Source organism: Streptomyces sp. NBC_00887 (genome assembly GCF_045207585.1).
Map to the genome: position 1 here is coordinate 4,749,987 of NZ_CP108788.1, position 114,864 is coordinate 4,864,850.

Sequence of the window (114,864 nt, forward strand, 5' to 3'; positions counted from 1 at the left end):
GATTCGCGCTCGCGGCCGACTACCGCGTGGTCGCCGACACGGCCGCCTTCAACACGTCCTTCGCGGGCGTTGCCCTGACGGCGGACTCGGGCGTCTCCTGGACGCTGCCCCGGCTGATCGGCGCGAGTCGCGCGGCCGACCTGATGTTCTTCCCGCGTTCGATCTCCGCGCAGGAGGCGTACGAACTGGGCATCGCCAACAAGGTGGTGCCCGCCGCCGACCTGGCCAAGGAGGCCCTGGCGGTGGCGCGTGCCCTCGCGGAGGGGCCGACGGTGGCGTACGCGGCGCTGAAGGCGTCGATGGCGTACGGCGCGGGCCACACGCTCGCCGAGTCACTGGAGAAGGAGGACGAACTCCAGACCCGGGCGGGCGCGTCGCAGGACCACACCATCGCGGTCGAGGCGTTCCTCGCCAAGCAGCGGCCGAAGTACCTCGGCAGGTAGCCGCAGGGGGCCGTCCGGCCTCGGCGGGTGGCGCCGGGGCTGTTCGGCCGCTCGGAGCCGAACGGCGTGGAGCCGGTCAGGACCGGCTGGACGGGCCCTGGAGCGCCTCCCGGGCCACGCAGTCGGCCAGGTGGTCGTTGACGAGGCCGCAGGCCTGCATGAGGGCGTAGGCCGTCGTGGGGCCGACGAAGCGGATGGACCGCTTCTTGAGGTCCTTGGCCAGCACCGTGGATTCCCGGGTGACGGCCGGGATGTCACCGAGGGCACGCGGGGCGGGGCGGCCGGCCGGGTCGGGGGCGTACGACCAGATGAGCGCGTCCAGCTCGCCCTCGTCCCAGCCGGCCAGCACCTTGGCGTTGGCCAGCGTCGCGTCGATCTTCGCGCGGTTGCGGATGATGCCGGCGTCGGCGAGGAGCCGTTCCCTGTCGGCTTCGGTGAACTCCGCCACGGCGGAGATCTTGAACCCGGCGAATGCGCTGCGGAACCCTTCGCGACGGCGCAGGATCGTCAGCCAGGAAAGGCCGGACTGGAACGCCTCCAGGCAGAGCCGCTCGAACAGGGCGTCGTCGCCGTGGACCGGGCGGCCCCACTCCGTGTCGTGGTAGGCGAGGTAGTCCTCCGTGGACAGGCCCCAGGGGCAGCGCAGACCGCCGTCTGCGGCCGGCCGGGCATCGCTCATCGCTGGCCTTCCTCGCCCGGCGGCCTGCCGTTGTCACGGCCGTTCTCACGGCTGTTGTCCCTGCCTTTGTCCCCGCCGAGCGGCTCGCCCGGCCGCTTGAACAGGTCGGGACCGGTCACCGCGGTCGCCTGAGCGCCGGCGAGCGCCGATTCCAGCTCGGCGATGCGGGCGTCCCGCTCGGCGAGCTCGGCACCGAGCCTGCCCAGCGCCTCGTCCACCTCCGCCATGCGGTAGCCGCGCACCGCCAGCGGCAGCCGCAGGACCTCGATGTCGGCGCGGCCGACCGGGCGGTTCGCCGGCAGCGGGTCGGTGAGCCGCTCGGGCTCCACGTCCTGCAGCACCGCACTTCCGCCTCCGCCGACCACCGCCAGGGTGACCGCGGCCACCACCACGGCCATCGTGAGCAGCAAGAACCAGAACACGCGCATCTCCCCGGGAGCGGAAACCTGTCCGGGTCAGATCGTGCCATGCGGCACCGACAGTTAGGGTCGCAGGCGACCTACCGAGGAGGAACCAGGGATGCGAAGCGGTGCGCTCAGGCTTGGGCGGCGGGAATTCGGGCCGCACGAGCCCGTGATCATGGCGATCGTGAACCGGACCCCGGACTCCTTCTACGACCAGGGTGCGACGTTCCGCGACGAGCCCGCGCTCTCCCGGGTCGAGCACGCCGTGTCGGAGGGCGCCGCGATCATCGACATCGGCGGGGTGAAGGCCGGCCCCGGCGAGGAGGTGACGGCCAAGGAGGAGGCCCGCCGCACGGTCGGCTTCGTCGCCGAGGTGCGCCGCCGCCACCCGGATGTCGTGATCAGCGTGGACACCTGGCGCCACGACGTCGGCGAGGCCGTCTGCGAGGCCGGGGCGGACCTCCTGAACGACGCGTGGGGCGGCGTCGACCCGAAGCTCGCCGAGGTCGCGGCACGGTACGGGGCGGGGCTCGTGTGCACGCACGCGGGCGGCGCCGAGCCGCGGACCCGGCCGCACCGGGTCACGTACGACGATGTGATGGCGGACATCCTGCGGGTGACGGTCGGCCTCGCCGAGCGGGCCGTCGGGCTCGGGGTCAGGCCGGACGGAATCATGATCGACCCCGGTCACGACTTCGGGAAGAACACCCGGCATTCGCTGGAGGCCACGCGCAGGCTGGACGAGATGACGGCCACGGGCTGGCCGGTGCTGGTCTCGCTGTCCAACAAGGACTTCGTCGGGGAGACCCTCGACAAGCCGGTCAAGGAACGGGTGATCGGCACGCTCGCGACGACTGCCGTGTCGGCGTGGCTGGGTGCGCAGGTGTACCGGGTGCACGAGGTGGCGGAGACGCGGCAGGTCCTGGACATGGTGGCCTCCATCGCGGGCCACCGCGCACCCGCGGTGGCCCGCCGGGGACTGGCGTAGCCGAGGAGACCGGTTGGGGCGCCGGGACGGGCCCCTACCGACCGACCTCCTTGGTCACCAGCGCGACCGCCTCGTCGACGTCGTCCGTGACGTGGAACAGCAGCAGATCCGTCTCGGACGCCTTGCCCTGGGCCACCACCGTGTCCCGCAGCCAGTCCACCAGCCCGCGCCAGTAGGCCGAGCCGAACAGCACGATCGGGAAGCGCGTCACCTTGCCCGTCTGCACGAGGGTCAGCGCCTCGAACAGTTCGTCCAGCGTGCCGAGGCCTCCGGGCAGGACGACGAAGCCTTGCGCGTACTTGACGAACATCGTCTTGCGGACGAAGAAGTACCGGAAGTTGACGCCGATGTCGACATGCGGATTCAACCCGGACTCGAACGGCAGCTCGATACCGAGTCCGACGGAGACGCCCTTCGCCTCCCGGGCCCCCTTGTTCGCCGCTTCCATCGCCCCGGGGCCGCCACCCGTGATGACCGCGAACCCCGCTTCGACGAGCGCCCTGCCGATCTGGACACCCGCCTCGTAGTCCGGCCCGCCGGCCGGCGTGCGGGCGGATCCGAAGACGCTGATGGCGCTCGGCAGCTCCGCGAGGGCTCCGAAGCCCTCCACGAACTCCGACTGGATGCGCATCACGCGCCAGGGATCCGTGTGCACCCATTCGGAATCGCCCTCGGAATCCAGCAGCCGCTGATCCGTCGTGCCCGGCTGTACCTGGTCCCTGCGGCGCAGTACCGGGCCCATCCGCTGCTCCTCGGGCTTCACCGCGCCCTCAGGAACCTGCGCGCCCTCGGGGATCCGTGCGTCCTCCGGGTTGCCCATGACCTGCTCCCTCCGCCGACCTGCGATGTGCGTGTCGCTTCAGCGTAGATCGGCCGAGGTTACGAGCAGGGGAATGCGGTGAGTCAGCTGGTGAGCCAGGAGCGGAGGCGCTCCTCGCAGTGCGTGATCCGCTCGACCGCCACCTGCTCGTCCCGCTTGTGTGCGAACAGCGCGTCCCCGGGGCCGTAGTTCACCGCGGGAATGCCGAGGGAGCCGAAGCGGGACACGTCCGTCCAGCCGAACTTGGGCTGCGCCGTACCGCCGACCGCTGCCATGAACGCCTTTGCCGCCGGGTGCGAGAGACCGGGCATCGCGGCTCCGGAGTGGTCGTCGACCGTGATGCCGGCGACGCCGCAGTCCTCGAAGACCTCGCGGACGTGCGCCTCGGCCTCCTCGGCGGTGCGGTCGGGGGCGTACCGGTAGTTGACCACCACCGTGCAGGCGTCGGGGATGACATTGGTGGCGACGCCGCCCTCGATGCGTACGGCGTTGAGCCCCTCGTGGTACTCGAGCCCGTCGATGACCGGCCGGCGCGGCTCGTACGCGGCGAGCTTCGCCAGCACCGGAGCGGCGGCGTGGATCGCGTTGGACCCCATCCAGCTGCGCGCGGAGTGGGCCCGCTCCCCCTCCAGCTGCAGATGGACCCGGATCGTGCCCTGGCAGCCGCCCTCGACCTGGGCGTCGGACGGCTCCAGGAGGACGGCGAAGTCCGCGTCGAGCCAGTCGGGGTGCGCCTCGGCCACGTGTCCGAGGCCGTTGAGGTGGGCGGCGACCTCTTCGTTGTCGTAGAAGATGAACGTGAGGTCGCGGTTGGGCTCCGGTACCGTCGCCGCGATCCGCAGCTGCACGGCGACACCCGACTTCATGTCGGAGGTCCCGCACCCCCACAGCACACCGTTCTCGTCGAGCCGGGACGGGACGTTGTCCGCGATCGGCACGGTGTCGATGTGGCCGGCCAGCACGATGCGCTCGGCACGGCCCAGCCGAGTCCTCGCCACGACGTTGTTGCCGTGCCGCTCGACGGTCAGGTGCGGCAGCGGGCGCAGGGCCGCCTCGATCGCGTCGGCCAGGTCCTTCTCCTGCCCGCTGACCGACGGGAAGTCGACGAGCCTGGCTGTGAGCTCGGGTCCGTCGAGCGCGAGGTCAAGCGTGTGTCCGTCCATGGTCACGACCCTAGAGGACTTCCGTCTCGGCCCCGCCCTACCCTCCAGTACGGTGGGCTCCGTGCCCCGGACCGCCACTTCCACCCGCCGCAGCCGCTTCTTCCGTATCGCGGCGGCCTTCGCCGTGCTCGTGGCCCTGGCCGGCTATCTGGCCGTGCAGTACGTCTCCGGCAACAAGGGCGCGCCCCGCTGCACCGTGCGCTCCGCGGACGGGGACGGCACCGAGGGGCGTACGTACGAGATGAACCCCGACCAGGCCGCCAACGCCGCGACGATCTCGGCGGTGGGCACCACCCGCGGCCTGCCGGAGCGCGCGGTGACCATCGCGCTCGCGACCGCGCTGCAGGAGTCCGCGCTGCGCACCATCGACCACGGTGACCGGGACTCGCTCGGGCTCTTCCAGCAGCGTCCCTCGCAGGGCTGGGGAACGCCGGCGCAGATCATGGATCCGGTCTACTCGTCCGGGGAGTTCTACGAGCACCTCGCCGAGGTTCCGGGCTACTCGCGGCTGCCGCTGACCGTCGCCGCGCAGCGGGTGCAGAAGAGCGGGTTTCCCCAGGCGTACGCCAAGCACGAGCCGGATGCCGCGCTGCTGGCCGCCGCGCTGACCGGACGCGCGCCCGCCTCGCTGAGCTGCACGCTGTCGAAGGCGGCCACGCCCGGGGACGCTGCCGAGGTGCGGACCGAACTGGTACGCGCCTTCGGCGAGGACGTCCTGCCGGCTGCCGGGGCTGCCGGGGCCTCGGCCGCGGGCACGATCTCGGTGCCCGTGCGGTCCACCGTGAAGACCGCCGCGGACACGGCACCCCGGCGCGGCTGGGAGCTGGCCCACTGGGCGGTCGCCCGGGCCGACGCGCTGCGGATCGACGAGGTCTCGTATGCCGGCCGGGAGTGGAGCGCCGAGACGGGCTGGCGGACGGAACGTGAGGAATCGGGCACTACAGAGGTCCGAATGCGGCTCGCGCAGTAGTACGGAGAGTCGCCCGTACGGGCCGTCCGACCCTTCCCCCGACCCCCCTTGCGCCACCCTTCCCACGAGCCCGGCCCACCCCCGGAATTCCTTGCGAACACAGGGAAGTGACGGTTCGGCCGACGCCGACGCGATGCATGTTTTGCCCGGGTTCCTCCGTTGCGGATTATCTGACGCATTACTCAGTCTTTGCCTTCGCGGACCGCAACCTTCCCTGCCCTTGGACCGGTTGTCAGTGCGTCCGGATCACCGGACAGGCAGATTCCACATCTGCCGAGAACCCGTTGTAGTCCCGTCGAAGGAGCATCATGTCCCTCCCCCTGACCCGTCGGATCGCCCGTGCCGCGCTGCTGATCGCCGCAGGCGCGGCACCCGTGGTCGGTGCGGCCGGTGCCGCAGGTGCCGCGGGGCTCCCGCAGACCCCTGCCCTGGGCGGCCTGACCACGCTCGACGGTGCCGGCGTGAGCAGCACGCTCGACTCCGCCTCGAAGCAGGGCACCGGAGCGGCGAACGAGACCGGCGGCAAGGTCGTCGGCACGACCCTCCCGGTCGCCGGTCAGACCCTCGAGAAGGCCGGCACCGTGGCAGGCGGCGAACTGGCGAACGACACCCTGGCGACCGATGGTCTCCCCACCGGCGCCCTGCCGATCGGCTGAACCACCCGCACGAACACGGCACTGATGCGCCGATGGGCCTCGGGAGTGCGCACTCCCGAGGCCCATCGGCGCATCGAGTCAGGACAGCCGCTTGACCGCCGCGGCCACCCGTTCGTCCGTGGCCGTCAGCGCCACCCGTACGAAGCGGTCCCCGGCCGGCCCGTAGAAGTCGCCCGGCGCCACCAGGATGCCGAGCCCGGCGAGGTACGCCACGGTCTCCCAGCACGGCTCGTCGCGCGTGGCCCACAGGTAGAGGCTCGCCTCGCTGTGCTCGATCCGGAAACCGTGGGCCTCCAGCGCCTCCCGCAGGACCGTGCGCCGCCGCGCGTACCGGGCCCGCTGCTCGGCCACGTGCGTGTCGTCGGCCAACGCCGCGACGGTCGCCGCCTGGACCGGCGCCGGGGTCATCATCCCGCCGTGCTTGCGGATCAGGAGCAGTTCGCCGAGGACGGCCGCGTCGCCCGCGACGAAGGCCGCCCGGTACCCGGCGAGGTTGGAGCGCTTGGAGAGCGAGTGGACGGCGACGATTCCCTCGAACGAGCCGCCGCAGATGTCCGGGTGGAGCACGGAGACGGGCTCGGCCTCCCAGCCGAGCTCCAGGTAGCACTCGTCGCTGAAGACCAGCACGCCGCGCTCACGCGCCCAGGCGACGATCCGGGCCAGCTCGTCCTTGGGCAGGACGCGGCCGGTCGGGTTGGACGGCGAGTTGAGCCAGAGCAGCCTGAGGCCGGCCGGGTCCAGCTCGGTGGGGTCGTCGTAGACGACGGGCTCGGCGCCGCAGAGCCGCGCGCCGACCTCGTACGTCGGGTAGGCGAGCCTCGGGTAGGCCACCTTGTCCCCCGGGCCGAGACCGAGCTGGGTCGGCAGCCAGGCCACCAGCTCCTTGGAGCCGACGACCGGCAGGACGTTCTCGTGCTCCACACCGACGGCGCCGAGCCGGCGCTCCACCCAGCCGGTCAGGGCGTCGCGCAGGGCTACGGTCCCCCATACCGTCGGGTAGCCGGGGCTGTCGGCGGCGCTGATCAGCGCCTGCTGGATCAGCTCGGGCACCGGGTCGACGGGGGTGCCGACGGACAGGTCGACGATGCCGTCCGGGTGGGCAGCCGCCGTCGACTTGTAGGGCGTGAGCTTGTCCCAGGGGAAGACCGGGAGCCGGGAGGAGACGGGGACTGCTGCAGACACGGATCTCTGCTTTCTCGTACGTGGACGTGCGTGCCGGGAAACGCCTCGGTCCCGCACGGTGACGAGCCGTACGGGACCGGGCGACGCTCGTGCGGCCGCTGCTACTGGTTCTGCGGCGGCAACGCGGCGATGAAGGCGTGGTCGCGCTCGATGAGGCCCAGCTTGGAGGCGCCACCGGGCGAACCGAGGTCGTCGAAGAACTCGACGTTCGCCTTGTAGTAGTCCTTCCACTCCTCCGGGGTGTCATCCTCGTAGAAGATGGCTTCCACCGGGCAGACCGGCTCACAGGCTCCGCAGTCGACGCATTCGTCCGGATGAATGTACAAGGACCGTGAGCCCTCATAGATGCAGTCGACGGGGCACTCTTCGATGCAGGCCTTGTCCTTTACGTCGACACAAGGCTGCGCGATGACGTAGGTCACGCTGTCGTTCCTCCTCGGTAGGGCGTTGGCTCTCGCGCGGGAGCGCGGCGTCGTCGATGCCCGCATCTAGTATCTCCGTTCCGGGGCACGATCCGAACAGGAGGGGCGTACTGAGCTATGGAGTTCACCATCAGCGGACGGCTTGAGGTACGCATGACAGCTGCTGACGTGGGCAAACGCGTGTCCGTCCGCCAACTGATCAGTGCCCCCGGTGAGACCCCGAAGTTCACGGACACGGTCGGGGTTCTCACATCGTGGGACAACGAGGTGCTCTCCATCACGCCCCGGAGCGGCGAGAGTGTCCACATAGCGGAATCGTCGCTGGTGGCGGGCAAGGTGGTGCCCTCCGCGCCGGCCCGCCGTCGTGGCCCCGCCGCCTCGTTCGACGAACTCGCGCGCGTCGCCGCGCGCGCCTGGCAGCCCGTGGAGAGCGAGCCGCTGGGCGACTGGCAGCTGCGCGCCGCCGCCGGGTTCACCCGCCGCGCCAACTCCGTACTCCCGCTCGGCGATCCCGGACTCCCGCTCGACGCGGCGCTGGAGCACATCCTGGGGTGGTACCGGGAGCGCGGCCTGCCCGCGTACATCCAGACCGCCACAGGTGCGCAGGACACGCAGGAGCAGCTCTGTGCGGCGCTGGAGGAGCACGGATGGCGGCGCGAGGTGTCGGCCGAGATGCGGATCGGGGCGCTCGCGCCGGTCGGCGACCTGGATGCGGACGTCTCGGCGGTGCGGCTCGCCCGTGGGACGGACGATGCGTGGCTCTCCCGGTACCAGCGCTTCGGCGCCCCGGGACACACCCCGGGCGGCGAGGTGCTGAAGGTGCTCGGCAGCGGCCCCTCGGTGTGGTTCGCCACCGTGCCGGGCGAGGGTGCCGACGGGGCGCCCGCCGCCGTCGGACGCTGTGTCGTGGACGGCCGCTGGGCGGGGTTCATGGCTGTGGAGGTGGGCGCCGAGTACCGGCGCCGGGGTCTGGCCACGGCCGTGATGACCGCGCTGGCCCGCAAGGCGCTGGACGAGGGGGCGTCGGCTTCGTGGCTCCAGGTCGAGACGGACAACGACGGTGCGCGTGCGCTGTACGACGGCATGGGCTTCGCCACCCACCACCGGTACCACCACTTCCGGTCCGCCTAGCGGGAACAACAGGGGATTAGTCGTATATGAGCGCTCAGGATTCCGGTGCGGCCGAACGCCGGCGGCAGTTCGCCGACGAGGCCCGCGCGGAGAGGCCGGACCTCGCGCTGCTCTGCCTGCTGGTGGGCGCCGAGGCGGGATTCCCGGCGGCGGCCGACTCCCGGCCCTCCGCCGATCCGTACGGCATCGACGCCGCGCAGATCGAGCTGGACCGGCTGGCGGGGCTCCTGCCGTACGGTGTGCGCAGCGCGGCCGCATGGGCGTCCGCGCTCGGAGAACTGCTCGGCGGGCAGTGCGGTTTCGCCGGTTCGTCCGCCGACTACCAGCGGCTGGAGTCCTCACTGCTCCAGCAGGTGCTGCTGCGCCGCCGGGGCCTGCCGATCCTGCTCTCCGTGGTCTGGACCGAAGTGGCGCGGAGGGCGGGGGCACCCGTGTACGGGGTGGCCCTGCCGGGGCACTTCGTGGTCGGGTTCGGCGATCCCTCGGAACGGGTACTGGCCGATCCGTTCGCCGGCGGTGTGCCGTTGAGCGGCGAGGACGCAGAGCTGATGGTGGCGGGGGCGACCGGCGCACCGCTCGAGGCCTCGATGCTGGCGCCCGCGGGGCCGCTGGAGACCGTGCTGCGGATCCTGAACAACATCAGGGCCTGGGCCGCGGCCCGCCCCGAGCGCACGGACGTGGCGCTGTGGGCGCTCGAACTCTCCCTGCTGCTTCCCTCGCACCCGGCCAGGCTCCGCTACGAGCGGGCCCAGCTCCTCGTGCAGCGCGGGGAGTTTCTGCGCGGGGCTGCGGAGATGGAGGAGTACGCCCAGGTCGTCGACGCGATCGAACCCACTGCGGCACAGGCGATCCGCGACCGCGCCCGGGCCGCCCGGGCGCTGCTGAACTAGTGTCCTTCGCCCTGAAGGGGCGAACGCGGACAGCTGAAGGGCTTACGACGTGACCAGTCAGAAGGAAGCCATGCTCGCCGGCGAGCCGTACATCGCCGACGACCCCGAGCTCGCCGCCGACGCGCTGCGCGCGGCCGTGCTGAGCGAGCGGTTCAACTCCGCTCCGGCCGCCGACCCCGAGGCCCGGCGGGCTGCCCTCGCCGAACTGCTGGACGAGCTGGGCGAGGGCGTGGAGGTCCGGGCCCCGCTCCGGGTGGACTACGGCTACGGAATCTCGATCGGCGCCCGCACGTTCGTCAACTTCGGTGCCGTGTTCCTCGACGTCGCCCGCATCACGATCGGCACCGACGTCCAGATCGGCCCGAACGTCCAGCTCCTCACGCCCACCCACCCGGTGGCCCCGGAGGCCCGCCGGGCCAAGTGGGAGGCGGCGCAGCCCATTACGATCGGCGACAACGTCTGGCTCGGTGGCGGGGTGATCGTCTGCCCGGGGGTGACGATCGGCGAGAACACGGTGGTCGGCGCGGGAGCGGTGGTCACCAAGGATCTGCCCGCCGATGTCGTGGCGGTGGGCAATCCGGCCCGCGTGATCCGCGAGATCGGGACCGCCCAGGACACGGACGCCGGGTGACGGCGTGCCCGTCGGAGCGTGAAGCCGCGAAGATCACCCCGGACGGGGCCCGACCTGCGTCGTCATCCTGTGAAGTCACCGACGCCGCGAACTGATCCCATAGCGGGTCAATTGCCTTTCCACATCGGTTAATTGTGGCGTCATCAGCACACAGCTGAGGCTTCTGATGCACACCTCTTGACGTGTCCGGACCAATGGCGGTTACATCGCCGACACGAGAGAGCGCTCTCTCGCCTCTCTCGGACGTTCGTCGTGCACCCGTACCACGACTCAGGAGATGTACTTCATGCAAGCTCCCCCCACGAGCCCCACCGGCCGGACCGCCCCCCACAGGCGCCGCCGCTTCCGGGCCCTCGGCTTCGCGGCGCTCGCCGTGTCGCTCCTCATGGCGGTCCCCGCCACCCAGACGGCCTTCGGCGAGGGCGTCCAGGAGGTGCCCGGCGGCGGTGACCTCGGCCCCAACGTCCTGGTCTTCGACCCGTCGACCCCGAACATCCAGGGCAAGGTCGACGAGATCTTCAAGAAGCAGGAGTCGGCCCAGTTCGGAACCGACCGCTACGCGCTGATGTTCAAGCCGGGCACGTACGACAACATCAACGCCCAGATCGGCTTCTACACCTCCATCGCCGGTCTCGGCCTCGACCCCGACGACACCACCTTCAACGGTGACGTGACCGTGGACGCCGGCTGGTTCAACGGCAACGCCACCCAGAACTTCTGGCGTTCGGCCGAGAACCTCGCCCTCAACCCGGTCAGCGGCACCAACCGCTGGGCCGTCTCCCAGGCCGCCCCCTTCCGCCGCATGCACGTCAAGGGCGGGCTCAACCTCGCGCCCGACGGATACGGCTGGGCCAGCGGCGGCTACATCGCCGACAGCAAGATCGACGGCCAGGTCGGCCCCTACTCGCAGCAGCAGTGGTACACCCGCGACAGCTCCATCGGCAGCTGGGGCAACGGCGTCTGGAACATGACGTTCTCCGGAGTCGAGGGCGCGCCTGCGCAGAGCTTCCCCGAGCCGCCGTACACCACGCTCGAGACCACTCCGGTCTCCCGCGAGAAGCCCTTCCTCTACCTCGACGGCGCCGACTACAAGGTCTTCGTCCCCGCCAAGCGCACCGACGCGCGCGGCACCACCTGGGGCAACGGCACCCCGCAGGGCGAGTCGATTCCGCTGAGCCAGTTCTACGTCGTCAAGCCCGGCGCGACCGCCGAGACCATCAACGCGGCCGTGGAGCAGGGGCTGCACCTGCTGTTCACGCCGGGTGTCTACCACGTCGACCGGACGATCAACATCAACCGGGCGGACACCGTGGCCCTCGGCCTGGGGCTCGCCACGATCATCCCGGACAACGGGGTGACCGCGATCAAGGTCGGTGACGTCGACGGTGTGAAGCTGGCCGGTCTGCTGATCGACGCGGGTCCGGTCAACTCCGAGACGCTCGTCGAGGTCGGCCCCGAGGGCGCCTCCGCCGACCACTCGGCCAACCCGACGTCGCTCCAGGACGTGTTCGTGCGCATCGGTGGCGCCGGCCCCGGCAAGGCGACCACCAGCATCGTCGTCAACAGCGACGACACGATCGTCGACCACACCTGGGTGTGGCGCGCCGACCACGGCGAGGGTGTCGGCTGGGAGACCAACCGGGCGGACTACGGCGTCCATGTGAAGGGCGACGACGTGCTGGCCACCGGGCTGTTCGTCGAGCACTTCAACAAGTACGACGTGCAGTGGTCCGGCGAGAACGGCAGGACGATCTTCTTCCAGAACGAGAAGGCGTACGACGCCCCCGACCAGGCCGCCATCCAGAACGGCGACGTCAAGGGGTACGCCGCCTACAAGGTCGACGACTCGGTCACCACCCACGAGGGCTGGGGCATGGGCAGTTACTGCTACTACAACGTCGACCCGACCATTCAGCAGCACCACGGGTTCCAGGCACCGGTGAAGCCAGGTGTGAAGTTCCACGACCTGCTCGTGGTGTCCCTGGGCGGCAAGGGACAGTACGAACACGTCATCAACGACACCGGATCCCCCACCTCCGGTGACACCACCGTCCCCTCACAGGTGGTCTCCTTCCCGTAGCCGCGAACAGAAGGAACGGGGCCCGGCCGCGGCTGCGGCCGGGCCCCGTTCCTTCTGCCCGGTACCGCGCACCGCGGTACCTTCTGCCTCGGTTACGGGCGAAGCGGCCCGTAACCGAGGCGCGAGGCCGAAGTCAGACCAGGCAGAACTCGTTGCCCTCCGGGTCCGCCAACATCACATGGTCGGGCCTGCCCTGCACGTCGTACTCCGCGACCACCGTCGCACCGGCGGCCGTCAGCCGCTCCCGGGCCTCGACGACCCGCGGCCACCGCACCTCCCAGGGTGTCTCGCGGCCGCCTCCGGCCTGCACGTCCAAGTGCACCCGGTTCTTGGCCGCCTTGGGCTCCGGGACCTTCTGGAACGACAGGGCGGGGCCCACACCGTCCGGGTCGGCCAGATAGGCACCGTCGTCCCATTCGTCCTGCGGGATGTCGTGGTGGGCGAACCATTCCTCCCAGCTCGCGAACCCGGCGGGCGGGGGCTTCTCCACGTAGCCGAGCGCCAGCGCCCAGAACCGCGCCAGTTCCGCGGGACGCGCGCAGTCGATCGTCAGGTTCCACCTGGTGGACATGGTTCCCTTCCTCCGGCCGGCCCCGGTCCTAGAGCCAGCCCTTCTCGCGGGCGATCCGGACGGCCTCCGCTCGGTTGCGGGCCGCCATCTTCTGGATCGCCGTGGACAGATAGTTGCGTACGGTCCCGTGCGAGAGGTGCAGCGCATCCGAGATCTCCGCGTTGGTGGAGCCGTCCGCCGCCACCCGCAGCACATCGCGCTCGCGTTCGGTCAGCGGGCTCGCACCGTCGGCGAGCGCGGCTGCCGCAAGAGCCGGGTCGATGACCCGCTCGCCCGCGAGCACCTTGCGTACGGCTGCGGCGAGCTGGGACGCCGGGGCGTCCTTGACGAGGAACGCGTCCGCGCCCGCCTCCATGGCCCGGCGCAGATAGCCGGGGCGTCCGAAGGTGGTGACGACGACGATCTTGACGCCGGGCAGCTCGCGGTGGAGCTCGGCGGCCGCCTCGATCCCTGTACGACCGGGCATCTCGATGTCGAGGAGGGCGACGTCGACGCGGTGTTCGCGTGCCGCGTCCAGCACCTCGTCGCCGCGGGCCACCTGGGCGACCACCTCGATGTCCGGCTCCAGGCCCAGCAGTGCGGCGAGGGCCTCGCGCACCATGGACTGGTCCTCGGCGAGGAGGAGTCTGATCATGCTCATTCGGTGGATCCTAGGCCTGAACCGACGAGAACGCGCAGGGTCAGTGCGAAGCCCTTGCCCGGGGCGGGTCCGCCGCCGGCCGGTCCCGTGACGAGTGTCCCCTCGACCGCGGCCAGGCGCTCGGCGATGCCGGTGAGCCCGTTGCCCGCCTGCGGGCCCGGGGCGCCGCGCCCGTCGTCGGCGACGACGAGTTCGAGCAGGGGCCCGTCGAGGGTCTGGCGCCGGGTGAGGGTGATCGTGCAGCGCCGGGCACCGCTGTGGCGCACGACGTTCGTCACCGCCTCCCGCATGCCCCAGGCGAGCACCTCCTCCGGCTCCTCGGGCACGCACTCGGGGGCATCGGCCCGTATGTCCGCGGTGATGCCCGCTGCGGCAAGTGCGGTACGGGCCCCTGCCAGTTCGCCGGGCAACGTCGGCCGCCGGTAGCCGGTGACCGCGCTGCGCACGTCCACGAGGGCCTGCCTGCTGACCCGTTCGATGTCGGCGACCTGCTCGGCCGCCCGGTCGGGGTGCTCGGGCAGCAGCCGGCCCGCTCTTGAGCGAGATCAGGGAGAGCGAGTGCCCTACCAGGTCGTGCGGATCGCGGGCGAGCCGCAGGCGTTCCTCGTTGGCGGCGAGCTGGGCGACGGTCGCACGGGCCTCGCGCAGCTGGACGGTCGTACGGATCAGCTGCCGTACGCCGGTCATGGCGAATCCGCCGAGAAGCGCGGGGAAGACGAGCGCGGTGACGGTCTCACGGGCATCGTGCAGGGTGAGCCCGGTCCCCGCCATCACGGCGACGACCAGAGGGATCAGCAGGCGCGAGTACCGGATCGGCAGCGTGGCGCCTGCCGAGACGCAGACGTATACGAACAGGACGAGTCACGGGACCCCGAACGTCAGCGCGAGGAGTACGGCGAGGGCGCCGAGGAAGGCGATCGTGGACAGGACGCGCTGCCGTCCCAGGGCCTTCGACGTCTGCCGGAAGACCAGTACGAGGTAGACCCCGACGAAGACCACGAGGCCCAGGGCACCCAGCGCGCGTGCCCACCCGGTGTGGTCCCCGTCGAGGAGGTCCTTCACCGGTGCGCTCATGAACGCCAGCCAGATACCGATCCACAGCAGCTTGACGGCGAACTGGTGCCTGCCCTGCGGCGGGCCCGCCGTCACCGCGTACGTCTCGTCGTCGTCACTCACGCCCGCACGGTGTCCTTCCGGTACGCATGGGTGGGCAGCGGTGATCGGCCGAATCGCGTCACCGCTCGCAAAGTAGCCGACGGCGACGCCGGGCGCGGCGGGGATCAGCGATCCCGCCAGGGCACCGCCGCCCGGACCGACGTCCCGGCCGGGCGGTGAGCGGGGCAGCGACGGCCACCGGACCGGAACACGGCACCGCCCCTGCCCGGAGTCCGGACAGGGGCGGAGAGGTTGCGTCCGGTCAGCCCTCGCCGCCGAGGTTGATCGCGACGGTGCGCTCGGCGGGGGTCTTGCCGAGCAGCGCGGTCTGCATGGCCTGGGCCACGTCGGTGGCGCTGACCTCGTGCTGCTTCCCGTCGCCCTTGGTGACCATGATGCCGTCGAAGACACCGTCCAGCAGGGTGTCGATCGCTTCCCTGTCGTAGACCGCGACCAGCTTGCCGTCGACCGGCTTCATGGACAGGATCTGCGGCAGGGACCTCGCGGGACCGAAGTCGATCTGCTTGGGACCGGCCTTGATGGTGACCAGCCCGGACATCGCCGGCTCGGCGAACTCCTTCATGGCCCGGTCCAGTTCGGCCTTGGTGATCGTGGGCTGGGTGGTGGCGACGGGCAGTTCGACGACGGCTGCCTCACCGGTCTGGACCTGCGCGCGGTAGGCATCGCGAACGGAGATCATCGACCGGTTGACGTCCAGCGCCTTGCCGGCCTTGCCGGGGACGGCCACGGCCTTGTTCGGCTCGAACCTGATCGTGCCGTCGTTGGCGGAGCCGGAGACACCCGCCAGGTCGGTCAGCGCCACCCCGAGCTTCTCCTCGTCGACCGGGATCACCGGGTCGGCCGGGCGTGCCCCGCCGAACAGGGAGCCGATCACCGAGACCGGGTTGTAGTCGCTGCCCGCGGCGCCGCGGACAGTCTCCTGGCTGTCCAGGGTGAGACCGGCCTTGTCCGGGGCGAGCTTCTGCTCCTTGCCGTCCACGGAGAGCTGGAGGGGCGCCTCGGCGCGCTTCCCGAGGGCGGTCTCGAGCTTGGTGACCGCCTCCTCCTTCGTGCCGCCGCCGATGTCGACGCCGAGGACGGTGGTGCCCTTGGGGACCTCGGAGTGGTTCATCAGCAGTCCGGCGCCGTAGGCGATGCCGAGCAGCGCGAAGACGCCCGCACCCAGGAGGACCAGCTTGGAACGGCCCTTCTTCGCGGGAGGTGCGGCCTTCGGTACGGGCCGGGGTGCCGGAGCGGGCGCCTGGTGGCCAGGACCCGCCGGTCCGCTGCCCATGGGGCCGTCGGACCCCAGATCCGCGCGGGGGCCGCCGGGGGCACCCGGGCCCCCGGGGAACGGCGGACGGGAGTCGGCCGGAACGACGGGGATGCCGCTGGTGAGGGTGTCACCGGAGACATGGCCGGCGGAGCCGGGACCGGGGGCCGCGGCCTGCGGGGTCAGGATCGCCGTGTCGTCGGACATCCGCGGCGGTACGCCGCCGGGTCCACCCGGGCCGGACGGACCGCCGGGACCGAAGGGACCGCCGGGGCCACCCTGGGACGGACCGCCGGGACCGAGAGGACCGCCGGGACCGCCCTGGGACGGACCGCCGGGCCTGGGGCCTGCCGGGCCGCCGGGACCCGCCGTGCCGCCCATGCCGGGCATGCCGTCGAGGTTCGGCGTCAGGGACGAACTGCCCGTGACCGGACCGTTGGTCGGACCGGACGGACCCGGTGTGCGCACCCCGAGATTCGGCGTGGAGCGCGGCCCGCCGGGAATGTCCGCGTCGATGTCGTCGAGGGCACTGCGCCCGGGGCGCGGGGCGCCCGGTTGCGGACCGTCCGAGAAGTACGGCGGTTCGGCGCGGGGCGGTGTCTGCGCCGGGCCCTGCCCGCCGCCCGTGGCGGACGCACCGGCAGGGGGGCCTGCAGGGCCGGGGGCCGCTGCGCCGGGGGCCGGCGCCGGGTTCTTGCGCGGCGCGAACCAGTCGCTGCCGCCCTTCTCCTTGGCCGGCTTCTCGGCGGATGCCTCGGCGGCCTGGCCGTCCCGGGCGTCCGGGCCGGAACCGCCGCGCTCGCCGGCGCCCGCCGCGGCACCGGACGACGGCGCGGGCGCGCCGGGCCTCGGTGTGCTGCCCGTGCGCTCGGGGTCCGGGCGGCCGCCGGAGGCACCGGTGTCACTCATCGGCGTACGCACGACGACAGGCGGGATCGGACGCGAACCCGGGATGTTGATCCGGATGCGCGTCGTCAGCGTCGTCTCGGTTCTGGGCTCCTCCGGCCGAGGCGGATCCACAGGCTCCGGAGTCTCCTCCGGCCCGTCCTGAGACGGGTGCAGCGACGGATACTGGCGTGATCCGTACGGCGGCGTACCCGACGGGTACGCGGCTCCGCCGCGCCCCTGGGGCCCGGAGGACGAACTGTCAGTTTCACGACTCAAAGCAGGTTCTCCCGATTGGCTCCGCCGCCCGTACTTCCCCCATGCCGCAGGCCAGGGGACGGCTCGGCGCGCGCACCACCATACTGGCCGCCGCCGACAGACTCTCCGCCCGCGGGGAAAACAAGGATGCACCCGTCACCGTGGAGGGGGGCAATCCGGGAGCGGATGTGGCACATCACGTGCCCGGTCGGCCGGTGTTGGTGGCCGAATAAGGCAACCGCGACAGGGTGGCACACATCACAGCGACACCCATGCCGCCGAGCATGAAGAGCGTCAGACCGATCTCGTCACCGAAGACGTAGTCGCCCTCGGGACGGCCGCTGAGCAGGACGACGACGGCGATGAACCAGCCCACGGCCGGTGCCAGCGCCCCGAACTGGTTACGGGCCAGCACCCGGCCCCCGTAGAACAGTCCGGCCGACGCGGCGAGCGCGAGCAGCAACCCTCCCGGGAACAGGCCCGCTTGGACGAGTGCGCCCGCGAGACCGACGACGGCGCCCAGCACCGCGAGACCGACGTACAGGGCGATCCGTGCGAGGTCGAGGGGTGCGGCGGGACCGGTCGGCTCGTGGCCTCTGGGCGGCGCGTTGGTGCGCGGCGACTGCGATGCGGCCCGCGGTCTCTGCCTGCTGCTCATGCCTGTGCTCCCGGTGCCGCCGCCACGTCCGGCACGCCTGCGAAGAGGTCGTGCTCCCGGGCATCATCGTCCCTGCCGCGGGTTCCGCGCACCAACTGGTAGTACTCGGTGGTGAAAACGGGCTGCCCCAGGTCGTTCGACAGTGCGAAGAACGGCCCGTCCACGGCGATCTGGGTGGCATGCGCGCTCATCGCCGCGGTCTTCGCGGCGGCGTACGCCGAGCCGTCGATCTCCGCCGTGATCTCGGCGTCGTCCACCACGCCGGGCACGTCGTCGACGGCGGCGATCCCCGGGAAGGCGTCCGGGGCGGCCTCCCGAAGCCGGGCGAAGGCCTCCTCCGCCACGGAGCGCGGCACCCGGTTCCAGTAGATCTTCGCGATCGCGTGCGGGTCACCGGTGCCGTACCCGGGATCCGCCGCCAGCTCGGCCGCGCGCATCGCGACGCGGTGTGCCTGGATGTGGTCGGGGTGGCCGTAGCCGCCGTCGGGGTCGTAGGTGACCAGGACCTGGGGGCGCACGGAGCGGATCACCTCGACGAGGTGCGCGGCCGCGCCGTCCGGGTCCGCGTCCCAGAAGGCGCCGGGCCTGTGGTTCTGCTCGGTGCCCATCATTCCGGAGTCGCGGAAGCGGCCGGGGCCGCCCAGGAAGCGGTGGTCGGTGACCCCGAGCTCCTTCATCGCGGCGGTGAGTTCACCGACGCGATGGGCGCCCAGGGCGTCGTCGCGGTCTGCGGCCAGGTGCGCCAGGTCCGGCGGGATGACCTCGCCCTCCTCGCCGAGCGTGCACGTCACCAGGGTGACGTGGGCGCCCTCGGCCGCGTACCTGGCCATGGTGGCGCCGTTGTTGATCGACTCGTCGTCGGGGTGCGCGTGCACCAGGAGCAGACGGCGGGCGGGAAGGTCCTTCATGGGTCCACCCTACGAGCCCTCCCCCGTGCGGGCCGACCCCCCACCGGCCGGGGTGGCCGGACAGACCGGCCACGCCCCCCACGTCCGCCCCGCCCGCGCCCCCGCGCCGGCCCTCAGAACTTGATGCCCCCGATCATGCCTGCCACGTTCGACGTCACCTCCGAGATGGTCGGCGCGATCGACGAGCTCGCAAGATAGAACCCGAGCAACACGCAGACCACCGCATGTCCGCCCTTCAGTCCGGATTTCCGGACCAGCAGGAAGACGACGATCGCCAGCAGCACCACCGCCGAAATCGAGAGTGCCACGGCGGTTCACCTCCATCAGTACGGTCGGGACGGGCAGCACACATGGAGCCAGCAGGTTCATACCCACCGAGCGCTACGGATCATAACTATCCGTGCCAACGCATTGATCGGGGCACAGCAGCACGAGGGGCGCACGTGCGGCTCCCTCCGGGCTAGGTTCGGAGCCATGACCTCGCAGAAGTTGTCCTTCGCCCGCCAGCACGCCCGGACCCAGCGGTTCACTCTGGGCGCACCCCGGGCCTTCACCGTCTCACCGGATGGGACGCGGGTGGTCTTCCTCCGCTCGGCGTCCGGCACGGACCGGGCGAACCGTCTCTGGGTGCTGGACCCGGCAACCGGCGAGGAGCGGATCGCCGCCGACCCCGAGGCCCTGCTGGGGGGTTCGACCGAGAAGCTGTCGCCGCAGGAGCGGGCCAGGCGGGAACGGGCGCGGGAGGGTTCGGCGGGCATCGTCGGCTACGCGGTGGACGATGCGGCCGAGTTGGCGGCGTTCGCCCTCTCCGGCAAGGTGTACGTGGCCGAGTTGCGGGCCGGCACGGCGCGCGCGCTGCCGGTTCCGGGCCCGGTGATCGACCCGCGCCCCTCCCCGGACGGCAGGCACATCGCCTATGTCAGCCGCGGCGCGCTGCGGGTCGTGGGGGCGGCGGGCGACGGGGACCGTCCTGTCGCCGAGCCGGAGGACGCGCACACCTCGTACGGCCTCGCCGAGTTCGTGGCGGCCGAGGAGATGAGCCGCTACCGGGGCTTCTGGTGGTCGCCCGAGTCGGACCGCCTGCTGGTCGCCCGGGTCGACGACAGCGCCGTACAGCGGTGGTGGATCGCCGACCCCGCGCACCCGGGCAGCAAGCCCGCCGAGGTCGGCTATCCGGCCGCGGGGACGGCCAATGCCGAGGTGCGGCTCTTCGTGATGGGCCTGGACGGGGCACGTACCGAGATCGTCTGGGACCGGACCCGCTTCCCGTACCTGGCCCGGGTGCACTGGTCGTCGAACGGCGCCCCGCTGCTCCTGGTACAGGCCCGTGACCAGCGCAGTCAGCTGCATCTGGCCGTCGACACGGAGAGCGGAACGACCCGTACGGTGCATGTCGACGGGGACGCGGTCTGGCTTGATCTTTTCGGTGGTGTGCCCGCGTGGGCGCCGGACGGACGGCTCGTGCGGATCGCGGACGAGGGCGGTGCGCGGGTGCTGTCGGTCGGTGACCGGCCGCTGACCGGGGCTCAGCTGCACATCCAGTCGGTGCTGGACATCGGGGATTCGGACATCCTGGTGTCGGCGACAGCGGGTGAGAAGGCGGCGGATCCGGAGACCGGGCAGAGCCATGTGTACCGGGTGAACGAGCTGGGCGTCGAGCGCGTCTCCGAGGGCGTGGGGGTGCACTCCGCGGTGCGTTCGGGCGGAGTGACGGTGCTGCTCTCGGCGTCCCTGGAGCACCCCGGAACGGCGGTACGGGTGCTGCGGGACGGCAGGCGGACCGCCACAGTCGCCAGCCACGCCCAGGAGCCTGTCCTGACGGCCCGGGTGCAGCTGACGGAGGGGGGCGCACAGAGGATTCCGTGCGCCGTGCTGCTCCCCTCCGGCTACGAGGAGTCCGACGGTCCCCTCCCGGTCCTGATGGACCCGTACAGCGGTCCGCACGGCCGGCGGGTCGTCGCCGCGCACAACGCGCATCTCACGTCCCAGTGGTTCGCCGACCAGGGGTTCGCCGTGATCGTCGCGGACGGCCGCGGCGCACCGGGGCGTTCGCCCGGCTGGGAGAAGGCGGTCAGGGACGACTTCACCCTCACCCTGGACGACCAGATCGAGGCCCTGCACTCACTGGCCGGACGGTTCCCGCTGGACCTCTCGAAGGTGGCGATGCGCGGCTGGTCCTACGGCGGCTACCTGTCGGCGCTCGCGGTGCTGCGGCGCCCCGACGTCTTCCACGCCGCCGTCGTGGGCGCCCCGGTGACGGACTGGCGGCTGTACGACACCCACTACACGGAGCGCTATCTCGGCGACCCCGCGGCGCAGCCCGAGGTGTACGCGTACAACTCCCTGGTGACGGACGAGGGGCTCTCCCGACCCGCCGACGAGGTACGGCCGATGATGATCGTCCACGGTCTGGCCGACGACAACGTGGTCGTCGCCCACGCGCTGCGCCTGTCGTCGGCGCTGCTGTCCGCGGGGCGGCCGCACGAGGTGCTGCCGCTGAGCGGGGTGACGCACATGACGCCCCAGGAGCAGGTGGCGGAGAATCTGCTCCTGCTCCAGGTGGACTTCCTCAGGCGGTCGCTGGGGCTGTCGTAGGCGTCACCAGGCGGGCGGCGGGGACGAGGGCGGCGGAGGGCCGAATCCGCCGCCCGGCGGCGGCCCGTAGCCGGGTCCCTGGCCGGGCTGCTGCGCCTGCGGGTAGCCGTATCCCGGAGCGGGGCCCCGGCCGGGTCCCTGCGGGTAGCCGTAGCCGTCGCCGGGCGGCGGGCCGAATCCGCCCGCCCCGTAGCCGTCGTAGCCCCTGCTGTCGCCGTCCGCGTCCTCGAAGCCTCTGCGGGACAGCGCGATCAGTCCGGCCGCCCCGGCGAAGGCGAGGAAGAACGAGGTCAGCACGACGAGCTGGTACTCGGTCCCCAGGTCCCCGAAGCGGTCGAGCATCTCGTGGTGGACGGCCCGGGCGATGCCGAGACCTCCGGAGAACAGCAGGAACGCGGCGGCGATGATGCCGAGCGGCCGGGCGTGGACCGCGTGGAAGAGCGCGGTGAACGCGACGACGAGGCAGAGCACCGCGAGAGCCACGCTGCTCCAGCCGGGCGGCGCACTGGTCAGTTCGACCCGGACGGCGTCCCCGCCGATGAACCAGTCGGGATACACGACGGAGGGCAGCGTGACGAACTGGCGGATCTCCCAGGCGATCAGCACGGCACCGGAGGCGCCGAGCACCAGGAAGGCGACGACCGCGGCTCCCTGGCCGGGCCGGGTGGGCCCCGGTTCGTAGAAGTCCGCGGACGGCCTGCGGCCCGCCGCACCGGTGACGATGAGCGCGAGCCCGGCGGCCAGCGCGACGAAGGTGCCGAGGAGGGCGCGGGTGCGCAGCTCGTCGCTGTAGCGCCCGTCCATCCAGGAGGCGCCGGTGGTCCAGACGCCGGGCATGCGCAGGGCGAGCGTGACCACGCCGGTGGCGACGAGCGCCGAAGCGGCCACCGATGAACGCAGGGCGGCGCTCGTGGCGAGGATGTACACGGCGAGGAGCACGATGTCGGACTGCGCCGTCGCGGGCATCGATGCCGGCCGCGCGTCGGTGTAACCGGCCCAGTAGCGAAGCAGGTCCAGCGGGTCGCCGACCGCCCGGACGTCCCGCACGATCCAGCTCGCGACAATGACGCCCAGTACGGCGCACAGCACCGCACCGGTGATTCTGGCTCCCCGGGTGAGTATCACCCCAGCGATACTCCACCGCGGTCCGCCGTTGAACAAGGGGACCTGTGGGGAAAGGCGGGGAACGGGAAACCGGCCGGGGCGACGTGATGAGCACCCCGGCCGGTTCACGGCACCCGCACGGCCGTACGTTCTTCATGGTGGTGCGTTCGTATATCGGTGCGGCGACAGTCAAGTTGCCTGCGTGTTAACGAATGTGATGCCCTTTTATCATTTCTTTTCTCCCGGGTCGTCCTTGTACGGGGACGGCGGCGCGTCCTGCGGTTCGGGGGTCTCCAGGATCCCCTCCGGCGGTACCACCTGCTTCTCCTCGGCGAAGTGACAGGCCGAGTCGTGCCTGGCCGGTGTGTCCGTCTCTCGGAAGACCGCGGGGACCGCCAGCAGCGGCACCTCCAGCTCGCACCGCTCCTGCGCCTTCCAGCAGCGCGTGCGGAAGCGGCAGCCGGACGGGATGTTCGCCGGGGACGGGACGTCGCCGTGCAGGATGATCCGCTCGCGGTATTCGCGGGCCGTCGGGTCCGGCACGGGGACGGCGGACAGCAGCGCCTGCGTGTACGGGTGCGTGGGGTGGTCGTAGATCTCCTCGTCCGTGCCGATCTCCACGATCCGGCCGAGATACATGACGCCGACCCGGTCCGAGATGTGCCGGACGATCGACAGGTCGTGCGCGATGAACAGGAAGCTCAGACTGAACTCGGCCTGCAGCCGGTCGAGCAGGTTGACCACCTGGGCCTGCACCGACACGTCGAGCGCGGACACCGGTTCGTCGGCGACGATGATCTCCGGGTTGAGCGCGAGGCCGCGGGCGATGCCGATGCGCTGGCGCTGGCCGCCGGAGAACTGGTGCGGATACCGGTTGATGTACTCCGGGTTCAGACCGACGACATCGAGCAGGTCCTGCACCTTCTGGCGCCGGCTCCCCTTGGGTGCCACCTCGGGGTGGATCTCGTACGGCTCCCCGATGATGTCGCCGACCGTCATGCGCGGGTTCAGCGAGGTGTACGGGTCCTGGAACACCATCTGGATGTTGCGCCGCACGGCCTTCAGCGCACGGCCGGACAGCTTGGTGACGTCCTCGCCCTTGTACCGGATGGCACCCCCGGTGGGCGGTTCCAGGTGCACCAGCATCTTGGCGACGGTCGACTTGCCGCAGCCGGACTCGCCCACGATGCCGAGCGTCTCGCCCGCCGCCAGATCGAAGTCGACCCCGTCGACGGCCTTGACCGCCCCGATCTGCTTCTTGAAGAGGATGCCCCGGGTGAGCGGGTAGTGCTTGACGAGGCCGCGCACCTCCAGGATCGGGTCGCCCTCCGCGTACGGGCGCGCGGGGCGGCTCTCGCGCGCCTCGGAGACCAGGGTGGAGCCCCCGGCGGTGACGCCCCTACGGCTCGGGTCCTCAGCGTGCATCGAGCGTCTCCTTCCAGAAGTGGCAGGCGCTCCGGCGGCTTTCGTCCACGGTGTACAGCGGCGGCACGTCCGTACGGCACACGGCCTGGGCCATCGGGCAGCGGGGGTGGAAGGCGCAGCCGGGCGGGATGTGCAGCAGGTTGGGCGGCAGCCCCTTGATCGCGTACAGGTCCTGGCCCTTCTGGTCCAGGCGCGGGATCGACCGGAGGAGGCCCTTGGTGTAGGGGTGGGCGGGTGCCTTGTAGATCTCGTGGACGGGCGAGGTCTCGACGATCCGGCCCGCGTACATCACGGCGATCTTGTCGGCGACGTCGGCCACCACACCGAGGTCGTGGGTGATGAGGATCAGCCCCATGTTCAGCTCGCGCTGCAGTTCGGCGAGCAGTTCCATCACCTGGGCCTGGACCGTCACGTCGAGGGCGGTGGTCGGCTCGTCGGCGATGATCAGCGAGGGTTCCAGGGCCATCGCCATGGCGATCATGATGCGCTGGCGCATACCGCCGGAGAACTGGTGCGGGAAGTTCCCGACCCGCTCCTTGGCTGCCGGGATGCGCACCCGGTCCATCAGCTCGATGGACTTGGCCTTCGCGTCCTTGCGGGACATCCCGCGGTGCACGACGAACATCTCGCCCAGCTGCTGCCCCACGCTCAGCACCGGGTTCAGCGAGGACAGCGCGTCCTGGAAGATCATGGCCATCTCCTGGCCGCGGACCCTGCGCCGTTCCTCGCCCTGGAGCTTCAGCAGGTCGCGGTCCTTGAAGAGGATCTCGCCCCCGCTGATCTTCCCGGGCGGCATGTCGAGGATTCCCATGATCGCCTGGGCGGTGACCGACTTGCCCGAACCGGACTCGCCGAGGACGGCGAGCGTCTCACCCTCGGCCACCGAGTAGTTGACCCCGTTGACGGCCTTGGCCACCCCCTCGCGGGTGTGGAACTCCACGTGCAGATCGCGCACTTCGAGCAACATGGCAGCGGGCTCCTCAGCGCAGCTTGGGGTCGAGGGCGTCGCGCACCGCGTCGCCGAGCATGATGAAGGCGAGCACCGTGATCGCCAGCGCACCGGCGGGCCAGAGCAGCATGTGCGGCGCGTTGCGGACGTACTGGGAGGCGGCGGAGATGTCGATGCCCCAGGAGACGGCCGGCGGTTTCAGGCCCACACCCAGGTACGAGAGGGTCGCCTCCAGCGAGATGTAGGTACCCAGTGCGATCGTCGCGACGACGATGACCGGGGCGATGGCGTTGGGGGTGATGTGCCGCAGCATCATCCGCGAGTTGGAGGCGCCCAGGGCCCGCGCCGCCTGGACGTAGTCGTTCTGTTTGACGGTGATGACGGAGCCTCGTGCGATGCGGGCGATCTGGGGCCAGCCCAGCAGCACGATGAAGCCGATCACGGGCCAGACGGTGGAGCTGGTGACCACGGAGAGGAAGACGAGGCCGCCGAGGACGACCGGGATGCCGAAGAAGACGTCCGTGATGCGGGAGAGGACGGCGTCGCCCTTGCCGCCGTAGAAGCCGGCGAGGCCGCCCAGCACACCGCCGAGCAGGGAGACACCGAGCGTGGAACAGACGCCGACGGTGACCGAGGTCCGCGCCCCGTAGACGGTACGGGTGTAGACGTCGCAGCCCTGTCCGTCGAAGCCGAAGGGGTGACCGGGCTGGGAGCCCTCCTGGGCCTTGCTCAGGTCGCAGTCGAGCGGGTCCTGGTCGGTGATCAGCGACGGCCAGATCGAGATGATCACCAGGAAGAGGATGATCAGCCCGGAGATGATGAAGACCGGGTTGCGGCGCAGATCGCGCCAGGCGTCGGACCACAGGCTGCGCGGTTTGCCGGAGGGACCGGTCCCCTGCGGGCCGCCGGGCGTCTTCTCCAGGGTGGTGCCCTCGTCCACCGCCAGGTCCATCGCACCGCCGGCTCCGGCCCCCGAGATCGCTTCGTCGAACGGCTGCTGCGGCTCAGGCATAGCGGATCCTCGGGTCGAGTACGGCGTACAGGAGGTCGACGATCAGGTTCGCCGCGAGGAAGACGAGGACCAGCACGGTGACGAATCCGACGACGGTCTGCGTGTTCTGGCGCAGGATGCCCTGGTAGAGCTGGTAGCCGACCCCGTGGATGTTGAAGATGCGCTCGGTGACGATGGCCCCGCCCATCAGGGCGCCCACGTCCGTACCGATGAAGGTGACGACGGGGATGAGGGAGTTGCGCAGCAGGTGCCTGACGACGACCCGGCGCCGGGGAAGCCCCTTGGCCACGGCGGTACGGACGTAGTCGGCGCGGGCGTTCTCGGCGATCGAGGTCCGGGTGAGGCGGGTGACGTAGGCCAGGGAGACGGAGGCCAGGACGAGGCCGGGGACGATGAGTTCGTCGAGCGGTGCCTCGGGGGAGACGGAGGGTTTGATGATGCCCCACTCCACACCGAGCAGGAGCTGGAGCAGCAGACCGGTGACGAAGGTGGGTACGGCGATGACGACGAGGGTCAGGATCAGCACCCCGGTGTCGACGGGCCGCCCGCGGTGCAGTCCGGTGACGACGCCGAGGCTGATGCCGATGACGATCTCGAAGACGATCGCGACGACGGTGAGGCGGATGGTGATGGGGAAGGCGGTGGCCATCAGCTCCGTGACCTCCTGCCCGTTGAACGCGGTGCCGAAGTCCCCGGTGAAGATGTGGCCCATGTAGGTCAGGTATTGCTGCCAGACCGGTTTGTCGAGGCCGAATTCGGTGCGCAGCTGGGCGGCGGTCGCGGGGTCGCACTGGCGGTCGCCGCAGAGGCCCGCGATGGGGTCGCCCATCACGTTCACCATGAGGAAGATCAACAGCGTGGTGCCGAAGAAGACGGGGATCATCTGCAGCAGCCGCCGGATCACATAACGTCCCATGAAGGGCTCCGGGGGTCGGGGCGAACGGCGGAGGGACCGGGGAGCCGGGCGGCCGGTGCGATGGTCCGCACCGGCCGCCCGGCTCGGGTCACTTGACCTTGATCTGGTCGTACACCGGGACGCTGAAGACGTTCAGGGCGACGTTCTCGACCCGGTCCGAGTAGCCGGCGCTGCCGTTCTGGTACCAGAGCGGGATGACGGGCATCTGTTCGGCGAGGATCTTCTCCGCGTCCTGGAAGGTGCTGACGGCCGTGGCCTTGTCCTCCTCGGCGTTCGCCTTGTTGACCAGGCCGTCGAACTCCTCGTTGCTCCACTTGCCGTCGTTGGACGGGGCGTTGGTGTAGTAGAGCGGCTGGAGGAAGTTCTGGATGAGCGGGTAGTCCATCTGCCAGCCCGCACGCCAGGCACCGGTCAGCTTCTGGGTGGACACCTGGCTGCGGAAGTCGGCGAACGTGCCGACCGGGCTGCCGACGCAGGCCTTGTTGTTGCCCATGACGTTGTTGATGCTGTTGCAGACCGCGTCGACCCATTCCTTGTGGGAGCCCGTGTCCGCGTTGTACGAGATCTTGAGCTGGCCGCCGGGGATGCCGCCGCCGTCCTCGATCAGCTTCTTGGCCTCGGCCTTGTTGTACTCGCACGGGTCGCCGCACAGGCCTTCCTTGAAGCCGCCGTCCTCACCGAGGACCGGGGAGGTCCAGTCGGAGGCGGGGGTGCGGGTCTTCTGGAAGATCTGGTCGGTGATCTGCTCCCGGTTGATGGCCATCGACAGGCCCTGCCGGACCTTGACCGCGTCGGGCGTGTTCCACGCCTTCACGTAGAACGGGAAGGCGAGCGTCTGGATGATGCCGGCCGGGGTGTTGATGTACCGGTCCCCGAGGTCCGCCTGGACGTTCTTGAGCTGCGAGGCGGGCACATCGTCGACCAGGTCGAGGTTGCCGGCCGTCAGGTCGGTGTAGGCGGTGTTGTTGTCGGTGTAGACCTTGAGGTCGATTCCGCCGTTCTGCGCCTTGTCCGTGCCGGGGTAGTCGTCCCACCGGCGCAGGTTCATCGAGGAACCCTTGGCGTACGAGTCGACGGTGTACGGGCCGTTGCCGACCGGCTTGGACAGCCAGGCGTCGTGGTCCGAGTAGAAGGTCTTGGGCAGCGGTACGAAGGCCGCGTAGCCGAGGGTGTCGGGCCAGAGCGAGAACTTCTGGGTGAGCTTGACCGTGAAGGTCGTCGCGTTGACCACCTTGAGGCCGGAGAGGGTGTCGGTGGCGGCCTTGCCGGCCTCGGGGTGGGCCTTGTCGTAGCCGTCGATGTAGGCGAAGAAGTACGCGTTCTTCTGGTTGTTCTTCAGCGCCGCGCCGTAGTTCCAGGCATCCACGAACGACTGCGCCGTGACCTTCTCGCCGTTGCTGAAGGTCCAGTTGTCCTTGATGGTGATCGTGAAGTTCTGCGAGTCGGTGGACTCGATCTTCTCGGCGATCTCGTTCTCGGCCTCGCCGGTCTTGGGGTCGTACCGCACGAGCCCGCGGAAGAGCATGTCGAGGACCTTGCCGCCCTGCACCTCGTTGGTGTTGGCCGGCTCCAGCGGGTTCTGCGGGTCGCCCCAGGAGGAGCTCACGATCCCGTCCGCGCCGCCACCGCCACCGCTGTCGTCCCCGCCGCCGCAGGCGGTCGCCGCCAGGGCGACGGCGACCGCGCATGCGGCCCACCTGGCGTGTGTGGCTCCGCGCATGGAGTGCCTCCTAGGGTTCCCGTGAGTAGCTCAATGCCTCATATCACCTCATATGGCACTGCGTCGCATGTTCATGTCCGCCGTACGGGGACCGGCCCGAACGCACGAAGACGCCCGGCCCCCTGAGGGGCCGGGCGTCTTCCGTTCAGCTGACCGACGAGCTACGCCGCGTGCACGACGTCCTTCTCCTCGGCGAAGTGGCACGCCGACTCGTGCGCGGCCGGAGTGTCCGAGGCCTTGAAGCGCTCGGGGATCGCCAGGAGCGGCACCTCGGTGGCGCACTTGTCCTGGGCCTTCCAGCACCGCGTACGGAAGCGGCAGCCCGACGGCGGGTTGGCCGGCGAGGGGACGTCACCGGTGAGGATGATCCGCTCGCGTCCGTCACGGGCACTCGGGTCCGGGACCGGGACCGCCGACAGCAGCGCCTGGGTGTAGGGGTGCGTCGGGTGGTCGTAGATCTGCGTGTCCGTACCGATCTCGGCCATCTTGCCGAGGTACATGACGCCGACCCGGTCCGAGATGTGCCGGACGATCGACAGGTCGTGCGCGATGAAGAGGTAGGAGAGGTTGAACTCGTCCTGGAGCTTCTCCATCAGGTTGATGACCTGCGCCTGCACCGACACGTCGAGCGCGGAGACCGGCTCGTCGCAGATGATGATCTCCGGGTTGAGCGCGAGGCCGCGGGCGATGCCGATGCGCTGGCGCTGGCCGCCGGAGAACTGGTGCGGATACCGGTTGATGTACTCCGGGTTCAGACCGACGACGTCCAGGAGGTCCTGCACCTTGCGGCGCCGGTCACCCTTCGGGGCCACCTCGGGGTGGATGTCGAAGGGCTCCCCGATGATGTCGCCGACCGTCATACGCGGGTTCAGCGAGGTGTACGGGTCCTGGAACACCATCTGGATGTTGCGGCGCACGGCCTTCAGCGCACGGCCGGACAGCTTGGTGATGTCCTGGCCCTTGTAGAAGACCTCACCGGCGGTGGCCCGCTCCAGCGTCATCAGGAGCTTGGCGACCGTGGACTTGCCACAGCCGGACTCGCCCACGATGCCGAGCGTCTCGCCCTGGTAGAGATCGAAGGAGATCCCGTCCACGGCCTTGACCGCGCCGACCTGCTTCTTGAACAGGATGCCCTGGGTCAGCGGGAAGTGCTTGACCAGGTTCCGCACCTGGAGGATGGGCTCCCCCTGCGAGACCGGCGCGTTGATCGCCGCTACGGCCTCCGACTCGCTGGCCGCGTTGACCGTCGCCACTTCGGTGACGTTCGGGGTGGCGTCCACGGACTCCTTCTCGAGGTCAGCCATGGATCGTCTCCTTCCAGAAGTGGCAGGCGCTGCCGCGGCCGACCAGCTCGGTACCGTCCTGCTCGGTGACCGGGCGCAGTGCCGGGATCTCCGTACGGCAGATGTCCTGCGCCATCGTGCAGCGCGGGTTGAAGGCGCAGCCGGACGGCACGTGCAGCAGGTTGGGCGGCAGGCCCTTGATCGCGTAGAGCTCCTGGCCCTTCTGGTCCAGGCGCGGGATCGACTCCAGCAGACCCTTGGTGTACGGGTGCGCGGGGCGCTTGTAGATCTCGTGGACCGGGGCGGTCTCGACGATCCGGCCCGCGTACATCACGGCGATCTTGTCGGCCACGTCGGCGACGACACCGAGGTCGTGCGTGATCAGGATCAGGCCCATGTTGAAGTCGCGCTGGAGCTCCGCGAGCAGGTCCATGACCTGCGCCTGGACGGTCACGTCGAGCGCCGTGGTGGGCTCGTCCGCGATGATCAGGTCGGGCTCCAGGGCCAGCGCCATCGCGATCATGATGCGCTGGCGCATACCGCCGGAGAACTGGTGCGGGTAGTCGTTGACCCGCTCCTTGGCCGCCGGAATGCGCACCCGGTCCATCAGCGCGATGGCCTTGGCCTTGGCGTCCTTCTTGGAGAGCCCCTGGTGCACACGGAACATCTCGCCGAGCTGGTAGCCCACGGAGAGCACCGGGTTCAGCGAGGACAGCGCGTCCTGGAAGATCATGGCGATCTTCTGGCCACGGATCTGCCGACGCTCCTCGTTGGACATCTTGAGCATGTCCTGGCCGCGGAAGAGGATCTCACCCTTCGGAATGCGGCCGGGGGGCATGTCCAGGATGCCCATGATCGCCTGAGCGGTCACGGACTTGCCGGAGCCGGACTCGCCGAGCACGGCGAGGGTCTCGCCCGCGCTGACGCTGTAGTTGACGCCGTTGACGGCCTTGGCCACGCCGTCACGGGTATGAAATTCCACGTGCAGATCGCGGACTTCGAGCAGCGGGCCGCTCTCGTCGTCGGAACCACGCGGAGCAGGAACATCCGCTGTCTTGTCGATGATGGTCATGTACGCCTCCCTCAGCGCAGCTTGGGGTCGAGGGCGTTGCGTACCGCATCGCCGAGCATGATGAACGCCAGAACGGTGATCGACACCATGACCGACGGGATGATCAGGACGAACGCGGCGTTACGCAGCTGCTCCTGGCCGGAGGAGATGTCCACACCCCACGACACGGTCGGTTCGGCGAGACCGATGCCCAGGAAGGACAGCGTGGCCTCGGCCGAGATGTAGCCACCGAGCGCGATGGTCGCGACGACGATCACCGGGGCGATCGCGTTGGGCAGGATGTGACGGAGCAGGATGCGGGTGGTCGAGGCGCCCAGCGCCTTGGCCGCCATCACGTAGTCGGCCTGCTTGATCGTCAGGACGGAACCGCGTGCGACACGGGCGATCGAGGTCCAGCCGAGGAAGGCCAGGGCCAGGATGACGACCCAGATGTGGCGCTCCGCGAACGAGGTCAGGACGACCATCGCGCCGAGGATGAAGGGCACGCCGAAGAAGATGTCGGTGACCCGGGAGAGCAGGGTGTCGATCCAGCCGCCGAAGTAGCCGGCGAGCATGCCGACCACCGTACCCAGGATGGTGACGAGGGCGGTGACGACGACGGCGACGGTGATCGAGGCACGCGCGCCGTAGACGACACGCGCGTAGATCGAGCGCCCCTGGATGTCGTACCCGAACCAGTCCTCCTGGAAGAAGTTCCCCCACTTGGGCTTCTGCAGGTAGTGGTGGGCCAGGTCCGCGTAGCGCGGGTCGGCGCCGGTGAACAGGCCGGGGAAGACCGCCATGGTCAGCAGGAAGACGATCAGGACGGCCGAGACGACGAACAGCGGGCTGCGTCGCAGGTCGTGCCAGGCGTCCGACCACAGGCTGCGGGGCTTGCCCACCTTGGCGGCGGGAGCCGGTGCGGCCGTCGCCTCGGGCAGCTGGCCCGCGGTGGTTTCCTTGAGCGTCTCAGGCATAACGGATCCTCGGGTCCAGGACCGCGTAAAGCAGGTCGACGACCAGGCTGGCGACGAGATAGACGATGACGATCAGCGTCACGATGCCGACGACCGTGGCACCTTCGCGGTGCCTCAGCGCGTCGAAGACGGCGGAGCCGACACCCTTGACGTTGAAGATGCCTTCGGTCACGACCGCGCCGCCGAGCAGCGCGCCGAGGTCGGTGCCGAGGAAGGTGACCACGGGGATCATCGAGTTGCGCATGAGGTGGACCCCGACGACGCGGCGCCGGGGCAGCCCCTTGGCCACAGCGGTCCGCATGTAGTCGGAGCGCAGGTTCTCCGCGACCGAGGTACGGGTCAGTCGCGCGACATACGCGAGTGACAGGGACCCGAGCACGACCGCGGGCAGGATCAGCTCGTCCCAGGTGGCTTCCATGCTCACGTTGGGCTCGACCCAGCCGAGCTGGAAGGCGAAGAAGTACTGGCCGAGGAAGCCCAGTACGAATGACGGCACGGAGATCAGCAGGAGCGTCAGTACGAGCAGCCCGCGGTCCCGGAAGGTGTCGGCCTTCAGCCCGGCGAAGATGCCCATGGAGATACCGACGAGGACCGTGAAGACGAAGGCAAACAGGGCCAGTCTGACTGTGATCGGGAACGCTTCCGAGATGATGTCCGCCACCGGTCGGCCACTGGCGATCTGCGTGCCGAAGTCACCCTGGAAGAGGCCGACGAGGTAGTTCCAGTACTGGTGCCAGAGCGGTAGGTCGAGACCCAGCTCCTTCTTCATGTTCGCGATCTGCGTCGGGTCGACGGTCTGCTCACCTGCGAGCGCGCGCACGGGATCGCCGGGCAGCGCGTACATCATGGAGAAGACCAGCAACGTTGATCCGAGGAAGACCGGGATCATCTGGAGCAGTCGCCGCGCGACATAACGCCCCATGTTTGCCTCCGATTTAGGGATAATGCAGCCCAGGGGCCGCTCTCCGGATTCGAAGAGCGGCCCCCGGGACCTACTGCCTGTGTGGGCGGCTGACGGCCTGGTGGGGGCCCTCAGGCGTGTTACTTGACGACGGTGACTTCGGTGATGTTGTAGTCACCGTGGAAGTCGACCGTCACGTTGTCGACCGACTTCGAGTAGCCGCCGTTGGTCTTGTACTCCCAGAGCGGGATCGCCGGCATCTTCGTCAGGACGAGCTTCTCGGCCTCCTGGTAAGCCTTGATCGACTCGTCCAGGGTCTTGGCGTTGTCGCCCTTCTTGAAGGCCGCGTCGACCTCCTTGTCGGAGAACCGGCCGTTGTTCGCCTCAGCGGTGGTGCCGTACAGCTCCCGCAGGAAGTTGACGTTCATCGGGTAGTCGGCCACCCAGCCACCGCGGTACATCGACTTGACCTGGTCGTTGTCACGCGCTTCCAGGTCGGTCTGGAAGTCCGGCTTGGCGTCCGGGATGCAGTCCACACCGGTGGAGTTGCGGATGGACTCGCAGACCGCGGTCACCCACTCCTTGTGGCCACCGTCGGCGTTGTACTGGATCCAGATCTTGTTCTCCGGAACGCCGCCGCCCTCGGTGACGAGCTGCTTCGCCTTGGCCGCGTCGAACTTGAACACGTCGGTGCCCAGGTCCTGGTTACCGGCAACGCCCGGGGGCGTGAAGCTGGTGGCGGGCTTGCGGGTGCCGTTGAGCACGGTCTTGGTGATCGTGTCGCGGTCGATCGCCATCGACAGACCCTGCAGGACCTTCGGGTCGATGCCCTTGAAGGTCTTCGAGTAGAAGGTCGGGACCAGCGACTGGATCGCCGCGTACTCCTGGTCGATCGCGCGGTCGCCGAGGTCCTGCTTGTACTTCGGCAGGTCCTTCGGGCCGACCTGGCGGATCATGTCCAGGTTGCCGGAGAGGAGGTCCTGGTACGCGGCCTCGACGGTCGCGTAGTTCTTGAAGAGGACACCCTTGTTCTTGGCCTTGTTCGGGCCCTGGTAGTCAGGGTTGGCCTTGACGCGGATGAGCTTCTTGTGGTCCCACTTCTCGAAGATGTAGGGACCGTTGCCGACCGGCGCCTGGCCGAACGCCTTGGTGTCCTTGTAGAACACCTCCGGCAGGGGGGCGAAGGTGGTGTACCCGAGCTTGTACTCGTAGTACGGCACGGCGGTGTTGAGCTCGATCGTGAAGGTCGTGTCGTCGACCGCCTTCAGACCGGACATCACGTCGGACTTGGGGTCACCCTTCTCGGGGTGGACGTCCGCGTAACCCTTGATGTCCTCGAACCAGAAGGCGTTCTGCTGGTTGTTCTTGATGTTGGCGTACCAGTTCCACGCCTTGATGTACGAGTCGGCGGTGACGGGGGTGCCGTCGTGGAACTTCCAGCCGGCCTTGAGCTTGACCGTCCACGTCTTCGAGTCGGTCGTCTTAACGGACTCGGCGTTCGTGTAGACGATGTTGCCGTCGGCATCGAAGTCCAGCAGCTGCGTGAACAGCGACTGGATGACGTAGCTGCCGAGCGACTCGTTCGTGTCGGCCGGGATCAGCGGCTTCTGCGGCTCGCCGACGTCGATGGACACGTAGCCCGCAGGCTTGCCCTTCTCCGTCGAAGCCGTGTCCTTGCTGTCGTCACTGTCGCCGCCGCCACAGGCGGTCGCGGCCAGGGCGATGATTGCCGCTCCCGCGACCCACTTGGCGCTCTTGGCACCGCGCATGGGTTTCCTCCTCATGAGTCCACTTTTGACTACAAGAGGGGCACTGGAGAGATCCACCGACACCCCTGACGGTGATCGTTTCAGTGCCCCGAGTGTGCTCGTGAGTCCGCACTCCCCACAGTGCGTCGACCCATTGACCCGAGCTCAATGGAGCCAACTATTAAGGAACACCGACCTGTAAACCACACTTAAAGGGTCTCGGTTTGACAACATCAGGAAGTCATGGTTGACCGAAATCCGGACAAAGGGATCCCAGACAGACACCCGCGAAACGGACCGTTAACACATGTTCCGGAGAGCGACCCCCGATATCCGGACACCTCGGTCAGAAAAACCGATTGACGAAAGGCCCGGGCCCCCACAGTCTCTGCGGGGGCCCAGGCCTCATGTCAATGGCTAGTGCAGGCGGTTCACCGACCGGAGCGGACGCTCCGGATCAGTGGGTCAGCCGTTCTTCGCACGCGAGGCCGTACGGCCTCGCTGCTTCTGGTCCAGGACGACCTTGCGGATACGGACCGTCTCCGGGGTCACCTCGATGCACTCGTCGTCGCGGCAGAACTCGAGCGACTGCTCCAGGGAGAGCTTGCGCGCCGGCACCACGTTCTCCGTGGTGTCCGCGGAAGCCGCACGCATGTTGGTGAGCTTCTTCTCCTTGGTGATGTTCACGTCCATGTCGTCGGAGCGCGAGTTCTCACCGATGATCATGCCCTCGTAGACCTCGGTGGTCGCCTCCGTGAAGATGACACCGCGCTCCTGGAGGTTGACCATCGCGAACGGCGTCACGACGCCCGCACGGTCCGCCACGAGCGAGCCGTTGTGACGGGTGCGCAGCTCGCCGAACCACGGCTCGTGGCCCTCGAAGAGGGAGTGCGCGATGCCCGTACCGCGGGTCTGGGTCAGGAACTCCGTACGGAAGCCGATGAGGCCGCGGGAGGGGACGATCCACTCCATGCGGACCCAGCCCGAACCGTGGTTCGTCATCGTCTCCATGCGGCCCTTACGGGTCGCCATGAGCTGCGTGATGGCGCCGAGGTGCTCCTCGGGCGAGTCGATGGTCATGCGCTCGATCGGCTCGTGGGTCTTGCCGTCGACCTGCTTGGTGACCACCTGCGGCTTGCCGACGGTGAGTTCGAAGCCCTCGCGGCGCATCGTCTCGATGAGGATCGCCAGCGCGAGCTCACCGCGGCCCTGGACCTCCCAGGCGTCGGGGCGCTCGGTGTCCAGGACGCGGAGCGAGACGTTACCGACCAGCTCGCGGTCCAGACGGTCCTTGATCTGCCGGGCGGTGACCTTGTGGCCCTTGCCGCCCTTGCCGACGAGCGGCGAGGTGTTCGCGCCGATCGTCATCGAGATCGCCGGCTCGTCGACCGTGATCAGCGGCAGCGCGATCGGGTTCTCGAGGTCGGCCAGGGTCTCGCCGATCATGATGTCCGGGATACCGGCGATGGCGCAGATGTCGCCCGGGCCGGCCACCTCGGCGGGCTTACGGGTGAGCGCCTCGGTCATCATCAGCTCGGTGATGCGCACGTTGGACATCGTGCCGTCGCGCTTGATCCACGTGACCGTCTGGCCCTTGCGGAGCTCGCCCTGCTCGACGCGGCACAGCGCGATACGGCCGAGGAAGTTGTCGGCGTCCAGGTTGGTGACGTGGGCCTGGAGGGGCGCGTCGGCGTCGTACTCCGGGGCCGGGACCGCGGAGAGGATCGTGCTGAAGAACGGCTCCAGGCTGTCGCTGTCCGGCGGAACCGTGCCGTCCTCGGGCTTGGTCAGCGAGGCGACGCCGTCACGGGCGCAGGCGTAGACGATCGGGAACTCGATCTGGTCCTCGTCGGCGTCCAGGTCGAGGAAGAGGTCGTACGTCTCGTCGATGACCTCGGCGATCCGGGAGTCCGGGCGGTCCGTCTTGTTGATGCACAGGATGACCGGCAGCCGGGCCGTCAGCGCCTTGCGGAGCACGAAGCGGGTCTGCGGGAGCGGCCCCTCGGACGCGTCCACGAGCAGGACGACCGCGTCCACCATCGACAGGCCTCGCTCGACCTCACCACCGAAGTCGGCGTGGCCGGGGGTGTCGATGATGTTGATGGTGATGACGTCGCCGCCATCTTTCGGGTGGTACTTCACGGCCGTGTTCTTGGCCAGGATCGTGATGCCCTTCTCACGCTCCAGGTCGTTCGAGTCCATCATGCGTTCGTCGAGGTTCTCCGCGGCGTGGGCCGCGAAGGCGCCCGCCTGCTTGAGCATGGCGTCGACCAGCGTGGTCTTGCCGTGGTCGACGTGGGCGACGATGGCTACGTTACGGATGTCGTGGCGCGTGGGCATGGGTGGCTTGCGCTTCTCTCGGATCGTGGGATCAGGCGTCTCAGTCGGTCTCGAGTCCTCGTACGCCCGCCGGGCGGACACGCCACGGCTAGTCCAATGGTACGGGCCCGACGCGTCCTGGGCTTCCCGGCCCGATCCGCAGGACCGGACTCCACGCAGTATTCAGCCGATATACAGCCGATATTCAGCCGGTATCAAGTCATCATCCGACCTGTGACGGACCGGACGGAGGGGGGTGTGGGGGGTGAGCAGCCCGGGTCTGGGCAGACACCACCTTGCCCGCCGGGGGTCTCGGCGGGCAAGGGACTTGAGCTGGTTCTGAGCTTCCAGTACGGCCTTGACCTGCTACTTCTTACGATTCGCGGGGGAACCTGCCGCTTGTCGCCCGGTGAATCCGATGTCCTCGTAGCGAGGTGCGGCGAAGCCGAAGGCACCGACGTTCGCAAGCTTCTTGTTCACGGCGACCAGCTGTGGCCGCTGATACAGCGGAATCGATCCGGCAGCGGCCCAGATCCGTGCGTCCGCCTGCTTCAGCAGATCCCTGGACGCCTCCGCGTCGAGCTCGGAGACGGCCTGGTCGAAGAGCTGGTCGATGTGGTCCGAACCGACCCGCGTGTAGTTCTGCTCGACGAGCAGCGACCCGTCGGTCGCGGGCTCGGGCTTGGAGAAGATCGGCCTGCCGTCGGTCGCCGGGTAGGCGGTGGCCGGCCAGGAGTACAGCGCCAGGTCGTAGTCGCCTGAGGCGATGTGGTCCTTGAAGTAGCTGTCGTCCGAGACCTTGGTGATCTGCGTTCCGATGCCGATGGTGTCCAGCATCTCGACGATCCTTTCGCCGACGCTGCGCAGCGACTGCGAGCCGGGGCCGGACGGCAGGACGAATCGCAGCGTCAGCGGCTTGCCGTCCTTGCCGAGCCGGCCGCGGACCGAGGCGGGAGCCGGTGCCGCTGTGCCCACGGGGGCATAGGCGCCCGCGGCGCCGCCGGGCTGCCTGTCCTGGGCGGAGACCTCGGCGCCGTCCCCGGCGGCGGTGGCGGTGAGCGCGCCGGCCTGGCGCCGCAGGGCGGCACTGTGGGCTGCGGCGGCCCGGGCGGTGGCGAGGACCCGGGAGGACCGGCCGCCCGGCTTGTCGTCACCGACGATGTACATGCCTTCGTCGCGGGAGGCCCGGTCGTCCTTGCCCGCGTCGTCCGATCCTGCCGCGTCCGACCCCGCTTCGTCGGCCTCGGCGGGCTTCACCGACTCCTCTGCCTCCTCTGCCGACTCCTCAGCCTTCTCCGCCGGCTTCTCGGCCTTCTCCGCCGGCTTCTCGGCCTTCCCGGACTTGTCGGCCCCGGGCTTCGCTCCCTTCTCCTCGGCCTTCTCCCCTGCCTTCTTCTTGTCGGCCTCGCTGCCGGCCTCCTTCGGCGTCACGGCGGCGCCACCCTTCGTCCAGCCCGCGTCGGCCAGCAGCGCCTGCGCCTCCTTGGTGTCCTGCTCGCCCAGCGCACCGCTGCCGTCCTTGTAGGCGGGCTGCCCGGCCAGCGCCAGGTGGCTGCCCGGCGGCTTCGCGGGCAGGCCCAGCGGCTTCAGGACGAGGTCGGCCAGCTCCTGGCGGTCCAGGGCACGGGCCACGGCGCGACGGACCCGGTCGTCCGAGAGGGGGCCCGATTCCCCGTTCAGCGCGAGTTGCGTGTAGGCGGGCTCCAGGGACTTACGTACGGCGAAACCGCCCAGCGACTTCTGCTCGGCCGCGTACGCCGCGACGGCCGCGCGGTTCTCGGCGCGGGCCGCCTGTGCGGTCTCGGCGGCCTCCTCGTCCGATCCGTGGGCCAGGGCCCAGGAGCGCAGGGCGGCCGCGGGGGTGATGTCTGCGCCGGGGCCGTGGGCGGGCGGCTGCCCGTTCCCTCCCCGGTAGCGGGCGGCGCGGGCGATGCGGTTCGCGGTCGCCGGGTCGACGTCCGCGACGTCCACGGTGCCCGCGGTGAGCGCCTCGTCACGCTTCTGGGGTTCGACGGTCCGGAAGACCAGGGATTCGAGCTTGGCCCTGGCGCCCCACCAGCGCGGGTTCCGGTCGAGGGTGACGGTCCCCTTGGCCTTGTCCACGCCGCGCAGCCGGAACGGTCCTGCGGTGTTCTTGAGCGTCGTCCTCGCGCCGTCGTTGAAGGTGCCCGGGGATCCGGTCACCTCCTTCGGGTACAGCGGGGAGAACAGGGCGCGCCAGTCCGCGTACGGCTTGGAGAAGGTGACTCTGACCTGCAGGTCGTCCTTGCCGCGTTCGATCTTCTCGATCCGCTCGTAGCCGGCGTTGCGCGCCGTCCAGTACGCCGAGTCCTTGCCGCTCAGCGCGCGCCACTGCGCGACGAAGTCGGGAGCACCGATCTCCCGGCCGTCGCTCCACACGGCCTGCTGGTTGAGCTTGTACAGGACGACCTGTTTCGGCTCCTGCTCGATGACCTTCGCCGACTCCAGGTAGTCGGGGTTGAGCCTGGGCTCACCCCGCGCGTCCATCGGGAAGAGGGAGGGCAGCAGGGCCCCCGCGATCCGGGTGGTCGCGCTGTCGGCGTCGGACTGGAAGGTGTTGAGGGTGGCGGGCACCGCGTCGATCGCCCAGTTGAGTGTGGATCCCTCGGTGACCCGGTCGCGGGAGGCCGGGGCGATGTCCTGCGGGACGGCTACCGAGGCGGCGCCCTCGCCGCCCGAGCTGCAGCCGGCCAGCACCGGGATCGTGAGGACACCTGTCGCCAGGAGCGCGACCGAACGGCGCTTTCGGGCCGTCCCCTGTGGGACGCCGACGTGGGCCATGGCTGTTACCTCCGGGGCCGGCCCGGCCCACCCCGTACCGGAATGGACCGGATTATTCGTTCTGGTGGCATTTACAGTTGATCACACTGATTCGTTGACCCACTGAACCCACCTCCACGCGCGCCGGACGGCAGACACGGCCCGTACGGCGGCAAACCTCACCCGAGCGGCCCCACGCCCACGCCCCGGCCACAGGCGACTGCCGGACCCTTGTGGAGCAGCCGTGTGACGCGCAACACTCTCAGGCACACAACTCCGCACCGCCATCGCGGAAGGTTGGTCAAATCATGTCTCTGCACGATGAGTTGACAGCCGTTCAGCACTGCATCGACGACCTGGTCCGCACAGTCGGCCGGTTGGAGCGGACCATCGCGCAGCTGCGCGCCGAAGACTCCGCCACGACGGAGACCCCCGGCTCCGACACTCCCGGCGGTCCCGGCCCCGGGGTCATCACCATCACCGAGACGCCCTACGACGCCGCCTTGTGGACGGACTCGGACGACGAGGGTCTGGGCGTCCGCGGCAGGCACGCCTTCTAGGAGAGCTCCTTGGCCACCGGTACGGAACCAGGTACGGAACCACCGCGGCCCGCCGCGCCGCCGGCGGGCACGACGGGCGCCGGGGCAGGAGTGCGCGGAGCATCGCGCGCCGCCATAGCCGCCCGCCATCTGCGCACCGACCGGTGGTGGCTGGCACCCGCCGCGACCGCCGCCGGTCTCTTCGCCTTCATCGTCTACTCGACCTGGCGGGCGTTCTCGAACGCCGACTACTACGCGGCCCCCTACGTGTCGCCGTTCTACTCGCCCTGTCTGGCGGAGAACTGCGTACCCATGCGGGGCGGCCCGAACTGGGACGTGCTCGGCACCTGGTGGGGTCTCTCCCCCGCGCTGATCATCCTGGTCTTCCCGCTGGGCTTCCGGCTGACCTGCTACTACTACCGCAAGGCCTACTACCGGGCCTTCTGGGCATCGCCCCCGGCCTGCGCGGTCGCCGAGCCGCACACCACGTACACCGGCGAGACCCGCTTCCCGCTGGTCATGCAGAACATGCACCGCTACTTCTTCTACGCCGCGGTCCCGGTCGCCGGAATCCTCACGTACGACACCGTGCTCTCCTTCCGCGACGAGCACTACGCCTGGGGCCACATGGGTCTCGGGTCGCTGATCTTCCTGGCCAACATCGTGCTGATCTGGGCGTACACCCTGTCCTGCCACTCCTGCCGCCACATCATCGGCGGCCGGCTGCGGCACTTCTCCGAGCACCCGGTGCGCTACCGGCTGTGGGGCTGGGTCGGCCGGCTGAACGCCCGGCACATGCTGCTCGCCTGGGCCTCACTCATCAGCGTGGCGCTCTCGGACTTCTATGTGTATCTCGTCGCTTCCGGCGCCTTCGACGATCCGAGGTTTTTCTGAATGACACAGCTCGAACGGCAGCAGTGGGACGTCGTCGTGGTCGGTGCCGGGGGCGCCGGGCTGCGCGCCGCGATCGAGGCCAGGGAGCGCGGAGCGCGTACCGCGGTCATCTGCAAGTCGCTCTTCGGCAAGGCGCACACCGTCATGGCGGAGGGCGGCATCGCGGCCTCCATGGGCAATGTGAACCCGGGCGACAACTGGCAGGTCCACTTCCGCGACACGATGCGCGGCGGGAAGTTCCTCAACCAGTGGCGGATGGCCGAGCTGCACGCCAAGGAGGCGCCCGACCGGGTCTGGGAGCTGGAGACCTGGGGTGCGCTCTTCGACCGGACGCCGGACGGGAAGATCTCCCAGCGCAACTTCGGCGGCCATGAGTATCCACGGCTCGCACACGTCGGCGACCGTACCGGCCTCGAACTGATCCGTACGCTCCAGCAGAGGATCGTCGCCCTCCAGCAGGAGGACCACCGCGAATTCGGCGACTACGAAGCCCGGTTGAAGGTCTTCCAGGAGTGCACGGTGACCCGCGTCCTCAAGGACGGGGACCGGGTCGCGGGCACCTTCTGCTACGAGCGGGAGTCCGGCCGCTTCTTCGTGCTCGAGGCCCCCGCGGTGGTCCTTGCAACGGGAGGCATCGGCAAGTCCTTCAAGGTGACGTCGAACTCCTGGGAGTACACCGGCGACGGCCATGCGCTGGCCCTGCTCGCGGGAGCGCCGCTGCTGAACATGGAGTTCGTGCAGTTCCACCCGACCGGCATGGTCTGGCCACCGTCGGTGAAGGGCATCCTCGTCACCGAGTCGGTGCGCGGCGACGGCGGGGTCCTGCGGAACTCCGAGGGCAAGCGGTTCATGTTCGACTACGTCCCCGACGTGTTCAAGGAGAAGTACGCGCAGTCGGAGGAAGAGGGCGACCGCTGGTACGAGGACCCCGACAACAACCGGCGTCCGCCCGAACTGCTGCCGCGCGACGAGGTGGCCCGCGCGATCAACTCCGAGGTGAAGGCGGGCCGCGGATCGCCGCACGGCGGGGTGTTCCTCGACGTGTCGACCCGGATGCCCGCGGAGAGGATCCGGCGGCGGCTGCCCTCGATGTACCACCAGTTCAAGGAGCTGGCGGACGTCGACATCACGGCCGAGGCGATGGAGGTCGGACCGACCTGTCACTACGTGATGGGCGGGATCGCCGTCGACTCCGACACCGCGAGTGCCCTCGCCGTCCCCGGGCTGTACGCGGCGGGCGAGGTGGCCGGCGGCATGCACGGCTCCAACCGGCTCGGCGGGAACTCCCTCTCCGACCTGCTGGTCTTCGGCAGGCGGGCCGGAGCGCACGCCGCCGAGTACGCGAGCTCGCTCGACACACGGCCCGCGGTGGACCAGGACGGGATCGACACGGCGGCGGCCGAGGCCCTGCGGCCGTTCGGCGCCGAGGTGGCCGGCACCGGCGGGACACCCGCGGAGAACCCGTACACCGTGCACCAGGAACTCCAGCAGACGATGAACGACCTGGTCGGCATCATCCGGCGGCAGCACGAGATGGAGCAGGCGCTGGAGAAGTTGGCGGCGCTCCGCGAACGGGCGCAGCACGCCGTCGTCGAGGGGCACCGGCAGTTCAACCCCGGCTGGCACCTCGCGCTGGACCTGCGGAACATGCTGCTGGTCAGCGAGTGCATCGCCCGGGCCGCACTGGAGCGCACGGAGAGCCGGGGCGGGCACACCCGCGAGGACTGCCCCTCGATGGAACGCTCCTGGCGCCCCGTCAACCTGCTCGCGCGGCTCGCCGGGAACGACGACCCCGCACAGGGCCTGATCGAGCTCGTACGCACGACGACCGACCCCATCCGTCCCGACCTGCTCTCCCTCTTCGAGAAGGAGGAGCTGGTCAAGTACCTCGCCGAAGAGGAGCTGTACGAGTGAGCAGCTACGAAGCCCGGTTCAGGGTGTGGCGCGGGGACACCGACGGCGGTGAGCTGAAGGACTTCGCGGTGGCGGTGAACGACGGGGAGGTCGTCCTCGACATCATCCACCGGATCCAGGCCACCCAGGCGGGCGATCTGGCGGTGCGCTGGAACTGCAAGGCGGGCAAGTGCGGTTCGTGCAGCGCGGAGATCAACGGACGGCCCCGGCTCCTGTGCATGACACGCATGTCGGTGTTCCGCCGGGAGGAGACGATCACGGTCACTCCGCTCCGGGCCTTCCCGGTCGTACGCGATCTGGTGACGGACGTGACCTTCAACTACGCCAAGGCACGCGAAGTGCCCGCCTTCGTGCCGCCGCAGGGGGTGAAGGCGGGCGACTACCGGATGCAGCAGGTCGACGTGGACCGCTCCCAGGAGTTCCGCAAGTGCATCGAGTGCTTCCTGTGCCAGGACACCTGCCATGTGGTGCGCGACCACGAGGAGAACAAGACGGCGTTCGCCGGGCCTCGCTTCCTGATGAGGGTGGCCGAGCTGGACATGCATCCCCTCGACGCCGCCGCCGAGTCGGGACTGGACCGGAAGGCGACGGCGCAGGAGGAGCACGGCCTGGGCTACTGCAACATCACCAAGTGCTGTACGGAAGTGTGCCCCGAGCACATCAAGATCACGGACAATGCGCTGATCCCGCTGAAGGAGCGGGCGGTGGACCGCACGTACGACCCGCTGGTCTGGCTGGGGAACAAGATCCGGCGGCGGGAGGGGTCCTGACGGGGCTTGGCCCCTTGGCCTCTGGGCCTCTTGGGACCCCCGGAGCGTGAACGCGTCACGCGCCGCACCGGTCGGTCTGCTCGCCGCGGCTCTGCGCAGGCCGTCCGGCCCTGGCTGCTGCAGCGGCGGTTCCGGACGGGTGGCTTCGGTCGCGGGTGCACCCTCTGCCCGCTGTCTGACCGCCCCGCCGCGAGGCGGAGTCAGTGCCAGCCTTCCCGGTAGGCCTTCCAGTCGCCCTCGCGCGCGGCGAAGTCGACGTAGAGCGCAACGCCGAAACGCGTCCGGTCGCGGTCCGTCCGCGCCAGGCCCAGCCTGGCACCGCGGACCGCGGCCTCGACCGTTTCCGCGGCGTCCCGGTGCCCGAGGTCGTTCTCGTGGAAGAACGGCAGCCCCATCAGCAGGTCGGTGTCCTCCGGCGTCACCTCGAGGGCAAGCGCGGTCTGCTGGGCGACGAATCCGCCGTAGGTGCCCTCGAAGGGCATCCAGCTGTCGTACGACATCACGGCGATCTGGTCGACCCGCCCGGCGACTTCACCGAAGAACTCCTGCGACCACCACTTCTCCCTGCCGATGAGCGCGCCGAGGATGCTGTGCGCGGCCGGTACGGGGTCGATCTGGTGGGCGGCAACGGAGAGCTGCGCCTTGCGGGTACCGGTGAGTTCGCCCAGATCGTCGAGGAGGGAGAGGTAGTGGCTGTCCCCGGAATGCAGCGGCTCCAGGTCGAAGTGGACTCCGTCGAACCCCGCGTCGAGAATCTGCCGCGCGGAGGTGACGACGGCCGTGCGGGACGCGGCACTGTCGAGGCGCAGGCCGTCGGGCCCCTCGGTCGCCAGAACATCGCCGAGCCAGGCCTGCACCCGGATGCCGGGCAGGGTGCGGTGCACCGCGTCGATCAGCCACTGCGCCTTCGGATAGCGCTTCGCGGGCAGGGTGCCGTCGTGTTCCAGCGGTCCGGCGTGCACGTAGAGGTCCTTGATGCCGGTTCCTTCCATCTGTGCCGCGAAGGCCGCCAGGTCTCTGTCGCCCTTGCGCCCGTCGACCCACGCATGGCCGAGCCAGATGGCATCACGGCCGCGGGTGCGGGTGTCCTCGCCCGGATCCCCGGCGTAGTTCAGCCGCAGCGCGATGCCCGCGGTCAGGACCGGCAGGACGAGCAGCAGGACCAGCGCCAGTGCGATGCGCCTCGGCCAGGTCCATCGGAAGCGGGCCCACCTGCTCCGCGCCGTTCCGGCCGTCTTCCCTGTTCCCATGCCCGTACCCCCCGAGTTTCACTGTGCCGCCGCGGTACGGCCGGCATGACGTCCCCCTGCCGGACCGGCCCGCACCGCTTTCGTCCCTGGCGTCACAGACGCAATCCTCAGCCCCTTCCGTTCCTTCTTCGGCAGGCCAGGGTCGCCCGATCGGACGCGGAGCCGCTGCGCGGCACTCCCCCGCCCCTCATCCGTGCCGCCGTCCATGGCGTTGCGAAGCGGGGTGGCGGACACGGCTGTACGACGGGGAACCGGCCCGTCCAAGGACCGGAGGTGCCGGGTCGCGAGGGGAACTGGGCGGACATAGCCTCCCAAATGTGATGCAGCCTGCGAGCCGTACCCGGATCTCCATACCCGCCAGGGTCCTCCTCGCCGTGCTGGCAGCAATGTGCTGGATCGCTCTGCCCGCCGTGCCGGGCGCCCGTGCCGACGACCCGGTGGTGCTGTCCCGCGACGGGCAGATCACCGACAAGGTGGGGGCACTCGGCGATCGTGACCAGCAGGTCGAGTCCGCGCTCGACGAGCTGTTCGACAGCAGTCGGATCCAGCTCTTCGTCGTCTACGTACGCGACTTCTCCGGCCGCGACGCGCAGACCTGGACCGACGAGACCGCGAACCGCAACGGGCTCGGACAGGACGACGTGCTGCTGGCCGTGGCCACGCACGACCGGCAGTACGCCTACTCCGTCGACCAGGGGTCGCGGCTCACCGACGGACAGCTCCAGGACGTGGCGAGCACGGCGATCGAACCGGCTCTGCGGCAGAACGACTGGGCCGGGGCCGCGATCGGCGCCGCGAACGGGTACGCCGCGGTGCTCGCCGGCCGGCCCGTCCCGGCCCCCGCGATCACTCCGGGGGCCGCGGATCCCGGGACGGGCAGCGACTCCGACAGCGGCAGCGCGGGGAACCTCATCGTCCCGATCGCCGTCGTCGGGGCCGCAGGTGCGGTCGCCGCCTACGCCTACACCCGCCGCAGGAAGCGTGCGTCGAGCCGGACGACCCCCGCCGCGGCCGGCTGGGGCAGCGGCGGAGCCCAGGAATCCGCGGAGCCGTCGACGCCGCTGCCGGAACTCGACGCACAGGCCAAGGCCGACCTGGTGGACACGGACGACGCCGTGCGCACCAGCGAGGAAGAGCTCGGATTCGCCACCGCGCAGTTCGGTGAGGAGGCCGCGGCTCCGTTCACCCAGGCCGTCGACCATGCCAAGTCGGAGCTGACGGAGGCCTTCCGCTTGCGGCAGCAGCTCGACGACGCCTTCCCGGAGGACGACGCGACACGGCGCCGCATGCTCGACGAGATCGTCAGCCGTTGCGTGGAGGCGAACGGGCGTCTGGACGCCGTGGCCGAGGACTTCGACCGCCTGCGCGCCCTCGAGCAGACCGCGCCCCAGGCCGTGGCGACTTCGCAGGCCACTCTCCGCGACCTCTCCGGACGGATCTCCACGGCGGAGTCCACCCTCACCGGAATGCGCAGCCGGTATACGGAATCGGCCGCCGCACCGGTGGCCGGCTCCTTGGAACAGGCCGAGGACCGGCTGCTGTTCGCCACATCCGGTCTCGACCAGGCGCGCCAGGCAGTGGCCGACGGCGACAACGCGAAGGCAGCGGTGTACGTCCGGGCCGCCGAGGGCGCGATCGGGCAGGCGTCCGCACTCGTCGACGCCGTGGACCGGCGTGCTGTGGAACTGGCAGAGGCGGCGGGCAGGCTGCCGGGGGCCCTCACCGAGACGGAAACGGATCTGGCCGATGCCGGCGGTCTGCTGAAGGGTACGGCCGAAGGAGTCTCCACCGCGGATCTGCAGGGCAGGATCGCGCGCGCGGCATCGGTCCTCAGCGATGTGCGGAGCGAGATGGACGCCGGTCCCTACGACCCCATCGACGCTCTGCGCCGGGTGGAGGAGGCGGACACGGCGCTGGACGAAGCCCTCGCCGGGGCCCGCGAGCAGGAGCACGGAAACCTGCGCGCCCGCTCTCTCCTCGACCAGGCGATGCTCACGGCACGTTCGGCGATCGGGGCGGCCGCGGACTACATCACCACCAACAGGGGAGCGGTGGGCAGCCAGGCTCGCACCCGGCTGGCCGAGGCCCAGCGGCGGTGGGAGCGGGCTCGCGAACTGGGCGGATCGAACGATCCGCAGGGCGCCCTGGCCGAGGCCCAGCAGGCGGACGCCCTGGCGGGGCTGGCGCAGAGCCTGGCGGAACAGGATGTGCGGGCCTACCGGAACCAGAACGGTCCGGGCGGTGTACAAGGTGGGGGAAGCGGGATGGGCGGGGCGGTTCTGGGCGGCATCCTCCTCGGCGGACTCCTCGGCGGGAGCGGCCGGGGCGGGGGTTTCGGAGGGGGGTTCTCGGGAGGTTTCGGAGGCGGAGGGTTCTCAGGCGGGCCGGGCAGCTTCGGCGGCGGCGGAACCCGTGGCCGAAGGGGCGGCGGAGGCCGGTTCTGACGTCCTCGACGGACGGCGCGTCGCGTCAGCCGCGGATTCACGTTGCGTCAGTCGCTGTAATTCACACAAGGAGAGGTGCCATGACCAAGCAGACCGTCCTCGGCCGCGTCACGCAGCTGGCGCGGGCCAACATCAACGCCCTGATCGACCAGGCGGAAGACCCCCAGAAAATGCTGGACCAGCTGATCCGCGAGTACACGGGCAACATCTCGGAGGCCGAGCAGGCCGTGGCCGCGACCATCGGCAACCTCCGGCTGATGGAGCAGGATCACCGGGAGGACGTCGACGCGGCGCGGGAGTGGGGGCAGAAGGCCCTCGCGGCCAGTAAGAAGGCCGACGAGTTGCGCGCTGCGGGATCGGCCGCCGACGCCGACACGTTCGACAACCTGGCCAAGGTCGCGCTGGGCCGGCAGCTCCAGTCGGAGCAGGAGGCCAAGACGGCCGAGCCCACCATCGCCTCGCAGACGGTGGTGGTGGACAAGCTGAGGACGGGCCTGGACCAGATGAAGACCAAGCTGACCCAGCTGAAGTCCACACGCGACGAGTTGGTTGCGCGCTCCGAGTCCGCCCAGGCGCAGAACCGGATGATGGACGCCGTGAAGAGCATCGACGTCATGGATCCGACGAGTGAGCTCAGCCGCTTCGAGGACAAGGTGCGGCGCGAGGAGGCGAAGGCGGTGGGCAAGCAGGAGCTCGCCGCGTCGTCGCTGGACGCGCAGTTCGAGCAGTTGGACAGCCTCGGTGAGAGCGCGGAGGTCGAGGCCCGGCTCGCCGCCCTGAAAGCGGGCTCATGACGCGACCGGCGGCTGTCGGCACCGCCGGCACGCCGCCCGCCCCGGTCAGTACATGCTCAGCAGCTGCTCGACCGAGAGTTCGGCGGCCGGCTCGCCGTCGGGCAGCGCCAGCTCGAACCACACCGTCTTGCCTCGCGGCGTCCGTCGTGACCCCCAGGCCGCGCTCAGCAGTCCGACCAACTGCAGCCCGCGACCGCCCTCGTCGGTGTCGCGTGCCCGCCTCCGCCGTGGCTGGACCAGGCCCGCGTCCCATACCTCGCACACGAGGGTGCGGTCGCGCAGCAGCCTGAGTCTGATCTCGCCCTCGCCGTAGCGCAGCGCGTTGGTGACGAGCTCGCTGACCAGCAGTTCGGTGGTGTCCACCAGGTCGTCGAGGTCCCACGACGTCAACTGGGCACGGGCCAGCTCGCGGGCCCGGCCGACGGAACGGAGCTCGCGAGGAAGCCGCCAGTCGCCCACGGCATCGACCGGAAGCCCTTGGATGCGCGCCATCAGCAGGGCGATGTCGTCCTCGCCGTGGCGGGTGTCGAGGGTGGCCAGTACATGGTCACAGACGTCCTCGAGCGGCTGGGACGGCTCCGTGAGGGCGTCCCGGAAGGCCTGCAGGCCTTCGTCGAGGGGATGGTCGCGTGACTCGACGAGACCGTCGGTGTAGAGGGCGAGGAGGGCACCCTCCTTGAGCTCCACCTCGACCTCCTCGAAGGGCTCGCCACCGACGCCGAGCGGCATTCCGGGAGGGACGTCCAGCAACAGGGCAGGTTCGCCCGGCTCGACCACCACGGGAGGGAGGTGACCGGCATTGGCGAAGGTGCACCGCCGGGTGACGGAGTCGTACACCGCGTACACACACGTCGCCAGATAGACCTCGGAGAGGTCCGCCTCGCGTGACTTGTGGGCGACGCGTGAGGGCCACTGGGCGCCGCCGCCTCCGCCGAAGGCGTCGCTCCGGTCCCCGCCACCGGGGGTGCCGAGGCCGCGGGCCACCTCGTCGAGGGCGGAGAGCACCTCGGCCGGCTCCAGGTCCAGGAGCGCCAGGGTGCGTACGGCGGTGCGCAGCTCCCCCATCGCGACAGCGGCCCGCAGCCCGCGGCCCATGACATCGCCGACGACGAGGGCTGTGCGATGGCCGGGGAGTTCGATCACGTCGAACCAGTCACCGCCGACCTCTGTGGCCGTGTTACCGGGGAGGTAGCGGCAGGCGATGTCGAGACCTGCGGCCTCCGGGTCGCCCGGCGGGAGCAGGCTGCGCTGGAGTATCAGCGCCCTTTCGTGTTCGCGGCGGTAGAGGCGGGCGTTGTCGATGCAGACGGCCGCACGGGCGGCGAGCTCGGTGGCCAGGGCCCGGTCCCGCTCGCCGAAGGGTTCGCTGCCCTTGGCGCGGGAGAACTGGACGAGACCGATGACGATGTCGTGCGCGACCATCGGCACGGCGAGCGTGGAGTGCACGAAGCCGCGTTCGTCACCGGGCACGTCTTCGACGCTGCCGGTGCGCAGTGCGACGGCACAGGGTGAGGTGAACGGGTAGCGGTGGACCGCGCCGAGCGCGGGAGGCCCCGGGGCCTCGTTCCCGTCGGGATCGGCACCGCCGCTCAGCCTCCCACCCGGCAGGCCGCCGGGGAGCGCGTCGGAGACGGCGCTGGCCTGGGCCACCCGGCGGAGTTCCGCCGAACCGCCGCCGGACTCCTGCCGGAGCCGGCCCCAGCTTCCGGGTGATGCCTCGTCGCCGGTGAGCAGTCCTTGGTACAGGTCCACGGATGCCAGATCGCAGAAGCCGGGCACGGCGACGTCGAGCAGTTCCCGGGCGGTGGTCTCCAGATCGAGGGAGTTGCCGATGCGCGCACTGGCCTCGTTGAGAAGTGCGAGGTTACGACGGGCACTGGCTGCCTCACGGGCGGCGATGTGCCGGCCCGTGACGTCTGTGGCGAGTCCCGCGATGCCGATCGGACGTCCGGCGCCGCTGTGGACCCGGTAGAGGTTCATGGACCAGTGGCGCCGGGTGCTGGAGCCGGGGACGGTGCCGACCAGTTGGAGGTCGGTGACGGCGTCACCGGTTTCCAGGACGCGCTTGAGGGTGCTGGAGAGCCGGTCGGCCTCCTGCCCGGCCAGGTAGTCGTCCACCGTGCGCCCGCGATGGTCGTCCGCCTCGCCACCGAAGACCGTGGCGAACCGCTGATTGGCCCGTACGACCGTGAAGTCCGCACCGAAGAGGACGAAGCCGAAGGGAGATTGGCCGAAAATCGCCTGTGATGCGGCAAGATCAGTTTCGATGCGCCGTAGTGCCCGGACATCGACGACGATGCAGAGCGCTGCGCGCTCGCCCCTCCCCGTCTCGCTCGGCATGACGTAGATCTCGGCAAGACCCTCGGCTCCGCCCTCGCCCGGGATCCGGAACGGGACGAGACCCGTCCACTCCTTGCCGTCGAGGATTTCGCCGACCCGCCGATGCGCGTCCGAGCGCAGCTCGGCAGGCATGAAGGCCTCGACCGGATCCCTGCCCACCGCCTCGTCGGAGGCCATGCCGAACAGACCGGCGGCCCGCCGGCTCCACTGCTCGATCAGCCCGTCAGGCCCGATCGAGAAGGAGGCGACCCTGATGTAGTCATAGATCGAGCCAGGCGGGCTGCTCTGCCACACGACGTCGCCCGCCGACCCAGGTATTTCGCTCACGCGACCGTCCCCTCCAGCTCACACACCGGACCGGTCCTGCCCGCAGTATTCAGCACTACGGGCCTTACCGGCACGGCGTTCACGATCACAGCACGGTCTCAGTCCCTTTCAGCCAGGTCCTGCCTGACCGCCGGTGATCGCTGTGCGTCCCCTCCCACTCCTAACCAGGGAGAGCGAGCTCGAACCACACCGTCTTGCCACTCTTTCCACGCCGGGTCCCCCAGCGGCGCGCAGAACAAGCCACGAGCTGCAGCCCGCGCCCCCCTTCGTCCTCCGGTCCGGCCATACGTTCGGTGGGCGCATCCGGAAGCGGATCGGAGACTTCCACGAGCAGAGCCTGCCCGGCAGTCCGCAAACCGGTCCCCACGCCTTCCGGATGCGAGCGCACGAGCCGTACCCCGATGGGGCCCGTCGCATAGCGCAGGGAATTGGTCACCAGTTCGCTCACGAGCAGCACGGCGACATCTCCCACCGCCGCGTCGAGCCCCCAGACGTGCAGCGCATCGCGTACCGCATGCCGGGCGCTGCGCACGGAGCCCGGCACCGCCGGAAAGCTCCACTCTGCGCAGTCGCCTTCGGAATCGGTCACGCCGATCACTTCCCAAGACCGAAAACGGGGGTGCACCCCACGTGAAGGGGATAATCAGCACATACCCGAAATGTGGTGCAACCTATCGCAGGACCCGACAGGTGCGGCGTACGGGTGCATGCGCCAGGGGATCAGATCAGCTCACCCGTGGCGTTGAGATCATCGAAGAGCAGTTGGTCGACCGGGGGGACGAGGGAGCGGTCCCCGTAGGAGAACCAGGCCATCTCGTCGATCTCACTGCTGGCTGCCAGCGTGCCCCGGTAGTCGCCGTAGTAGCAGCTCATGCGTACCACCACACCCTCCGGATGGCCGTGTGCCTGCGCCTCGTACGTACCCGCATGGAGGACGGTCGAGGGGACGACGGTCACCGTCAGTTCCTCCTCGACCTCACGCAGCAAGGTCTGCAGGTCCGTCTCCCCGCTCTCCCGCTTGCCTCCGGGGATGTAGAAGATGTCCTTCCCCTTCGGTCGCGCGCAAAGAATCCTGCCGTTCTCCACCCGCACCCAGGCCACCGTGTCGATCAGCACCGGCATCGTTCCGTCCTTGCCATCGGTCTGCCGCCGCCTCGGATGCCGTGGTGTGCGGCTCGGGGCGTTCGACGTCTCAGGAGTCTTCGACGCCTCAGCGCGTTCAACGGCTCAGGAGTTTCGACACCTCGCCGGCAGTCGGTGCGACCGACAACACCCGGGCCGACCCCACGTCTGACGTACTGTCCGAGAGCGTGCGGGAAAAGGGCTTCCGGGACGCGAATATACGGCGCCGTCCGGCACGCCGGACCAGCACGCCCACGACGGACGGCAGCCGGGGCCGTCCCAGGCGGTGGACGGCCCCGGCGGAAGCTCGGAGTCACTCGGACCGCGGGGGTCCGTACGGGCGGCAGACGGGGGCGGCCGGCGCGGCCCCGGAGGCCGCAGCCGTCAGGGGTGGGCGCTCTGGCCCACGCGCTCCACCCAGTAGAGCTGCTTGTGCCCGTGGCGCTCGAGGCCGTCCGCGATCTTCTGCGCCTCGTCCTGTGACGCATAGCGACCGACGCGGTATCTGTTGCCGTTGTCGTCCTGCCGAATCACCAGCCAGGGGAGCACGGCACCGCTGTCGGTCATCGTGTCCCTCCCGAGCATTTCGCCCCTCTCCCCACTGGCGTGCACGTCTCTAAGGATCCCCAGGAAACCGCAGTACGCATATGCCCGAGCGTACGCCTGACCTTCACTCAGCGGATGCGTGTTTACACAAAGAGATACACATCCGGTCATGCGTGAGGGGGCGCACCCATCTGGATGCGCCCCCTCGCACACTGCCCGCGTCAGCCGACGGTCGTACGCGGCGTGGGCAGCGGCAGCGGCAGCGGCAGCGGCAGCAGAACCGGACCCGCCCCTGTCCCTTGCGGCAGACATCGCCGCACTCCGCGAGCAGCGCAGCGGCCAGCACAGCGAGCAGATCGGCCCCGACCGGACCGGGCAGTCGGCGATGTCGGGCAGCTCATAGGCGGTTTCGCACACCGCGCAGGTGTGCGTGGCGGTGACGCCGCGCCGATGATGACCCAGCCGGGTCCCGCAGCGAGGACGGCGAGGTTCCACCGGCGCCTGTTGGCCTCGGTCCTGGCCGGCATGAAGCGCAGGTAGTCGGCCTGCTCGCCGATCTGGGCGATCAGGGAGAGCGCGACACCGGTACCGAGCCTGAAGGCGACCCAGGAGAAGCCCGGGCCCGCCCCCTCCGTACCGCCGAAGGAGCCGAACGCCCCCAGGCGTCCGGGGCTTCGAAGGCCAGCACCACGAAGGGCAGCATCATGCCGATGATCCAGACCGGCTGGGTCCAGGCCTGCACCTTGGCCAGTGCGCCCATGCCCCGGAAGACGATCGGGATGACGATCAGCGTGGTGATCAGATAGCCGGCCTCGACCGGCAGCCCGACGGCCTGATGCATGGCCTGCGCCATGATCGAGCCTTCGAGGGCGAAGAAGATGAACGTGAAGGACGCGTAGATCAGCGAGGTCGGCGTCGATCCGAAGTAGCCGAACCCCGCCCCTCGCGTGACCAGGTCCATGTCCAGGCCGTACTTCGCGCAGGCCCGGGCGATCGGTATGCCGGTGAGGAAGATGATCGCCGCGGCGGCAAGGATCGACGCGAACCCGCTGGTGAACCCGTAGGTGAAGACGATCGAGGCGCCGATCGCGAAGTCGGCGAGGTAGGCGATGCCGCCGAGCGCGGTACCCGCGACCATCGACGGCGACCAGCGCCGGAGGGAGTGCGGCGCGTAGCGGAGGGAGTAGTCCTCCCGGCTCTCGTCCGCGGCGAGCTTCGCATAGCTGCGCCGGGCGCCGCCCCGGCGCAGTCCTGCGGCGCCGGTGGCGGCACCTCGGCCGTTGTGGGCGTTGCCGTGTCCGTCATCGGTGACTTCCCGTTCGTCGGTCCGTGTGCGGGTGACGAACGGGAAGTTACGAGCCGGACATGACAAATCCTCACAGTCAGCGATTGCCTGCGGGTCAAGGGCGGCGAGGGGGAGTTAACTCCTCGTCACGGGCGGCGGACACACCATCCCCCACCGCGGTCGTCGTGTCCTGTACAGGCCTCACGGCCGGTCACCTGACCGGCAGATGGTAGGCGATCCGGTAGCGGTCGGCGGGCACGACCACATCAGCGGTCTCCACGGCCCGCCCCGACGCGTAGTACGTGCGACCGATCACCATCACCACATGCCCCGGCACACCACCGAGCGCCAGGAGCTCCTCCGCCAGCCCCGGGCGCGCGCCGACCTCCTCCGCCACGTTGTCCACGACGACATCGATCGCGGCCATCCGGTCGACCACGCCGCAGCCCCCCAGCGGGCCCTCCTCCGGAAGCATCACCGGCGTACGGCCCGTGACGGCGAGAGGTTCCCAGGACGTCGAGAGCATCATCGGCTCGCCCGCGTCCCGGAAGACGTACCTCGTACGCATCACCCGGTCACCCGGCTCGATGCCGAGGCGTTCGGCGATCTCGGGGCCGGCCCCCTCCTGCTCGCTGCGGGACTCCCAGGTCCCGCGCATTCCTTCCGCCGTCTGCTCCTGGCGGAACGGACTGGCTCCGGCTCCCGGCCGGTAGCCGGAGCGGGCGATCCGGCGCGGGACCGGGCGCTCACGCACATACGTCCCGGAGCCCGACCGCCCCTCGACCAGCCCTTCGGCCATCAGCACCTTCCGCGCCTCCAGCGCGACGGTGTCCGACACGCCGTACTCCTCGCGGATACGCGCCTGCGACGGCAAGCGGGTATGAGGCGGCAGCGCGCCGTTGACGATCTTCTCTCTGAGATCGCTCGCCACGCGCAGATAGGCGGGCTGCTCACCGAAAGTCACAGGCCACTCCCAACAGGTTGACAGACTGCAACAGCCTGGCAACCGTGGGTTGTACACCGCAAGCACAGGCCAAAGTTTCACTCGATGTGATGATTCCTTGCCGACCAGCGCATACCTCGCGCGGCACCGCACAGACTCTTGACCGTTTTTGGTCCAGACCAATACCTTCCTCTGCACAGCACGGCTCTCGCTGGCTCTCCAGCTCCGGCACACGCACAGGAACGAGTCCCATGCGTCGAAGAACCCTGTCCAGACTGACCACGGCCGCCTGCGCCTTCGCGCTGCTGGCCGGCATCGCCCCCGCGGCCACGGCCGACGGCGCCCAGGACCGCGGCAGCCGCGGCGACCGCGGCGCGGGCCACGACCGCGCGTACAAGAGCGTCGGTTACTTCACCCAGTGGGGCGTCTACGGGCGCGACTTCCAGGTCAAGGACCTGGACACAAGTGGTGCGGCCGCCAGGCTCACCCACATCAACTACGCCTTCGGCAACGTCAGCGCCGAAGGCAGGTGCTTCACGGGCAACGTGCCCGGCGAGGCGGACGCATGGGCGGACTACACCCGTCCGCTCGATGCCGCGGGATCGGTGGACGGCGTCGCCGACACCGACACCCAGGCCCTCGCGGGCAACTTCAACCAGCTGCGCGAGCTCAAGGCCAAGCACCCCGGCCTCAAGGTGATGATCTCCCTGGGCGGATGGAGCTGGTCCACCCACTTCTCCGATGCTGCCCGCACCGCGGCCTCGCGCAAGGCCCTCGTCTCGTCCTGCATCGACCTGTACATCAAGGGCAACCTGCCCGTCGACGGCGTACGCGGGGGCGAGGGGGCCGCGGCCGGCCTCTTCGACGGCATCGACATCGACTGGGAGTGGCCCGGTTCCGCCGGTGACACCGACACGGTCTACCGACCCGAGGACAAGAAGAACTTCACCGCTCTGGTGCACGAGTTCCGTACCCAGCTCGACGCGTACGCGAAGTCGCAGAAGTCGCAGAAGTCGCAGACGAACCGGACGACGCATCAGAAGCACTACGAGCTCTCGGCGTTCGTCCCGACCGCACCCGCCAAGATCGACGCGGGCTTCGACGTCCGCCGCATCATGCGGGACTTCGACTTCGTCAACCTCCAGGGCTACGACTTCCACGTCTCCGGTGAGACGACGACCGCCCAGCAGTCCGCCCTGTACGCGAAGGGCGACTTCAGCGTCGACCAGACGGTCCGTGACTGGATCAGGCGCGGCGCCCCCGCCCGCAAGCTGGTGGTGGGCATGCCGTTCTACGGGCAGGGCTGGACCGGAGTGACCGGTGGCGGCGACGGGCTCGGGCAGCCGGCGACGGCACCCGCCCCGGCCACGTACGCGGCGGGCTACGAGGACTACAAGGCCCTCAAGAAGCTGGCCGATTCCGGGCAGTACACGGTGCACCGCGACACCCGCAACGGCCACGCCTGGCTGTTCGACGGGACGACCCTGTGGACGTACGACGATCCGCAGGTGCTGCGCGCCAAGACCTCGTACATCCGTGACCGCGGTCTCGGGGGTGCGATGTTCTGGTCGCTGGACGGCGACACGGACGACGGCGAGCTGATGTCCGCGGTCGACCGCGGGCTCAATCACCGCTAGGGCCTTTCGCCTGACTCAGGTGTGCGGGGCGGCTGCCGACGGCAGCCGCCCCGCGTGCGTTCATGTCCGGCTCAGAAGCGGTCCGGCATCAGAACTGCAGTGCCCAGGAGTTGATCCTCCCGGTGTCGTACGTGGCGTTGTCGCTGACCCGGAGCTTCCAGACGCCGTTCGCGACCTCCGACGAGGCGTTCACCGTGTAGGTGGTGATCACGTTGTCGGCGCTGCCGCCGGTCCCGTACGCCTTCAGGTTGTAGACCGAACCGTCGGGCGCGACCAGGTCGATCTTCAGGTCGCCGGAGTAGGTGTGCGTGATGTTCACGGGAACGCTGAGCGCTGACGGTGCGTTACCGCTGATACCGGAGACGGTGATCGGCGACTCGACCGTGGCGTTGTCGGCGATCGCGTAGCCGGTCGTGCTCTCGAACTTGGTGCCGGTGGGCGGCGGGGTGGTGCCGGTGCCGACGTTCAGCAGCTTGTTCGGCGACCCGGTGCCCGGGCTCGTCACCACGCCGCTGGTGGCCGCGGCGACCAGTCCCGCCGAGACCTGCGCCGGGGTCTGGCCGGGGTGGTCGGCGAGGTACAGGGCTGCGGCACCGGCGACGTGCGGGCTCGCCATCGACGTGCCCGAGATGGTGTTGGTCGCACTGTCACCGGTGTTCCACGACGAGGTGATCGAGGAGCCCGGCGCGAAGATGTCCAGGACGGTGCCGTAGTTCGAGAAGCTCGAACGGGCGTCGGTGCTGGTGGTGGAGCCGACCGTGATGGCCTCGGCGACGCGCGCCGGGGACTTGGTGGAGGCGTTCGTCGACTCGTTACCAGCCGCGACGGCGTAGGTGACGCCGGAGGCGATCGAGTTGCGCACGGCGGTGTCGAGCGCGGTGTCCGCGCCGCCGCCCAGGCTCATGTTGGCGACGGCCGGCTTGACGGCGTTGGCCGTCACCCAGTCGATGCCCGCGACGACCTGCGCGGTGGTGCCGGAGCCGCTGTTGTCGAGGACCCGGACGCCGACGATCTTCGCCTTCTTGGCGACGCCGTACGAGGTCCCGGCGACGGTGCCGGCCACGTGGGTGCCGTGGCCGTTGCCGTCCTGTGCGGTGTTGTCGTTGTCGATGGCGTCGTAGCCGTTCGACGCGCGGCCGCCGAAGTCGCTGTGGCTGATGCGTACACCGGTGTCGATGATGTACGCGGTGACGCCCTCCCCCGCCTTGTCCGGGTAGGTGTAGCTCCGGTTCAGCGGCAGGGCCGTCTGGTCGATCCGGTCCAGTCCCCACGAGGGCGGGGAGGGCTGGGTGCCCGAGATCGTGAAGGTCCGGTTCTGCACGACGGACTCGACTGCCGGGTCCGCGGCGAACTTCTTCGCCTGCGCGGCCGGGAGTTCGACGGCGTAGCCGTTGAGCGCCGCACTGTAGGTCTTCTTGATCTTCGCGCCGTACTCCGCGGCGAGCGCCTTGCCGTCGGCGGATCCGGCGTCGGCGGCGGATTCGTCGAGGGTGACGATGTAGCTGCCGCTGATGGCGCCCGGGGCGCCCGCGTTCTCGATCCGGCCTTCCGGCGCGCTCGGGGACGCGAGGGCCGGGAAGGCCGCCGCGGTCGAGAGGGCGAGGGCCGCGCCGGTTATGACGCTCGTCGCGGCCAGTCTTCGCGCGTAGCGTGCGTGACGCTTCACTGCCATGTGAGGGGTCCTCCTCGTTTGCGGTGCACTGGTGGGGGATGCCTGGGGGTGCATTGACCTGCATCGCGGTGCATGGGGGGTGCATTCGGTCGAGCGGGGTGCATGCTGCGAACATCATGGGCATGACAAACCAGACACGACAGAACCCCGGTCCGGGTTCCTCGCACGGCGGCATGCCCTGCTGCCAGCGAAAGATTGGCCCATCCATAGGAATCCCACAAGACTGCCTTGGCATGAGCAATACATTCGCCACACGGCTGACATGCTGGCGGGCATGGCCACCTATCGCTGCCCGCAGGACGGGACCCGCGCAGACACGACCGACCTGACCTGGTGTTGTCCCCGCTGCCGGGGCCCCTGGGACCTCGACTTCGACGTCCGGTCACCGATGTCCCTCGACTCGCTGACCGGACGCGTAAGTTCACTGTGGCGTTACGAAGAGGCGCTGCCCCTCGGCGATCCGGCGGTCAGCCTCGGCGAGGGCAGGACGCCGCTCGTCCCCCTCACCGCGAGTGTCTCGGCCAAGCTCGACTACCTGATGCCGACGCTGTCCTTCAAGGACCGGGGCGCGGTCATGCTGGCCGAACTCGCCCGCCGGCTCGCCCCGGAGCGGGTCGTCGCGGACAGCAGTGGCAACGCGGGCACGGCCGTTGCCGCGTACTGCGCCCGGGCCGGCCTGCCCTGCACGGTGTACGTCCCCGAGGGAACGTCCCCGAAGAAGACCGAGCAGATCCGTGCGCACGGCGCCCGGTTGGAGATCGTGCCCGGCGACCGCGAGGCCACCGCGAGGGCCGCCCGCGCCGCCGCCGACGCGCCCGGCACCTTCTACGCCTCACACGTCTTCAACCCGTACTTCCTGCACGGCACGAAGACCTACGTCTACGAGATGTGGGAAGACCTCGGCGGCAGTCTGCCGGACGCGATCGCCGTGCCGGTCGGCAACGGCACCCTGCTCCTCGGCGCGGCCCTGGCCACGGCGGAACTCCTCGCGCAGGGCCTGATCGACCGCCGTCCCGCACTGATCGCCGTACAGGCCGAGGCCGTGTCCCCGCTCGCCGAGGCGTTCCGTGCGGGCGCCGGGAAACTGCTCGACTCCCCCGGCCATGCGTCCCCCACGCTCGCGGAGGGCATCGCCATCCCCCGTCCCCCGCGCGCCCGGCAGATCCTTGCGGCCGTCAGGGAGTCAGGCGGCACCTTCCTCACGGTCACCGAGGACCGGATCCGCGCCGCGCAGCAGGACCTGGCGGCCCGCGGCTTCTTCGTCGAGACGACCGGGGTCGCCTGCTGGGCGGCCGTGGGTGACTGGACGGACCGCAGCGTCGTCGTGCCCCTGTGCGGCGCAGGCCTCAAGACAGGCCTGGCGCCCGCACCCTGACGGAGCCCGCGCCGTGACCGGAACCCGTCCCGCGCCGTGAGCGGAACCGTCAGTCCGTCCAGTACGTGTCGTGCCTGATGAAGAACTCCGCGCGCTCCTTCTCCGGCCAGTCGGACACCTGCGACACCTTCTCGAAGTACTCCTCGCGCGGCGCCCCGGGCGTGAACAGGAGCAGCATCGATGCGGGTGCGTCCGAGTCGTTGCGGAAGGCGTGCAGGCCACCCTGCGGCACGTACAGGAAGTCGCCCTCGGTCGTGTCGACCCAGCGCTCGCCGTTGTAGATCCGCACCGTCCCGTCGAGGATGAAGAACGACTCCGAGATCGTGCGGTGGAAGTGCGTGGCAGGGCCACCGGCCCTGGGCGCCATGTTGATCCGGTAGAGACCGAACTCGCCGTGCGTCGATTCCGTCGTCGCCAGGTAGTGCGTGGTACCGCCGCTGCGCGTCAGCAGATTCGGCGTGGTGTCCGCCGGGCGGTACTGGGCGCTGATCTCGCCCTCGCCGTCCGCGTACACGGGTTCCGGATACGACATGCCGTTCTCCCTCTGCCCTGGACCGGTCCGCTCCGAGTGCCGTCCGGTCAGCCGTTCACCCGCGCGCCGCAGCCGTACCCGCGCCGCAGCCCTGCCTACCTTCGTACGGTGAGCCTCACGCGCATCTCTGTTCTCACATCCTTGGTGGCGGGCGCACTGATCGTCCCCCTGCCGCCGCTCTCCCACGCGACCGGCACGAGGGCCGCCGTACCCGCGACGGCACCACTGCCCGCCTCGTGCGGGCGGACGGGCCACGCGACCGCCCGGGACGCACCCGGCAGGTCCGCCGCCTCCGACGACGCCTCCTGGGCGCCGACGTCCACCGCCTTCGGCGAAGCCGCAGGATACGACCCCTACGTCGGCAACGGCTATCTGGGCCACCGGGTCCCCGCCACGGGCACCGGATACGCGGCGACGGGCGGGAAGACGGGCTGGCCCCTCTACGCACCACGGTACGACGGTGCCTTCGTCTCCGGGCTCTACGCCCGCGACAAGGGCCTCGCCGAGGGCCGCGAGGTGATCGCCGCCCTGCCGAGCTGGACCACCCTCGACGTGCGCGTCGGTACGGAGACCTTCGGGACCGGCACGCCCGCCGGCCGCGTCTCGCGGTACCGGCAGACCGCCTTCCTGCGCTGCGGTGTCGTGGTGACGTCGCTGCGCTGGACCACCGCCGACGGCCGGAAGACCGATCTGACGTACGAGGTGATGACGGACCGCTCCGACGTGCACACCGGGGCCGTACGCCTGCGGATGACCCCGCACTGGAGCGGTACGGCGACGGTCACGGGACGCCTGGACGCGCGCGGGGCGCGCCGGGTCACGGTCGCGGACGACGGCACGTTCCGCACACTCGGTACGGGCACGACGGGGGCGATCGTCCAGACGGGCTCCGGCAACGGCACCCGGACCACCCGGGTCGAGGCGGGCCGCTCGTACACCTTCGAGAAGTACGTGGGCATCGACACCGCCCTCACCTCCCGCACGCCGCTCGCCTCCGCGCGCGAAGCCTCACGGCGCGCCGCCCGGCGCGGCTGGTCCGGAGTCCTCGCCGACAACGCGGCCGCCTGGCGGAACGCCTGGGCCGCCGACATCGCCGTCCCGGGCAGCCCGGATCTGCAGGCCTGGCTGCGTGCCGCGCAGTACGGCCTGCTCGCCAACACCCGTGCCGGTTCCTCGGACAGCGTCGCCCCGGCGGGGCTGACCAGCGACAACTACGCGGGCATGGTGTTCTGGGACGCGGAGACGTGGATGTACCCGGGGCTGCTCGCCACCCGCCCCGAACTGGCCCGCCCCGTGGTCGAGTACCGCTACCGCACCAGAGGTGCCGCCCGCGCCAACGCCGAGAAGCTGGGCCACCGCGGCCTGTTCTACCCGTGGACGAGCGCGAGCAGGGGCCGGCTCGACACCGAGTGCCAGAGCTGGGACCCGCCGCACTGCCTCACCCAGAACCACCTCCAGGGCGACGTATCCCTCGCCGTCCGGCAGTACTACCTGGCCACCGGCGACCGGACCTGGCTCGGGACCCGGGGCTGGCCGCTCCTTCAGGGCATCGCCGAGTTCTGGCAGTCGCGCGCCACGGCGAACAGCGACGGCAGCTACTCCGTGAAGAACGTCGCGGGCCCCGACGAGTACAGCAACGGCGTCACCGACGGGGTCTTCACCAACGCCGTCGCCGCCACCGCACTGCGCAACGCCACCCGCGCCGCCCAGCTCCTCGGCCACCCGGCGCCCGCGGGCTGGACCCGGGTCGCCGACGGGCTCCGCATCCCGTACGACGCCGAGCGGAAGCTGTTCCTCCAGTACGCCGGGTACAACGGTTCGACCATCAAGCAGGCCGACACCGTGCTGCTCGTCTACCCGCTCGAATGGCCCATGGAGGAAGGCGCCGCCGCCGCGACGCTCGACTACTACGCCGCGCGCACCGATCCGGACGGCCCCGCGATGACGGACTCGGTGCACGCGATCGACGCAGCCGCGATCGGGGAACCCGGCTGCGCCACGTACACGTATCTCCAACGTGCCGTACGCCCCTTCGTGCGCGGCCCCTTCAACCTCTTCTCCGAGGCGCGCGGCGAGAAGTCCGGCGCCGAGGACCCGCTCTCCGGCTTCCCCGCCGAGGACTTCCTCACCGGCAAGGGCGGCTTCCTCCAGGTCTTCACCCACGGCCTGACGGGCCTGCGGCTGCGCGAGGACGGCGTACGGCTCAACCCGCTCCTGCCGCCCCAGCTCCGCGAGGGCGTGGAACTGACGGGGCTGCGCTACCGGGGCCGTACGTACGACATCTCGATCGGCCCGCGCCGCACCACGGTCCGGCTGACGGACGGCGCCCCCTTCACGGTCCACACCCCGTCGGGCCCGCGCCGCCTCTCCACCACGCTCACCCTCCCCACCCGCCGTCCCGACCTCGCCGTGACGGCCGACGCGGCGCGATGCCGCCCCGCGACAGCCACGTCCGAGACCCCCGGCCTGTACGCCGCCGCGGCGGTGGACGGCAGCCCGTCGACGGCGTGGTCCCCCGACGGCGCGACGGGAACCCTGACCGTGGACCTGCGCAGGGTCCTGCGGGTCACCTCTGTCACCCCCCGGTGGTCCGACACCGCTCCCGCCTCCCACACCCTGGAGACCTCGCTCGACGGCCGGACCTGGCGGCCGTACCGGTCCGGGGACCCCGCCCGGCAGGTGCGGGTGACGGTGCGCTCGGCGGACGCGGAGAAGCCGGCGGGCGTGCGCGAACTGGTGGTCCGCGGCCGGTGAACGCGGCCGCGCCGGCGTCGGCAGCGGGCCCTTTACCCGGAGCCTGACCTAGCCCGTTCAACCGGTCCGGGTCACGGGGCGATGTTGTGGTTCAGACGGAACAGGTTGGAGGGGTCGTACCGCCGCTTGACCGTCGTCAGCCGGTCGTAGTTCTGCCGGTAGTTGGCCCGGACCCGGTCCTGGTCGTCCTCTCCCATGAAGTTGACGTACGCGCCCTCCATCGAGTGGGGTCGCAGCGCCTCTGCGAAACGGCGTACCCAGTCCATGTTGGCCACGCATTCGTCGCGTGTGGGGAGGGTGGGGCTGAGCGCGGTCGAGAAGTCCGCGTCGCGGTAGGCGAACGCGGTTGACTCGGGTGCGACCCGGTGGCAGGCGCCGTCGATGGGGAACACGACGGTCGAGCTCTGGATGGAAGGGGATTCGGCGCCGTACTCGACGTACGCGTCGATGGCCCCGTCCGGCAGCCCCTCGCTGAACGTGCCCTTCCAGTAGTGGAAGAGCCCTGCGGGGAGCAGCTCGTCGAAGAGGGTGTTGATCACCGGGTACGGCATGCGCCCGACATGCTGCCCGATAACCGGGCCGAGGCCGGCGAGGCGGGCGCGTATCTCGTCGTCCTGCGCCTCGGGCCCGGCCCAGCAGGCGACGACACCGCACAGCGGCCGCCCGTGCCGGCGCTCGGGCAGGAACGGGAGCGGCGGGCCGAGCCCGATGACCAGCAGTGCTCCGAGCCGCTCGTCGGACTCGGCGACCAGCTCCCGGTACCGCCGCAGTACGCCGCCGTCGAGCGGGTAGAACGTCGGGCCGCCCAGGATGTCGGCCACGGGGTGCAGCCGGTAGGCGAAGGACGTGACGACGCCGAAGTTGCCTCCGCCTCCCCGCAGGGCCCAGAAGAGGTCCGCGTTCCCGTCGTCCGGCTCCCCCGTACAGGTCAGGAAGGATCCGTCGGCCACGACCACGTCGGCCGCGACGAGGTTGTCGCAGACCAGCCCGCAGCTCCTGGCCAGATGGCCCATGCCGCCGCCGGTGGTGAGCCCGCCGATGCCGGTGCTGGAGACCACTCCCCCGGTGGTGGCCAGGCCGAAGGCGTGCGTGGCGTGGTTGACGTCCGCCCAGGTGCAGCCACCCTCCGCCCACGCGGTGCGCGTGGTGGGGTCGACCCGGACTCCGCGCATCCCCGAGAGGTCCAGGACGACCCCGTCGTCGCAGGTTCCGTAGCCGGACACGCTGTGGGCGCCGCCCCGTACCGCCAGGGCCAGGTTCTGCTCCCGGGCCAGGTTCACCGTGGCGATGACATCCCCCGCGTCGGCGGCCCGGACGACGGCCGCGGGTCTCTTGTCGATCATCGCGTTGTAGACCGTGCGGGCCTCGTCGTAGCCGGGTTCGCCCGGCTGGACGATGTCGCCGTGCACGGCCTCCCCCAGCCGCTCGGCGGCTGCGCCGACCAGAGTTCCTGCATAGGTGGTCATGACCGCCACCGCTCTCCTGTCCTCGGCTGTACGAGTTGAGCTCGGTACTTCCGTTGTAGTCCGGAAGCGCCTCGCGTTCATCGTCGGAACTGCCCATTCCGTCGGAGTGCGCCATGGGCGGAACGGCCTATGCGCGGGGTGCCACCAGGCCGTGTGTGTACGCGTAGGCGGTGGCAGCGGCCCGCGAGGACACGTCGATCTTGGCGAAGATGTTGTTGAGGTGCCGGGCGACGGTGTGCTCGCTGATGGTGAGCTCGGCGGCGACGGCCCGGTTGGTACGTCCGTCGGCGACCAGCCTGAGCACCTCGACCTCCCGCCCGGTGAGCTCGCCCGGGAGCCGGAGCAGGGCCGCCGCCCTGCGTGCGTCGGGTACCGCCCCCAGCGCCTCGAAGGCCGCATGGGCGGCACGCAGCTCGAGACGCGCGCTCTCGTCGTCCCCCGCCGCCCGGTCGGCGGCGGCCAGGGTCATCCGGGTCTGCGCGGCCTCGTACGGGACCCCCAGGTCGAGCCAGAGCGCCAGCGCCCGGTGCAGCAGCGGAAACGCGCGCCGCAGGTCGTGCTCGGCGAAGGCGACGGCGCCGCCCGCCCACGCCGCGGTCGCGTGCGGCGGAGTGCGATCGGACTCCCGCCGCAGCTGCCACTCGCGCGCGGCGGCCTCCAGCTCGTCCGCCACCGCGCGGGCCTCGTCGACCCGGCCGAGGGCGAGGAGGATCTCGACCTGGGCTGCGAACAGCCGGCCGCGGTGCCGGCCTCCGTCGGCGGCGATCGCGACCCGCAGAGCGGCTTCCGAGGCGTCGGACCTGCCCTGGGCGAGGAGGAGCAGGGCGAGGCCCGGCTGCGGGTCACGGCCGAGTTCGCGTGCACGGGCGTACGAGCGCCCGGCGGCAGCCCTGTCACCGCGCCTGCGCTGGATCTCACCCTCGAGATACACCGCCTCGGCGGCCGCCTGCGCCTCGTACGGCAACAGCTCCTTGCAGGTCAGGGCCGCCTCGGTGGCGGCCTGCGACCAGGAGCCGCGCAGCTCGAGCACCTCCACCCGGTGCACCCGGCACAGACCGCGGAAGTTGTTCTCCTCGGGCATCGCGGCGCACCAGGCCATGGCCGCGTCGGTCCACTCGGCGGCCCGGTCGAGGTCGGCGCTGGCCATGCACTGCTGGAGCCCGAGACAGAAGATCCAACCGGTGAAGAAGGCGCTGAGCTCGCCCGCCGCGACCGCGCACATCACGTCGTCGAGCCGCTCGATCCCCTCGGCGACCCGCCCCTCGGCCAGCAGCACACCCGCTTCGGCCTCGGTGCTCAGGGCCAGGAGGTCCGCACTGCCGCAGCGCCGCGCGATGGCGGCCATCCGGCAGGCATGGTCCATGGCTTCACCGAAGGCACCGCGGTTCTGCGCCTCCTCGGAATCGGCCCACGCCAGGTAGCACTGCTCGACACACTCGGGTTCACCCGCGAGCCGCTGCCGCGCACGGTGCAGCCAGCCGGCGGCCGCGGCATTCCGTCCGGCCTGCTGGTGCTCGTAGAAGAGCATCCACGCACAGTGACCGGCCTGCCGGGACTCGCCCCTGTCCGCGTAGGCGGAGTACGCCTTCGTCCGCACCGCCACGGACTCGTCGACGCGGCTGGTCCACCAGGCCGCGTCGGCAAGAGCAACGAGATCGTCGGCGTCCAGGAGGTCCGGGTCGATGCGGTGCATCACCTGGTAGGCATCGCCCCACGCCTCGCGGGAGACGGCCTCCCTGGCCCGTTCGAGAGCCTGACGGCTCTCCGGCCCGGCCGAGGTCCGCCAGGGGTCGCTGATCCGCTCGGTCATGGGGCAGCTCCCTTCGCGCTCGCTGCGAGCCCGTCCGCCCTCCTCACCAGGATAGAAGCGAAGGACCAGGTCGCGCCGGACGGCGCGTAAGCCCCAGGTGCGATGTCGAAGGGATCATCAGCGAACTCGCCGATCACCACCGGGTGATGGCCTCTCCCGATCCCTCGGGGCCGTCCGGCTGCGCCGGGTTGTCGGTGGTGACTGCTTCCATGACGCCATGAGTACCGTGCACGAGATCGCCGCCCTCCTCCCCGACCCCGCCGAACTCCGCGCCCACCTGCGTGCGTTGGCTGTCCTGGAGGCCACGATCTGCGACGATCCACAGTTCTGTTACTACACCTTCAGCACCACCTGGGGCCCCGGCGAAGAGGCAGCCTTGATGGACAACGGCTCGGGGGACGATTTCTCGGTCCTCTTCACCCCGGCCGGCACGCTCATACGCGGGTTCGCCCACGAGTCGAGGATGAGCCCGTACGGGGCGGGTGACGAGCAGGTCTGGCCCGGTGTCATCGACGACGTACCCGCCGCGCTGCGCCCGCTCCTGGACGAACCGGCCTTCCGGGACGACGACATCGACGCCCCTCACGTCACCGCCTGCCTGTGGCGGGAGAGCGACGACACAACCTGGCGCACGGGCTCGTCCATCGCCTTCCCGCCCGGCAGCGAGGACCCCGACGGCTCCGGCTACCTCTTCCACCTCCTCGCCGACCGCTCCCCCGAAGCCGTCCGGGCGCACTTCGAGGACTACTACGAGCGCCCCGTGCCTCTCGACGCCGTCCGCCACGTCCTGTCCGGACGTCCGCTCACCCCCGCGATCGCCGCGGCCCTCAACCCGGCCGCCCTCTCGGACGACGCCCTTCTCGAAAGGATCGCCGCCCATCCCGAGGCCGCCTCCTACCTGGCCTGCGACGGAGAGTTCGACCTCGCCCGCACCGACCCGATCGAGCCGATCGCCCTGCCCAACGGCCTCCCGGTCGAGCCCGTCGCCGGCTGCAACGCGGGCGGCACCCACTACCTCTGCGGCCCGGCCGCCCCCGGCGGCCCCCGCCCGGTGCTCTATACCGACTCGGAGGGCCGGGCCACCCTGATAGGCGAGTCCCTCGCCGATGTCCTGACCCTCGTGGTCGCCCTTCCGTCCTGGCACGACGCCCTGGCCGGCTTCCGGCCCCCGGCCCTCAGCTCCGACCACCTCGACGACCACCCTGACCACCCCGCGGCCTGCGAGCGCCTCCTGGCCGCCCTGGGTCTCCCCCCGGCCACGGAACAGGAAGTCCTCGACCGCCTCATAGCCACCGCTGCCCGCACCGTCCCCGACGGCTTCCTCCCCTACGTTCCCGACGAGGAGGACTCCGCCTTCGAGCCGATGCTCGAACTGCCTACCGACCGCCCCAGATGACGGTGCGCCAGACATCCGGCTCCCCTCCCGCAGGGGAACGGCGCGGCAAACGGCAAGGGGTCGACTCCCGGAGGAGCCGACCCGTTGCCACCTGCGAACCTGACGAAACGCCCTTGGCCCGCAGTAACGGACCGATCACACGTTGATGCGGAACGTGTCATATAGAGCTCTGACCTGCGTAAACGTGATTCAGGGCGGGCCAAGTCAGGACAGAATCAGCACGGGAGAACGTCATCCATCACGTGAGAGCACCTCCATCACCCAGCGGCTCCATGGGGATCTGCTCGACGGCGGACTACACCGAGCTGGTGAGCGGGTCCACGCGACCGAAGGGTCCGTCCGGCTCCACCCGGAACTCGTAGACCTTGGGCAGCTCCGAGGAGAACAGTTGATGGCCCACATCCATGACGAAGGGGATGCGGCGCTTGGGGGAAGGGTCGCGATGCGCCGACCAACAGCACGGTCGAGGGTCTCGGCCCGCTCGGCCCCCAGGGTGGTCTGGAGCGGAGGACTCACCGAGATGCGTGCGTTGCGGGCCAACGTCTGGCCGATGTTCTCGATCACCAGCACAAGCAATGACGAACCAGGGATGCGGGGCCTGATGTCGACGATGACGTACGGTTCCGCCTGCTCCCGTTGAGCCTTCTCCGTGAGGGCGTCGGCCTGGGCAACCGCCCTCGCCTGACGCCGGTTGTGGACGAGAGCCCAAAACGCGGCCGTCGTGGAGAAGACGAGAGCCGAGCCACCTGCCTAGCATCCGGGTCATGAGCGACTCAGCGGTTCAGATCGCCACGGTGGTCAGCGTGGAAAGTTCCCGAAAACCATCCGGCCGAGATCGTTGGCTCTCCAGCCTGAGCTTCAGGCCGCTACCGTGAAGACATGACCGCACTGCCCGACTGGATGCGCCCGCCGCGCGCGGAGGGCTGGTTCGCGGAGGACCTCGACCGCCTCCCCGAGGCGCCCCGCCACACCGAGCTGATCGACGGAGCCCTCGTCTTCATGATGTCGCCCCAGAGGTGGTGGCATGGCCACCTCGTCACCATGCTCACGGTCGCACTCATGGAGCAGGCGCCCGCCGACACCAGAGTCGGCCGCGAGATGACCATCAAGCTCGACCCGCGCAACCGTCCCGAACCGGACCTGCTGGTGACGACGACCGACTTCGACGGCGACCGCACCTGGTTCGCACCAAAGGACGTCCAGCTCGTCATCGAGGTCGTCTCCCCCGAGTCCGCCCATCGCGATCGCACAGTAAAGCTCCGGAAGTACGCGGAGGCCGACATCCCGCACTACTGGTGCATCGAGGACGAAGGCGGGGCGCCCGTCGTCCACGTCTACGAGCTCGACGAACCCACCGGCGCATACGCGCCCGCCGGGATCTTCCGAGGCACCCTCCAGCGCCCCGTGCCCTTCGAGGTCAGCCTAGACCTCGACAAGCTCGTGCCTCCCCGAAGCAGCTGAAAGTCAGCACGGGAATGCGGAAGGGGTCGGACTCTCCAGAGTCCGACCCCCTTCCGACCTGCCCCTTTGACGCTGCTAACGTGCAGCAACGGTGCGACTACACGTTGAAGCGGAACTCCACCACGTCGCCGTCCTGCATGACGTAGTCCTTGCCCTCCATGCGGGCCTTGCCCTTGGCGCGGGCCTCGGCGACCGAGCCCGTCTCGACCAGGTCGTCGAAGGAGATGATCTCCGCCTTGATGAAGCCCTTCTGGAAGTCGGTGTGGATCACACCGGCCGCCTCGGGAGCCGTGGCGCCCTTCTTGATCGTCCAGGCGCGGGTCTCCTTGGGGCCTGCCGTGAGGTAGGTCTGCAGGCCCAGCGTGTCGAAACCGACGCGGCCGAGGGTCGCCAGGCCGGGCTCCTCCTGGCCCATGGACTGGAGGAGCTCGAGCGCCTCGTCGTCGTCGAGCTCGATCAGCTCGGACTCGATCTTGGCGTTGAGGAAGATGGCCTCGGCCGGGGCGACGAGGGCGCGCTGCTCGTTCTTGAAGTCCTCGTCGACCAGCTCGTCCTCGTCGACGTTGAAGACGTACAGGAATGGCTTCGTCGTGAGCAGGTGCAGCTCGTGCAGGAGCTGCCCCTTCTCCGTGCCCGCGGTGATGCCCACGGAGAAGAGCGTGTCGCCCGCCTCGAGGATCTTCTGGGCCTCCTCGACCGCGGCGAGGACGGCGACCTTCTCCTTCTGGAGGCGGGCCTCCTTCGTCAGGCGCGGGACGGCCTTCTCGACGGACTGGAGGTCGGCCAGGATCAGCTCGGTGTTGATCGTCTCGATGTCGTCCTTGGGCGAGACCTTGCCGTCGACGTGGACGACGTTCTCGTCCTTGAAGGCACGGATGACCTGGCAGATCGCATCGGACTCGCGGATGTTCGCGAGGAACTTGTTGCCCAGGCCCTCACCCTCGCTCGCGCCGCGCACGATGCCCGCGATGTCGACGAAGTCGACGGTGGCGGGGAGCAGCTTCTGCGAGCCGAAGATCTCGGCGAGCGTGTGCAGGCGCGGGTCGGGGACGCCCACGACTCCGACGTTCGGCTCGATGGTGGCGAACGGGTAGTTGGCCGCCAGCACGTCGTTCTTGGTCAGGGCGTTGAACAGGGTCGACTTGCCGACATTCGGCAGGCCGACGATTCCGATCGTGAGCGACACTTTGGCGACTTCCTGAGGTGAGGACGATGAGTGAGCTGAGGGGCTGTGGAGGGCGGGCCCGGTGTGGACCGATTCTCCAGTTTACGGGCGGGGCGGGGCGGCCGGTCACGGGTCCGGGGCGGGGCGGGTGCGCGGCCGGACGGGGCAGGTTTCGGCCGTGCGGTATCGAACGCAGGGCCAAGGTCGGCCAAAGCGCGTGTCCAACGCCCGAAAGGACCCGCGCCGCGACCTAGGTTGTCCAGGTGGAGCAGCACAGGACACGTACCCCGCAGCGCAGGCAGCCCCAGCCGGCCCCGCTGTCCCCGCCGGGCGGCCTCGGCGAGGCCGCGGCCTGTCCGGTACCGGCAGGCGTGGGAGTGGCGGTCGCACCGGGGCCGGCGCCCAGGCCCCGCACCGTCGCACCCGTGGTGCTCGCGCTGCGCAGGTTCCCCAACCCCCGGCTGACCGGCATCGGCGCCGGGCTCTTCGCGGCCCTGGTCATGTTCCTGCTGGCCTGCCTGGACCGGTTGCTCCTCGGCAGCTCGGAGATCGTGTACGGGGTGCTGTTCCTGCCCGTCAGCGCGCTGACCGCGCTCTGGGTGCGACCCGCCGACCTGGTCACGGCGCCGATCAGTGTGCCCATCGCCTTCGCCGTCGGCGTGATCCCGGTCGCCGGCGGAACGGGCGGCTTCGGCGGGCAGACGATGGCCGTCGTCACCGCGCTCGCCGTCCATGCGGGCTGGCTGTACGGCGGCACGCTCGTCGCCGGGATCATCGCGACCGTTCGGAAGATCCGGCACATGCGGGAGCGGCAGCGGCACCTGGCCAGGTCCGGTCAGGGTGCGCGCCGCCCCCGTCCGTAGCCCTGGTCAGTTCCCTGCGGCCGCCATGGCCGCGCCCACGATGCCCGCGTTGTTCTGCAGCTCGGCCGGAACCACCTCGGCCCGTACGTGTTCGATGAGGGGGAGGAACTTCTCCGCCTTGCGGCTGACTCCCCCGCCGATGATGAAGAGCTCGGGCGAGAACAGCATCTCCACGTGGACCAGGTACTTCTGCACCCGGTGTGCCCAGTGGGGCCAGCTCAGGTCCTCGTCCTCCTTGGCCTTCGTGGAGGCGCGCTTCTCCGCTTCGTGCCCGTGCAGCTCCAGGTGGCCGAGCTCGGTGTTGGGGACCAGCTGTCCGCCGGTGAAGAGGGCGCTGCCGATTCCCGTACCCAGGGTCAGCATGATCACGGTGCCCTTGCGGCCGCGACCCGCGCCGAACGTCATCTCGGCGATTCCGGCCGCGTCGGCGTCGTTGAGGATCGTGACCGGCTGCCCGATGCGGCCGCTGAGCAGCGCACGGGCGTCCGTGTCGATCCAGTCCTTGTCCACGTTGGCCGCGGTACGGGTGATGCCGCCCGTGACCACCCCGGGGAACGTGATGCCGACCGGGCCCTTCCAGTCGAAGTGGCCGACGACCTCGGCCACACCGTCGGCCACGCTCGCGGGCGTGGCCGGATGCGGTGTCAGTACTTTGTGGCGCTCCTGCGCCAGCTCTCCGCGGTCCAGGTCCACGGGAGCACCCTTGATCCCTGACCCGCCGATGTCCACACCGAAGATCTCCATGGAATCCACGGTACGGGCAGGTGGCACGGATCACTCCCCGGGGAGGGGATCCGTGCCACGCGGGGTGCGTTCCCGTTACTCGGCGGAGAGTGCGGCCGCCTCGGCGCGCAGGTCCCTGCGGAGCTCCTTGGGAAGGGAGAAGGTGATCGACTCGTCCGCGGTCTTCACCGTCTCCACGTCGCCGTAACCCCGCTCGGCCAGCCACTCCAGCACCCCGTCGACCAGGACGTCGGGGACCGAGGCGCCCGAGGTGAGGCCGACCGTGCTGACGCCCTCCAGCCAGCTCTCGTCGATCTCGTCGGCGAAGTCCACCAGGTGTGCGGCGGGCGCGCCGGCGTCCAGGGCGACCTCGACCATGCGGATCGAGTTCGACGAGTTCTTGGAGCCGACGACGATGACCAGTTCCGCGTCCTCGGCCAGCTTCTTCACCGCGATCTGACGGTTCTGCGTGGCGTAGCAGATGTCGTCGCTGGGCGGGGAGATCAGCTTCGGGAACTTCTCCTTGAGCGCGTCCACCGTCTCCATCGTCTCGTCCACGGAGAGCGTGGTCTGGGAGAGCCAGACGACCTTCGACTCGTCGCGTACGGAGACGCCCGCGACGTCCTCGGGGCCGTCGACCAGCGTGATGTGGTCGGGGGCCTCACCGCTCGTGCCGATGACTTCCTCGTGGCCCTCGTGGCCGATCAGGAGGATGTCGTAGTCCTCCTTGGCGAAGCGGACGGCTTCCTTGTGGACCTTGGTGACGAGCGGGCAGGTCGCGTCGATGGTGGCGAGCTTGCGCTCGGCGGCCTCCGCGTGGACGGTCGGCGCGACGCCGTGGGCGGAGAACATCACGATGGAGCCCTCGGGGACCTCCGCGGTGACGTCGACGAAGATCGCGCCCTTCTTCTCCAGGGTCTGCACGACGTACTTGTTGTGCACGATCTCGTGCCGGACGTAGATCGGGGCCCCGTACTGCTCCAGGGCCTTCTCGACGGCGATCACGGCACGGTCCACGCCCGCGCAGTAGCCACGGGGCGCGGCGAGAAGGACACGGCGGGCAGGAGTAGCAGTCATGCGTCCCATCGTAAGGCCGTACCGAACAGGCGCGGGCTCTGCGGGGTCGGGAGACTGAAGCCCTGTGCGGCGGGCAGGCGGACGACGGAGGACTGATGGCGGGCAGCAGCGCGGACGGCGGAAGGCTGCGACGCACGCTCGGCTTCCGGGACCTGGTGGTCTACGGGCTGCTGTTCATCGCCCCCATGGCGCCGGTCGGCGTGTTCGGCACGCTCGACGCGAAGTCCGACGGCGCCGTCGCGCTGGTCTATGTCGTGGCGACTGTCGTGATGGCCTTCACCGCCTTCAGTTACGCCCAGATGGTGCGCGTGGCACCGCTGGCGGGTTCGGTCTTCGCGTACGCCCGCAAGGGGCTCGGGGAAGCGCCGGGTTTCATCGCGGGCTGGATGGCGATGCTCGACTACCTGCTCATTCCGGCGGTCGCCTACCTCTTCTCCGGGATCGCGATGAACGCGCTGGTCCCGGATGTGTCGCGGTGGGTGTGGACGGCGATCGCGGTGGCCGTGACCACGCTGCTCAACCTTTGGGGCGTGCGGGCGGCCGCCCGGGTGGGCTTCGCCGTGCTCGCCATGGAAATCGTGGTGCTGCTGGTGTTCATGGTGTCCGCGGTGGTGGTGCTGGCCAGGGACGGGGCACAGCGCGGCTGGCTGACGCCGTTCACCGGGGACTCCGGCTTCTCGATGACGGCGGTGCTGGGGGCGGTGTCCGTCGCGGTGCTCTCGTATCTGGGCTTCGACGCGATCGCCTCGTTCGCGGAGGAGGTGACGGGGGGTTCGGCGAAGGTGGCGCGGGCGGTGCTGTTCTGTCTCGTCCTCGCCGGGGTGCTGTTCGTGGTCCAGTCGTACCTGGCGGCGCTGCTGGAGCCCGTGAGCTCGGCGGAACTGGCGGCGAACCCGGTGATGCAGGGGTCGGCGTTCTACGACGCGGTGGACGCCTCGGTCGGGACGTGGCTGCACGATCTGGTGGCCGTGAGCAAGGCCATCGGGGCGGCCTTCGCTGCGCTGGCCGGGCAGGCCGCGGCCGGGCGGCTGGTGTTCGCCATGGCCCGGGAGCACCGGCTGCCGTCGTTCCTCGCCCGGGTCGACGGCGGGTCCGGGGTACCGCGCGTCGCGATCGGGGGCACCGCGGTCGTGACGCTGGTGGCGGCGGTGTGGGCGGCCCGGCGCGACGACGGGCTCGACCACCTGGTGTCGGTGGTGAACGTGGGTGCCCTCACGGCGTTCGTCCTGCTGCACGCGTCGGTGGTGGGCTGGTTCGCGGTACGCCGGATGGAGGGCCCGCCGAACTGGTGGCGTCATGTGCTGCTGCCGGTGGTGGGCGCCGGTGTGCTGATCGCGGTGATCCTGGAGGCGACGACGAGCGCCCAGTTGGTCGGGCTGTGCTGGCTGGGCATCGGCCTGGTGGTGCTCGGGGCCCAGTGGGGGCGGCGGGCGGTCTGAGGAGCGCGGTGGGGCGGGCGGCGCCCTGAGGGCCGGGAGCCCGGCCGGGTTCCCCCGTCGATGTCCGTCCCGGCCGATACGCTCGCCGCATGGCTCTCACTACGTCCCCGGAAGCTCCGCTGCCCGTCGGCGACGTGTCACGGCTCATCGGGGGGTGGATCGACCGGCTCGGCGCGGTCTGGGTCGAGGGGCAGATCACCCAACTGTCGCGGCGGCCCGGCGCCGGCGTCGTCTTTCTGACACTGCGTGACCCGTCGCACGACATCTCGGTGAGCGTGACGTGCTTCCGCCAGGTGTTCGACCGGATCGCCGATGTGGTGACGGAGGGCGCGCGGGTCGTCGTCCTCGCCAAGCCCGAGTGGTACGCGCCGCGCGGGCAGCTGTCCCTGCGGGCCACGGAGATACGGCCGGTGGGCATCGGCGAGCTGCTGGTGCGGCTGGAGCAGCTGAAGAAGTCGCTGGCCGCCGAGGGCCTGTTCGCACTGGACCGCAAGAAGCCCCTGCCGTTCCTGCCACAGCTGATCGGCCTGGTCTGCGGAAGGGCGTCGGCGGCCGAGCGCGATGTCCTGGAGAACGCGCGGCGCCGCTGGCCCGCGGTGCGCTTCGAGGTGCGCAACACCGCCGTACAGGGAGTGCACGCCGTGAACCAGGTCGTCCAGGCGGTGAAGGAGCTCGACGAGCTGGCCGAGGTCGACGTGATCGTCGTCGCGCGCGGCGGCGGCAGCGTGGAGGACCTCCTGCCGTTCTCCGACGAGCAGCTCATCCGCGCGGTGGCAGCGTGCCGTACGCCGGTGGTGTCGGCCATCGGGCACGAGCCGGACTCCCCCCTGCTCGACCTGGTCGCGGACCTGCGGGCGTCGACACCGACCGACGCGGCCAAGAAGGTCGTCCCCGACGTGGGCGAGGAGCTCGACCGGGTGCAGCAGCTCCGGGACCGGGCGCTGCGGACCGTACGGGGACTGCTCGACCGGGAGGAGCGGGGACTGGCGCACGCGCTGGGCCGGTCGGCCATGGAACGCCCGCAGCGGATGGTGGACGAGCGGGCGGCGGAGATCGACGCGCTGGCCGGGCGGAGCCGCCGGGTGCTGGGCCATCTGCTGGACCGGGCCGACTCGGAGCTCGCGCACACCCGGGCGCGGGTGGTCGCGCTGTCACCCGCGGCGACGCTGGAGCGGGGGTATGCGGTGCTGCAGCGGCCGGACGGACATGTGGTGCGCTCCCCGTCGGACGCCGGGGCGCCGGGCGAGGAGCTGCGGGCACGGGTGTCGGAGGGCGAGTTCACGGTGCGGGTGGCCGAGTGACGCGCCGGAGGCCGGGTGGCGGGCCGGTGGCCGGGCCCTTGATGTCACAGCTCACGAATAGGGTGAACGCATGACGGACGACGGGACGACGACTGCGGCTGCGGCGACCGGCACGCTCGGGTACGAGCAAGCACGGGACGAGCTGATCGAGGTCGTGCGCCGCCTGGAGGCGGGCGGCACGACGCTGGAGGAGTCGCTGGCCCTGTGGGAGCGCGGCGAGGAGCTGGCGAAGGTGTGCCGGCGCTGGCTGGAGGGCGCGCGCGCCCGGCTGGACGCGGCGCTGGCCGGCCCGGAGGAGCCCGCGGAGGGCGAGCGCACGGACTGATCCGACGGCGGCGACGGATCCGCCCGATCCGGGCGGTGCGCTGTGCGGTCGATCACCCCGGGACCGATTTAGTTGAACATTAATCAATATGCCGGTTACGGTGATCACATCGCTTCGCGCGACCCACGTGACGTCCGTGATCCGAACGCCCGCGCGATCTCGTGCCCGCGTGATCCCCATGACCACGTGACCCGTAGCCGTTTCCGGAAGGTAGCCCCCAGATGCCCCTCGTCCTTGACCCCGCCGCCCAGGACCTCCTCTTCCGCGAGGCCCGCACCGCCAACACGTTCACCGACGAGCCGGTGACCGAGGAGCAGGTCCAGGCGATCTACGACCTGGTCAAGTACGGCCCCACCGCCTTCAACCAGTCGCCGCTGCGCGTCATCCTGGTCCGCTCGGCGGAGGGCCGCGAGCGGCTCGTCCAGCACATGGCCGAGGGCAACCGGCCGAAGACCGCCGCCGCGCCGCTGGTCGCGATCCTCGTCGCGGACAACGAGTTCCACGAGGAGCTCCCGGCGCTCCTGCCGCACTTCCCGCAGGCCAAGGACGTGTTCTTCTCCGAGCGTCCGGTCCGCGAGAGGTCCGCCGCGCTCAACTCCGCGCTGCAGGCCGCCTACTTCATCGTCGGCGTCCGCGCCGCCGGGCTGGCCGCCGGCCCGATGACCGGCTACGACGCCGCGGGCATCGAGAAGGAGTTCCTCGACGCCGACCACCAGGTGCTCATGGTCGTCAACATCGGCAGGCCGGGCGAGGACGCCTCGCTCCCGCGACTGCCGCGCCTGTCCTACGACGAGGTCGTCACGACCGTCTGAGGCCCCGGGAACACCGAAGACCCCCGCAGCGCTCGGCGCCGCGGGGGTCTTCGACGTAGGGGCGGAACGTGGTTCAGGGAGCCGTCTTCAGCGCAGCCGCCATCTCCGTCAGCCGCTCCGTCGAGGCCGAGCCCGTGACCACGGTCGTCACGTCCTCGGCGTGCAGCACGAGGGCGTCGTACTTCGGGCCCTCCCAGTGCTGCCACGCCTCACCGGCCACCTCGCGGGTACGCCCGGTGTTCCTGGCGTCCTGGCTGACCTCGGGGACGTACTTCTTCGCCGGGGACGTGGACTGCTCCACCGCGACGTACTTGCCGTCCGGGTCGAGGAAGCCCAGGTGCCAGCCGGCGCCCGCCTGCCCCTCGTACGAGACGGAGGTCGGCTTCCAGTCCTTCGACAGCCCGGCCGGGGCGGCCACCGGATACGGTGCCGCGCGCCTGGCCGTCGCGAGCTCGACCCGGTAGTCCACGGCGCGGACCGGACCGGCCTTGTCGTCGTGCGGGACGAAGATGTAGATGACGCCCGCCAGTGCGGTGATGACCATCATCGACAGGAACATGTCCCGGACGGTCTGCTTGCCTCGCTTGCTTGCCACGGACTCAATGGTGGCATGGGCTCCCGGACACCCGACCACGGGGCTTCCGCTCATACGTGACCCGCTCTGCTCATTTTATCGACCTACCGATAGAGTCACAGCACCCTCTTTTCCGGTCGTCGTCGTACAGAAAGGTGCGCTCCGATGTCCGAGCATCATCTGCCGTCCCAGCTCGAGGTCTCTCCGGAGGCCCCCGACCGCAACCTGGCCCTGGAGCTGGTCCGGGTCACCGAGGCCGCCGCCATGGCCGCCGGGCGCTGGGTCGGCCGCGGCGACAAGATCGGCGCCGACGGCGCCGCTGTGAAGGCCATGCGAACCCTCGTCTCCACCGTGTCGATGAACGGCATCGTCGTCATCGGTGAGGGCGAGAAGGACGAGGCCCCCATGCTGTTCAACGGCGAGCGGGTCGGCGACGGCACCGGCGCCGAGGTCGACATCGCCGTCGACCCGATCGACGGGACCACGCTCAACGCCAAGGGCATGCCGAACGCGATCGCCGTGCTGGCGGCCGCCGACCGCGGTGCGATGTTCGACCCGTCCGCCGTCTTCTACATGGACAAGCTGGTGACCGGCCCCGAGGCGGCCGACTTCGTGGACATCAACGCGCCGGTGTCGGTGAACATCCGACGCGTCGCGAAGGCCAAGAACTCCACTCCCGAGGACGTCACCGTCGTCATCCTGGACCGCCCCCGGCACGAGGGCATCGTCAAGGAGATCCGGGAGACGGGCGCCCGGATCAAGTTCATCTCCGACGGCGATGTGGCCGGCTCGATCATGGCCGCCCGCGAGGGAACCGGCGTCGACCTGCTCATGGGCATCGGCGGAACGCCCGAAGGCATCATCTCGGCCTGCGCCATAAAGTGCCTCGGCGGTGTCATCCAGGGCAAGCTCTGGCCCAAGGACGAGGCCGAGCGTCAGCGTGCGCTGGACGCCGGGCACGACCTGGACCGGGTGCTGTCGACGGACGACCTCGTCAGCGGGGACAACGTGTTCTTCGTCGCTACCGGGATCACCGACGGTGAGCTGCTGCGCGGTGTGCGGTACCGCGCGGAGACGGCGACCACGGAGTCCCTGGTGATGCGCTCCAAGTCGGGCACGATCCGGAAGATCGACTCGACGCACCGGCTCTCGAAGCTGCGCGCCTACAGCGCCATCGACTTCGACCGCGCCAAGTAGGACCGTGCGAACAAGGGGTGAGGGGGCTGCCCACCGGCAGCCCCCTCACCCCTTGTTCGCACGTCTCAGCCGGCTGCGAGGTGTTCCGTGGGGGCCGCCGTCTTCAGCTCGATGTCGCGCCTGCGCCGCCGGGCGAGCACCACGCGGCGTTCGGCGGCCGTGAGGCCGCCCCACACCCCGTAGGGCTCGGGCTGTATCAGTGCGTGTTCACGGCAGTCCACCATCACCGGGCACCGCGCGCAGACCTGCTTCGCGGCCTCCTCGCGTGACAGCCGGGCAGCAGTCGGCTCCTTCGACGGGGCGAAGAACAGCCCGGCTTCGTCCCGGCGGCACACCGCCTCCGCGTGCCAGGGGCCTGCCTGGTCCTCCCGCGCAGGACTGCGCTGGGACGGCACGGCGGCGACCTGCAGGGGCTGATGCGGCAGTTGCAGCACGGTCCACTCCTGACGACGGCTTCGCGAGCGAGAGACGATGCAGCACTCCCTACCCGCTGTGCGCACGCCTATGCACTGAGTGGCCCCGGCTTCGGGCCCACCCAATTCCGCTCAACCGCCTTTTGGCCGGAATTCGAGCCGTACCGGCCACCCGGTCTCAGTGACCGAGGTGTTTCCGCAGCTGGTCGTGGAGGTTGGCAATGAGCTTGCCACGCTTGGGCTTTGCCTCGACGCTCCCGAAGACGGAATAGCCGTTGACTACGACCACCGGGGCTTCCGGGTCTGTCGATTCCAGTGTGTCGACTTCGAAATTGCCGAAAATGCCTGTTCCGCTGCCGCGCAGCGAGATGTTCTCGGGCACCCTGATCTCGACACTGCCGAAGATGGACGTCGCATTGATCACGGTCAGACGCTGACCGAAAAGGGCCTCGGTCAGATCGATCTCGACACTGCCGAAGAGCGAGAAGGCGTTCGTGCGGCCGCCGACGCGCCAACGGCCCTTCCGGGTGGAGCTGCTGAAGACCGCCACCATGTTCTCGGCGGGCCCGGTCGGCCCTTCCGGGCCGTACCCGTACGGAGAGGCGGCAGGCCGGCCGGTGGCTCCGCTCGCGGGCAGGTCCCGGACCAGCGGCTCGAGCTCACCCACGGTCTTGGCCCGGTAGACCAGGTCGACCCGCTCGGCGTGCTCCTCGGCGGTCAGCCGGCCCTCGGCCATGGCCTCCCGCAGGATGTCCGCGATCCGGTCGCGGTCCGCATCGGATGCGCGGATACCGGCGGGCGCGGGACCAACCGGAGCGACGGGCTGCTGGGGCTGCTTTTCGAGGTCCACCGGCTCAGCGTACCCAAACGCGATAGATCGCGACCAGTACCCCTGCGGCACTTCCGCGGGATCCGGCCCCGTTCGGCCCCGGTCCGGAGACGGATCGAGCCACAGGCCCGTCATGATCCGGACCGGGGCACCGGGCCGGCTCCGGGTGAGCCCTACCTCACAGGCTCACCGCCCGCGCGGGGTCCTACCCTGGTGGATGCGCTGCCCAAGGGAGGACGGCGCTGTCGCCGAGTGAGGAATGGCCGTAATGCCAGAGTTTGCGTACTCCGATCTGCTCCCACTGGGAGAGGACACCACGCCGTACCGGCTGGTGACCGCCGAGGGCGTCTCGACCTTCGAGGCCGACGGCCGTACGTTCCTCAAGGTGGCTCCGGAGGCCCTGCGCACCCTCGCCGCCGAGGCCATGCACGACATCTCGCACTACCTGCGGCCCGCCCACCTGGCGCAGCTGCGGCGCATCGTGGACGACCCCGAGGCGTCGTCGAACGACAAGTTCGTCGCCCTCGACCTCCTGAAGAACGCGAACATCGCCGCCGCGGGTGTCCTGCCCATGTGCCAGGACACCGGTACGGCGATCGTCATGGGCAAGCGCGGACAGAACGTGCTGACCGAGGGCGGTGACGAGGAGGCCCTGTCACACGGCATCTTCGACGCGTACACCAAGCTCAACCTGCGCTACTCGCAGATGGCACCGCTGAACATGTGGGACGAGAAGAACACCGGCTCGAACCTCCCGGCCCAGATCGAGCTGTACGCGACCGACGGCGGCGCGTACAAGTTCCTCTTCATGGCCAAGGGCGGCGGCTCGGCCAACAAGTCGTTCCTCTTCCAGGAGACCAAGGCGGTCCTCAACGAGACCTCCATGATGAAGTTCCTGGAGGAGAAGATCCGCTCCCTGGGGACGGCCGCCTGCCCGCCGTACCACCTGGCGATCGTCGTCGGCGGTACGTCGGCGGAGTTCGCGCTCAAGACCGCGAAGTACGCCTCCGCGCACTACCTGGACGAGCTGCCCGCCGAGGGCTCCCCGACCGGCCACGGCTTCCGGGACAAGGAGCTGGAGGAGAAGGTCTTCGAGCTGACGCAGAAGATCGGCATCGGCGCGCAGTTCGGCGGAAAGTACTTCTGCCACGACGTGCGCGTGGTCCGCCTCCCCCGGCACGGCGCCTCGCTGCCCGTCGCCATCGCCGTGTCCTGCTCGGCCGACCGCCAGGCCACCGCGAAGATCACCGCCGAGGGCGTCTTCCTCGAGCAGCTGGAGAAGGACCCGGCGCGCTTCCTCCCGGACACCACCGACGAGCACCTCGACGAGGCGGGTGACGTCGTACGCATCGACCTCAACCGGCCGATGGACGACATCCTCGCCGAGCTGACCAAGTACCCGGTCAAGACCCGGCTCTCGCTGACCGGCCCGCTGGTCGTGGCGCGCGACATCGCGCACGCCAAGATCAAGGAGCGGCTCGACGCGGGCGAGGAGATGCCGCAGTACCTCAAGGACCACCCGGTGTACTACGCGGGCCCGGCGAAGACGCCCGAGGGTTACGCGTCCGGTTCCTTCGGCCCCACGACGGCCGGCCGCATGGACAGCTATGTCGCGCAGTTCCAGGCGGCGGGCGGCTCCAAGGTGATGCTCGCCAAGGGCAACCGGTCCAGGCAGGTCACCGACGCGTGCGACGCCCACGGCGGCTTCTACCTCGGTTCGATCGGCGGCCCCGCGGCTCGTCTCGCGCAGGACTGCATCAAGAAGGTCGAGGTCGTCGAGTACGAGGAGCTCGGCATGGAGGCGGTCTGGCGCATCGAGGTGGAGGACTTCCCCGCGTTCGTCGTGGTCGACGACAAGGGCAACGACTTCTTCACCGAGCCCGCCCCGGCACCGACGTTCACCAGCATTCCGGTGCGCGGCCCCGGCCTCGGCTGACCGGCCCGCGCGCGTCCAGGGGCGTTCCCGCTACCGCCGGGGCGCCCCTGGGGCATTTCCGCTCACCCGGGACATGCTCGTGTACGGCGGTGTGCGGCAATCATCTGGCGGTGGGCACGAATGACCGCTCTTCACACGTGTGCAGATTGCCTGTGTGCGGGCGGTAAGGGTGCTGCGGGCGGGGCGGCCGGGCGAGTATGAACGGATGACGCGCGGCATCAGCACCACGGACGACACGGCCCACCCGGAACGCCGTTATCGATTTCTTGTCGCGGGTTACGCCGTCTCCTCGTACGGCACTTTCCTGAATACCGTGGCACTCAATCTCTTCGTCTATGCGACGACGGGCCGGGCGCTCGCCATGGGGCTGTTCATGGCCGTGCGGCTGGCGTCGGGATTCGCCGCGGGACTGGCGGCCGGCGGGCTGCTCGCACGTTTCACGGCGAGGAGCGTCATGCTGTGGACGAACGCCGCGCAGGCCGCGGTGATGCTGTCGCTGGTCGTCGCGCCGGAGGGCCTGCGGACGGGTGCGCTGGTCGCGGTCTCCGTGGTCGTCGGCGCCTGCGGAACGCTGTTCATGGTGGCGTTGCGCACTTCCGTGCCGGAGATGGTTGCCCCGGACCGGCTCACCTGGGCGAACTCGCTCTCCATCACGGCGCGTTCGGTGGCGATGGTGGCCGGGTTCGCGTCCGCCGGTGTGGTGGTGTCGCTGGTGGGGTACACGGCGGCCTTCGTGATCGATACGGCGACCTTCTTGGTGTGTGCGGTGACGGTGGCTCTGCTGCCCGTCGCGGGCGGCGCGGCGGGCACGGGCGCGAAGGCGGAGCCTGCCGGGGGCGCGGACGCGGAGCCGCCGGGCCGGAGGCGGATGCCCGTCGCCCTCGCCGCGCTGGCCGCCGCGCCGGGCCTCGGACTGATGGTGGCGCTGCGCGGGGTGGACGCCTTCGGCTCCTCCTCCCACAACGCCGCGCTGCCCGTCCACTCCAGCGCGCTGGACGCCTCGCACCCCGCGGTGTTCGTCAGCGCGTTCTGGTGCCTGTGGGCGGTCGGGAACATCGGCGCGCAGCAGGTGATCCAGCGCCGCGCCCGACGAACGGGCCGCGCGGTGGGTGCGCGGGGCTTCGGCTACGGGACCGTGGTGATGTCCGCGGCGTTCATCCTCGCGTTCGCCGGTCTGCCACTCGCCGCGACGGCGGTCGTCGCCCTGGTCGCCGGGGCGGCGGACGGGCTGACGGAGGTCTCGTACACCTCGCATCTCCAGACGCTCTCCGCCCGGCTGCGCGGTCGCGCGTTCGGGCTGTCCGCGACCGTCGAGAACCTCGGCTTCGGCGTCGGCATGATCATCGTGGCGGCCGCGCTGGAGGGCTACAGCCCCCTGACCGTGGTCGCCTGGTCCCACGGGGCCGCCATCATGGTCGCACTGGCGTTCCTGCTGCGGGTGTCCGCGCGGCAGGGCGGGGAGCAAGGGGTGCGCCACCGGGTACGGCAGCCGCGTCGCGGCGACCGGGACGGCGCCGGGACACCCCTGGGCTGACACACCGCGCACGGGAGCGGGGACGCCGCCCGCGCCCTGCCGGTTCATGGAGGTGCTCCAGGTATTTACTGACGGATGACGCCGCCGGAATACCTGGAACGCACCACGCGCTCGTCTCCAGCAGGAGGTTGGAACACATGGACGGATCGACCGAGGACCCGCAGTACCGCATCGAGCACGACTCGATGGGAGAGGTGAGGGTCCCCACGCACGCCAAGTGGCGGGCCCAGACGCAGCGCGCCGTCGAGAACTTCCCGGTGTCCGGGCAGCGGATCGAACGGGCCCACATCGAGGCACTGGCCCGGATCAAGGCAGCCGCCGCCAAGGTCAACGCCGAGCTGGAGGTACTGGATCCCGAGATCGCGCGGGCGATTCAGGAGGCCGCCGCCGAGGTCGTCACGGGGCGGTGGGACGAGCACTTCCCCATCGACGTGTTCCAGACAGGTTCCGGCACGTCGTCCAACATGAACACCAACGAGGTCGTGGCGACGCTCGCCACAGAGCGGCTGGGGCGTGAGGTCCACCCCAACGACCACGTCAACGCCTCGCAGTCGTCGAACGACGTGTTCCCCTCCTCCATCCACATCGCCGCGACCGCCGCGGTGACCGCGGATCTGATCCCGGCACTGGAGCATCTGGCGGTTTCCCTGGAGCGGAAATCAGCCGAATTTGCGGAGGTCGTGAAGTCGGGCCGTACGCATCTGATGGATGCCACACCCGTCACCCTGGGCCAGGAGTTCGGCGGGTACGCGGCGCAGATCCGCTACGGCGTCGAGCGGCTTCGGGCCTCGCTCCCCCGCCTCGCCGAGCTCCCGCTGGGCGGTACGGCGGTGGGCACCGGGATCAACACTCCGCCCGGCTTCTCGGCCGCCGTGATCGCGGAGGTCGCCAGGACCACCGGACTGCCGCTCACCGAGGCGCGCAACCACTTCGAGGCGCAGGGGGCCCGGGACGGGCTCGTCGAGACGTCCGGCCAGCTCCGTACCGTCGCCGTCTCGCTCACCAAGATCTCCAACGATCTGCGCTGGATGGCGTCGGGTCCCCGCACCGGGCTCGCCGAGATCAATCTGCCCGACCTCCAGCCCGGTTCGTCGATCATGCCGGGCAAGGTCAATCCGGTGATCCCGGAGGCCGTGCTGATGGTCGCGGCCCAGGTCACGGGCAATGACGCCACGGTCGCGGCAGCCGGAGCGGCCGGCAACTTCGAGCTGAACGTGATGCTTCCGGTGATCGCCAGGAACCTGCTGGAGTCGGTGCGCCTGCTCGCGAACGCCTCCCGGCTGCTCGCCGACCGCACGGTCGACGGCATCACGGCCAACGTGGAGCGGGCCCGGCAGTACGCGGAGTCCTCGCCGTCGGTGGTGACCCCGCTGAACAAGTACATCGGCTACGAGGAGGCGGCGAAGGTCGCCAAGAAGTCCCTGGCCGAGGGCACCACGATCCGGGAGACCGTGCTGGCAGGGGGGTACGTGGAGCGCGGCGACCTGAGTGTGGAGCAGCTCGACGAGGCCCTGGACGTGTTGCGTATGACCAGGCCGTGACACGTATCGCAGCGTGCGGGCGCCCGCGTCCGTAAGATCTCTTCATGACAGCCACGGAAGCGGGTACGGGAGCAGGCACCGGTGCCGGTGCGGGAGACGGCGCGCACTGGGCACCGGGGGACCAGATCCTCTGGCGCTACCGCGGCAACGGCGGCGGGAGCCCCGTGCACATCTGCCGGCCGGTCACCGTCGTCCAGGACACCGACGAACTGCTCGCCGTGTGGATGGCGCCCGGCACGGAATGCGTGAAGCCCGTACTCGCCGACGGCACGCAGGTGCACGCCGAGCCACTGGCCACCCGCTACACGCGCCCGCGCACCACGGTGCGTGCGCGCTGGTTCGGCGCGGGTGTGCTGAAGCTCGCCCGGCCGGGCGATCCGTGGTCGGTCTGGCTGTTCTGGGACCGCGGCTGGCTCTTCCGCAACTGGTACGTCAACCTCGAGGAACCCCGCGCCCGCTGGGCGGGGGGCGTCGATTCCGAGGACCACTTCCTCGACATCTCCGTGCACCCCGACCGCAGCTGGGAGTGGCTCGACGAGGACGAGTTCGCCCAGGCCCAGCGGGTCGGGCTGATGGATGCCGCCACCGCCCGGGGCGTGCGGGAGGCGGGCCTGGCGGCGGTCGACGTGATCCGTGCCTGGGGGGCTCCGTTCCGGGACGGCTGGGAGCACTGGCGCCCCGATCCGCAGTGGGGGGTTCCGCCGTTGCCGGATGACTGGGACCGCACCCCTGCCCCCACGCGGTCGTGAGACCCTTGATGCACCCCAGGGGGGCAAACGTAGGATCGCCTTCCACGATCCGCGTCGCCACAACCGGCGGACGTGGCACGGGACCTGACCACAAGTCATCGCACACGTCGCATGAACCGCACGGGCCACGGAGCCGGGCGGGTCGTGCGGTCGCCTGAACCGCTACGAGGGGGTGGAGACGTGCTCACTGTCCGCTGCCCCGTCGCCGGAATGACCGATATCGGCCCACCGCGCGGCCGTGCGGTTTCGGCCCCGCTTCTGAGGGCATCCGGTGACAGCCGTTGTTCTCACCGCTCTTGCCGGGGCACAGTGGCGCCCCACGAGGTGATTGCCTCACACAACCGGCCCGGACGGACGGAATCCCACGCGTGACGGAGCATCCCACCTCCCACGAAGGCCGGCAGCCCCTCGCTGCCCGGTCGCAGGAACGCGCCCGGCCCCGGCAGCAGGAGTCCGGACCGGGCGCCGCTGCCACCGCCGCGATCCCCGGCCCCTCCGCGGTGCCGAATCCGGGACCCGGTACCGCCCCGGAGTCCGCCACGCCCGGCGTCGACACCCAGGCGGTCACCCGCCGCGAAGGCGACCGGCTGCGTTTCGTCGGCGCGGCGACCCGCCGGATCGCCCGGGGCATAGACCTCGACGAGATCGTGCTCGGCCTGTGCCGAGCCAGCGTGCCGACGTTCTCCGACGCCATACTCGTCTATCTGCGCGACCCGCTCCCGGTGGGCGACGAGCGCCCCGTCAACCCGTTCGTGCTGCGGCTGCGCCGCACCGACAGGCTGCGGCTGACCGACGAGGACAGCGAGAACGGCCCGGAGGGCGAGCGGCTGCGGCTCCCCGTCACCGACCCGCAGGCCGGTCTGCTGCCCGCCGCCGACCTGTGCGAGGTCCTGGCGGGCGGCGCGCTCGCCGAGGTCCTTCGCGGGGTGCGTCCCGTCTTCGGGGACTCGGCCGCGGCCCGCGTCGCCCTGCCCGAACTGCTCGGGGCGGGCCGGACCGTACCCACCGGACACCGCGCGATCCTGGCACCGCTGCGCGGCCGGCGCCGGGTCATCGGCGCCGCCGTCTTCCTGCGCGGTACGGACCGCCCGCCCTTCGAGGCCAACGACCTGCTGGTCGCGGCCCAGCTCGCCACGCACACCGCGCTGGGCATCGACAAGGCCGTGCTGTACGGCCGCGAGGCGTACATCGCCGACGAGCTGCAGCGCACGATGCTGCCCGACTCACTGCCGCAGCCCACCGGCGTGCGCCTGGCCTCCCGCTACCTTCCGGCCGCCGAGACGGCCCGGGTCGGCGGTGACTGGTACGACGCGATCCCGCTGCCGGGCAGCCGGGTCGCCCTGGTCGTCGGCGACGTGATGGGCCACTCCATGACGTCCGCGGCGATCATGGGCCAGCTGCGCACCACCGCGCAGACCCTGGCCGGTCTCGACCTGCCGCCGCAGGAGGTCCTGCACCACCTGGACGAGCAGGCGCAGCGCCTCGGCAGCGACCGGATGGCGACCTGCCTGTACGCGGTGTACGACCCGGTCGCACACCGGATCACCATCGCCAACGCCGGCCACCCGCCGCCCGTGCTCCTGCACCTGGGCGGCCGGGCCGAGGTGCTGCGGGTGCCGCCGGGGGCCCCGATCGGCGTCGGCGGGGTCGACTTCGAGGCCGTCGAGCTGGACGCGCCGGCCGGTGCCACGCTGCTGCTGTACACGGACGGTCTGGTGGAGTCCCGGCTGCGGGACGTGTGGACCGGGATCGAGCAGCTGCGGGAGCGGCTCGCCGCGACGGCGCAGCTGACCGGGCCGGACCATTCGCCGCCGCTGGAGGCGCTCTGCGACGACGTGCTCGACATGCTGGGCCCCGGCGACCGGGACGACGACATCGCTCTGCTGGCCGCCCGTTTCGACGGGATCGCGCCGAGCGACGTCGCGTACTGGTTCCTGGAGCCGGAGGACGCAGCCCCGGGACGTGCCCGCAGGCTGGCCCGCAGGGCGCTCAGCCGATGGGGGCTTGACGCCCTCTCGGACGAGGTGGAGCTGCTGGTCAGCGAGGTGGTGACCAACGCGGTGCGGTACGCGGAGCGCCCGGTGACCCTCCGGCTGCTGCGGACCGACATCCTGCGCTGCGAGGTCGGCGACGACTCCCCGCAGCTGCCCCGGCAGCGCCGCGCCCGCGACACGGACGAGGGCGGACGCGGTCTGTTCCTGGTCAACCGGCTGGCCAGGAGATGGGGGGCCACTCGGCTCTCCACGGGCAAAGTGGTCTGGTTCGAGATGACTGTTCCGGGCTCGTAGCACTTCATCACGTTCTGGACCCTTTCCAGATGTTGCCGACCTCCCGTCGCCGGAGTTGACTTCAGTCGTGAACGAAGCGACCTGAACGAGACCCCACACCGACGGGAGGCCGATCGTGACCGAGGAAACCGGCAAGGTTCCTTACACCACGAACAACGCCGGGATCCCGGTGGAGAGCGACGAACATTCACTCACCGTCGGATCCGACGGCCCGATCCTGCTCCAGGACCACTACCTCATCGAGAAGATGGCCCAGTTCAACCGTGAACGGGTCCCCGAACGGGTGGTCCATGCCAAGGGCTCCGGCGCCTACGGCATCTTCGAAGTGACGAACGACGTCAGCCAGTTCACCAAGGCGGACCTCTTCCAGCCGGGCAAGCGCACCGAGATGCTCGCCCGCTTCTCCACGGTCGCAGGTGAACAGGGTTCTCCCGACACCTGGCGCGACCCGCGCGGATTCGCACTGAAGTTCTATACCGAGCACGGCAACTACGACATGGTCGGCAACAACACGCCGGTCTTCTTCGTACGGGACCCGATGAAGTTCCAGGACTTCATCCGCTCCCAGAAGCGCCGCCCTGACAGCGGGGTGCGCGACCACAACATGCAGTGGGACTTCTGGACCCTCTCGCCGGAGTCGGCGCACCAGGTCACGTGGCTGATGGGCGACCGGGGCATCCCGAAGACGTACCGCCACATGAACGGCTACAGCTCGCACACCTACATGTGGGTGAACGCGGGCGGCGCGCGGTTCTGGGTGAAGTACCACTTCAAGACCGACCAGGGCATCGACTTCTACACGCAGGCCGACGCCGACGCGATGGCCGGGACCGACGGCGACGCCCACCGCCGCGACCTGTTCGACTCGATCGAGCACGGCGACCACCCGAGCTGGACCCTGAAGGTCCAGATCATGCCGTTCGACGACGCACCGGACTACCGGTTCAACCCGTTCGACCTGACCAAGGTGTGGCCGCAGGGCGACTACCCGCTGATCGAGGTCGGCCGGATGACGCTGAACAAGAACCCGGAGGACTTCTTCGTCCACATCGAGCAGGCGTCCTTCGAGCCGTCGAACATGGTGCCCGGCATCGGTCCGTCGCCCGACAAGATGCTGCTCGGCCGGCTCTTCTCGTACCCGGACACCCACCGGTACCGGATCGGCCCGAACTATCTGCAGCTGCCGCCCAACCGGCCGCGTTCGCCCGTCCACTCGTACGCGAAGGACGGCCCCATGCGGTACGAGCCGGCGCGCACGGGTGCGGTCTACGCGCCGAACTCGTACGGCGGCCCCGCTGCGGATACCGCCCGCTTCGGGGAGCCCGCGGGCTGGGCCACGGCGGGCGAGATGGTCCACGAGGCGTACACGCCGCGCAAGGACGACGACGACTGGGGCCAGCCGGGCACGCTGGTGCGCGAGGTGATGGACGACGCGGCGCGGGACCGGCTCGTCTCCAACGTCTCCGGCCATCTGCTGGACGGCGTGAGCAAGCCCGTCCTTGGGCGTGCGCTGCAGTACTGGCGCAACATCGACAAGACCGTCGGCGACCGGATCGCCAAGAAGGTGAACGGCGGCTGACGCACGGCATGCGCAAGGGGCGGTGTCGGTGACACCGCCCCTTGCGCATGCTCACTGTCCCAGCAGACCGTTCCCCGGGCGCTCGCCCGGCGGCTGGTCCCCGTCATCGGGGTCCTTGGTCGCGCTGGGGTCGTCGCTCGGCGTCCCCGAGGGCGACTCGCTCGGCGGCCAGCTCGGTGTCGTCTCCTCGCTCGGCGTCTCGCTCGGCGTCTCGGTGGGCTCCTCGGTCTCCTCGGAGGGGGTCTCCTCCGGGGTCTCCGTCTCCGACGGCGTGGCCGAGGGGCGCTCGGTCACGGCCGTCTCACCGCGCTCCACACCCTCCAGGTCGAAGGTGGCGTCCGAGCCGCCGCCCAGTGCGCCGAGGGTGTAGTCCGCCCAGATCTTCGCGGGGAATCCGCCACCGTTGGCGCGGCCGGAGTTGGCCGTACCGGTCAGGGTGACCTGACCGCCACCTTCCTTGGTGGACTCGCCGTACAGGGCCACGACCGTCGAGAGCTCCGGGGTGTAGGCCGCGAACCAGGCTGCCTTGTTGTTCTCCGAGGTACCCGTCTTGCCCGCCGCGTCGTAGGCCGAGGTGTTGGCCTCGCGGCCGGAGCCGATGTCGACGACCTCGGTGAGCGCCTTGGTCACCGTGTCGGCGGACGCCCGGCTGAGCACCTGCTCGCCGGTGCCGTCGACCGGCTCCATGGTGCGGTCACGGTGCTTCGCGGACTTGACGATGGTCGGGGTGACCTTCTTGCCGTGGTTGTCGAGGGTGGCGTACACCCCGGCCATGTCCCAGGTCGAGGCGTTCATGGTGCCCAGGGTGATCGCGGGGGCCACGGGGAAGTTCTTGTCCGGTACGCCCATGGCCAGCGCGGTCTTCTTCACGGCGCTCGGGGTGACGTCGACGACCATCTGCGCGAAGACGGAGTTGATCGACTTGTCCATCGCCTTCTGGACGGTCGGACTGTCGTAGCTGATGTCGTCCTCGTTCTGCGGACTGAACGGGATGTTGCTGCCGACAACGGGGCGCCTGCTGGTGCCGTCGTAGACCGTGTCGAGACCGATCACATCGCCGTCCTGGGTCTTCGACCCGTTCTCCAGCGCGGAGGCGAGCACCAGCGGCTTGAAGGTGGACGCGGGCTGGTAGTCCTGCCGGGTGGCGTTGGACATCCAGTGCTCGGTGGCACCGACACCGCCGTAGAGCGCGACGACCTTGCCCGTCTTCGGGTCCACGGAGGTGGCACCGGCCTGGACGGTCGCGTCGGTCTTGTTGCCCTGGCGGTCGAGCTTGCTCTCCAACTGGCGGTCGACCGACTTCTCGAGCTGCTTCTGCTTCTTCTTGTCGACGTTGAGGGTGACGGTCCAGCCGCCGGCCTCGCGCATCTCCTCGGTGATGCCCTGTCGCGCCATCTCCTGGTTGGCCGCCTCGACGAGATAGCCGGTCTGGCCCTCCAGGCCGGGGGCGGCCTTGGGGGACTTCGGGATGGGGAACGTCAGCTTGTCGCGCTCGGCCTGGTCGAGCCAGCCCTCCTCGACCATGTTGGTGAGGGTGTAGGCCCAGCGCTCCTTGACGAGCTTCTTGCCGGTCGGTGAGGCGACCGCCCAGTCGTACTGGCTCGGAGCCTGGAGCAGGGCCGCGAGATAGGCGCCCTGGGAGACGTCGAGGTCCTTGGCGTCGACACCGTAGTAGGCCTGCGCCGCCGCCTGGATGCCGCTCGCACCGCGTCCGTAGTACACGGTGTTGAGGTATCCGGCGAGGATGTCGTTCTTCTTCATGCGCTGGTCGACCTTGAGCGAGATCACCAGCTCCTTGAGCTTGCGGGTGACCGTCTGGTCCTGCGTGAGGTAGTAGTTCTTCACGTACTGCTGGGTGATCGTCGAGCCACCCTGCTTGCCCTTGCCGGAGAGCGTGTTGAGCACGCCGCGCGTGGTGCCCTTGAGGTCGACGCCCTGGTCCCGGTAGAAGGACTTGTTCTCGGCGGCGACGAAGGCGTGCTGGACCTTCTTGGGCACGACGGCGAGGTCCACGATCTCCCGGTTGACGCCGGTGCCGGTACGGGCCAGGAGCGTGCCGTCGCTGTACTTGTAGACGTTGCTCTGCTTCTCGGCCTGGGCGTTCGCCGCCGGTACGTCCACGAACATGTAGAGCGCCACGAAGGCACCCATCACGAGCAGGCAGAGCCCGAAGAACGTGCCCAGCATCTTCCGCCAGGTGAAGAGTCCGCGTATGCCGCCGCTCTTCCCGGCCCGGCGCGCTCCCCGCCCCTGAGCCCGTCGCGCATCCGCTCGACCCATTGCTGTGGTGCTCCTGTTCCTCTGCTCGTTCTGCTCCGGTCAGACCCATCAGCTAACACCGAGAGCACGGACAAATGGCAAGCGATCCGGTCTTTTCCGGACGTGACAATCAGCACCTGTCACACAGGAACCGACTCACGAGGGGTGCACAAGGTTGCGACGTCGGATAATGTGAAATCACATTGCTAGCACGGCATTGAGCCGTACGAATCGGGGGACCCATGTCCGCACCGCACGACCGTCCCGGCTCCGCCGACCCCGCCGCCGACCTGACGCCGGACGCGCCCGAGATGCCCGCTCCCCAGGTCAGGGAGACCACGGCGCACTCCATCCCCGGCGGCCTCGGGCTGCTCCTGACCGTCCTCGGGGTGTTCGTCGGCGTCGGCCTGGCCATCGGCGGCGGCGTTCTCGGCGCCAACGGGCACAACGGCATCGGTATCCCGCTCTTCGTCCTTGGCGTGCTGCTCGTCATCGCCTCGTTCTTCTGCATGAGCGGTGTGAAAATGGTCGCTCCGGGCGAGGCCCGGGTCATCCAGCTCTTCGGCCGGTACGTCGGCACGATCCGCGCGGACGGTCTGCGCTGGATCAACCCGCTGACCTCCAGCCGCAAGATCTCCACCCGGGTCCGCAACCACGAGACGGCCGTCCTGAAGGTCAACGACGCGTACGGCAACCCGATCGAGCTCGCCGCGATCGTCGTCTGGAAGGTCGAGGACACCGCGCAGGCGCTGTTCGAGGTGGACGACTTCCTGGAGTTCGTCGCCACGCAGACCGAGGCGGCCGTGCGGCACATCGCGATCGAGTACCCGTACGACGCCCACGACGAGGGCGGCCTCTCGCTCCGCGGCAACGCCGAGGAGATCACCGAGAAGCTCGCCGTCGAGCTCACCGCGCGGGTGCAGGCGGCGGGCGTGCTGATCATCGAGTCGCGTTTCAGCCATCTCGCGTACGCCCCCGAGATCGCCTCCGCGATGCTCCAGCGACAGCAGGCGGGCGCGGTCGTCGCGGCCCGCCAGATGATCGTCGAGGGAGCGGTGGGCATGGTCGAGATGGCCCTGACCCGCATCGCCGAACAGGACATCGTCGAGCTCGACTCCGAGCGCAAGGCGGCGATGGTCAGCAACCTGATGGTGGTGCTGTGCGGTGACCGTGCGGCGCAGCCGGTCCTGAACACGGGCACGCTCTACCAGTGACGGACGACGCCTCCACCCCTGCCGCCCGGCGGCCGCAGCGCAAGCAGATGCTGCTGCGGCTGGATCCCGCGGTGCACGACGCGCTGGCCCGCTGGGCCTCGGACGAGCTGCGCAGCGCGAACGCGCAGATCGAGTTCCTGCTGCGGCGGGCGCTGGCGGAGGCGGGGCGGCTGCCGGGCGGCGCGGCCCCGATCCCCCGCCGGGGGCGCCCGCCGAATCCCGCACCTCCCCCACAGGACGCCGCTGAGTGACCCGTGGGGCTCGAACGGGCACCCCGAACCCATATACACGCGAGGTATACACGCCATGTAGAGTGCCGCCCATGTCAATCGGCCACACCCTCCTCGGGCTCCTCGAAGCCGGTCCCCGCCACGGCTACGACCTCAAGCGCGCCTTCGACGACACGTTCGGCCACGACCGGCCCCTCCACTACGGCCAGGTCTACGCGACCATGTCCCGGCTGCTGAAGAACGGCCTCGTCGAGGTCGACGGCGTCGAGTCCGACGGCGGGCCCGAGCGCAAGCGCTACGCCATCACCGACGCCGGCATCACCGACGTCACCACCTGGCTGGCGCAGCCGGAGAAGCCGGAGCCGTATCTCCAGTCGACCCTCTACACGAAGGTCGTCCTGGCCCTGCTCACCGGCCGCAGCGCCGCCGATCTGCTGGACGCCCAGCGCTCGGAGCACCTGCGCCTGATGCGCATCCTCACCGACCGCAAGCGCAAGGGCGACCTCGCCGACCAGCTGATCTGCGACCACGCGCTCTTCCACCTCGAAGCGGACCTGCGCTGGCTGGAGCTGACCGCGGCCCGCCTCCACCAGCTCGCCGAGGTCGTGGCGCCGTGACTCCTGCCGGCTCCCTGCTCGCCGCCCACGACCTGCGCAAGTCGTACGGTTCGACGGCCGCGCTCGACGGGGCCTCGTTCTCCGTCCACCCCGGTGAGGTCGTCGCCGTCATGGGCCCCTCCGGCTCCGGCAAGTCGACCCTCCTGCACTGTCTCGCGGGGATCATCACCCCCGACTCCGGCTCCGTCACCTACGCGGGCCGTGAGCTCTCCGAAATGTCGGACGCCCAGCGAAGCGCCCTGCGGCGCAGCGATTTCGGCTTCGTGTTCCAGTTCGGCCAGCTCGTCCCCGAGCTGACCTGCGTGGAGAACGTCGCCCTGCCGCTCCGGCTGAACGGCACCCGGCGCAAGGAGGCCGAGCGCATGGCCCTGCGGTGGATGGAGCGACTGGAGGTCGACGACCTGGCCGCCCAGCGCCCCGGCGAGGTCTCCGGCGGTCAGGGCCAGCGCGTCGCCGTGGCCCGTGCCCTCGTCGCCTCGCCCAAGGTGGTCTTCGCGGACGAGCCGACGGGAGCGCTGGACTCGCTCAACGGCGAGCGCATCATGGAACTGCTCACCGAGTGCGCCCGGACGGCCGGCACCGCCGTCGTCCTCGTGACGCACGAGGCGCGGGTCGCCGCGTACTCGGACCGCGACATCGTCGTGCGCGACGGCCGCTCCCGCGATGCGGAGTACGCCGTATGACCTGGCTGCGTGATCTCGGCCTCGGCATACGCTTCGCCGCCGCGGGCGGGCGCGAGGGCTGGGCGCGGACCGCGCTCACGGCCGCGGGTGTCGGCCTCGGCGTGGCGATGCTGCTGATCGCCTCGTCCGTGCCGCACCTGCTGGACCAGCGTTCCGTGCGCGACCGGGCCCGCGAGGAGGCCCCGGTGTCGCGCAACGCGGACGTCCCGAAGTCGGACACCACGGTCCTGCGGGTCAGTGCGGCAACCGAGTTCCGCGGCCGCACGGTCGACGGTTTCCTGATGCGCGCAGAGGGCGCCCGTCCTGCCGTTCCGCCCGGGGTCACGGCCTTTCCCGGACCGCGCGAGATGGCGGCCTCACCCGCTCTCCGGGATCTGCTGGCCTCTCCCGAGGGCGCGCTCCTCAAGGAGCGGCTGCCGTACCGGATCACCTCGACGATCGCCGCCGCGGGCCTGCTTTCCCCGAACGAGCTCTACTTCTACGTGGGCAGTGACGCGCTGACTCCCGCCAACGGCGGTCACCGACTGGCCGCTTACGGCGGCGGCGGGGGCGAGCCGCTCTCACCCGTCCTGGTCGTCCTCGTGATCATGATCTGCGTCGTGCTGCTGGCACCCGTCGCGATCTTCATCGCCACGGCGGCGCGGTTCGGCGGCGAACGCCGTGACCGTCGGCTCGCCGCCCTTCGCCTGATCGGAACGGACATCCCCGCGACCCGCCGTATCGCGGCCGGCGAAGCGCTGTTCGGTTCCGTGCTCGGCCTGCTGGCCGGGGCGGTGTTCTTCTTCGTGGGCCGGAGGTTCGTCGGCTCCGTCGAGGTGTGGAACCACAGCGCCTTCCCGTCCGATCTGGCACCGGCGGCCTGGTCGGCGGCCCTGGTCGCCCTCGCCGTACCGCTGTGCGCCGTACTCGTCACGCTGACCGCCATGCGCTCGGTGGTCGTCGAGCCGCTGGGGGTCGTACGCCACACCGGCAGCCGCGGACGCCGTCTCTGGTGGCGTCTGCCGATGCCGCTCCTGGGACTGGCCGTGCTGGGGCTGACGGGAAGAGTCGACGACTTCACACCCGTCGACCCGTACCCGATCGCGGCCGGCGCCGTACTGGTGCTGGTCGGACTGGCACTGCTGCTGCCCTGGTTGATCGAGGCCTGCGTGAAGAGGCTGCGCGGGGGGCCGCTCCCGTGGCAGCTCGCCGTCCGCCGGCTCCAGTCGAACAGCGGGGCGGCCACCCGCGCGGTCAGCGGCATCACCGTGGCCGTCGCGGGGGCGGTGGCCCTGCAGATGCTGTTCGCCGCGGTCGGCGACGAGTTCGAGGCGATGACGGGCCAGGACCCGTCGCGCGCCCGCTTCCACACCTTCTCGGAGACGGTCACCGGGCAGGCCGCCACCCGGACCATCGAGGAGTTCCGGGCCACGGAGGGGGTGGACCGCGTCATCGGCACGGTCGAGACGTACGTGACCAAGCCGGGAACGTACAAGGAGGACGAGGTCACTCCCACCACCTCGCTCAGCATCGGCGACTGCGCCACCCTGAAGGAGCTCGCCGAGATCGGTTCCTGCAGGGAGGGCGACGTCTTCGTCGTCCACCCCAGGGGCGACAAGGAGATGAGCGACTGGGTCGACGAGACGGCGCGCAAGGGCGAGGAGATCGAGCTCGACCCCACCTCCGACCCGAAACCGGGGGCAGAGTCCGCGCGCTGGACCCTGCCCGCCGACGCCCGGACCGTCACCGCCCGCCCCGACCCGCTGGGCGAGGAGCAGTGGGGCATCATGGCGACGGTCGGGGCCATCGACCCGCGCACCCTGCCGAACGCCCAGACGATCGCGCAGATCAAGGTCGACGAGGGCGTGAAGGACGTCTCCGAGTACGTGCGGAACACGGCGGCCCGGATCGACCCCGGAATGCGGGTCACGACCCTGACCTCGGTGACGCGCGATCGCCAGTACGCGAGCGTGCAGACCGGCCTGCGGTTCGGCGCCGCGGCGACACTGCTGCTCATCGCCGCCTCCATGCTGGTCTCCCAGCTGGAGCAGCTCAGGGAGCGCAAGCGGCTGCTGTCGGTCCTGGTCGCCTTCGGTACCAGCCGTGTCACCCTCGGCTGGTCGGTGCTCTGGCAGACGGCGGTACCGGTGGTCATCGGCCTCCTGGTCGCGACCGCGGGCGGCCTCGGGCTCGGCGCCGTGATGACGTGGATGCTGGCCAAGACCGTGACGCAGTGGTGGCTGTTCCTGCCGATGGCAGGTGCGGGCGGGGCCCTCGTCGTGGCCGTGACCCTGCTGTCGCTTCCCCTGCTGTGGCACCTGATGCGCCCGGACGGCCTGCGGACGGAGTGATGCCGGGGTGGGCGCGCCGGGGGCGCGCTCACCCCTCTGCGGGCACCCGTACCGGAAGGGTCACCAGGGCCTCCCGCAGCGCCGCCGCGAACTCCTCGAACTCCTCCTGGCGCGCCGTCCCCGTACGGATCGCCAGGGCGACCCGCCGCGACGGGGCGGGATCCACGAAGTACCCGGTGGTCAGTGCCTCGTTGCGGCCGGTCTCCACCGTCACCGCCGTGCGAGGCAGCAGCGTCACCCCGAGACCGCCCGCGACGAGCTGCACCAGCGTGGAGAGCCCCGCGGCGGTCGTCGTCACCGGCGCCCCGTCCGTGCGCCCCGCCTCGCGGCAGATGTCCAGGGCCTGATCGCGCAGGCAGTGCCCCTCGTCGAGCAGCAGCAGCGGCAGATCACGCAACGCCTCCCGAGGGATGTCCGTGCGCCCGCCCAGCCGGTGCTCCTGCTCCATGACGAGCACGAAGTCCTCGTCGAAGAGCGGAAGTTCGGTGACACCTGGCACCCCGAGCGGGACGGCGAGCAGCAGCAGGTCCAGCCGTCCCGCCGCCAGCCCCTCCAGCAGCGAGGAGGTCTGCTCCTCATGCACCTGGAGGTCCAGCTCCGGGTAGCGCTCATGGACCAGCCGCAGCACCGCGGGCAGCAGGTACGGCGCTACGGTCGGGATCACACCGAGCCTGAGCACCCCGGTGAACGGCGCCCGCACCGCCTCCGCCTCCTCCATCAGCTCACCCATGGCCTCCAGCACCGCACCGGCCCGCACCGCGAGCCGCTCCCCGGCGGGCGAGAGCAGCACCTTGCGCGTCGTACGCTCGATGAGCTGGACACCCAGTGCCACCTCCAGCGCCGATACGGCTCCGGAGAGTGCGGGCTGACTCATCCCGATTGCTGCCGCCGCGTCCCGGAAGTGCAGATGCTCCGCGACGGCCGCGAAGGCGCGAAGCTGCGAGAGGCTGGGCTGCTTGGCCCTCATGCCCTGATGTGCGTACGCCACTGATAGGTACCTCCGATCATCACGACCGAGTGTAGCTATTTCCGCGATCAATGCACTCTGTGCCAAGGTGGAGATCGTCCAACCCCCAGGAACACCCCCAAAAAGGGAATTCCTATGCTTCAAGGAGTGCGCGTGCTCACTGTCGGTGACAAGTTCCCCCAGTTCGACCTGACCGCTTGTGTGTCGTTGGAGACCGGCAAGGAGTTCGAGCAGATCACCCACAAGACCTACGAGGGTCAGTGGAAGATCGTCTTCGCGTGGCCGAAGGACTTCACCTTCGTGTGCCCCACCGAGATCGCCGCCTTCGGCAAGCTGAACGAGGAGTTCGCCGACCGCGACGCCCAGATCCTCGGCTTCTCCGGTGACTCCGAGTTCGTGCACCACGCCTGGCGCAAGGACCACCCGGACCTGACCGACCTGCCCTTCCCGATGCTGGCCGACTCGAAGCACGAGCTCATGCGTGACCTCGGCATCGAGGGCGAGGACGGCTTCGCCCAGCGCGCCGTCTTCATCGTCGACCAGAACAACGAGATCCAGTTCACGATGGTGACCGCCGGTTCCGTGGGCCGTAACCCCAAGGAGGTCCTGCGGGTCCTCGACGCCCTGCAGACCGACGAGCTCTGCCCCTGCAACTGGACCAAGGGCGAGAACACCCTCGACCCGGTCGCGCTCCTCTCGGGCGAGTGAGCTGATACCCACATGGCACTCGACGAACTGAAGTCCGCGATTCCGGACTTCGCCAAGGATCTGAAGCTGAACCTCGGCTCGGTCATCGGGAACAGCGAGCTCCCCCAGCAGCAGCTCTGGGGCACCGTCCTGGCCTGCGCGATCGCCTCGCGCTCACCGAAGGTGCTGCGCGAGCTCGAGCCGGAGGCGAAGGCCAACCTCTCCGCCGAGGCGTACACCGCGGCGAAGTCGGCTGCCGCGATCATGGCGATGAACAACGTCTTCTACCGCACCCGGCACCTGCTGTCGGACCCCGAGTACGGGAACCTCCGTGCGGGCCTGCGGATGAACGTCATCGGCAAGCCGGGCGTGGAGAAGGTCGACTTCGAACTGTGGTCGCTCGCCGTCTCCGCGATCAACGGCTGCGGCCAGTGCCTGGACTCCCACGAGCAGGTGCTGCGCAAGGCCGGCGTGGACCGTGAGACCATTCAGGAAGCCGTAAAGATCGCTTCGGTGATCCAGGCTGTCGGCGTGACCCTCGAGGCCGAGGCCGTGCTCGCCGAGTAACACCCGCAGTACCCATGTACGAGAAGGGCCCCGAGGACGACCGACCGTCCCCGGGGCCCTTCTTACGTGTCCGTGCGCCCTACCGCTTCCCGGGCTCGTCCTGCGTGTCCGTCCCGTCGTCGTCGGCGGGCACATCCCGGGCCTGCCGCGCCCCGGGGGCCTCCGTCGGCGCCACCCCGATCGCCGTCGCGCCGTGTGGCTGCGGTGAGTGGCGCAGCGCGTCCTCCCGCCCGTACGCCCGCAGGTAGCCGACCACGGTATTGGTCACGGCGACCAGCGGTACGGCGACGACCGCGCCGCCGATGCCGGCGATCATGCCGCCGGCCGCGACCGAGAGGACGACGGCCAGCGGGTGGACGCGCACCGCGCGGCCGAGGATGAACGGCTGCAGGATGTGGCCCTCGATCTGCTGCACGGCCAGCACGACGATCAGCACCATCAGCGCGGTGAACACGCCCTGGGTGACGAGTGCGACGACCACGGCGAGCGCCCCGGAGATCACGGCGCCGACCAACGGGATGAAGGCGAAGAGGAAGATGAAGACGGCCAGCGGCACCGCCATCGGCACATCGAGGAAGTAGATCCCGAGTCCGATGAAGATCGCGTCGATCAGGGCGACGATCACCGTGCCCCGCACATAGGCGGTCAGCGTGCGCCAGGCGCGCGGTCCGGCGCCGGCGACGCCCGGCCGGGCCTGGGCGGGTACCAGCTTGAGCACCCACTGCCAGATGCGCTTCCCGTCGTGCAGCAGGAAGAGCGTCGAGAACATCGCCAGCAGTATCCCGGTGAGGACCTCCACCATCACGGTGACGCCCTGCAGGCCGGCCGAGGTGATCTCCTCGGTGTTGGTGCCGACGGTGTCGCTGAGGTTCTTCGCGATGTCGTTGATCTGCGACTCGGTGACGTGGAACGGGCTGTCCAGGAGCCAGCGCTTCAGCTCGTCGATGCCGTCGCGCACCCTGTCGGACAGCGTGTCGAGGTTGTCCATCACCTGCCACACGACGAACCAGCCGACCAGGCCCATGACGACGAAGCCGAGTACGGCGGTGACGGCGGTGGCGAGACCGCGCGGCAGCCCGAGCCGCCTCAGTCGCACGACGGTCGGCTGGAGCATGGCGGTCACGAGCAGTGCGGCGACGAAGGCCAGGACGACCAGCTGCACGGCACTGATGATCCGCATCAGCACCCAGAGCGTGCCGGCGAGTACCAGAAGCCGCCAGCCGGCCTCGGCCGCGACGCGCATCCCCCAGGGGATCGCCGCCACCGGATCGGGCCTGGCGGCCACGGAGGGGGCGTACGCGGGCGGGCGCGGCACCTGCTCGGCGGCAGCGGCGGCAGCGGTGGAGGCAGCGACGGTGGAGAGGGTCGAGGAGGACACGGAATCGGCGTCGGCCCGCCGTTCGTCCTCGGCGCGCCGCTCTTCCAGGCGTGCCCCGATCTGCGTCAGTTCGGCGCCCAGACGCCCGAGCCACCCCGGAAGTGTTGACATGGACTTTCCCTTTCCCCCGCTTGCTCCCATCACTCCCCCGGAGCTGTTCGGATCGACCGTACACGCGTGAAGCCCCGCACCGTATGAGGGTGCGGGGCTTCACGAGGTTGAGAGCGGAACCTCGCGGGGGTTCCTAGTACCAGTGGTTGGCCTGCCAGAACGACCAGGCGGCACACGGGCTGCCGTAACGGTCGCTGTTCATGTAGCTGAGGCCCCACTTGATCTGGGTGGCCGGGTTGGTCTGCCAGTCGGCGCCCGCGGACGCCATCTTGGAACCGGGCAGCGCCTGCATGATGCCGTAGGCACCCGACGACGGGTTGGTCGCCTTGTAGTTCCAGCCCGACTCGCGCTCCACGATGTTGCTGAAGCACTGGAACTGGTCGGCCGGCATCATCTGGCGGGCCATCGCCTGGACTTCGGCCACGCTGTAGGAGCCCTGCGCGGAGAAGGACGAGGCGTCGCGGACGTCGGAGCGGCTCGCGCGGTCGGCTTCCGCCTTCGCCTCGCGCTCCTCCTCCAGCTTGTCCTCGGCCGCCTGCTTCTTCGACTTGGCGTCCTTGGCGGCCTGGATGCGGGCCGTTTCTTCAGCAGACTTCTTCGCCGCCGCGTCGGCAGCGGAGGCCTGTGCGTCGGCCTGCTGCGTCAAGGAAGCGGTCTGAACCTGGGCCTGCTGGCCCGCGGGAATGTCTGCGAGCAGCGTGGTGTCGGCTGCGGCAGCCTCGAAGTTGTCGTCAGCAGCGGGAGTGCTGCCCGACGCAACGCCGACGACGGCGCCTACGGTGGTGACCGCGGTGGCAGATGCCACGGCGAACCCCCGGACCGAGATCCGGCTCACATGGTGTCCTTCCAGCATCGCCCGCTTAGGTGACCTCGCGGGCGCAATCGTGCCCTTGACACTGGCCTCCCTACTGCATGGGTCACGGGAGGCACGGGCCCGGTGGGCAACTTCCTTGCGGAAGTGCCGCGTGGTGCTCGCGGGCGGCATACGGACGGCGACTGTTGAGTTGTGTGGTGCGTGGCGCCTTCGGAGGTGCCTGAGTGCCGTATGCGGGGCCTGACGGAAGCAAGACTCTGCCGGACGGACACGGGGCGTTGCAATTCTGTGTTGCGTGTTAAAGGTCACACCCCGTCTGGAGCAAGTGTTTTGCGGAAATGACGGCGCAACATGATGCCGCCCGGCTAAGCTCCTTCGCTCGCCGGGCGGCATCTTTGGGACTTCCGGTGTCAGATCCGGCCTTCCTCCAGCATTTCGGTCACCAGTGCGGCGATCTGCGAGCGCTCGGAGCGGGTGAGCGTGACGTGCGCGAAGAGCGGATGCCCCTTCAGCTTCTCGACCACGGCGACGACTCCGTCGTACCGACCGACCCTGAGGTTGTCCCGCTGGGCCACGTCATGAGTGAGCACCACGCGGGAATTCGTCCCGATACGGGACAACACGGTCAGCAGGACATTCCGTTCGAGCGACTGCGCCTCGTCCACGATCACGAACGCGTCGTGGAGCGAACGGCCCCGGATGTGGGTGAGCGGCAGGATCTCCAGCATCCCGCGCCCCAGCACCTCTTCGATGACCTCGCGCCCGGCGACCGCCGACAGCGTGTCGAAGACGGCCTGCGCCCAAGGGCTCATCTTCTCCGACTCACTGCCGGGGAGATAGCCGAGCTCCTGCCCGCCGACCGCGTACAACGGCCGGAAGACCATCACCTTCTGGTGCTGCCTGCGCTCGAGCACGGCTTCCAGGCCCGCACAGAGAGCCAGCGCCGACTTGCCGGTGCCCGCCCTGCCTCCCATCGAGACGATGCCGACGTCCGGGTCGAGGAGCAGATCGAGCGCGATGCGCTGCTCGGCGCTGCGGCCGTGGATGCCGAAGGCCTCCCGGTCGCCGCGCACGAGGCGCACGTTGCCCTCGGCGGTGACCCTGCCGAGGGCCTTGCCGCGCTCGGACTGGAGGACGAGCCCCGTATGTACGGGGAAGTCGGCCGCCTCCGGGACGTACAGCGTCTCCTCCGTGAACAGCAGATCGACCTGTTCGGCGGAGAGCGACAGCTCGGACATCCCTGTCCAGCCGGAGTCGGTGATGGCGAGTTCGGCGCGGTACTCCTCGGCCAGGAGGCCGACCGACGACGCCTTGATCCTGAGCGGCAGGTCCTTGGAGACGACGGTGACGTCGTACCCCTCGGCCTGCAGATTGCGCGCTACCGCGAGAATCCGTGAGTCGTTGTCCCCCAACCGGTAGCCGGCGGGCAGTACACCGGGGTCGGAATGGTTGAGTTCGACGCGGAGCGTCCCGCCCAGATCCCCGAGGGGGATCGGGGCATCCAGCCGGCCGTACCGGACGCGGAAGTCGTCCAGCAGGCGCAGGGCCTGCCGGGCGAAGTACCCGAGTTCGGGGTGGTGCCGTTTGGCCTCCAGCTCCGTGACCACGACGATCGGCAGCACTACTTCGTGCTCGTCGAAGCGGGCCATGGCGTTGGGGTCGGCCAGCAGGACGCTGGTGTCGAGAACATAGGTGCGCCTGTCGGGCATGCGGCGCTTAGTGCTGGTCACCACGGAAGGACGTACCCCCTCGGACGAGGTCGGGGAGTGCGACGGACGTCGCGGAACTTCCCGAAGGGAGAGGACGGACCGGGTTCGGACCCCTGGCGCGGGCCGAACACCGGCCCTCCGCGTCGGCCGCACGATGTGCGGTCCTTCGTGTGCAAAGGGCCTCCCGGGCGAGCGGACTGGGCTCCGCTCACTTGGCTGCGACATCCGCCTGGTTGTGACTGGATATCGACCTGAGAGGGGTATTCCCTCGAACACGCGAAGCCATGCGCGCGGGGTGGACCAGGCACGGTCCGGGTTCAACCGGGAGCCGGCAGCCGCTTTTGTCCTCAATCTCCCCGAACTCCGTCCGGGGGTACGCCAACGGGCCCGATGTGCCGCACGGGCGCCCGTGGCTCAGGGGGTGTCAGGTGCCGTAGCGGCGGTGGCGGGCCGCGTAGTCGCGCAGGGCGCGGAGGAAGTCGACCTTGCGGAAGGCCGGCCAGAACACCTCGCAGAAGTAGTACTCCGAATGGGCGCTCTGCCAGAGCATGAAGCCGGACAGGCGCTGCTCGCCACTGGTCCGGATCACCAGGTCCGGGTCGGGCTGTCCACGGGTGTAGAGGTGCTCGGAGATGAGGTCCGTGGAGACGACCTCCGCGAGCTCCTCGAAGGTCGTGCCCTTGGCGGAGTGGTCCAGCAGCAGGGACCGCACGGCGTCCGCGATCTCCTGGCGTCCGCCGTAGCCGACCGCGACATTGACGATTATCCCGTCGATACCGGCGGTGGCCTCCTCCGCCTCCTTGAGGACGGTCTGGGTCCGCGCCGGCAGCAGGTCGAGCGTGCCGACGTGGTGGACACGCCACCGCCCGTCGGCCGCCAGGTTGCGCACGGTGTTCTCGATGATGCCGAGCAGCGGGATGAGCTCCGCCTCGGGCCGGTCGAAGTTGTCCGTGGAGAGCAGCCAGAGCGTGACGACCTCGACCTCGGTCTCACTGCACCAGCCGAGCAGCTCGGAGATCTTGTCCGCGCCCGCCTGGTGCCCCTGCACCGCAGAACCGCCCGAGGCCTTCGCCCAGCGCCGGTTGCCGTCGAGGATGACTCCGATGTGCTTGGGCACCTGCGCGTGATCCAGGCGGCCTTCCACCCGGCGTGCGTAGAGCCCGTACACCAGGTCGCGCAAGTTCACTGAGTTCACCCTCTCGGTTCCGTACGGGCCGACGACCCGTCCTCCCCGTCGCCGGGGGTCCGGGGCGGTCCCCGGAGGGAATCCCGCGCAGTCCGCACATCACACTCTCGCGCCGCGCATCGGCATTTCCCGAAGCCGCCACATTACTGCGCACGAGTGGTAAGGGCCCAACCCGGTCGGTCACAAGTCCGTGATAGGGAGAGAAACGTGACTGATTCCCTCCCCCATATCGCCGCCGAGTCGCGCTACGACTCCATGGAGTACCGCCGCACGGGCCGCAGCGGGCTCAAGCTCCCCGCCGTCTCGCTGGGCCTGTGGCACAACTTCGGCGACGACCGCAGCCTCGGCTCCCAGCGGGCCATCCTCCGCCGCGCCTTCGACCTGGGCGTGACCCACTTCGACCTGGCCAACAACTACGGTCCGCCGCCCGGCTCCGCCGAACTCAACTTCGGCAAGCTCTTCCGGCAGGACTTCGCCCCGTACCGGGACGAGCTGATCATCTCCACCAAGGCCGGTTACGAGATGCACCCGGGCCCGTACGGGGAGTGGGGTTCCCGCAAGTACCTGCTGTCCTCGCTCGACGCCTCGCTGAAGCGTATGGGGCTCGACCACGTCGACATCTTCTACTCCCACCGCTTCGACCCCGACACACCGCTCGAGGAGACGATGGGGGCGCTCGCCTCCGCCGTACGCCGGGGCAAGGCGCTGTACGCGGGCGTCTCCTCGTACAACGCCGCACAGACCGCCGAGGCGGCCCGTCTGCTTCGGGAGATGGGCGTGCCCGCCCTGATCCACCAGCCGTCCTACTCGATGGTGAACCGCTGGGTGGAGGCCGACGGGCTGCTCGACACGCTGGAGTCGGCCGGCATGGGCTGCATCTCCTTCGCGCCGCTCGCCCAGGGGCTGCTCACGGGCAAGTACCTCAAGGGCATCCCGGAGGGGTCGCGCGCCTCGCAGGGCAAGTCCCTGGACCCGGGCCTTCTCTCCGACGAGATGGTGCGCCGCCTGCGCGGGCTGAACGACATCGCCGTGCGCCGCGGCCAGTCCCTCGCCCAGCTGGCGCTGAACTGGGTGCTGCGGGACAGCCGCATGACGTCGGCCCTCATCGGCGCGTCGAGTGTGAAGCAGCTGGAGGAGAACGTGGCAGCGCTCGGCGCACCGGCGCTCTCCGCGGCAGAACTGAAGGAGATCGACACCTTCGCGGTGGACACCGCGAGCACCAACATCTGGGCCAACCGGGGCTGAGGAGCCGGTCCGGGGACGGCGCCGGTACCGCTTCTGCACAGGAGCCACAGGGGCCACACAGCCCGGCCACAAAAAAACGGGCCGGTCCGTGGGGGGGGTTACGGACCGGCCCGAGGGGGGGTTTCCACCATAACCCTTCGTAAGTGATGCTGCGTGCCACGCCACTCCATAATTACTCTCCGAGTTCGTCCCACTTCGCTGTGGGCACAGGTTCCGGCCCACCGAGAGCTCCGCGCCCCAGCCGTACAGGACCGGAACTGTCCTGTTGACGTCCTAGGTTCGGTCCATGACGACACGCGCCCGCACCGTGACCGTGACCTGGCCCGAGGCGAACGCCCGTCGGCTGGCCCGGCAGTCGCTGACCGAGGGCACCGGCCGCTCCCCGGGCACCCCTTCCTCCTTACCCGCACCGTTCTCCTCACCCGCGGAAGCCGTCGCCGCCATGCTCGGCGCGCACGCCCAGGTGCTGTCCGCCGCCGAACTCTCGGTGGGCCTGCGTACGGCGAAGCTGACCCGGGCCGATGTGCGCACGGCGCTGTGGACCGACCGGACCCTCGTCAAGACGTTCGGACCGCGCGGCACGGTGCACCTGCTGCCCGCCGGCGACCTCCCGCTCTGGACCGGGGCCCTCTCCGCCGTACCGACCGGCGCGAGTCCGTTCCCGAAGGGCGCCAGGATGACGCCGGACCAGGTCGAGGCCGTCGTGACAGCGGTGTCCGACGCGCTGACCGGTGCCGAACTGACGGTCGACGAGCTCTCCGAGGAGGTCGTGGCCCGCACCGGGCCCTGGGCCGGGGACCTGGTAATGCCCGGGTTCCAGGACATGTGGCCGCGCTGGCGTCAGGTACTGCACCTGGCCGGTCACCGGGGCGCCCTGTGCTACGCCCCGAACCGGGGACGCAGGGCCACGTACACCAACCCCGGCCACGTGCCGCTGCCCGGACCCGAGGCGCTGGCCCTGCTCGTACAGCGCTACCTGTACGCGTACGGTCCCGCCACCCCCGCCCGTTTCGCCCGGTGGCTCGCCGCGCCGCGCGGCTGGGCCGGACAGCTCTTCGACACCCTGGCCGGGGACGGCACGATCGAGGAGGTGGCCTTCGAGGACAGCGGGACCGCCTGGGTGACGGCGGGCGACACCGACTTCCCGGCGGCCCCTGCGCGCGGCGTGCGTCTGCTCCCCTACTTCGACGCGTTCACCATCGCCTCCTTCCCCCGTGAGCGGCTCTTCCCCGGCGCGGCGTACGAGCGCGCGCTCGCGGGCGGGCAGGCGGGCAACTTCCCGGTGCTGCTCGTGGACGGCACGGTGGCCGGTGTCTGGCACCAGCGCCGGTCGGGGAAGCGGATCGCCGTGACGGTGGAGCCGCTGTCCGTCCTCGGCGCCGCACACCTTCGGGCGCTGGAGGAGCAGGTGGAGCGGGTGGGCGCCGTGCTGGAGGGCAGGCCCGAGCTGACGGTGGGCAAGGTGACGGTGGGCCCCCACGCGTAGAGGGCCCCGCGTCGCGGCAGCTCAGCGGTGGACGAAGCGGATCGCGACCGTGTCCCCGCCGATGACCACGAAGTCGCCGTTCTCGCACCGGATGACGGCCTCGTGCACCTCGCCGTGCTCGTCCCGGCGCTCCTGGGTTCCGAGGACCGTCCAGGCTCCTCCGTACGGCGGCGGGGGCAGCTGGCACAGCGGCGCGAACTGCCACTGCCCTGCGGGCACGCACCAGTCGGGAAGTCCGGGCCAGGTGCCCGAGGTGATCCGCAGCGTCCAGTCGGAGGAACAGGTCATGAGGACCGACTGACCGCCGTCGAGGAGGAATCCGACGGCTTCCGGCTCTCCGGCGCGCCCTTCGGGGCGGTAGAACAGACCGTGGACCGCGGTGATCCGCGCGCCCGTGAGCCAGTCGGCGTTGCCGTGGCGCGGCCGGCCGCCGGGTTGGCGGATCTCTTCGCCGGGCGAATCCCTTCCCACCGTCATGACCTGCTCCTTCGCTGTGCGCTCAACCACCAGGGTCGCACTACCCATGGGTAGGACGGAGGAGCGGGTGCTGCCGTTGCGTCCGGCGGCCCGGGAAACCGTCTTCAGCGTATGCCCGTCGGCGCTACCTCGGCTTACGGGCCTCGATCAGGAACCGGGCGCTGTACGCCACGAAGGGCCCCTCGGTCTCGATGAGCCGGTGCAGGGAGCGCAGTTGGGGCAGATACGCCTCCACGGTGAATCCCGGCACCATCCAGATCACCTTCCGCAGGAAGTAGACGACGGCGCCGATGTCGAAGAACTCGGTGCGCAGCCGCTCCACGCGCAGGTCGGCCACGTCGAGCCCCGCAGCCTCGGCGTCGGCCCGCGCCCGCAGGGGGTCACGGCCGCCGCGGACCTCGGGGGGCTGCGGGCCGAGGAAGTACTCGACGAGCTCGAAGACGCTTGCGGGGCCCACCTGTTGCGAGAAGTACGTGCCACCGGGTGTCAGTACCCGGGCGATCTCGTCCCACCACGTGGTCACCGGGTGCCTGCTGACCACCAGGTCGAAGGCGTGGTCTCCGAAGGGCAACGGCGGCTCGTCCGCATCCGCGACGACGACGGCTCCGCGCGGGTGCAGCAGGGTGGTGGCGCGGGCGATGTTCGGGGGCCAGGACTCGGTGGCCACGGTGAGCGGCGGCAGTTCGGGTGCGGAGGCGAGGACCTCCCCGCCTCCGGTCTGGATGTCGAGCGCGGCCCGGGCCCGCCCCAGCCGGTCCGCCATGGCCCGTGCGTACCCCCACGAGGGGCGTTCCTCGGTGGCCCTGCCGTCGAGCCAGGAGAAGTCCCAGCCGTCGACGGACACGGCGGCGGCTTCGGCCACCAGGGCGTCGAAACGTGCGTCGGAGGTCGGGGACCCGGGGGCCGGGGGCTGGTCACTCATACGGGAATCGTGGCAGCCGGGTGCGGCGTACGCGACCGAGATTCGGTGGGGCCGGGCCCGGTCAGGCGGCCAGTCCGCCGAACAGCAGCCCCAGCAGCGCGCCCGCGATCATGAACGGGCCGAACGGGATGCCCGTCTTGCGGCCGGCCCGTCGCAGGAGCATCAGGCCGAGGCCGTACAGCGCCCCGAGCAGGAACCCGGCGAAGCCTCCCGCGAACAGCACCGCCCACCCGTACCAGCCGAGCGCGACGCCCAGGGCCAGGGCCAGCTTCACATCGCCGAAGCCCATGCCGTTCGGGTTGATCAGGAACAGCAGGAAGTAGAAGCCGCCGAGCGCCGCTCCGCCGAGCAGGGCCGAGGTCCAGGAACCGGCGTGCTCGGGCAGCAGGGACACGGCCCCCAGGAGCAGGGCGGCGGCGCCGGCCAGCGGCAGCGTCAGCCGGTCGGGCAGCCGGTGGACCCGGCGGTCGATGACGGCGAGGAGCACGGTGACGGGGGCCAGCAGCAGCCAGACGGCGAGCTCCGGCCGGGGGCCGGTGGCGGCGGCGAGGGCGACGCACGCGAGGACGGTGACGAGGGGGGCGAGGACCGCGGGGGCGTAGCGGTGCCGTCCGGCCGGCGGTGCGGCCTGCGCGGCCGCGCCTGCCGGGAGCGAGGGGACGGCCACGGCGCAGGTCGCGCACCGGGTCGAGCCGAGCCAGCCGCGGCCCGGTCCGGTGAGTGCGTGCCCGGCCGGGCACTCGACCCGCCAGGGTTCCTCCGGCTCGACGGAGAACCGGTAGGCGGCGCGCGGGAGGAGCAGTCCGGTGGTGGCGCCCCAGAGGGCGGCGACCGCAATCAGTGTGGCGTCCACGACGCCGACCCTAATCCGGCGGCACCGCAGGGGTCTTGGGCCCTGGGGCCCACCGGTGACCGATCCGGACCCAGATCGGGACTCCGGCCGCTACGGTCGGTGCCCATGGGGAAATGGCGCAATGGCGGCGGAACGCTGACGGTCGGTACGGGTGCGCGGACGCAGGAGGTGCCGCTGCGGATCGCGGCGTCCTACCGGGCGCGGATGCGGGGGCTGTTGGGTGTGGAGGGAGTCGACGGGGCCCTCCTGATCACGCCGTGCGGGAGTGTGCACACCTTCCGGATGCGGTTCACGATCGATGTGGCCTATCTGGACCGGAAGTTCAACGTCCTGGCGGTCCGCACGATGAAGCCGGGCCGTCTCGGCCTGCCCCGGCCGCGCGCCCGCCATGTGGTGGAGTCGGAGGCGGGCGCGATGGAGAAGTGGGGGCTGCGGCCGGGCGCGCGGGTCCAGGTGAGCGCCACGCAGCCGTAGTCGGGCGGGGCGTTCCGCGGGAGGGCTCGGGGGCGTTCTGCCGGACTCCCTTGCCGCACCCCGCTGTGACGACCTTGCCGGGCATGCGGACCACTCCTACCCTGAGCGTCTGGTCGTCGACAGGGGGGAGCGGCCGTGGCCCGAGTACCGTCCGACGCGGAGATACTCGAGGCGGTGGAGGCGTACGCAGGCCGCCGCGGAGTCTCCGCGCGCCTGGCCGATCCCGGTGCCGCCGCCGTCACCTGGCAGGTCCTGCTGGACTTCCGCATCGTCCGGTCCGTCGAGGAGCGCGGCGAGCGCCCGGTGCGGGAGCCCGGCAGCCGCCGCGAGGAACTGGCCGGCCGGCCGACGTACACCGACATCGAGTCCTACCGGGTCGCCCCACCGGACGATCCGGAGCGGCACGACGCCTTGCGACTGGTGCGCCGGGGGTCGCTCGGTGAGGAGCGGTGCGAGAAGTGCAAGGACGGGACGAACTCCTGCGGGGCGTGCGGCGGGCGCGGCGTCCGCGACTGCCCCCGGTTCGTCGACTGCCCCGTCTGCCAGGGCGGCCCGGACGCCTGCTGGGAGTGCGAGGGCACGGGGCGCCGACGCGTCGGCAGGCCCGCGCACCCGGGCGCCGCGGCCCCCTCGGCGCACCGGGTCCTCTGCACGCGCTGCCGGACCTCGAAGGTGGCCTGCCCCAAGTGCGGAGGCCGGCGCCAACTGGACTGCACCGACTGCAAGAAGACGGGCTCCGTGCAGTGCGGTACCTGCGAGGGCACCAAGCGCGTCGTCCACCAGGAGTGCGAGGGCACCGGCCGTTTCACGGTGTGGACCGAGGGCTACATCAACCGGAGCCCCCGCCGGGAGAAGGAGCGGCGGCTCGGCAGACTGGACCTGAGACGCACGACCGGGAACGCGGGCCGGTGGCAGGAGACCGTGCTGCGCGGCGCGGCCGACGAACTCCCGGACGACCTGGACGAGGCCGACCGGACCCTGATCGACCCGCTCATGGCGCTGCGGAAGGACGAGGTCGCCCGCCGTGCGACCCTCCGCCGCCTCCCGCTGGCCCACGTCCGTGTCCACGCGGACCCGCACCGCGACTACTACGCCTTCCCGTCCCACACGGGTATCGAGGTCACGTCCCGCCCGACGAAGGAACGCGTCCGCAACGTCGCCGCGATCGCCGCCGCCTCACTGGTCCTGGTGGCCCTGTTCGCGGCGCTGGGGATGGCGGTGCTGCGCTGACGCGGCCCTTCGCCCTCCGGGGCTCAGGGGAGCTTGGCCGCCTGTGCGGTGACGAGTGCGGCCGGTACCTCGGGTGTCCTGGCCGACGTGAAGTTGGCGGCGTAGAAGGTGACGACCGTCGACCCGGTCCGTACGAGCTGGAAGACCAGAGGCACGCCTTCCCCCTCGATGCTGCCCGTCACCTGGTAGGCGAGCGACTCCTGCCCCGCCTTGGGCGCGGGCAGTGCCTTGACCTCTGTGTACGTGGACGGTCCGTCGTCACTCGTCGTCCGGAAGCCGCCCGCGCAGGCCTTCACCGCGTCGCGGACCGAGCTCAGCAGCTGCTCCGCCTCACCGGCCGCGTGCGAGGTGAGGATCTCGGTGACGACCGTCTGGTCGTCCTGGCCCTCTTCGGAGACGTCCATGGCCGTACGGAAGACGGTGGCGGCGGGGGCGGGTTCGGGCGATCCGTTGATGATCGAGGCGATCGGCCGGCAGGCCGCGTCCTCGGTCTGCTCGGTACCGCGTTCGTCGCCGCCCGGCATCTTGGCGAAGTCGTAGTCCGGCAGCTCGCCGTTCACCAGGGCCACCTCGGTGAGCTCTGCCTCCGTGAGCGTCTTGCCGTTGCTGGTGGGCTCGGGTCCGGGAGCGGATCCGGTGTCGGAACCCGGAGCGGGAGAGGTGCTCGCCTTCCCGCTCGCCTGGCCGGTGGCCTTCCCGCTGTCCTTGCGCCCGCCCTCGTCCGCGCTGTCGCCCGGCCCGCACGCGACAGCCGTGAGACACAGGACGGTCGCTGTGGCCGCCATGACAGTCGTCCGTACCTTCATCGTTCAACGCTCCTGACCGACAGTGCACCCGGAGTCTGCACGCTAACAACCGGGCGGTCGCGGGCGCGTGGGCCCGTGGGCCCAAGGGCGGACCGGGAACCGGAGGCGGTGGACACCGCCGTGGTCAGGGCGGTCCCGAGCCGAGCAGCGTCCACGCCCCGTAGGCGGCCGAGGCCAGGGCGAGCACGCCGACGGCCGTGGCCGTACGGGCCGTCGTACGCAGCCTCAGCAACGCGACGGCGGGCGGCAGGAGCAGCGGGAACGCCGGCATCATCAGGCGCGGCCGGGACCCGAAGTACCCGGAGCCGATGAGCGAGATGACGACGACGGCGATCCCGTACACGAGGACGGGGAGCGGCTGCCGCTGCCGTACGCACAGGACGACCAGCCATCCCAGCAGCCCGAGCGCCGCGCACAGCCCGAGCGCGGCGGGCAGCGGCAGGCCGACGATGAAGGAGGCCAGCGCCCGGCCTCCGTCGATGCTGTTGCCCCAGGCCGCCTGGACCTCGAAGTACGCGAACGGGCTGTCCTCCCGCACGGCGACGAACACCACGTACGCGAGCCAGCCCAGCGGTGCGAGGCAGACGCCCGCCAGCATGCGTGCATTCCTTCGCAGGAGGCCCTCCCGGCCACCCGCCCGGTACTCCTGTACGAGGACGGCCAGGGCCGTGACCCCCAGGGCGGCCACGAGCGCGGCCGCCGAGGGCCGGGTCAGCCCTGCCAGGACGCACAGTCCGCCCGCCACGATCCAGCGGTCCCTGAGCACGGCGTACAGCGCCCAGGCGGCGAGCGCGGTGAAGAGCGTCTCGGTGTACGCCATCGACTGCACGAACGCGGTGGGATACGCGCCCCACAGCGCCGCGAGCACCACCCCGGTCCGCCGCCCGTGCAGTCGCGCCCCTACGGCGAAGATCCCCCAGGCGGCCAGCAGCCCCGCGGCCCAGGCGACCGTGATCCCCGCTCCCCGGACGGTGAGCGGGGTCACTTCGGCGACGGCGCGTTCCAGTGCCGGCAGGAGCGGGAAGAAGGCCAGGTCGGAGTGGATGCTGCCGTCGGGAAGGGTGACGGTGTAGCGGTAACCGTGCTCGGCGATCCGCTGGTACCAGACGGAGTCCCAGCGACCGCCGAGCAGCTTCAGCGCGTCCTTGCCCGCAAGGGAGGCGGCGCCCCAGAAGACGACGAGCCCGATGACCCGTACGACCGCGTAGGCCCCGAGGGCCGGGGCTGCGGCCTTGAACGCCGCCGCGGCGCGGCGGCGGACGGCGTGCCGGTACGGAGGCGGCACCGGCGGCCGGTCGCTGGTCAGGTTGTCGTGCATGCGGCCGATTATGGGCAGGGCGCCCGCCCTGTTCCCAATCGCCGGTGCCCGGGCCGCCTCCCCGCCGGCTCGCGTCCTCAGCCGTCCCAGGGCAGCCGGGCCGGGCGGCGGCACCACCACCAGCCGCGCTCGGCGACCGCCGTACCCGACCGGGTGAGACGTCCGAGCAGCGCGCCGCCGTCGCCCTCCGTGTGTCCGCGGAACACGTCGTCGAGCGCCGCGACGGCTCGGGCCAGCAGCTCCCGCTCCTCGCCCGAGGCCGCCTCGATCAGCTCCTCCAGGCGGTCGCGGGTGCCGAGGTCCTCGGCGTACAGGTCGAACGGGTAGCGCCCGGTCGGCCCCCAGTCGGCCGCGATGCGGCGTACCAGCCGCTCCCAGAGCAGCAGCGCCTCGCGCGCACGGTTCACGGGGCTCTCCGCGGGGGCGGTGCGCCCCGGGTCCGTGGTGTCCGCGAAACCATCGGCGACCGGGGTGCAGAGCTTCTCCCCCCGCAGGATCTCGGTCAGCACGTCGACACGTGCGGTCGGTAGCTGCGCCATGGATGCCTCGACCGCGTCGACCACGAGGGCCGGGGGCTCCCCGTCCCCCTCGCCGTCCGTCTCCAGCACCCGCGCCCGGGTGACCGTCCCGTCCGGGCCGGCCGCCCAGTACGCCGACGGTGCCTGCTCCTGTGCGGGGTACAGCACGGTCGTACCGAGGCGCAGTGCCAGCCGCAGGGCCGCCTCCGACTCGTCGGGCGGGGACGTCACCGCGTCCGATACCGAGACGTCCCAGGAGAGCGCCACGTCCCCGCCGACGCCCCGGTAGGTGCACAGCACCGGAGCGTCCCAGTTGCGGTCGTACGTCTGCTCGTCGTCCTCGTCCGCCACGTCCGTGTCCGCCACCGGCAGACCGATCGCACCGGCCAGCGCCGCCGCGATGGTCTGCGGTTCCGGCCGGTGCACCGAGAGGAAGTTGTAGAGCACAGTCATGAATAGGTCCCGTCGTAGACCTTCTTGGCCTTCTCGACCACTTCGGGATGGTTGGCGAATCGGGGGTTCCTTGTCAAAGCGGGTGAATCGGTCCTTCCTCCCGCCTTGGCGATCTCCTTGAGGGCCGCGTACTCGTGCCTGTCGAGTTCCACGAGGCCCTTGCCGGAGATCGGGAAGGTCCGGCCGTTCTCCTCGACCCCGTACCTGCGGCCGTTGATCTCGTAGGCGCTGCCGTTGTCGACGAGCTTCGCCTTGCCTTCCGCGATCCCCTTGATGTCGTTCTGGATGTCCGCCTCATTTCCCTTGAGGATGACGGTGTTCTTCGGCTTCACCTCGCCGTTCCTTGCCCCTGCGACGGTGTGACGGCGGTGCGGCGGCTTGAGCTTCTTACCGGCTGCGGGGCCCTTGACGCTCGGGTCCGTCTCGAATTCGCAGTCGTTGTTGTGCACGAGCGCGCTGGCGGTGCCGATGCCGACGTAGTACGCGTGGATTCCCTCGACCGACAGGTCGTGCGTGGTCTGCTGCTCGGTGTACCGGGAGACGCCGGTCACCAGGAGGGAAGCACCGCCGGGCAGCCGCAGCCGGTCCCCGGTCACGATGTCGCCGGCGTCCACCCACCGCTGCCGGCCGGTGAGCCAGAACGGGTGCGTGTCGGTGGCCGTGACCTGACCGGCGGAGGTGCTCAGCCGGGTGAACTCCTTGTCGTCGTACGTGGTGAAGGTCTCCGTCACCCTGCGCACCTCGGAGAGGCCGCGAACCGGGTCGGTGGCGACGACCTCGTCCCCCGTCCGCAGCGACTCGATCGGCACGCGCCTGCCGTCGGCGACCAGGACCGGGGTCCCGGGCGGGAAGCTGTGGCTCACCGGGCAGGTGGTCGGCTTGTCGTCGGGCTTGTCGTCCTTCTTCGGCGGGTCCTTCTTCTCCGCGTCGAGCTTCTTCTTCGCGTCGGCGAGCTTCTTCTCCGCGTCCTGAACCTTCTTACGGTTCTTGATCAGACCCGTCAGCCCGTCATACAGATCCCCACCGTGCTTCTTGAGCTTCTTGATCAGCTCAACGGCCTTCTTCCACTTCCACGGCGCCCCGTACTTCGCCGCAAGCTTCCCGACCGCACCACCCACAAGACTCA

General features: G+C 70.2%; 98 protein-coding genes and 2 pseudogenes (2 of these 100 running past the window's edge). 44 read left to right on the forward strand and 56 right to left on the reverse strand.

The genetic code is table 11. The annotated features are described in order from the left end of the window. A protein-coding gene (locus OG844_RS21500; RefSeq protein ID WP_406392350.1) for an enoyl-CoA hydratase/isomerase family protein crosses the window boundary here: on the forward strand, positions 1-443 show its 3' portion. The gene continues 370 nt to the left of window position 1, outside the view; 443 of the gene's 813 nt are visible here — the last part of the coding sequence; its start codon lies beyond the left edge, outside the window; its stop codon occupies positions 441-443. 76 nt (positions 444-519) lie between these two features. Here the strand turns inward: OG844_RS21500 and OG844_RS21505 are convergent, their stop codons facing one another. Together OG844_RS21505 and OG844_RS21510 are read right to left on the reverse strand one after the other, a co-directional pair. Continuing rightward, the gene (locus OG844_RS21505) at positions 520-1,122 is read right to left on the reverse strand and encodes a DNA-3-methyladenine glycosylase I (protein WP_406392352.1); all 603 of its coding nucleotides are present in this window, start codon (positions 1,120-1,122) and stop codon (positions 520-522) included. Beyond that, a complete protein-coding gene (locus tag OG844_RS21510) occupies positions 1,119-1,550 on the reverse strand; it encodes a DivIVA domain-containing protein (RefSeq protein WP_406392356.1) in 432 nt (143 codons plus the stop codon). Before OG844_RS21510 ends, OG844_RS21505 begins: the two co-directional genes overlap by 4 nt. 91 nt (positions 1,551-1,641) lie before the next feature. On the opposite strand from OG844_RS21510, the gene folP reads away from it, so the two are divergent. After that, positions 1,642-2,514 carry a dihydropteroate synthase gene (folP, locus tag OG844_RS21515; protein ID WP_406392357.1) on the forward strand — a complete coding sequence of 291 codons (873 nt, stop codon included), beginning with the start codon at positions 1,642-1,644 and terminating at the stop codon, positions 2,512-2,514. 34 nt (positions 2,515-2,548) lie between these two features. Here the strand turns inward: folP and OG844_RS21520 are convergent, their stop codons facing one another. Continuing rightward, the gene (locus OG844_RS21520; protein WP_406392359.1) at positions 2,549-3,334 is read right to left on the reverse strand and encodes a TIGR00730 family Rossman fold protein; all 786 of its coding nucleotides are present in this window, start codon (positions 3,332-3,334) and stop codon (positions 2,549-2,551) included. An 83-nt stretch (positions 3,335-3,417) separates the two neighbouring features. Then, positions 3,418-4,497, reverse strand: a complete 1,080-nt coding sequence (dapE, locus tag OG844_RS21525) for a succinyl-diaminopimelate desuccinylase (protein WP_406392361.1) — start codon at positions 4,495-4,497, stop codon at positions 3,418-3,420. 61 nt (positions 4,498-4,558) lie between these two features. Between dapE and OG844_RS21530 the strand changes: the two genes are divergently transcribed. Together OG844_RS21530 and OG844_RS21535 are read left to right on the forward strand one after the other, a co-directional pair. Beyond that, positions 4,559-5,467: a hypothetical protein gene (locus OG844_RS21530; RefSeq protein WP_406392363.1), complete on the forward strand. Its 909-nt coding sequence runs from the start codon at positions 4,559-4,561 to the stop codon at positions 5,465-5,467. A 308-nt stretch (positions 5,468-5,775) separates the two neighbouring features. Beyond that, entirely contained in the window at positions 5,776-6,123 is a 348-nt protein-coding gene (locus tag OG844_RS21535; RefSeq protein ID WP_406392365.1) for an ATP-binding protein, read from the forward strand. 78 nt (positions 6,124-6,201) lie between these two features. Here OG844_RS21535 and dapC read toward each other — a convergent pair whose 3' ends face one another. Further along, positions 6,202-7,305 (reverse strand): succinyldiaminopimelate transaminase, encoded by a 1,104-nt coding sequence (gene dapC, locus OG844_RS21540; protein WP_406392366.1) that lies wholly within the window; start codon positions 7,303-7,305, stop codon positions 6,202-6,204. 101 nt (positions 7,306-7,406) lie between these two features. Beyond that, positions 7,407-7,727, reverse strand: a complete 321-nt coding sequence (fdxA, locus tag OG844_RS21545; protein WP_014154250.1) for a ferredoxin — start codon at positions 7,725-7,727, stop codon at positions 7,407-7,409. A gap of 117 nt (positions 7,728-7,844) precedes the next feature. Between fdxA and OG844_RS21550 the strand changes: the two genes are divergently transcribed. The 4 genes from OG844_RS21550 to OG844_RS21565 all read left to right on the forward strand — a co-directional run bounded on the left by OG844_RS21550 (position 7,845) and on the right by OG844_RS21565 (position 12,459). After that, positions 7,845-8,858 (forward strand): GNAT family N-acetyltransferase, encoded by a 1,014-nt coding sequence (locus OG844_RS21550; RefSeq protein ID WP_406392368.1) that lies wholly within the window; start codon positions 7,845-7,847, stop codon positions 8,856-8,858. Positions 8,859-8,884: 26 nt separating this feature from the next. Next, on the forward strand, positions 8,885-9,748 hold the full coding sequence (locus OG844_RS21555; RefSeq protein ID WP_406392370.1) for a transglutaminase-like domain-containing protein: 864 nt from the start codon (positions 8,885-8,887) through the stop codon (positions 9,746-9,748). Between the two features lie 70 nt (positions 9,749-9,818). Continuing rightward, on the forward strand, positions 9,819-10,379 hold the full coding sequence (locus tag OG844_RS21560; protein ID WP_406396211.1) for a sugar O-acetyltransferase: 561 nt from the start codon (positions 9,819-9,821) through the stop codon (positions 10,377-10,379). Positions 10,380-10,665: 286 nt separating this feature from the next. Next, a complete protein-coding gene (locus tag OG844_RS21565; protein ID WP_406392371.1) occupies positions 10,666-12,459 on the forward strand; it encodes a coagulation factor 5/8 type domain-containing protein in 1,794 nt (597 codons plus the stop codon). Positions 12,460-12,592: 133 nt separating this feature from the next. On the opposite strand, the gene OG844_RS21570 is transcribed toward OG844_RS21565, so the two are convergent. The 7 genes and pseudogenes from OG844_RS21570 to OG844_RS21600 form a co-directional block, all read right to left on the reverse strand. After that, complete coding sequence (locus OG844_RS21570) at positions 12,593-13,030, reverse strand: VOC family protein (protein WP_406392372.1); 438 nt, start codon at positions 13,028-13,030, stop codon at positions 12,593-12,595. A 28-nt stretch (positions 13,031-13,058) separates the two neighbouring features. Next, on the reverse strand, positions 13,059-13,670 hold the full coding sequence (locus OG844_RS21575) for a response regulator transcription factor (protein ID WP_406392374.1): 612 nt from the start codon (positions 13,668-13,670) through the stop codon (positions 13,059-13,061). Beyond that, positions 13,667-14,819: pseudogene (locus tag OG844_RS21580) on the reverse strand (sensor histidine kinase). The gene OG844_RS21575 and the pseudogene OG844_RS21580 overlap by 4 nt, the downstream one beginning before the upstream one ends. Positions 14,820-15,087: 268 nt before the next feature. Further along, complete coding sequence (locus OG844_RS21585) at positions 15,088-17,262, reverse strand: hypothetical protein (protein WP_406392376.1); 2,175 nt, start codon at positions 17,260-17,262, stop codon at positions 15,088-15,090. A 175-nt stretch (positions 17,263-17,437) separates the two neighbouring features. Then, on the reverse strand, positions 17,438-17,899 hold the full coding sequence (locus OG844_RS21590; protein WP_406392377.1) for a DUF6113 family protein: 462 nt from the start codon (positions 17,897-17,899) through the stop codon (positions 17,438-17,440). Next, positions 17,896-18,807, reverse strand: coding sequence for an N-acetyl-1-D-myo-inositol-2-amino-2-deoxy-alpha-D-glucopyranoside deacetylase (gene mshB, locus OG844_RS21595; protein ID WP_406392379.1), 912 nt, complete (start codon positions 18,805-18,807; stop codon positions 17,896-17,898). Before mshB ends, OG844_RS21590 begins: the two co-directional genes overlap by 4 nt. A gap of 113 nt (positions 18,808-18,920) precedes the next feature. Continuing rightward, a complete protein-coding gene (locus OG844_RS21600) occupies positions 18,921-19,115 on the reverse strand; it encodes a hypothetical protein (RefSeq protein ID WP_385617814.1) in 195 nt (64 codons plus the stop codon). Between the two features lie 166 nt (positions 19,116-19,281). On the opposite strand from OG844_RS21600, the gene OG844_RS21605 reads away from it, so the two are divergent. Next, complete coding sequence (locus tag OG844_RS21605) at positions 19,282-21,402, forward strand: alpha/beta fold hydrolase (RefSeq protein ID WP_406392381.1); 2,121 nt, start codon at positions 19,282-19,284, stop codon at positions 21,400-21,402. A gap of 3 nt (positions 21,403-21,405) precedes the next feature. Here OG844_RS21605 and OG844_RS21610 read toward each other — a convergent pair whose 3' ends face one another. From OG844_RS21610 to OG844_RS21670, 13 genes are all read right to left on the reverse strand, one after another. Next, complete coding sequence (locus tag OG844_RS21610; protein WP_406392383.1) at positions 21,406-22,527, reverse strand: hypothetical protein; 1,122 nt, start codon at positions 22,525-22,527, stop codon at positions 21,406-21,408. Positions 22,528-22,734: 207 nt separating this feature from the next. Continuing rightward, positions 22,735-23,931 carry an ABC transporter ATP-binding protein gene (locus tag OG844_RS21615; RefSeq protein WP_406392384.1) on the reverse strand — a complete coding sequence of 399 codons (1,197 nt, stop codon included), beginning with the start codon at positions 23,929-23,931 and terminating at the stop codon, positions 22,735-22,737. After that, on the reverse strand, positions 23,921-24,898 hold the full coding sequence (locus tag OG844_RS21620; protein WP_406392386.1) for an ABC transporter ATP-binding protein: 978 nt from the start codon (positions 24,896-24,898) through the stop codon (positions 23,921-23,923). The genes OG844_RS21615 and OG844_RS21620 overlap by 11 nt, the downstream gene beginning before the upstream one ends. Positions 24,899-24,911: 13 nt before the next feature. Then, positions 24,912-25,892, reverse strand: coding sequence for an ABC transporter permease (locus tag OG844_RS21625; RefSeq protein ID WP_406392387.1), 981 nt, complete (start codon positions 25,890-25,892; stop codon positions 24,912-24,914). After that, positions 25,885-26,808 (reverse strand): ABC transporter permease, encoded by a 924-nt coding sequence (locus OG844_RS21630; RefSeq protein WP_351181845.1) that lies wholly within the window; start codon positions 26,806-26,808, stop codon positions 25,885-25,887. Before OG844_RS21630 ends, OG844_RS21625 begins: the two co-directional genes overlap by 8 nt. A gap of 88 nt (positions 26,809-26,896) precedes the next feature. Continuing rightward, positions 26,897-28,528, reverse strand: coding sequence for an ABC transporter substrate-binding protein (locus OG844_RS21635; RefSeq protein WP_406392388.1), 1,632 nt, complete (start codon positions 28,526-28,528; stop codon positions 26,897-26,899). Positions 28,529-28,689: 161 nt separating this feature from the next. Then, positions 28,690-29,832, reverse strand: coding sequence for a dipeptide ABC transporter ATP-binding protein (locus OG844_RS21640; RefSeq protein ID WP_351176206.1), 1,143 nt, complete (start codon positions 29,830-29,832; stop codon positions 28,690-28,692). Next, complete coding sequence (locus OG844_RS21645; RefSeq protein WP_406392390.1) at positions 29,825-30,883, reverse strand: ABC transporter ATP-binding protein; 1,059 nt, start codon at positions 30,881-30,883, stop codon at positions 29,825-29,827. Before OG844_RS21645 ends, OG844_RS21640 begins: the two co-directional genes overlap by 8 nt. 11 nt (positions 30,884-30,894) lie before the next feature. Beyond that, positions 30,895-31,839: an ABC transporter permease gene (locus OG844_RS21650; protein WP_406392392.1), complete on the reverse strand. Its 945-nt coding sequence runs from the start codon at positions 31,837-31,839 to the stop codon at positions 30,895-30,897. Next, positions 31,832-32,761: an ABC transporter permease gene (locus tag OG844_RS21655; protein WP_406392394.1), complete on the reverse strand. Its 930-nt coding sequence runs from the start codon at positions 32,759-32,761 to the stop codon at positions 31,832-31,834. Before OG844_RS21655 ends, OG844_RS21650 begins: the two co-directional genes overlap by 8 nt. Before the next feature lie 119 nt (positions 32,762-32,880). Beyond that, positions 32,881-34,509, reverse strand: coding sequence for an ABC transporter substrate-binding protein (locus OG844_RS21660; protein WP_406392396.1), 1,629 nt, complete (start codon positions 34,507-34,509; stop codon positions 32,881-32,883). Between the two features lie 444 nt (positions 34,510-34,953). Continuing rightward, entirely contained in the window at positions 34,954-36,828 is a 1,875-nt protein-coding gene (gene typA, locus OG844_RS21665; protein WP_406392398.1) for a translational GTPase TypA, read from the reverse strand. Between the two features lie 345 nt (positions 36,829-37,173). Beyond that, positions 37,174-39,609, reverse strand: a complete 2,436-nt coding sequence (locus tag OG844_RS21670; RefSeq protein ID WP_406392400.1) for an ABC transporter substrate-binding protein — start codon at positions 39,607-39,609, stop codon at positions 37,174-37,176. Positions 39,610-39,896: 287 nt separating this feature from the next. Between OG844_RS21670 and OG844_RS21675 the strand changes: the two genes are divergently transcribed. The 4 genes from OG844_RS21675 to OG844_RS21690 are packed head-to-tail and all read left to right on the forward strand — an operon-like array spanning position 39,897 to position 43,705. After that, positions 39,897-40,148 carry a hypothetical protein gene (locus OG844_RS21675; RefSeq protein WP_406392402.1) on the forward strand — a complete coding sequence of 84 codons (252 nt, stop codon included), beginning with the start codon at positions 39,897-39,899 and terminating at the stop codon, positions 40,146-40,148. Positions 40,149-40,157: 9 nt separating this feature from the next. Next, a complete protein-coding gene (locus tag OG844_RS21680; RefSeq protein ID WP_406392403.1) occupies positions 40,158-41,021 on the forward strand; it encodes a hypothetical protein in 864 nt (287 codons plus the stop codon). Next, positions 41,022-42,935 (forward strand): fumarate reductase/succinate dehydrogenase flavoprotein subunit, encoded by a 1,914-nt coding sequence (locus OG844_RS21685; RefSeq protein WP_406392405.1) that lies wholly within the window; start codon positions 41,022-41,024, stop codon positions 42,933-42,935. It begins immediately after the preceding gene. Further along, complete coding sequence (locus tag OG844_RS21690) at positions 42,932-43,705, forward strand: succinate dehydrogenase/fumarate reductase iron-sulfur subunit (RefSeq protein ID WP_406392406.1); 774 nt, start codon at positions 42,932-42,934, stop codon at positions 43,703-43,705. Before OG844_RS21685 ends, OG844_RS21690 begins: the two co-directional genes overlap by 4 nt. A 200-nt stretch (positions 43,706-43,905) precedes the next feature. Here OG844_RS21690 and OG844_RS21695 read toward each other — a convergent pair whose 3' ends face one another. Continuing rightward, positions 43,906-44,955 (reverse strand): hypothetical protein, encoded by a 1,050-nt coding sequence (locus OG844_RS21695; protein WP_406392407.1) that lies wholly within the window; start codon positions 44,953-44,955, stop codon positions 43,906-43,908. A gap of 320 nt (positions 44,956-45,275) precedes the next feature. On the opposite strand from OG844_RS21695, the gene OG844_RS21700 reads away from it, so the two are divergent. After that, complete coding sequence (locus tag OG844_RS21700) at positions 45,276-47,399, forward strand: TPM domain-containing protein (protein ID WP_406396212.1); 2,124 nt, start codon at positions 45,276-45,278, stop codon at positions 47,397-47,399. Between the two features lie 80 nt (positions 47,400-47,479). After that, positions 47,480-48,193: a PspA/IM30 family protein gene (locus tag OG844_RS21705; RefSeq protein ID WP_406392409.1), complete on the forward strand. Its 714-nt coding sequence runs from the start codon at positions 47,480-47,482 to the stop codon at positions 48,191-48,193. A gap of 45 nt (positions 48,194-48,238) precedes the next feature. Here the strand turns inward: OG844_RS21705 and OG844_RS21710 are convergent, their stop codons facing one another. The 4 genes from OG844_RS21710 to OG844_RS21725 all read right to left on the reverse strand — a co-directional run bounded on the left by OG844_RS21710 (position 48,239) and on the right by OG844_RS21725 (position 52,567). Continuing rightward, on the reverse strand, positions 48,239-50,827 hold the full coding sequence (locus OG844_RS21710; protein WP_406396214.1) for a SpoIIE family protein phosphatase: 2,589 nt from the start codon (positions 50,825-50,827) through the stop codon (positions 48,239-48,241). A 193-nt stretch (positions 50,828-51,020) separates the two neighbouring features. Next, positions 51,021-51,458 carry an ATP-binding protein gene (locus OG844_RS21715; RefSeq protein ID WP_406392410.1) on the reverse strand — a complete coding sequence of 146 codons (438 nt, stop codon included), beginning with the start codon at positions 51,456-51,458 and terminating at the stop codon, positions 51,021-51,023. 122 nt (positions 51,459-51,580) lie between these two features. Next, positions 51,581-51,982: an NUDIX domain-containing protein gene (locus OG844_RS21720; RefSeq protein WP_406392411.1), complete on the reverse strand. Its 402-nt coding sequence runs from the start codon at positions 51,980-51,982 to the stop codon at positions 51,581-51,583. Between the two features lie 384 nt (positions 51,983-52,366). Continuing rightward, positions 52,367-52,567, reverse strand: a complete 201-nt coding sequence (locus tag OG844_RS21725; protein ID WP_406392412.1) for an SPOR domain-containing protein — start codon at positions 52,565-52,567, stop codon at positions 52,367-52,369. Between the two features lie 130 nt (positions 52,568-52,697). Here OG844_RS21725 and OG844_RS21730 point away from each other — a divergent pair, with 130 nt between their 5' ends. After that, positions 52,698-52,931 (forward strand): hypothetical protein, encoded by a 234-nt coding sequence (locus OG844_RS21730; protein WP_406392414.1) that lies wholly within the window; start codon positions 52,698-52,700, stop codon positions 52,929-52,931. A gap of 162 nt (positions 52,932-53,093) precedes the next feature. Here the strand turns inward: OG844_RS21730 and OG844_RS21735 are convergent, their stop codons facing one another. Together OG844_RS21735 and OG844_RS21740 are read right to left on the reverse strand one after the other, a co-directional pair. Further along, positions 53,094-53,900: a purine-cytosine permease family protein gene (locus OG844_RS21735; protein ID WP_406392416.1), complete on the reverse strand. Its 807-nt coding sequence runs from the start codon at positions 53,898-53,900 to the stop codon at positions 53,094-53,096. A 124-nt stretch (positions 53,901-54,024) separates the two neighbouring features. Continuing rightward, on the reverse strand, positions 54,025-54,777 hold the full coding sequence (locus OG844_RS21740) for a GntR family transcriptional regulator (RefSeq protein ID WP_406392417.1): 753 nt from the start codon (positions 54,775-54,777) through the stop codon (positions 54,025-54,027). Positions 54,778-55,007: 230 nt separating this feature from the next. On the opposite strand from OG844_RS21740, the gene OG844_RS21745 reads away from it, so the two are divergent. Continuing rightward, on the forward strand, positions 55,008-56,393 hold the full coding sequence (locus tag OG844_RS21745) for a glycoside hydrolase family 18 protein (protein ID WP_406392418.1): 1,386 nt from the start codon (positions 55,008-55,010) through the stop codon (positions 56,391-56,393). A gap of 88 nt (positions 56,394-56,481) precedes the next feature. Here the strand turns inward: OG844_RS21745 and OG844_RS21750 are convergent, their stop codons facing one another. Beyond that, a complete protein-coding gene (locus OG844_RS21750) occupies positions 56,482-58,065 on the reverse strand; it encodes a S8 family peptidase (RefSeq protein WP_406392420.1) in 1,584 nt (527 codons plus the stop codon). Between the two features lie 274 nt (positions 58,066-58,339). On the opposite strand from OG844_RS21750, the gene OG844_RS21755 reads away from it, so the two are divergent. Continuing rightward, complete coding sequence (locus tag OG844_RS21755; protein WP_406392422.1) at positions 58,340-59,440, forward strand: threonine synthase; 1,101 nt, start codon at positions 58,340-58,342, stop codon at positions 59,438-59,440. Between the two features lie 49 nt (positions 59,441-59,489). Here OG844_RS21755 and OG844_RS21760 read toward each other — a convergent pair whose 3' ends face one another. Then, positions 59,490-59,972 carry a cupin domain-containing protein gene (locus OG844_RS21760; RefSeq protein ID WP_351175050.1) on the reverse strand — a complete coding sequence of 161 codons (483 nt, stop codon included), beginning with the start codon at positions 59,970-59,972 and terminating at the stop codon, positions 59,490-59,492. A gap of 108 nt (positions 59,973-60,080) precedes the next feature. On the opposite strand from OG844_RS21760, the gene OG844_RS21765 reads away from it, so the two are divergent. Next, a complete protein-coding gene (locus tag OG844_RS21765) occupies positions 60,081-62,726 on the forward strand; it encodes a discoidin domain-containing protein (protein ID WP_406392423.1) in 2,646 nt (881 codons plus the stop codon). A 71-nt stretch (positions 62,727-62,797) separates the two neighbouring features. Here the strand turns inward: OG844_RS21765 and OG844_RS21770 are convergent, their stop codons facing one another. Beyond that, complete coding sequence (locus OG844_RS21770) at positions 62,798-64,192, reverse strand: FAD-binding oxidoreductase (protein WP_406392425.1); 1,395 nt, start codon at positions 64,190-64,192, stop codon at positions 62,798-62,800. A gap of 127 nt (positions 64,193-64,319) precedes the next feature. Beyond that, entirely contained in the window at positions 64,320-66,002 is a 1,683-nt protein-coding gene (locus OG844_RS21775) for a LuxR C-terminal-related transcriptional regulator (RefSeq protein ID WP_406392427.1), read from the reverse strand. A 217-nt stretch (positions 66,003-66,219) separates the two neighbouring features. Between OG844_RS21775 and OG844_RS21780 the strand changes: the two genes are divergently transcribed. Continuing rightward, positions 66,220-67,398, forward strand: coding sequence for a hypothetical protein (locus OG844_RS21780; protein WP_406392429.1), 1,179 nt, complete (start codon positions 66,220-66,222; stop codon positions 67,396-67,398). 879 nt (positions 67,399-68,277) lie between these two features. Further along, positions 68,278-68,859 (forward strand): Uma2 family endonuclease, encoded by a 582-nt coding sequence (locus OG844_RS21785; protein WP_406392430.1) that lies wholly within the window; start codon positions 68,278-68,280, stop codon positions 68,857-68,859. Between the two features lie 97 nt (positions 68,860-68,956). On the opposite strand, the gene ychF is transcribed toward OG844_RS21785, so the two are convergent. Next, positions 68,957-70,045, reverse strand: coding sequence for a redox-regulated ATPase YchF (gene ychF, locus OG844_RS21790; RefSeq protein WP_406392432.1), 1,089 nt, complete (start codon positions 70,043-70,045; stop codon positions 68,957-68,959). Between the two features lie 242 nt (positions 70,046-70,287). Between ychF and OG844_RS21795 the strand changes: the two genes are divergently transcribed. Next, positions 70,288-70,887: a DUF6542 domain-containing protein gene (locus tag OG844_RS21795; RefSeq protein WP_406392434.1), complete on the forward strand. Its 600-nt coding sequence runs from the start codon at positions 70,288-70,290 to the stop codon at positions 70,885-70,887. A gap of 6 nt (positions 70,888-70,893) precedes the next feature. Here OG844_RS21795 and ppgK read toward each other — a convergent pair whose 3' ends face one another. Next, on the reverse strand, positions 70,894-71,631 hold the full coding sequence (gene ppgK / locus OG844_RS21800; protein ID WP_406392436.1) for a polyphosphate--glucose phosphotransferase: 738 nt from the start codon (positions 71,629-71,631) through the stop codon (positions 70,894-70,896). Between the two features lie 75 nt (positions 71,632-71,706). Then, complete coding sequence (locus OG844_RS21805; protein ID WP_356418795.1) at positions 71,707-72,696, reverse strand: 4-hydroxy-3-methylbut-2-enyl diphosphate reductase; 990 nt, start codon at positions 72,694-72,696, stop codon at positions 71,707-71,709. An 86-nt stretch (positions 72,697-72,782) separates the two neighbouring features. Here OG844_RS21805 and OG844_RS21810 point away from each other — a divergent pair. The 4 genes and pseudogenes from OG844_RS21810 to OG844_RS21825 form a co-directional block, all read left to right on the forward strand. Then, positions 72,783-74,117 (forward strand): annotated as a pseudogene (locus OG844_RS21810) (APC family permease); the annotation flags it as partial. Between the two features lie 98 nt (positions 74,118-74,215). Further along, complete coding sequence (xseA, locus tag OG844_RS21815; RefSeq protein WP_356418789.1) at positions 74,216-75,427, forward strand: exodeoxyribonuclease VII large subunit; 1,212 nt, start codon at positions 74,216-74,218, stop codon at positions 75,425-75,427. Between the two features lie 70 nt (positions 75,428-75,497). Next, positions 75,498-75,752, forward strand: coding sequence for an exodeoxyribonuclease VII small subunit (locus OG844_RS21820; protein WP_351175068.1), 255 nt, complete (start codon positions 75,498-75,500; stop codon positions 75,750-75,752). A 221-nt stretch (positions 75,753-75,973) separates the two neighbouring features. Continuing rightward, on the forward strand, positions 75,974-76,564 hold the full coding sequence (locus OG844_RS21825) for a malonic semialdehyde reductase (protein WP_406392438.1): 591 nt from the start codon (positions 75,974-75,976) through the stop codon (positions 76,562-76,564). Between the two features lie 73 nt (positions 76,565-76,637). Here OG844_RS21825 and OG844_RS21830 read toward each other — a convergent pair whose 3' ends face one another. Beyond that, positions 76,638-77,159: a DUF4245 domain-containing protein gene (locus tag OG844_RS21830; RefSeq protein ID WP_406392440.1), complete on the reverse strand. Its 522-nt coding sequence runs from the start codon at positions 77,157-77,159 to the stop codon at positions 76,638-76,640. A gap of 144 nt (positions 77,160-77,303) precedes the next feature. Between OG844_RS21830 and glpX the strand changes: the two genes are divergently transcribed. Beyond that, a complete protein-coding gene (glpX, locus tag OG844_RS21835) occupies positions 77,304-78,335 on the forward strand; it encodes a class II fructose-bisphosphatase (protein WP_329207811.1) in 1,032 nt (343 codons plus the stop codon). 65 nt (positions 78,336-78,400) lie between these two features. Here the strand turns inward: glpX and OG844_RS21840 are convergent, their stop codons facing one another. Together OG844_RS21840 and OG844_RS21845 are read right to left on the reverse strand one after the other, a co-directional pair. Then, positions 78,401-78,769 carry a WhiB family transcriptional regulator gene (locus tag OG844_RS21840; RefSeq protein WP_329207812.1) on the reverse strand — a complete coding sequence of 123 codons (369 nt, stop codon included), beginning with the start codon at positions 78,767-78,769 and terminating at the stop codon, positions 78,401-78,403. A 157-nt stretch (positions 78,770-78,926) separates the two neighbouring features. Then, positions 78,927-79,598 carry a DUF1707 domain-containing protein gene (locus tag OG844_RS21845; protein WP_406392442.1) on the reverse strand — a complete coding sequence of 224 codons (672 nt, stop codon included), beginning with the start codon at positions 79,596-79,598 and terminating at the stop codon, positions 78,927-78,929. A gap of 247 nt (positions 79,599-79,845) precedes the next feature. Between OG844_RS21845 and OG844_RS21850 the strand changes: the two genes are divergently transcribed. From OG844_RS21850 to OG844_RS21875, 6 genes are all read left to right on the forward strand, one after another. Beyond that, positions 79,846-81,513 (forward strand): fumarate hydratase, encoded by a 1,668-nt coding sequence (locus tag OG844_RS21850; protein ID WP_329207816.1) that lies wholly within the window; start codon positions 79,846-79,848, stop codon positions 81,511-81,513. Positions 81,514-81,718: 205 nt separating this feature from the next. After that, on the forward strand, positions 81,719-83,047 hold the full coding sequence (locus OG844_RS21855) for an MFS transporter (RefSeq protein ID WP_406392444.1): 1,329 nt from the start codon (positions 81,719-81,721) through the stop codon (positions 83,045-83,047). A gap of 137 nt (positions 83,048-83,184) precedes the next feature. Continuing rightward, entirely contained in the window at positions 83,185-84,588 is a 1,404-nt protein-coding gene (locus OG844_RS21860; RefSeq protein ID WP_406392446.1) for a class II fumarate hydratase, read from the forward strand. Between the two features lie 44 nt (positions 84,589-84,632). After that, a complete protein-coding gene (locus OG844_RS21865; protein WP_406392448.1) occupies positions 84,633-85,337 on the forward strand; it encodes a DUF402 domain-containing protein in 705 nt (234 codons plus the stop codon). Positions 85,338-85,705: 368 nt separating this feature from the next. Continuing rightward, on the forward strand, positions 85,706-87,625 hold the full coding sequence (locus OG844_RS21870; RefSeq protein WP_406392449.1) for a SpoIIE family protein phosphatase: 1,920 nt from the start codon (positions 85,706-85,708) through the stop codon (positions 87,623-87,625). A 115-nt stretch (positions 87,626-87,740) separates the two neighbouring features. Beyond that, on the forward strand, positions 87,741-89,204 hold the full coding sequence (locus tag OG844_RS21875; RefSeq protein WP_406392450.1) for a catalase: 1,464 nt from the start codon (positions 87,741-87,743) through the stop codon (positions 89,202-89,204). Positions 89,205-89,255: 51 nt separating this feature from the next. Here the strand turns inward: OG844_RS21875 and OG844_RS21880 are convergent, their stop codons facing one another. Further along, positions 89,256-91,484, reverse strand: a complete 2,229-nt coding sequence (locus OG844_RS21880; protein WP_406392452.1) for a transglycosylase domain-containing protein — start codon at positions 91,482-91,484, stop codon at positions 89,256-89,258. 221 nt (positions 91,485-91,705) lie between these two features. Between OG844_RS21880 and OG844_RS21885 the strand changes: the two genes are divergently transcribed. The 5 genes from OG844_RS21885 (at position 91,706) to OG844_RS21905 (ending at position 96,537) form a co-directional block, all read left to right on the forward strand. Then, complete coding sequence (locus OG844_RS21885) at positions 91,706-92,677, forward strand: SPFH domain-containing protein (protein ID WP_406392453.1); 972 nt, start codon at positions 91,706-91,708, stop codon at positions 92,675-92,677. A 47-nt stretch (positions 92,678-92,724) separates the two neighbouring features. Next, entirely contained in the window at positions 92,725-92,928 is a 204-nt protein-coding gene (locus OG844_RS21890) for a hypothetical protein (protein ID WP_383180367.1), read from the forward strand. Between the two features lie 71 nt (positions 92,929-92,999). Continuing rightward, positions 93,000-93,524, forward strand: a complete 525-nt coding sequence (locus tag OG844_RS21895; protein WP_406392454.1) for a PadR family transcriptional regulator — start codon at positions 93,000-93,002, stop codon at positions 93,522-93,524. Next, positions 93,521-94,207 carry an ABC transporter ATP-binding protein gene (locus OG844_RS21900; RefSeq protein WP_406392456.1) on the forward strand — a complete coding sequence of 229 codons (687 nt, stop codon included), beginning with the start codon at positions 93,521-93,523 and terminating at the stop codon, positions 94,205-94,207. Before OG844_RS21895 ends, OG844_RS21900 begins: the two co-directional genes overlap by 4 nt. Then, positions 94,204-96,537 carry an FtsX-like permease family protein gene (locus tag OG844_RS21905; RefSeq protein WP_406392458.1) on the forward strand — a complete coding sequence of 778 codons (2,334 nt, stop codon included), beginning with the start codon at positions 94,204-94,206 and terminating at the stop codon, positions 96,535-96,537. The genes OG844_RS21900 and OG844_RS21905 overlap by 4 nt, the downstream gene beginning before the upstream one ends. Positions 96,538-96,565: 28 nt before the next feature. Here the strand turns inward: OG844_RS21905 and OG844_RS21910 are convergent, their stop codons facing one another. Further along, entirely contained in the window at positions 96,566-97,504 is a 939-nt protein-coding gene (locus tag OG844_RS21910; protein ID WP_406396215.1) for a hydrogen peroxide-inducible genes activator, read from the reverse strand. A 153-nt stretch (positions 97,505-97,657) separates the two neighbouring features. Between OG844_RS21910 and OG844_RS21915 the strand changes: the two genes are divergently transcribed. Then, positions 97,658-98,212: a peroxiredoxin gene (locus tag OG844_RS21915; RefSeq protein ID WP_406392460.1), complete on the forward strand. Its 555-nt coding sequence runs from the start codon at positions 97,658-97,660 to the stop codon at positions 98,210-98,212. Positions 98,213-98,224: 12 nt separating this feature from the next. Beyond that, positions 98,225-98,758: an alkyl hydroperoxide reductase gene (locus tag OG844_RS21920; protein ID WP_073744727.1), complete on the forward strand. Its 534-nt coding sequence runs from the start codon at positions 98,225-98,227 to the stop codon at positions 98,756-98,758. A gap of 79 nt (positions 98,759-98,837) precedes the next feature. Here the strand turns inward: OG844_RS21920 and OG844_RS21925 are convergent, their stop codons facing one another. The 4 genes from OG844_RS21925 to OG844_RS21940 form a co-directional block, all read right to left on the reverse strand. After that, the gene (locus OG844_RS21925) at positions 98,838-100,247 is read right to left on the reverse strand and encodes an AI-2E family transporter (RefSeq protein WP_406392462.1); all 1,410 of its coding nucleotides are present in this window, start codon (positions 100,245-100,247) and stop codon (positions 98,838-98,840) included. A gap of 133 nt (positions 100,248-100,380) precedes the next feature. Next, a complete protein-coding gene (locus OG844_RS21930) occupies positions 100,381-101,082 on the reverse strand; it encodes a transglycosylase SLT domain-containing protein (RefSeq protein ID WP_385616873.1) in 702 nt (233 codons plus the stop codon). A 389-nt stretch (positions 101,083-101,471) separates the two neighbouring features. Further along, positions 101,472-102,794, reverse strand: a complete 1,323-nt coding sequence (locus OG844_RS21935; protein WP_329207844.1) for a PhoH family protein — start codon at positions 102,792-102,794, stop codon at positions 101,472-101,474. Between the two features lie 400 nt (positions 102,795-103,194). Continuing rightward, positions 103,195-103,956, reverse strand: coding sequence for an isoprenyl transferase (locus OG844_RS21940; RefSeq protein ID WP_351167499.1), 762 nt, complete (start codon positions 103,954-103,956; stop codon positions 103,195-103,197). A gap of 207 nt (positions 103,957-104,163) precedes the next feature. Between OG844_RS21940 and mgrA the strand changes: the two genes are divergently transcribed. Together mgrA and OG844_RS21950 are read left to right on the forward strand one after the other, a co-directional pair. Continuing rightward, complete coding sequence (mgrA, locus tag OG844_RS21945; RefSeq protein ID WP_406392463.1) at positions 104,164-105,201, forward strand: L-glyceraldehyde 3-phosphate reductase; 1,038 nt, start codon at positions 104,164-104,166, stop codon at positions 105,199-105,201. A 286-nt stretch (positions 105,202-105,487) separates the two neighbouring features. After that, positions 105,488-106,687, forward strand: coding sequence for a winged helix DNA-binding domain-containing protein (locus tag OG844_RS21950; RefSeq protein WP_406392464.1), 1,200 nt, complete (start codon positions 105,488-105,490; stop codon positions 106,685-106,687). A 21-nt stretch (positions 106,688-106,708) separates the two neighbouring features. Here the strand turns inward: OG844_RS21950 and OG844_RS21955 are convergent, their stop codons facing one another. The 3 genes from OG844_RS21955 to OG844_RS21965 form a co-directional block, all read right to left on the reverse strand. Next, the gene (locus OG844_RS21955) at positions 106,709-107,164 is read right to left on the reverse strand and encodes a hypothetical protein (RefSeq protein WP_406392465.1); all 456 of its coding nucleotides are present in this window, start codon (positions 107,162-107,164) and stop codon (positions 106,709-106,711) included. 124 nt (positions 107,165-107,288) lie between these two features. Continuing rightward, on the reverse strand, positions 107,289-108,086 hold the full coding sequence (locus OG844_RS21960; protein ID WP_406392466.1) for a class I SAM-dependent methyltransferase: 798 nt from the start codon (positions 108,084-108,086) through the stop codon (positions 107,289-107,291). Positions 108,087-108,147: 61 nt separating this feature from the next. Then, positions 108,148-108,939 (reverse strand): prepilin peptidase, encoded by a 792-nt coding sequence (locus OG844_RS21965; RefSeq protein ID WP_406392468.1) that lies wholly within the window; start codon positions 108,937-108,939, stop codon positions 108,148-108,150. A gap of 105 nt (positions 108,940-109,044) precedes the next feature. On the opposite strand from OG844_RS21965, the gene OG844_RS21970 reads away from it, so the two are divergent. Next, positions 109,045-109,413 (forward strand): DUF192 domain-containing protein, encoded by a 369-nt coding sequence (locus OG844_RS21970; RefSeq protein ID WP_406392470.1) that lies wholly within the window; start codon positions 109,045-109,047, stop codon positions 109,411-109,413. A 135-nt stretch (positions 109,414-109,548) separates the two neighbouring features. Continuing rightward, entirely contained in the window at positions 109,549-110,643 is a 1,095-nt protein-coding gene (locus OG844_RS21975) for a hypothetical protein (RefSeq protein ID WP_406392471.1), read from the forward strand. A 23-nt stretch (positions 110,644-110,666) separates the two neighbouring features. Here OG844_RS21975 and OG844_RS21980 read toward each other — a convergent pair whose 3' ends face one another. The 4 genes from OG844_RS21980 to OG844_RS21995 form a co-directional block, all read right to left on the reverse strand. Further along, the gene (locus OG844_RS21980) at positions 110,667-111,449 is read right to left on the reverse strand and encodes a hypothetical protein (protein WP_406392473.1); all 783 of its coding nucleotides are present in this window, start codon (positions 111,447-111,449) and stop codon (positions 110,667-110,669) included. A 124-nt stretch (positions 111,450-111,573) separates the two neighbouring features. After that, positions 111,574-112,767: a hypothetical protein gene (locus OG844_RS21985; RefSeq protein WP_406392475.1), complete on the reverse strand. Its 1,194-nt coding sequence runs from the start codon at positions 112,765-112,767 to the stop codon at positions 111,574-111,576. A gap of 77 nt (positions 112,768-112,844) precedes the next feature. Next, a complete protein-coding gene (locus tag OG844_RS21990; RefSeq protein ID WP_406392477.1) occupies positions 112,845-113,738 on the reverse strand; it encodes a hypothetical protein in 894 nt (297 codons plus the stop codon). Beyond that, positions 113,735-114,864, reverse strand: the 3' portion of a protein-coding gene (locus OG844_RS21995; RefSeq protein WP_406392479.1) for a Hint domain-containing protein. The gene runs 535 nt beyond the window's last position; the window shows 1,130 of its 1,665 coding nt (coding positions 536-1,665); its start codon lies off the right edge, out of view; it ends in the stop codon at positions 113,735-113,737. Before OG844_RS21995 ends, OG844_RS21990 begins: the two co-directional genes overlap by 4 nt.

What these genes read in the sequence shown, in the direction of transcription:
- dapE (WP_406392361.1), bottom strand. Translation starts at nt 4,497, where the DNA reads ATGGACGGACACACGCTTGACCTCGCGCTCGACGGACCCGAGCTCACA.
- OG844_RS21865 (WP_406392448.1), top strand. Translation starts at nt 84,633, where the DNA reads ATGACAGCCACGGAAGCGGGTACGGGAGCAGGCACCGGTGCCGGTGCG.
- OG844_RS21895 (WP_406392454.1), top strand. Translation starts at nt 93,000, where the DNA reads ATGTCAATCGGCCACACCCTCCTCGGGCTCCTCGAAGCCGGTCCCCGC.
- OG844_RS21770 (WP_406392425.1), bottom strand. Translation starts at nt 64,192, where the DNA reads ATGACCACCTATGCAGGAACTCTGGTCGGCGCAGCCGCCGAGCGGCTG.
- OG844_RS21620 (WP_406392386.1), bottom strand. Translation starts at nt 24,898, where the DNA reads ATGTTGCTCGAAGTGCGCGATCTGCACGTGGAGTTCCACACCCGCGAG.
- OG844_RS21590 (WP_406392377.1), bottom strand. Translation starts at nt 17,899, where the DNA reads ATGAGCAGCAGGCAGAGACCGCGGGCCGCATCGCAGTCGCCGCGCACC.
- OG844_RS21785 (WP_406392430.1), top strand. Translation starts at nt 68,278, where the DNA reads ATGACCGCACTGCCCGACTGGATGCGCCCGCCGCGCGCGGAGGGCTGG.
- OG844_RS21750 (WP_406392420.1), bottom strand. Translation starts at nt 58,065, where the DNA reads ATGGCAGTGAAGCGTCACGCACGCTACGCGCGAAGACTGGCCGCGACG.
- OG844_RS21950 (WP_406392464.1), top strand. Translation starts at nt 105,488, where the DNA reads ATGACGACACGCGCCCGCACCGTGACCGTGACCTGGCCCGAGGCGAAC.
- OG844_RS21635 (WP_406392388.1), bottom strand. Translation starts at nt 28,528, where the DNA reads ATGCGCGGAGCCACACACGCCAGGTGGGCCGCATGCGCGGTCGCCGTC.
- OG844_RS21880 (WP_406392452.1), bottom strand. Translation starts at nt 91,484, where the DNA reads ATGGGTCGAGCGGATGCGCGACGGGCTCAGGGGCGGGGAGCGCGCCGG.
- xseA (WP_356418789.1), top strand. Translation starts at nt 74,216, where the DNA reads ATGGCTCTCACTACGTCCCCGGAAGCTCCGCTGCCCGTCGGCGACGTG.
- OG844_RS21630 (WP_351181845.1), bottom strand. Translation starts at nt 26,808, where the DNA reads ATGGGACGTTATGTGATCCGGCGGCTGCTGCAGATGATCCCCGTCTTC.
- OG844_RS21705 (WP_406392409.1), top strand. Translation starts at nt 47,480, where the DNA reads ATGACCAAGCAGACCGTCCTCGGCCGCGTCACGCAGCTGGCGCGGGCC.
- OG844_RS21535 (WP_406392365.1), top strand. Translation starts at nt 5,776, where the DNA reads ATGTCCCTCCCCCTGACCCGTCGGATCGCCCGTGCCGCGCTGCTGATC.
- OG844_RS21960 (WP_406392466.1), bottom strand. Translation starts at nt 108,086, where the DNA reads ATGAGTGACCAGCCCCCGGCCCCCGGGTCCCCGACCTCCGACGCACGT.
- OG844_RS21905 (WP_406392458.1), top strand. Translation starts at nt 94,204, where the DNA reads ATGACCTGGCTGCGTGATCTCGGCCTCGGCATACGCTTCGCCGCCGCG.
- OG844_RS21625 (WP_406392387.1), bottom strand. Translation starts at nt 25,892, where the DNA reads ATGCCTGAGCCGCAGCAGCCGTTCGACGAAGCGATCTCGGGGGCCGGA.
- OG844_RS21745 (WP_406392418.1), top strand. Translation starts at nt 55,008, where the DNA reads ATGCGTCGAAGAACCCTGTCCAGACTGACCACGGCCGCCTGCGCCTTC.
- OG844_RS21695 (WP_406392407.1), bottom strand. Translation starts at nt 44,955, where the DNA reads ATGGGAACAGGGAAGACGGCCGGAACGGCGCGGAGCAGGTGGGCCCGC.
- OG844_RS21985 (WP_406392475.1), bottom strand. Translation starts at nt 112,767, where the DNA reads ATGCACGACAACCTGACCAGCGACCGGCCGCCGGTGCCGCCTCCGTAC.
- OG844_RS21860 (WP_406392446.1), top strand. Translation starts at nt 83,185, where the DNA reads ATGGACGGATCGACCGAGGACCCGCAGTACCGCATCGAGCACGACTCG.
- OG844_RS21670 (WP_406392400.1), bottom strand. Translation starts at nt 39,609, where the DNA reads ATGGCCCACGTCGGCGTCCCACAGGGGACGGCCCGAAAGCGCCGTTCG.
- mshB (WP_406392379.1), bottom strand. Translation starts at nt 18,807, where the DNA reads ATGAAGGACCTTCCCGCCCGCCGTCTGCTCCTGGTGCACGCGCACCCC.
- OG844_RS21555 (WP_406392370.1), top strand. Translation starts at nt 8,885, where the DNA reads ATGAGCGCTCAGGATTCCGGTGCGGCCGAACGCCGGCGGCAGTTCGCC.
- OG844_RS21565 (WP_406392371.1), top strand. Translation starts at nt 10,666, where the DNA reads ATGCAAGCTCCCCCCACGAGCCCCACCGGCCGGACCGCCCCCCACAGG.
- OG844_RS21615 (WP_406392384.1), bottom strand. Translation starts at nt 23,931, where the DNA reads ATGCACGCTGAGGACCCGAGCCGTAGGGGCGTCACCGCCGGGGGCTCC.
- OG844_RS21925 (WP_406392462.1), bottom strand. Translation starts at nt 100,247, where the DNA reads ATGTCAACACTTCCGGGGTGGCTCGGGCGTCTGGGCGCCGAACTGACG.
- OG844_RS21885 (WP_406392453.1), top strand. Translation starts at nt 91,706, where the DNA reads ATGTCCGCACCGCACGACCGTCCCGGCTCCGCCGACCCCGCCGCCGAC.
- OG844_RS21855 (WP_406392444.1), top strand. Translation starts at nt 81,719, where the DNA reads ATGACGCGCGGCATCAGCACCACGGACGACACGGCCCACCCGGAACGC.
- OG844_RS21650 (WP_406392392.1), bottom strand. Translation starts at nt 31,839, where the DNA reads ATGCCTGAGACGCTCAAGGAAACCACCGCGGGCCAGCTGCCCGAGGCG.
- OG844_RS21505 (WP_406392352.1), bottom strand. Translation starts at nt 1,122, where the DNA reads ATGAGCGATGCCCGGCCGGCCGCAGACGGCGGTCTGCGCTGCCCCTGG.
- OG844_RS21660 (WP_406392396.1), bottom strand. Translation starts at nt 34,509, where the DNA reads ATGCGCGGTGCCAAGAGCGCCAAGTGGGTCGCGGGAGCGGCAATCATC.
- OG844_RS21550 (WP_406392368.1), top strand. Translation starts at nt 7,845, where the DNA reads ATGGAGTTCACCATCAGCGGACGGCTTGAGGTACGCATGACAGCTGCT.
- ppgK (WP_406392436.1), bottom strand. Translation starts at nt 71,631, where the DNA reads ATGGAGATCTTCGGTGTGGACATCGGCGGGTCAGGGATCAAGGGTGCT.
- OG844_RS21755 (WP_406392422.1), top strand. Translation starts at nt 58,340, where the DNA reads ATGGCCACCTATCGCTGCCCGCAGGACGGGACCCGCGCAGACACGACC.
- OG844_RS21655 (WP_406392394.1), bottom strand. Translation starts at nt 32,761, where the DNA reads ATGGGGCGTTATGTCGCGCGGCGACTGCTCCAGATGATCCCGGTCTTC.
- OG844_RS21570 (WP_406392372.1), bottom strand. Translation starts at nt 13,030, where the DNA reads ATGTCCACCAGGTGGAACCTGACGATCGACTGCGCGCGTCCCGCGGAA.
- OG844_RS21990 (WP_406392477.1), bottom strand. Translation starts at nt 113,738, where the DNA reads ATGACTGTGCTCTACAACTTCCTCTCGGTGCACCGGCCGGAACCGCAG.
- OG844_RS21775 (WP_406392427.1), bottom strand. Translation starts at nt 66,002, where the DNA reads ATGACCGAGCGGATCAGCGACCCCTGGCGGACCTCGGCCGGGCCGGAG.
- OG844_RS21760 (WP_351175050.1), bottom strand. Translation starts at nt 59,972, where the DNA reads ATGTCGTATCCGGAACCCGTGTACGCGGACGGCGAGGGCGAGATCAGC.
- OG844_RS21675 (WP_406392402.1), top strand. Translation starts at nt 39,897, where the DNA reads ATGTCTCTGCACGATGAGTTGACAGCCGTTCAGCACTGCATCGACGAC.
- OG844_RS21920 (WP_073744727.1), top strand. Translation starts at nt 98,225, where the DNA reads ATGGCACTCGACGAACTGAAGTCCGCGATTCCGGACTTCGCCAAGGAT.
- OG844_RS21725 (WP_406392412.1), bottom strand. Translation starts at nt 52,567, where the DNA reads ATGCTCGGGAGGGACACGATGACCGACAGCGGTGCCGTGCTCCCCTGG.
- OG844_RS21825 (WP_406392438.1), top strand. Translation starts at nt 75,974, where the DNA reads ATGCCCCTCGTCCTTGACCCCGCCGCCCAGGACCTCCTCTTCCGCGAG.
- OG844_RS21645 (WP_406392390.1), bottom strand. Translation starts at nt 30,883, where the DNA reads ATGACCATCATCGACAAGACAGCGGATGTTCCTGCTCCGCGTGGTTCC.
- OG844_RS21640 (WP_351176206.1), bottom strand. Translation starts at nt 29,832, where the DNA reads ATGGCTGACCTCGAGAAGGAGTCCGTGGACGCCACCCCGAACGTCACC.
- OG844_RS21910 (WP_406396215.1), bottom strand. Translation starts at nt 97,504, where the DNA reads ATGAGGGCCAAGCAGCCCAGCCTCTCGCAGCTTCGCGCCTTCGCGGCC.
- OG844_RS21805 (WP_356418795.1), bottom strand. Translation starts at nt 72,696, where the DNA reads ATGGGACGCATGACTGCTACTCCTGCCCGCCGTGTCCTTCTCGCCGCG.
- OG844_RS21560 (WP_406396211.1), top strand. Translation starts at nt 9,819, where the DNA reads ATGCTCGCCGGCGAGCCGTACATCGCCGACGACCCCGAGCTCGCCGCC.
- OG844_RS21980 (WP_406392473.1), bottom strand. Translation starts at nt 111,449, where the DNA reads ATGAAGGTACGGACGACTGTCATGGCGGCCACAGCGACCGTCCTGTGT.
- OG844_RS21970 (WP_406392470.1), top strand. Translation starts at nt 109,045, where the DNA reads ATGGGGAAATGGCGCAATGGCGGCGGAACGCTGACGGTCGGTACGGGT.
- OG844_RS21955 (WP_406392465.1), bottom strand. Translation starts at nt 107,164, where the DNA reads ATGACGGTGGGAAGGGATTCGCCCGGCGAAGAGATCCGCCAACCCGGC.
- OG844_RS21510 (WP_406392356.1), bottom strand. Translation starts at nt 1,550, where the DNA reads ATGCGCGTGTTCTGGTTCTTGCTGCTCACGATGGCCGTGGTGGTGGCC.
- OG844_RS21520 (WP_406392359.1), bottom strand. Translation starts at nt 3,334, where the DNA reads ATGGGCAACCCGGAGGACGCACGGATCCCCGAGGGCGCGCAGGTTCCT.
- folP (WP_406392357.1), top strand. Translation starts at nt 1,642, where the DNA reads ATGCGAAGCGGTGCGCTCAGGCTTGGGCGGCGGGAATTCGGGCCGCAC.
- OG844_RS21780 (WP_406392429.1), top strand. Translation starts at nt 66,220, where the DNA reads ATGAGTACCGTGCACGAGATCGCCGCCCTCCTCCCCGACCCCGCCGAA.
- OG844_RS21730 (WP_406392414.1), top strand. Translation starts at nt 52,698, where the DNA reads ATGCGTGAGGGGGCGCACCCATCTGGATGCGCCCCCTCGCACACTGCC.
- OG844_RS21605 (WP_406392381.1), top strand. Translation starts at nt 19,282, where the DNA reads ATGACCTCGCAGAAGTTGTCCTTCGCCCGCCAGCACGCCCGGACCCAG.
- glpX (WP_329207811.1), top strand. Translation starts at nt 77,304, where the DNA reads ATGTCCGAGCATCATCTGCCGTCCCAGCTCGAGGTCTCTCCGGAGGCC.
- OG844_RS21890 (WP_383180367.1), top strand. Translation starts at nt 92,725, where the DNA reads ATGCTGCTGCGGCTGGATCCCGCGGTGCACGACGCGCTGGCCCGCTGG.
- OG844_RS21850 (WP_329207816.1), top strand. Translation starts at nt 79,846, where the DNA reads ATGCCAGAGTTTGCGTACTCCGATCTGCTCCCACTGGGAGAGGACACC.
- OG844_RS21820 (WP_351175068.1), top strand. Translation starts at nt 75,498, where the DNA reads ATGACGGACGACGGGACGACGACTGCGGCTGCGGCGACCGGCACGCTC.
- OG844_RS21700 (WP_406396212.1), top strand. Translation starts at nt 45,276, where the DNA reads ATGCAGCCTGCGAGCCGTACCCGGATCTCCATACCCGCCAGGGTCCTC.
- typA (WP_406392398.1), bottom strand. Translation starts at nt 36,828, where the DNA reads ATGCCCACGCGCCACGACATCCGTAACGTAGCCATCGTCGCCCACGTC.
- OG844_RS21720 (WP_406392411.1), bottom strand. Translation starts at nt 51,982, where the DNA reads ATGCCGGTGCTGATCGACACGGTGGCCTGGGTGCGGGTGGAGAACGGC.
- OG844_RS21685 (WP_406392405.1), top strand. Translation starts at nt 41,022, where the DNA reads ATGACACAGCTCGAACGGCAGCAGTGGGACGTCGTCGTGGTCGGTGCC.
- OG844_RS21575 (WP_406392374.1), bottom strand. Translation starts at nt 13,670, where the DNA reads ATGAGCATGATCAGACTCCTCCTCGCCGAGGACCAGTCCATGGTGCGC.